Raw genomic sequence first — 115343 nt, forward strand, 5'->3', positions numbered from 1 at the left:
ATACAGACCCGGGCTTTGCACAAAACCGGTCACAAAGACTTTTACCGGCTGGCTGGCCTCCAGATTGGCGTAGGCCTGCACATTGCTCTTGAACACCCGCTTTACATGCCGCAGTACAAAGCTGTTGAGGTCACCATTCTCAACACCGGCAACGTGTACCGGCCCCACTTCCGGAATAAAAATATTGCCCTGGGCATCCACCGTCAGCACGGCGTTGAAGCTGTAAGCCCCCCACAGTTGCAGGGCAATCTGGTCTCCCACTGTAACGCGGTAGCCGCCATTGAAACCGCGAAAAGGCTGGTCTTTAAAGGCGCCTTTGAACAGGGACTCGCCGAAGACGGGAAGATGACCGCCTGCGGCAACCCGCAGCCGGTCTTTTTCCAGCTGCTGAGTATCCAGTGCGATGGCGCTGGCACTGAGCCCGGTGGCCACGAGCGCGCTGATCACCCAGCGCTTTATCAATGTTTTTGTCATAACGCTTATTAAATCTGGGAGTTAAATTTTCCGCTTATACCCGATGGTCGCGAATACTGGCGACCAGCATTTTGCCGATGCCGTACAACAGCAACAGAATCACCGCCAGGCTCGCCAGGTTGTACAGCTTGTGGGGATACTCCGCGTCTTCAGCTATCGAGGGCTGACTAATTACCATCAAATGCTTGAGTTTGCCCGAGGCCTCCATACGCGCAGTCTCCAGTGCCGTGAGCGATGCCTGATAGGCATCCATGGCGAACTGCAGGTCCAGCTGCAAATTCTGGAAGTGTGCATTGAGGCTGTTGAGACGCTCTTCACCGTCTTCTTCGGTCACGCCGACAAGGCGCACCTTTTCCGATTCAATCTGTTGCTGCAGGGAACTGATCTCCGCCTGCAGGGAAACTACCTGCGAAGAATCCGAGTGCAAGTATGTTTTTGCCGCCGTAAGCTTTGCACGGAGTTCGGCGAGCTTGGCTTCTAGCCCCTGAATAATCGCGCTGATACCTTTGGTTAACTCTTCTGGGCTCACCACCTGATTGCGGTTCTGGAAGTCCAGGATTTTTTGTTTACTGGTACGCAGTTTACTTTGCGCCAGCTCCAGTTCGCTGCGTACAAACGACACCTGCTTGTCGGCAAGCTGGTTGCTGATCGCATTGACAAAATCTTCCGACTTGCGGATGACTGTTTCTACCAGCCGCTGCGCGAACTCGGGCTCGAACGCCTGCATTTCAATACTGATGATCCCGGTGGTCTCATCGTGTGCTACCGCAATATGCGCGCGATAGTATTCCAGGTAGTCTTCCTGAGAGGCATCCGCGGCGAGCCGCGAGAACACATCGTACTCATTACTCTTGAAATAGGAGGCGAGGCCCAGCTCCTCATCCAAAAACAGGGCCATATCCAGAGACTGGATATAGTTCACCACCAAAAAAGCGTCCTGGTTGTCGCTTCCCATGCCCGGCACCAGGAACCCGAGACTAGACGACATTCCCTGGTTACTGCTGTTGTCTTTTACGATCAGCTGTGTGGCGCTGACGTATCTGTCTGACACCCAAAACAAGTAATAAGCACCGACCAGCAACAAAGGCAGCACGACAAAAAGTGCAAGCCCACCCCAGCGGCTGGCGCGCACTGGAGATGCGCCGACGCTTGCAGCTGACAGCTTCCGCAGTATTTTTTGGGCCGTATTGGCAGCCTTTTTCTGGCTGGCCGCCGGTACTTTTTCTTCTGTTTCCATAACTCTTACTTTTGTGCACCCGCAGCAGCTTGCGCAGGCTTGGGGATGCCCTGCTGGTACAGGGCTATCGCTTCTTGGACGGTATCGAATATCTGCAGGCCGGAGGGGCCGAGATAAATCCCCACGTCACAGTTTTTCTTCAAAATCGGCATACTGTGGGCAACGATGATGAAATTAGCCGTTTTGCGCTTTTCCGCAATCACCTGCTCGCACTTGTGCTTGAAGTGCGCATCCCCCACCGACATCACCTCATCCACCAGGTAATAGTCGAAATCCACTGCAATGCTCAGGCCAAATGCAAGGCGCGAGCGCATGCCGGAGGAATAGGATTTTACCGGTGCATCAAAGTAGTCCCCGATTTCGGCGAACTCCTGCACCCGGCCCATCACCTTACGCTTTGCGCCTCCCCAGATACCGTGGATACCGCAGATAAATGCCGCGTTTTCACGCCCGGTCATACTGCCCTGAAAGCCACCGGACAACCCCATAGGCCAGGAGATACGCTGGTCGGTAATCACCCGTCCTGAGTCTGGATAATCAATCCCCCCCATAATCCGCAGCAGCGTGGATTTACCGGCACCATTACGCCCTAAAATGCCGATATTTTTCCCCTCGGGAAAGACCGCATTGACATTCCGAAACAGCACCTTGCGGCCCGCCGGTGTTTTGAAGGACTTGGTAAGGTTGCGCAATTCAATCATTGGCTGCGCACCAGATCGCGCCACTGGCTACGATAAACCAAAAGACCAAATGCGAGCATGACCAATGAACTGGTGGCCAGGTAGGGCAAATCGGCGAACATGCCGTGATAGCTCGCAAAAAGCCCCTCACGGGTCAACTCGATCATATGCAGCAAGGGGTTCCAGGAGAGGTAGCCGTGGTATTCCTCTGGCACCTGCTCCAGGGAGAAAAACACTCCGGAGATGAAGTACAGCGGGCGCACGATCATCGGTGCGAACTTGGCGACCTCAGGAAATTTTGCCCCCACCACACACATGGTGAGGCTGACCCCCAAGCAGAAGCAGAAAAACAGCAGGTTGATACCGACCAGCAGCAGGAAATCGTTGAAGCGGGCGGTAACACCGAACCAGGCGAGAATGACCAGTAGCGCTACCAGACTGAACAGATAAATGGCGAATTCCAGCAGCACCCGAGTGAGCACCGCATCAAAGGGACGCAACTGACGATAATTGAACAGCCCACGATTGGACTCGACCGCGGCAACGCCCTTACTGAAGGAGTTACCGAAAAAGATAAACGGAGCAATTCCGGCCAGCATAAAAAGCATGGTAGGGATGCCCGGATAGAACTCACGCCCCATGAAGCTGAAGATGGCCGCCAGCAGCATAATGTGCATGGCTGGCTCAAGCAGAACCCAAGCGTAACCGAGACGCCACTTGCCAAAGCGGGTCTTCATCTCGCGGATCAGGAGCGCGCGGATCACATCGCGCTGAATCTGCCAGGGGTTACGTTGAACTAAAGGGTGCATGTACTTCTTTTTCTTTTTATGGACACCCATGCAACAAAAAGCCGCAGAGCCCCCCAAAGATCTAAAATTTTTTGCTTTTTGAGAAATCCATCTCAATTTTTAGCCGGTTTCACATAAAAAATGTGACGCAGATCCGTGCGAAGGCGTGCGAAATTCTACCCGAGTTGAGCGGGAGAATCATCTGTAATTCAATTACAGGTGATTACAGATCTGACTGGTTCGGCGCTCTGCGTCGCCAGCGGCTCCGTGAGCCGGGGTATTCCCTCGCTCCCGGGCAGCACCGCCAAATCAAAAAAGGCCGCATCCTTTCGGATGCTAGTGCGGCGGCCCCACTGGACCCCGGTGCGGAACTCTTGTTCATCTGCGCGGGATGATTCGCGGGCTTTGCCCGCTCACCCCTGCGGGGTCGCCTTCGGCGCTCTGCGTCGCCTGTGGCTCCTTGTGAACCGGGGCTTTGCCTCGCGCCCGGGCAGCACTGCCAAATCAAAAAAGGCCGCATCCTTTCGGATGCTAGTGCGGCGGCCCCACTGGACCCCGGTGCGGAACTCTTGTTTATGTGCGCGGGATGATTCGCGGGCGTTGCCCGCTCACCCCTGCGGGGTCGCCTTCGGCGCTCTGCGTCGCCTGTGGCTCCTTGTGAACCGAGGCTTTGCCTCGCGCCCAGGCAGCACTGCCAAATCAAAAAAGGCCGCATCCTTTCGGATGCGGCCTTTTTTGATTTGGTGGAGCTAAGCGGGATCGAACCGCTGACCTCAACACTGCCAGTGTTGCGCTCTCCCAGCTGAGCTATAGCCCCAAAGTTGCTTTCTTGTTTCGGGTTTCCCCTGAAAGCGAGGCGCATTTTAACAGCGGCCCCTCGCGTGTCAACCAGAAAAAACAACTTTTTAATCAAATAGTTAGAGCATTGACAGGGAGTCTGCCCTGCAGCCCTATAGTGGATGCGAGGTCAGCCGCTGGCCTCACACCCAATTTGGCACCCACCTCAGGCCACAACCTCGATACGGGGCTTCTGTTCGGTCAGGAATTCCTGCAGGCCGGCGCCGATATCCGGGTGGTGCAGGCCATACTCGAACTGGGCTTTCATATAACCGAGCTTGTTACCGCAGTCGTGGCTATGGCCGACAATGCGGTAGGCGTCTACGGCCTGAATTTTGAGCAGTTCATCGATGGCATCGGTGAGCTGGATTTCGCCGCCGGCACCCGGGGCTGTTTTTTCCAGCAGGGTCCAGATTTCCGCGGGCAGCACGTACCGCCCCACCACTGCCATGTTAGAGGGAGCTGCGTCCACTTCCGGCTTTTCGACCATACCGTCTATTTTGGCCACGCCGCCAACTTTGAGATCGGCGCCCAGGCAGTCCACCACACCGTATTTGCTGACCTCAGCCCAGTCCACGGATTCCACCATAATCTGGCCAGCCTGGGTCTGCTCAAAGTTGCGCACCATCGCAGCGAGGTTGGCAGCGGTGAGGTCGGAGGCGTACTGGTCAACCAGCACATCCGGCAGCAGCACGGCGAAAGGATTCTCCCCTACCACTGGGCGCGCACAGGCGATGGCGTGACCGAGGCCCTTGGCCTCTGCCTGGCGAACGGAGATTACGGTGACGTCCTTCGGGACGATAGAACGGACTTCGTCCAGCAGCTGACGCTTGAGGCGATTTTCCAGCTGGGCTTCGAGCTCGAAGGAGGTATCGAAGTGGTTTTCGATCGCGTTTTTACTGGCGTGGGTGACCAGTACGATCTCTTTGATGCCGGCAGCCACAGCTTCGCTGACCACATATTGGATCAGGGGTTTGTCGACGATAGGCAGCATCTCTTTAGGGATGGCCTTGGTGGCCGGTAGCATGCGTGTCCCCAGACCCGCTACAGGAATAACAGCTTTCTTTACTGTATGCATTTTTCTTCCTTTTTTACTTATCTGAAAATACTTCTCGGTTAGTCCATTAAGCCGCAATTTGGCGGGATTCTACCCTCTAAATGTGACAATCGTCACACAAAAATCCCAAAAAACACGATTCCGTTTCATTTTTGTACAAATCTAACCAAAACGGTTTAACAAGTGTACAGGCAAAAAAAATGCCACTTCGAAAGCGGAGTGGCATTTATTCAAACTGGCTTGAGCTCGGACCGCTCTCTCGCGGTCAAGTTCCAGCACCACCGCAATTTGCACTGGTGTGGTGCGGATATTGGATAGGCTTACGCCAACCCTGCGTATTCTTTGTCCCAGCGCTTCAGCACCTTCTTACCGGCACCACCGAGTACCTCGATGGCCTGGCGCAGGCGGGCGCGACTGAGGTCGGGACCAAGGAGCTCCATAGCATCCATGACCGAGAAGGATGCGGTGGTTCCGCTAATGGCGACGAACAGGGGCGCGTTGAAGTCCTTGAGCTTGACCTCCATCTGGGTGGAGAGCTCTTTCATCGCCGCGAAGATGCTGTCTTTGCTCCAGCTGCGCAGGGCTTCCAGGCGCCACAGGGCAAATTGCAGCAGCTTCTTCTGTTCGTCCAGCTCCATCTTGTTGCCGGCGAAGCTGTCTTCGGTGAGCGGCAGTTTGCCGGCGGCGAGGAAGCTCACTAGCGGGGCGAAGTCGCCAAAGGTTTCCATGCGGCCCTTGGCGTGGGGCAGTACCTTGAGCAGGTTCTCGCGGTTCAGCAGCCACTGCTGCAGGCGGTCGGCCAGCTGGGCGTCCTCCAGCTCGCGAATCCACAGGCCGTTCAGCCAGCTGAGCTTCTCCACATCGAACACCGGGCCACCGAGGGACACGCGCTGGATGTCGAAGTGCTTGAGCATCTCATCCAGGGTGAACTTCTCGCTCTCATCGGGCATGGACCAGCCCATACGACCGAGGTAGTTCAGCAGTGCCTCGGGCATAAAGCCGGCGCGCTGGTAATAGAGGATGGATGTGGGGTTCTTGCGCTTGGACAGTTTGGTCTTGTCCGGGTTGCGCAGCAGCGGCAGGTGACACAGCACCGGCATTTCCCAACCGAAGTATTCGTACAGCAGCTTGTGCTTGGGTGCGGAGTTGATCCACTCCTCACCGCGCAGTACGTGGGTGATCTCCATCAGGTGGTCGTCGACCACATTGGCGAGGTGGTAAGTGGGCATGCCATCGGACTTGAGCAGGATCTGGGCGTCCACCTGGGCCCAGTCGATCTCGATGGTGCCGCGCAGCAGGTCTTCCACCACACAGGTGCCGCTCTCAGGCACGTTCATGCGCACCACGTAGGGCTCACCTGCAGCCTTGCGCTTTTCCACCTCTTCCGCCGGCAGGGCCAGGTCGCTGGGCTTCAGGGTTACGCGGCCGGCTTCCTGAAGCTGGGCGCGCAAGTGATCCAATTCTTCCGCCGTGCGGTAACAATGGAAAGCGTGGCCTTTGGCGACCAACTCGTCACAGTACTTTTTATAGATGTCACCGCGTTCGCTCTGGCGGTAAGGGCCGTGGGGGCCGCCCACATCCGGGCCTTCCTGCCAGTCGAGTCCCAACCAGCGCAGGCTATCGAGAATGGCCTGCTCGGATTCCGGGGTACTGCGCGCCTGGTCTGTATCTTCGATACGCAGCACGAACTGGCCGCCCTGGGCCTGGGCGAAGCACTGGTTGAACAGCGCGATATAGGCAGTACCTACGTGGGGATCACCGGTGGGGGATGGAGCAATACGGGTTCTTACGGTCATAAGTCGCCTGATTGGGTTGAGTTGGCAGGTTTCGAGGCGCGGCATTATATCGCCGCGACCGGGGGGCGCCCAGTGGCTGATGCGGATGGCGCGGAAACCTGTATTTCCAGCCCTATCGGACTATCAAGCATAGAAATTATATATTTTCAAAAAAATCCGTGACTCGAGTCACAGATTGAGTATTATCGCCGCATTGTCGTGATAACTGGAGAAAAAACCGCCAGTTTGCTGTAAACGACGCCACCAGTGTGCTCAAAGAATGCACACGGATAACGACAACACATCAGGATTAAGGGAAATAATTATGAAACTTGCAGCTCGCAAAGCCTGTGGAGCGATGATTTTCGGCTTGATCAGCTCAGCGTCTATCGCAGAGTTCAATCCAACAGATCCAGGGCTCACCTCCTCTGAAGGCAATCTCAAAATTACTCTCAACGTTGCTCAGGGCATTCAAATTCAGGGCCTCACCGATATCGCATTGGATCTAAATGGCATCGCCGCTGGCAACGATCTGATTGGCCGGGATACCTTTTGTGTAGGCGCGATAGGTTTTAGCAACTACAAAATCCAGTTTGACAGCGCGACAGCTCCTACTGATGGATATTTGCTCGACGGCGTAGGCGAAACACTCGCATATAACGTCGCGTTTTCCGCAAACACAGCCAACACTGCGACCGGTGTTCAAACCAATTCTGACGGTACCATGACGTCGACTTACACCCCCAATACCGGATATTCCTGTGCTGATTCAGAGCACAATGCTCAGGTCATTGTTACAGTTCCGGCAGCTGTTTGGGAAACTGCCAGTGAACTTTCATACAGCGATACGCTAACCATTACCGTTTCTGGCGAATAAGACGTGAGAAAGGCGCCGAAGTAACCCCCGGCGCCTTCGTGTCATGCAATGAAACGCTATTTCGCGGTATGTGTTTCTTCACTACTGCTCGGAGCCCAAAGCGACGGGGCACTCAGTGCCGCCGCTGCGGCGTTTACGCTTGAAACAACGGCCCCAGCAGGTTTTGAAGATCTCACTGAACCAGAAAACCTGGTCGTAGACCTCTATTTTGGTGGCCGCCCTGCTGGCAGCGCTCAGGTTAGCGTAGATTTGCAAACGATTACGTTTGTAAATCCACAGGCTGTGCTCGACCTGCTGCCGCAATCCCTGCAACCTGAACTTGTTTTATCCGCGTTGCGCGAGGTTCAGCCACGCAACTCACACAAGGTCTGCCGCCTCAAAAGCCAGCAGAACTGCGGCTATCTGATGCCAGAGACCCTGGCGGTCATCTATGATGACAGTCGCTTCCGTCTGGATATTTTTATCGCCCCGGAACTCCTCCCCAAACAGGCCGCAATCGATGCGCCCTATCTGCCGGACGCCACCAGCGATTTCTCTTTTATCCAGAACCTGACCGGTGCCTGGTCGGGAGTAGAAACGAACCTGGGCCAAGCGACCCGCAGCGCATCTTTATTTGGCAGTTCGATTCTGAGTTTTGGCGAGAGCGGTCTCCACAGCCGGTGGTCGGCCACCGATGAGGGCAATCCGTTTGTGCACGAGCTGCACTGGACGCGAGATTACCAGGGCGAGGCCTACTCTCTCGGGCTGATACAGCCGGAAAGCTACTTCAGCAGTTTCATTCCCTCCCCCTATCTCTACGGTGTGCACTACCGCAGCTCCAATAACAGCCGCGCGGATAATTTTTACCGGGAGGGTACTCCGCTTGAAGTGAACATGCCCACCCGTGGGCGGGTGGAAATTCATCGCGAAGGGCGGCTGATTTACAGCACCATGATCGAGGCTGGCAACCAGCTACTGGATACGAGTAATCTGCCCGGCGGCGCCTATGAAGTAGAGGTGCTGACCTTCGATGAGGGCGGTCGCCCGCTGGGCAGATATACCCAGTTTTTTGCCAAGGATGCCCTGCTCCCCCCGGCCGGGGAATGGAGCTGGGAGTTACTCGCTGGCAAACCGGCGCGAAGTACAGAACTCGATACGCTTCCCGAGCAGGTGGACGCCTATTACCTGAAAGGCAGCCTGGCGAGACGGATATCCGACAATGCGGGGGTATTCTCCACCCTGGCATCTTCCGACTCCCAGCAGGCACTGGAACTCGGCACGCGCTGGATACAGGAGTATTTCGAGTTTTCGCCCAGTGTGATTTATGCAAATGACGGAAGCCGCGGCTACCGTTTACTTGCGCAACTACATACGCCCTACTTCGACCTGGGCGCGGGTGAAACCCGTATTACCGACACCCCGGACATTACCGGCGACTCGCAAGCCTATAGCATTCTCAGCCGGGAGACCTTCAACCGAAACCTGACACTCAGTAGCGCGGTGTTTGGTGGTCGCGCGTCGATTCGTCACAGCGAGAGCGACCGTTCCCGGATACTGGATTCAGCCGACATCATTCTGGATGACAACCTTGGCAGGGCAGAAAAGCTGACGACTTTTGAATTCCAGCGCAATCTGTTGCGGACACGTTCGTGGTATGGCGATTTCAGCTTCTCTCACAGTATTGCGGATGGGGAACAACAATTGACGGCGGTGAGCTTCCAGTTCCGTCATCGCGGCGACAACTGGAGCACCGGCAGCACTTTGCGCTACGACCGTGACAGCACCGGCAATGGCTTTGCCCGTGCAGGCATGAGCAGCAGCTGGAATGACCGCGACCTCTGGGCCCTGGATGCCTCCCAGCAGTTTTCCGCCGAAGCTTCCGAAGACAGTATGTACCTGGGCAGCCAGACCCGTATTGCCGGCCGCCGCGGCTATGGGACCTCGACCCTCAGTTATCGCAATAACCGCGACTCCGGTTTGCGCACCACCAATTACCTGGGCAGTTTCAGCACGTCGCTGATGACCTCCGGGGATGCCTTCTCCTGGGGCGGTGAGCGCACGCTGAACAGTGCGGTGATTGTGGATATCGCCGGATCAGAAAATGAGGACTTTGAGATTCTGGTAGACGGCGCCCGCCGGGGTTATGCCAAGGGTGGCACACAAACCGTGGTCAGCTTGCCGGCGTTCCGCACCTACGATCTGTCTTTGCGTCCGCTGGCCGATGGGTTTCACGACTACCGGGAATCTCACGAAACCATTACCTTGTACCCGGGCAACGTAGCCACCACGGATTACGCAGTCCAGACTGTCATCCTAGTGCTCGGGCGCTTGATGAATGGTGATCGCCCCATGAGTAACAGCAAGATTTCTATCGGCGAGTACGCTGCGGTAACCGACGAGTTCGGTGTATTCCAGATTGAGATTCACGGTAAACCCCAGTTTCTCAGGGTGCCCCCGGTACAGTGGGGCAAGTGCGAGGTAGCAATTCCGGAGCAGACCGCTGCAGAGGACTGGATCAATATTGGTATCGTGGATCTGGCAACCGCCCGGTGCCCCGACCAGCAAACGAAAGGAGCATCTTATGCGGCAAAATAGTGCCCGCCACCTTGTCTTGCTCCTCGCCTTGCTGGTGTTGAAAACGGCACCCGTACAGGCACAGTCCAGTAATCAGGATCCCTGCGGCGATGGCTCCGGCATTATGCCGTTGCCCGATAAGGCGCTGGGCGTATGCGGGCTTGACGACACCGACCATGTGCTGGAATTCGAGGGAGACCTGACCATCCCGTTCAGCATCCGCAGCTGTTGGGCAGATTGGGAGGGTAACGAGTGGTCTACGGCCTACTGCGCTCAATCCCGCGACTACACCATTGAGGTTACCGGTCCCACCCTGAATCAGGAGTTTGCCCTGAGTGGCCCCGGTGGGGATATTCCGGTTGCATTGACGTTTCACCACCCCTCGGTAACTTCCACAGCGATCGTGCCCGGCCAGGTTACCGGCACTCGCTTTCGCGGTGCCGCCAATGGTCAGCAGACGCCGGTCAGCTTTTCCATTACGCCAAGCACAGCCACGGCACCGACTCCGGGCATTTATCGGGGGACGCTGCAATTCTATCTGTACCAGTGCAATCCCTGGGGAAGCCCGGACGATCCGTATAACCCGATTCTCTGTAAAGACTCCACCGCATCCGATAACAGAACAGAACTGTCACCGCCGTTGTCGGTAGATATAGCCTTGCTGGTAGGCGCCGGAATCAGGATCAGCGGCCTTGAAGATATGGTGTTGCAGATGCCGGCCCCGGGGAATGACATTACTGCCGAGCAGTATTTTTGCGTTTATACGACGGCCTCCACCAAGTTTACCCTCAGAGCAGATAGCCAGAACGGCAGTGGGCAATTTTTACTGGGCGGTGCCTCCACCACGGACACCATTGCCTATGAACTGCTGGTGCAGAGTGAAAAACCACCGAAAAGGAAGACAAAGCTCGTGGAGGGGGTGTTTACACAAAAAGGCTGGGAGGGCCATTCTTCCGTGGACTGTACCGGGTACAGTGACGAAAACATGCTGCTGAATCTGACGATACCCGCGGCCAACCTCGCCAACCCGCAGGACTACCAGTACACGGACACTTTGACCCTGACGGTTGAAATGCAATAGTTGTGGATAAAGAGCTCGCCCCCCCCTAAACCCACGAACTGATTCAGAGTGTCTTAGAGCGAAAGCTTGAGCCTTTCCGACTCGCGACCATTTCTGGCAAGCAGTTCGAGATAGCCACCAGCCGTAAAATCTCCCTCTACAGACAGTTTTGCTCCACTGTAAATCCTACCCGCCTGCTCTACCGGTGCGCACTGTGTCGGGGACTTGCAGTACTGGATGTCGCTGACCTCTACGTTGACATTACCGCTATTGGCAATCACCAACTTGTCGCCGGCACTATGCTCAAGGGACAACTTGTACTGCCCGGAATCCGGCTGGATGAAAATAAGGGCCTGGTAGGCAACCAGAATTTTTAACGCCGTCCTGTCGGTTTTGATATCTCCCACAACCGGTTTGAACGTTACCCGGTAGACCTTTTCCTTATCCAGCCCCTGCTCGAGGGACATCAGGCGAAAGCGCTTTTGTTCGCCCGCGGGAATCACGGCTTTTGAGGGGCTGACGAGTAATTTGAAGTCTTTCGGGTCAATCACGCGCACGCGCTTTTCGTCGGGCTGGCCGGGATTATCTACCCGATAGATCTCTGTCTGCAGGTACAGGGTTTCATTGTCAGGGTTGGTAACCACGATATCTTCTCGTGAGTTCGGCTTGTCCTCCAGGTAGAGAATAATTTTATCCAGGGACATGGCTGCCCAAACCGGCTGAGCCAGAAATAGAAGGGTTGCCGCAATAAGATGTTTCATGGCCGATTCACAGTTTTCAAATGGTCTGGCGCCATTTTAAGTGCTTGCGGGGGATTAACAACCGCTGTTATCGGATCGGGAATTTCTATGCAATTCCCGCTACTCGGCGCTAATCAACAGATATCCCAGGTCACTTTTTCCCGGCGGATCGGTATCCAGAGAGATACAGTCACGTACCAGCGGATTACCTGTGAGACTGGCCAAGCGGGTGCGCGTATTTGCAGAGCGCCCTGTTTCGGAACCCGTCCAGCCAACCTGGAGAAAACTGGCGGGAATATGCGAGAGACACAGAGCACGCACACCGCTCGGGTCTGTTCTGACCTGCGCCCGGGGAGGAATGGTCAGGGTTATCTGGATGGACGCACTCGCGGTTTTTTGCGCAGTGAAATCCGCCGCAACCTCATCCGCGAGGGCAAAAGGTACACTGGAGGGCGATAGAACCAGTAACGCGGTAGCAATGCCAAACAGCCACCTCACTGGCATAGCGGGAACCCGGGCCACGCTGTAAACCTCATATTCGGCACACGTAATCCACTCAGCATAGAGCGCTGCACTCAATACCGGGGGCTGTCACCTCCACACAGGGCAATCCCGAGTAACGATTGACGCCATATGCCGCTTGCAACCCACCCCACACCAACTATTTTTCAATTAGAGATTGTGCAGTATCTCCCCCACCTGAATTCACACAATAAGGCCGCTCCCGGCAGGAACGCACATCGATGTTGATTGCGCATTTAGGCGACAAAATTCACCACCCTGAAAACACCCTGCCCGCGTTTGAGGCCGCGCACGGTCTAGGTGCCTGCGCCATTGCCACAGAGATACAGTTCAGCAAGGAGCAAACACCCTGGTGTTGTGCCGGGGAAGGTATAGAGCTGTGTGGGTCCGGTATCTCGACACCGCTGCATCTGCTGAAAGACAAGGACCTGCAGACTCTGGCCTTGAGCAGTTTCCAGCACCTGGTGGAGTGGGCCAATCGGCACCGGCATCTTGAGTGGTTCGTGGAAATGAGCCCGGAAACGCTGCAGATGCTGAAGCCGGAGCGGGCGATCCGACGTTTGCTGGACGAAATCCCCGGCTCCACCGATCCCTTTGTCATTCTCACCTCCGACCTGCGCAGCCTGCGCCTGGCCCGCAACCTGGGGTTCGATCAGGTCGCGCTGCGGATACCGACCGTGGGCCGCAGCCTGTCCCCGGAGGTGGTCACGCTGGCACCGGATTACCTGCTGATTGATCAGGCAGTGGTGGACTGCCAGGAACTGCCACCGGGTCCCTGGCAATGGGTGGTTCACGAGATCAATACCGCACAGGGCGCCGTGCAATGGCACCACCGGGGTGCACACCATATCCTCACCGGGAACCTGCCACTGCTAATGCGCTCCCAGGAGGCGAGCAATGTCTACGGAATATGATGTTCTGGTAGTCGGCGCGGGTATCCAGGGCGCGGGGGTGGCGGAAGCCCTCACCGCGGCCGGCCATCGCGTCGCCATACTGGAACAGGAATCCGTGGCGTATGGCACGTCCTCTCGCTCCTCCAAGTTGATCCACGGCGGGCTGCGCTACCTGGAGAGCGGGCAATTCTCACTGGTTTACGAGTGCCTGAAGGAGCGCCGCTGGTTGCTGGCCAACAAGCCAGACCTGGTGCATATGGTGCCCTTCCTGATTCCGGTCTACCGGCACAGCCGGCGCCCCACCTGGAAGGTCCGCCTGGGCCTCAGTATTTATGCGCTGCTGGCAGGACTATTTTCCTCACAGGCACGCTTCCGCTCCGTGAGCCTGCAGGATTACGAGGCCCTCTGCGGGCTGAACAATGACGACCTGCTGGCGGTTTATCGCTATTACGACGCCCAGACCGACGATGCGGCGCTCACCCGCGAGGTTATCCAGGCCGCGGTGCGCGGCGGCGCCGAGTTGATCTGTCCCGGTAGCCTCGTAGGCGCCGAGGTGACCGACAAGTTCGTGCGCGTGGATTACTTTCACAAGGGCCAGCTCAATACCCTGCACTGCCGCGCGCTGGTGAACTGTACCGGCCCGTGGATTGAAGAAACCAACAGCAAGTGCGCCCCCAGTGCCAAGCTACCACCGCTGGAACTGGTGGCCGGCACCCATATTCAGGTACCGCTGAAGCTGGCCAACAAGATTTTTTACGTGGAAGCGGAAGATGGGCGCGCGGTCTTTGTGATGCCGTGGCAGGGCGAAACCCTGGTCGGCACCACCGAGCGCCCGTATCACGGCGACCCTTCGGAAGTGGCGCCGACACTGGAGGAAAAGGCCTACCTGCTGCGCACCCTGAAACAGTATTTCCCGGAGACCCGGCCGCTGCAGCTCAACGAGCTGAGCGACAGCTTTGCCGGCCTGCGGGTACTGCCCCTCGCCAGCAGTAATCCCTTCTCCCGCAGCCGCGAGACCATGATCTGTACCGACAACGACAAGCACCCGCGCATTGTCGCCGTTGCCGGGGGCAAGCTCACCAGCTACCGGGCAACCGCCCGCAGCGTGGTGAAAAAACTGCGCCCCATGCTGGCGGCAGAACAGGACTGGGCGACTTCGGCGACTCCCCGGAAGAGCGACACCCCTGTGGATGCCAAAGAACGCAATCTCTGAGACTCAATCTGACAGCGGCAAGCCACAGCCACGCGGCGTTCTCTTGTTATACTGCGCGCTGATTTACCGTCTGATCGCTGTTTATGCCCCACTCTGCCCAAAACCCCACACCCGATAATCCGGCGCACTACCGCCCCGCCACTTCCGGCACCGCGACGGCCGTCTCCCATCGCTTTTGCACCGCCCCCCTGATGGACTGGAGTGACCGTCACTGCCGTTATTTCTGGCGGCAGTTCAGCAAGCACGCACTGCTGTATACGGAAATGGTTACTACCGGCGCCATCCTGTTTGGCGACAAGGAGAGCCACCTGGACTTCAATGTGGAAGAGCAACCAGTGGCTCTGCAGTTGGGCGGCAGTGATCCAGAGGATCTGGCACGCTGTGCGGAAATTGCCGAGCAGTGGGGTTATAGCGAGATCAACCTGAATTGCGGCTGCCCCAGTGACCGGGTGAAAAAGGGCCGCTTCGGCGCCTGCCTGATGGCCGAGCCGGACCTGGTAGCAGAGTGCCTGGGCGCGATGAAAAGTGCAGTTTCGATACCGGTGACGGTGAAACACCGCATCGGTATCGACGATATGGAAGACTACCCAGGCCTCACAAGGTTTGTGGAAGCCCAAGCCGAGGCCGGCATCACCACGTTTATCGTGCACGCGCGCAAGGCCTGGCTGAATGGCCTGAGCCCGAAAGAGAATCGCGAAGTACCGCCCCTCAAATACGACATGGTGTACCAGTTGAAGCGGGACTTCCCGCAATTGGAAATTGTCCTTAACGGGGGGATCAACACCATCGAGGACTGTCGCGAGCATCTACAGCAACTGGATGGTGTTATGCTCGGGCGAGCGGCCTACCAGACGCCAGGCATACTGGCGGAGGTGGATGCAGCGCTGTTTGGCGGCGAGCCCGGGCCGACGCCGGCGGCGGTCATCGGCAAGATGCTGCCGTATATAGAAAAGGAACTCGCGCGCGGACAGCGCCTCAATCACATTACCCGGCATATGATGGGACTGTTTCAGGGCGTGCCCGGTGCGCGGCGTTTCCGCCGCCACCTGAGTGAGCACGCACACACCGCAGGCGCCGGGCCGGAAGTGCTCGAACAGGCACTGGCACTGGTGACAGATGCCGCCTGACAGCGCGACGGATTGGACTGAATGTTAGAAAGTTAAGGAAGCAGGGAAAATGAATAAACTCGAACAACTCAAACAGCGCAGCCTGGTGGTTGCCGACACCGGCGATATTGAAGCCATCCGCCGCTATCACCCGGAAGACGCCACCACCAACCCTTCCCTGCTGTACAAGGCGGCGCAGCTTCCCCAGTACGAACAGCACCTGAAAGATGCCATCGCATGGGCCGAGCAGAAAGGCGGTGATGTGGTTGCGCTGGCGTCGATGAAGCTTGCAGTCGCCATTGGCCACGAGATTCTGCAGATTGTACCCGGCGTGGTTTCCACCGAGGTGGACGCACGCTTGTCTTTCGACACCGCGGCAAGTATTGAATACGCACGCCAGCTGATCGCCATGTACGAGCAGGCGGGCGTGGCCCGCGACCGCGTGTTGATCAAGCTCGCGTCTACCTGGGAAGGCATCAGCGCCGCCTCGGTCCTCGAGCGCGAGGGTATCCACTGCAACCTGACCCTGCTGTTCAGCCAGTGCCAGGCGGTGGCCTGTGCCGAGGCCGGTGTTACCCTGATCTCACCGTTCGTGGGTCGTATCCTCGACTGGTACAAGGCCAGTACCGGGCGCGACGACTACACTGCCAGTGATGATCCCGGGGTGCTCTCGGTCACCAGCATTTACGAATACTACAAATCCCGCGAATACCCCACCATCGTGATGGGCGCCAGTTTCCGCAATACCGGGGAAATCGAGGCGCTGGCGGGTTGTGACAAGCTCACCATCAGCCCGCAATTGTTGCAGGAACTCCAGGAAGACGAGGGTGACCTCGCCAGCGGTCTGAAAAGCGAGTTTTCCAGTCAGCCGCGCCCCAGCGAGCCGCTGCGGGAAGCCCAGTTCCGCTACCAGCTGAACGACGATGCCATGGCCACGGAAAAACTGGCAGAGGGTATCCGTAATTTTGTTGCCGATCAGCTGAAGCTCGAGGAGCTGCTGCAGAAGGCGCGCTAACCGCGCGCCCTGCACTCTCACCCGAACACGAGACGCCTGCGAAAACTTCCACGAAAAGAGGAAACCCCGACCATGCTGCAGCAGATTCGCAAATTGTTCGATCAGATCGGGCGCGGGGACAGCGTGGAAGTGCGCGAAGAAAAAGACGTGCGCATGATCAGCGCGGCGCTTATGGCAGAAATCGCCACTGCGGACCAGAAGGTGGATGAGCGCGAGCGCGACGCCCTGGTCCGGCTGCTGCGGGAACACTACAAGCTGGACGATGAAACCGCACAGGATCTGGTAACCCGGGCGCTGGCCAACCGCCACGAGGCAACTTCACTGTACGAGTTTACCCAGACGGTAAACGAGAACTTTACCGAGCGGGACAAATACCTGCTGGTGAAGCAGATGTGGGAGGTGGCATTTGCGGATGGGGAAATCGATGCCTTTGAGGAGCACCTGATCCGGCGGGTTGCGGAGCTGATCTATCTGCCTCACGGGCTTTTTACCCGGGCGCGCGCCGAGGCGCGCGACGACAACGCAGGCTGATCGGTAACGCTTGTTAGTGATTGGCCACTGACTTGTGGCCCTGAGCCGCCTGTTCAGTTTCCAGCGCGTGCACCAGATCGCGGAAGGTCTCCGCGTTCTTTTCATTCATGCTCATCAATACGCGGTGCGCTTCCAGTACCATTTCCCGTGCGGTGTGTTCATCCGGCGCGTTGCAATTGAGAGGCTGGGGTTCCGCGTGATAGGCGTCATTGTCGGCGTCGCTGGAAATATCCATCAACTCCTCAAATCCCATGGAGTCCAGCAGGTGGAGCAAACCGCGATCTTCACACAACACCAGTGGCTTACCTCCGTGGCGCTCGGCACAGCGAAAGGCAATCTTGGCCATCAGCCCCAGGGTGGTGCTGTCGACCCCTTGCGTTTCATGCATATCGAACACCACGCCGCGAAATTCGCCGTGGGAAAACATCTCGTCGATAAAGTTATCGAATGACGTACATAGATTGAGGCGTACATCGCCCACCAGTTTCACGACATAAATGCCCTGGTGGTCGCCAACCATAATCTGCCCGGACTGCATAGTAACCTCTAACGCGCCCTGTTCTTGTCCCGAACCAGGGAACGAAATGGATGATTTGCGGCTTGTGGCCGCGGCACAGTTCCTTGTGCAAGCCTGACTCAATCGGCGCCGGACCAGAGATCCGTATCACGCAAAGAGACCCAGAAGTGGGCGGAGCTTACTCCTGCCCACCGGTGCTGACAAGACCAGCGTGAACCGGTTAACACTGGTGACCGTAGAGTCCGGTAAATCCCGAATCCGGATACTAACGATCGCGATCGTCTGCTTGGCCGGTACACATCGCCAGTGTCGGGTACGCTCGGTGAACGGCCCCTGAATGGCGGATCAAGAAATACAGGCTAAAAAGACAGCAAGAATCGGGCCTTATTGGCACCTATTGCTCATCCTGCCTCAGGGTGAGAATGGTAATGTCGTCGGGGAAGGATTCAGCGGTATCCACTTTCAGTGCCGCGCAGAGGGTATCCAGATCGCCGCGGCTGTGGTCGATCTTCTGCAACAGGGCCTCTTCCTTTTGCAGCAGGTTTCCGGGGAGCAATTCCAGCACCCCGTCGGAGCACGCCACCAGCCGCCAGCTGGTGGGCAGGCTGCAGTGGCGCACTTCCCAGTCGCCCTGCTGAAACAGGCCCAATGGACGCCCTTTGCCCGCGAGCCAATGGGCCCCCTCGCGGGTCACCAGCGCCGGCACGGGTACCTGGCCAGCCACGGCGTAGTGCAACTGACGTGCGCGGCTGTCCACCACCCCCACAAACATACTGGCGTGCTTGTCGAGCCGGGTGGCCATCAGCTCACTGTTGATCATTTCCAGGATCTCGATGATGTCCTGATCAATGGTATTCAGCTGGCTGAACAGCGGCCGCTCCCGCAACAGGTGCATGATGCTGTGTTTGATCAACGCAGTGACCAGTGCCGAAGAAACCCCATGACCGGAGACATCCACCAGGTAGAACGCGACGAAGCGCTCTCCAAACAGACCGTAGTCAATAAAGTCGCCGCTCAAGTACAGGGAGGGCAACAGGCGGTAGGCGGCCTTGATCCCTGCCGGATATTCGTAGGGTGTGCGCGGCAACAGGTGCTGCTGCAACTGGCGGCCGGCCTGATGGTCACGCTGGAGCAGCTCGATATGATCGTGCAGCTCGCGATTGCGCTGCTCCAGTTGTTCTCGATACTCGCGATTCTCTGCCGCCAGATCCCGCGCTTCGATCACCCGTTTTACGGCGTGATCGATCACGCTCTCATCGGCGATGGGGGTAAGTAGGTAATCACTGGCGCCAAGTCGCAGCGCCTGTACCACATCGTCGACATCACTGTTGGCGGCCAGCACCACCACTGGGGTATCCGGTGAGAGATGCTTCACCTTGCGCAACACTTCCAGCCCCCCCATATCCGGCAGGTGCAGATCGGTCACCACAAGGCCGTGCTTGTCGGGAGAGAAGCGGCCGATGGCCTCGACGCCGTTTTCTACCAAAGTAACGGTGAATCCGAGTCGCACGAGAGCATTGTGCACTTGTTGACGGGAAGGCTCATCCGCATCGATCAGCAGTAAACCATGCCGCTCGCCGCGCGTGGCACTCACTTGCTCGGAGGTTTTCTGAATAGGGGAGGAAACGTGTGTGGGGCTAGTCATTAGCGAGCCCCGTACGCGGGGAGAGTATCGGCACCCGCAGAGGCGGGCGCCGCTTTGAGAAAACGGGCGTCAGAAGTCGTAGTCATCCAGGTCGCCGCCAAAGTCATCTTCCTGTTCACCATCGTTGATCAGGAACTCGCGCCGCTGCAGGTACGCATCGCGCATCAGTACGTAGCGATCCCCCTGCAGCAGTGACTCGGCCTGCAGCAGGCTGGCGCGAAACTGCACCAGGTCCACGACCTTCAGCGAGTACTCTACTGTGGTGTCGTCTACATAGGTGAGAGGGTTGGTATACCACTCAACCACCACGCCGGGCACGTCCCGTACCGTAGAGGGACCAATGAAGGGCATTACCACATAGGGCCCTGAGGGAGCCCCCCATGCGGCCAGCGTCTGACCAAAGTCCTCGCCATCACTGGGTTCCAGTCCCATATGCTGCGCCACATCGAACAAACCCACAAGTCCCACGGTACTGTTTACCAGGAAGCGACCGGTATCATTGCCCGCCTGGCCCCACTTCCATTGCAGCACATCGTTCAGGATGTTGTTGATCTCGCGCAGATTGGAAAAGAAGTTGGAAACCCCAGTTTGCATGAAAATCGGGGTAATCTGGCGATAGCTGACCGCCGCAGGTTTCAGGAACCAGCGATCTGCCGTGTCGTTAAAGCGGAACATGGCGCGGTTGAAGCCTTCCCAGGGGTCGCGATCTTCGGGCTCTTCAGCGCTGGAGAACTCATCGGCGGGATCAAACCCGTATTCGTCTTCGAGCGCGGAACCAAAGCCGTCTTCAGAACCTGAGCCGTCGCCAGAAGCAAAGTCATCTTCGGCGCCAAAATCATCGGAACCCGCGGTATCGCCAGCACCCTCAGCAGAGGCCGGAGCAGTATCACCGGTGGTTTCGTTGGTATCAGGCGATGTGGTGGTGGCTGCGGGCGCCTCGTTGGGCACCTCCGCAAATGGATCCGACGCGTCCTGAGCCATTGCCAGTGGCGCCGACAGAGTGGCGGCCAGTACCCAGGCAGTTACGTGTGTGCGCTCAAGCAATTCCCTGCTCCTCGCAAAAAAATTTCGTTTGTTCAAACCAGAATCTGTTTATTTCAGTGGGGGCAATATTAACACTGGCCGCTTAGCCAGCATAGCAGCTGGCAGTTTTCGCCAAGTGGGTTGGCCGCATTAACGCCGAACGTTATAACGGCCTGAACCCTGCGAGAATGTCCAGGCCGAGGAGTTTTTTCAGTATATCGGTGCCGAACCCAAGCAACTGATCGGGCTCGGGGTGCTGTAAGTCATCGGCCAGCCGCTGCAACAGCATCCGGCCACTGGCTGTCACCGGATAATGTGGGGATACGGCGGATGGATCAGCGACCGGGTTCGCATCCTGAATCAGTGTCAACAAATGCGCGGTGACGGCGTTTGCCTCAAGGAAGGCGACAGTATCAGCTCGATCGCGATATACCACCAGGAACGTCGGAGTTTGCGGCGGTTCTACCGGCCGATGCGCCGGACCGATGTGATGTACCGGATAGTGATAGCTGAGATTCCAGGCAAGCGGCGATACCACGGGCGCCCAGTCCAGGATCTGCTCGTCGCTACAGTTTCGCTCGAGGTTATCGGGGAATACCGTATCGCTGACATCCAGCGCCAGTTCCACCCACTCGTAATGGGCCAGCTCCAGCATAAACGGCGGATCGAATTCAGCCGCCGCACTGACCGCGCGCTCGTTCTGAAGATAGTGGAGGAACTCTTCGCTGATCTGCAGAAAATACGGACTCTGTGCCGCGTGTCGCTGGACAAAATCGCGCACCATGGCGTGCCACGGTTCATCGTCGAAGATACTGCGCAGCACCGGAAAACCGCCGGCGATAAAGGACTCAATATTGTTGTAAATCAGGTCCCGGTAGATACCCGCGCGACGGTCTTCAATATCCGCGGGAGCGGGGACTTCAGCAGGGGCGCGCAAGTGTGCAGCGAACGCCCTCTGCAGTTCAACAAAGCCAGCTTTGCTGCCAGTTCGGTTATGCGCAGGAGTGTCAGCGCCCATGAACCACCTCCGCAGTTGATTCGGGACGTTCCGTTACAGCCCCTTCCTGATAGCCCCTTATACGCGCGACCTCAGTGCACAGCTCGGGCAACGGGGGGATATTGAAGTCTCGCTCCAGCAAGGTGGGCACAGGGCCATACACCTCGTAGGCACGCTGCAGCAACTGCCATACCGGGTCAATCACTGGCGCTCCGTGGGTATCTACCTTGAGATCTTCCGCCTCATCAAAGTGCCCCGCCACATGGGCGTAACGGATACGCTGCGCGGGAAGGCCCAGCAGGAATGCTTCGGCGTCGTAGCGGTGATTGGTGGCGTTGACGTAGATATTGTTGACGTCCAGCAACAGGTCGCAATCGGCTTCCTGCAGCACCGCATTCAGAAATTCCAGCTCGGACATTTCCTGTCCTGGCGCGGCATAGTAGGAGACGTTCTCCATGGCGATACGCTGCTCGAGGATATCCTGTACCCGCCGGATTCGAGCGGCCACATAGTGCACCGCTTCTTCGGTAAACGGGATCGGCAACAGGTCGTATAGGTGGCCGTGGTCGGAGCAGTAACTGAGATGTTCGCTGTAACAGCGGATGCCGTGCTCGCGGATAAACTGCTTGATGGACTTTACCAGTTCCTCATCGAGCGGTGCCGGCGAGCCGATGGACAGCGACAATCCGTGGGTGACGAAAGGAAAGCGCTCGGTGAAGGATCTCAACCAGCGCCCGTAGCGACCGCCGACACCGATCCAGTTTTCCGGTGCGACTTCGAGGAAATCCACCTGCTCGGGAGTCAGAGATTCCCCCATCATGGATCGCCTGAGCCCCAGGCCGGCGCCATGAACGGGGTACTGGCGCGATTCAGTCATAGCGAGAATCCTGGGTACTTTTGTTGATGTCGGGGTCTGCACATCCATGCAAGATAAAAAGCAGCCCGGCTCCGGGGCCGGGCTACTGTCAGGCGATAGGCTGGGCTATCAAGCGCCGCACTTGCCTTCTTTCTGCTTGCCCTCGCCACACTTGCCTTCTTTCTGCTTACCTTCGCCGCATTTACCTTCGCCGCACTTGCCCTCTTTCTTTTTGCCTTCTCCGCATTTACCTTCGCCGCACTTACCTTCTTTCTTTTTGTCCTCGCCGCATTTACCTTCGCCGCACTTGCCTTCCTTCTTCTTGCCGTGGTCATCGGCCATTTTCAGGTTGTAGCCGGCGGTCAGCTCGGTAGCGGTAAACGGATTGGCGGAAGTGGAGGTGCTCAGGGTGGCTGAGGCAATGAAAGCGGCACCAACGGCGGCCGCAAGCGGCAGATTCTTCTTGTTCATAGTGGATCTCCTGTTGGAAGTTCGAGAGCCTGTTTGGGACTCTTCGCTAAAGCTGGGGCTATCCCCGCAAACGGCGCGAAATCCGCCGCTTCCGGATTATAGTTTCCCGGTAGAGCATTGGGTTCTCAGTCAGACTAATGGTTCCGGATTCAGGTTCAACCGAATATCCGTAACTGTGAACCAGTTCTAACCTGCCGCGCATACTGCCACGACAAGAGAATAGTCGCGGCAGCCCGTTGATTCTTACATACGCAGAGACAAAAACTTCGGATGAGTGGCCAACGCTGTCATCTAGCCCCGAGTTCCCCCATCGGGGGAGAGAGTCGCGAAAACAGCGCACCCGGGTTTACAGTCCCAACTCGGCCCAGAACTTGCGCAGACGCTTGATAGACGCCGGCATCAGGGTCTTGAGGGACTGCGCAAACAGGGATACCCGGAACTCTTCCAGCATCCAGCGGTATTCCACCAAACGCGGGTCCCCCGCCATCATCAATGGATCGCGCTTGCTCGCAGCGGCCTGATAAGGTTCCTCTGCCTCCTGGAATTCAGCACTTAGGCGGCGATCCCGGTTGGGATCGAGCGCGGCCTTTTCCAGCCGCAGCTCAATGCCTTTCAGGTAACGCCCGTACTGGCGCAACCATTCCAGCGGCGTGTGGAACAGCACACCGCGGTAGAACATCCCGCTCAGCTGACGGTTGATATCCCCGACCGCCATGGCCACCGCCAGGTTTTTCTGCTGTTTGATCTGCTTGCGCAGGGGCACCAGCTGGGCGAGGACTTTTACCAGCAGACCGGCTATCTCCTGGGCAATTTCCACCAGCTTTTCCCGCTGTTCCAGCGCGGCGAGAAACTCACTCTGGGTACGCGGCCAGTTTTCGTCTGCCCAGAAGCATTCGCGCACCGCGGCCATCAGGATATCGTCGGCCACCTCTTCCCGACGCCCGAGATCGGCGGCGCTGAGGCCGAGTTCCTTGCCTTTGAGCAATTCCTTGCGCAGGTACTTCACTGGCTCCGGCAGGTGCAGGATGGCGAGGCGACAGATGCCGGCGCGAGTCAGCTGTCGGGCCTCGTCCGGGTTATCCAGCAACTTCAGGTCGACGCTTTCCTTGTTGGCAATCAGCGCCGGGTAGGCGCGCACCTTGAGGCCGCCCTGGTCGAGCTGGTGGGTTTCCGGCAGGTCTCCAAAATCCCACTGGGTAATACCCTCCCGCTCGAAATCGTCACCGGCACTGGCCAGCTCCTGCTGCACCCGGTCGCGGTAGCGGGCCTGCAGGATTTCCAGATCGCGGTCCTGGTCCAGTAGCTGGCCTTTTTCATCCAGCACCTGGATATTGAAACGGTAGAAGTCCTCCACGCACTGCTCCGCCGCCTGCCACGCATCTTGCGGCAGTTCCTGCGCAGTCTGGCGTTTCAGCTCGTGCGCCAGCGCCTGCCACAGCGGGGTATTGCCGGGCTGCATGCGCGGCAGTGCCTTGTCGACCGCGGCGGGCACCGGCACGAAGTACTTGCGGTACTGCTTGGGCAGGTTTTTGACCAGCGCAATACACTTGTCGCGCAGGATACCGGGCACCACCCACTGCAGGCGCGCCGCGGGCACCTGGTGCAGGGCACCTACCGGTACCTGGATACTGACGCCGTCATCGATACTACCCGGTTCGAAGTGATAGCTCAGTGGATATTCGATACCGCCACTGATCAGCGAATCCGGAAACTGGGCCTCGCCCACGTGACCCGCATCCTGCTGCATCATCAGGTCGCGCGGCAGGAACAGTAATTCGGGATCCTTCTGCTCCGCCTGCTTGCGCCACTTTTCAAATCCCGCCAGGTTGACGACTTCCGTAGGAATTCGCTCATCGAAAAAGCGGTACACCACCTCGTCATCCACGACGATATCGCGACGCCGGGATTTTGCTTCCAGATCTTCCAGCTCTTCCAGCAGCGCTTTGTAATGCTTGAAGAACCTGCCTTTACCACGGTAACGCTGCTCCACCAGCGCCTCGCGGATAAATACCTCGCGCGCGACAACCGGGTCCAGCTTGCTGAAATGGATACGCTGCTTATCTACCAGCACCAGGCCGTACAGGGTGACCTTTTCAAACGCCATCACTGCGCCCGAGCGCGGATTGTAATGGGGCTCGAAATAATTGCGTTTGACCAGGTGCTCGGCACAGCCCAGCACCCAGTCCGGTTCGATCTTGCCCACCGTGTGCGCATACAGACGACTGGTTTCCAGCAGCTGAGCGGCTACCACCCAGCTCGGCGGCTTCTTGAACTGGCCGGAACCGGGAAAGATATGGAAGCGGCGATTGCGACAGCCGAGGAACTCCTTGTTCTCATCGCGCACGCCGATATTGTCCAGCAGCCCGGGCAGAATTGCCTTGTGCACATTGGCGTAGGGCGCCGGCTCCTTGTTCAGTTTCAGGTTCAGGTCGCGGATTGCGAGGCGCAGCTGGTGGTGGATGTCTCGCCACTCGCGCAGTCGCAACCAGGACAGGAAGTTTTTCTGGCACCACTTGCGCAGCTGGTTCTGGCTCAGTTCCTGCCGCTGGGCTTCGTAGCCATCCCACAGGTTTACTAGACTGAGGAAATCCGACTGCTCGTGCTGCCACTGCTTGTGCTTTTCATCGGAGGCCTGGCGCTTTTCCGCCGGGCGCTCGCGGGGATCCTGCACCGCCAGTGCGCTGACAATAATCAGCAGTTCCCGCAGGCTGCCTGCGGGACCGGATTCCATCAGCATGCGACCGAGGCGCGGATCCAGCGGCAATCGCGACAGCGCACGCCCCAGCGGGGTGACCCGCCCCTTGCCATCTACCGCTTTCAGTTCCTGCAGCAGGTTGTAGCCGTCGTTGATCAGTCGCTGATCCGGTGGATCCACAAACGGAAATTCGCGGATATCACCGATGCGCAATTGCAGCATCTGCAGAATGACCGCAGCCAGGTTGGTGCGCAGGATTTCCGCATCGGTGAATTCCGGGCGCTGGATGAAATCGCTCTCTTCATACAGGCGGATACACACACCGGCGCTGACCCGGCCACAGCGCCCGGCACGCTGGTTGGCGCTGGCCTGGGAAATGGCCTCCACCGGCAGGCGCTGGATCTTGCTGCGATAGCTGTAACGACTGATTCGCGCGGTACCCGGGTCGATCACATAGCGGATACCGGGCACGGTGATTGAGGTCTCCGCCACGTTGGTGGCAAGTACGATCCTGCGGCCCTTGTGCGGCGCAAACACCCGGCTCTGCTCCGCCAGGCTGAGACGCGCATACAGCGGCAACACCTCGAGGTGCGGTAACTGGGCATCCCGCAGGGCCTTGGCACACTCGCGGATTTCACGCTCGCCACTCATGAACACCAGAATATCGCCGCCGCGACGAGGCGAGGATTTCTCCTCTTGCAGCAGCTCTTCCACGGCACCGATGATCTGCTCGTTCAGGTCGGCATCGCTGTCTGCCGGTGGCCGGTAGTGGATATCCACCGGGTAGGTGCGCCCGGACACCTCGATGATCGGCGCATTGTCGAAATGCCGGGAGAACTTCTCCAGATCAATGGTCGCAGAGGTGATGATGATTTTGAGATCCGGCCGCCGAGGCAGCAGGGTCTTCAGGTAACCCAGCAGGAAGTCGATATTGAGGCTGCGCTCATGGGCCTCGTCGATAATCAGGGTGTCGTACTGGTTGAGCAGCGGATCGCGCTGGATCTCCGCCAGCAGGATGCCGTCGGTCATCAGCTTGATATGGGTGTGTTCGGTGCTCTGGTCGGTAAACCGCACCTGGTAGCCCACGGAATCCCCCAGAGACTGCCCGAGCTCTTCCGCGATACGGTTGGCCACGGTGCGCGCGGCAATCCGCCGCGGCTGGGTATGGCCGATCTGGCCGAAGATACCGCGCCCCAGTTCCAGGCAGATTTTGGGCAACTGGGTGGTCTTGCCGGAACCGGTCTCCCCCGCCACCACCACAACCTGGTTTGCGGCAATCAGCTCCGCAATCTCCTCCCGCCGCGCGACAACGGGCAGGCCTTCCGGCCACTCGACCCTGGGCAGCTTCTGCCGGCGCGCCTCCGCCAGCGCTACAGAGGCCGCTACCCGGCTTTCCAGCTGGGCCAGCATCTTGTCCGCTGGCTTGCCCTCTTTCAGCCGACGCTGGGCGCTCTTGAGGGTGCGCTGCAGCTCAAAGCGATCGCACCCCATACACTGGGGAAGCAACTGCTGGTACTGCTGCAGATTCGGCTGGGTGGACTCTCGACTCATATGACTGCTTATTCAGAGGAAAATGGCAAACCGGCGATTATACCTGCTGGGGACTGCCGGGGTCTGTCCCTAAACTCCTGATCTATACTCAGGTCGATGGCGCACATTACAACCCTCGAAACGGGCCATGTGCGCGACACTTTTCCAATGGACTTCCAGACGATTCCACTCGATGCCCAACAGGGCGACGAGCGTACACGCAACAGCCGCCCTCCCAACGGTTGGGCAGATTGCCGCCAGCGCGAAGAGGTAAGGAGCGCAAATGCAAGATCTCAAGCCAAGACCCCCGGCTACGGCCGGCGAGATGATGGGACACCCGAAGGGGCTGTTCCTGCTGTTCGGTACCGAGATGTGGGAGCGCCTCAGCTACTACGGTATGCGCGGCATCTTTGTGTTTTACCTCACCTCTGCCGCTGCTGCCGCCGCATTCGGCTGGGACGCGCTTTCGGATACCGAGCTGCAGTCCAAGGCGCTGAGCTACCTGGGCACCTACGCCATGCTGGTGTACCTGACACCGATCATCGGCGGCTGGATGGCAGACAACAAATGGGGCCAGCGGCGCTGCATCATGTTCGGCGGGGTACTGATGATGCTGGGGCAGTTCGCCCTCGGTTTCCCGCACAAGTGGCTGCCGGACGGCACGGAGATTTACGGGCTCTGGCTTGGCCTGGCTTTGATGATCATCGGCAATGGCTTTTTCAAACCAAACATCTCCACCATGGTGGGCGACCTGTACGACGAGGGCGACAAGCGCCGGGATACAGCGTTCACCATTTTCTATATGGGGATCAACCTGGGTTCGATTCTCGGCTATCTGGTGATCGGCTGGATCGGCGAGAAGGTGGATTACCAGCTGGCCTTTTTTGTCGCGGGCCTGGGTATGTTGCTCGGCCTGATTCTGCAGGCCACTAAGTCGGACAAGCTGCTCGGCGAGATCGGCAACCAACCTTCAGCAAAACTGGGGCTGAAACCGAACCTGCACAGTGATGACAAGAAACGCCCGCTGACGCCAGAGGAACGCGACCGTATCAAGGTGATCCTGATCCTGGGTCTGTTTACGGTGATTTTCTGGGCGGGCTTTGAGCAGGCGGCGGGCTCCATGAACCTGTTCGCCAAGTACAACACGGACCTGCACATTTTCGGGTTTGAGATTCCGGCCAGCTGGCTGCAGATGGTCAACCCGCTGTTCATCATCATCCTCGCGCCGGTTGTGGCGAGTATCTGGGTGGGGCTGGGTTCGCGCGAACCGACCTCCCCGGGAAAATTCAGCCTGGGCCTGATTTTCCTTGGCCTGGGGTTCGTATCCATGGTGGGTGCGGCGATGCAGATCGGGGATTCAGAGACTGCCAAAGCGAGCCCCTGGTGGCTGGTGGTGGCGTATATCTTCCACACGATTGGTGAGTTGTGCCTGTCACCGATCGGGTTGTCGATGGTGACGAAACTCGCTCCGCTGCGCTATCTGTCGCTGATGATGGGGCTGTGGTTTGCGTTTATCGGTATTGCCAATAAAGGCGCGGCGGAGATTGGTAAGCTGGTGGGCGAGTCCGGTCCGATAGCGACCTTTGGCGGCGTGGCGATTGCAGCGATTACTGCCGGGCTTATCCTGTTCTTTATCCGCGAGAAACTGGTGGACTGGATGCACGGTGCCGAGGAAGAACATACCGTGGTGAAAGACACCACCAAGGAAGAAATCGGCATCACCGCCGACCACGATGTGGCACCTCAGCGGAAGTTTGGGGAGTAACCACTACCCTCGATCAGCGTGCCCTGAACAATATTTGTGGCGGTCAGGCATCGGGTGGAGGTTTTCAGGACCGCTGTAAATACATCCCTGTACGCTGCGTCGGCGACGTCCCTGTCGCCGACGCTCCTGAAAACCTCCACCCGCCACCTGACCTTACTCCTAAACAGAGACACCTTGATTAGAGTTCGCCAATTTACAAATTCGAAGTGATTACTCAAATGCGAAGGCGAAGTGCCGGATGCGGGTTTTCAGGAGCGTCGCAAACAGGATGTTTGCGCCGCAGCTCCCAGGGATGGGTTTACAGCGGTCCTGAAAACCCGCATCCGGCACTTCGTCGCCACCGTAGGAATTTGCAGCTCACATAATCGGAAAGAAACCTCAACGTCCCTTTACAAGGTAGGCAATCGCCCGATCCAACCCCTCAATTGTCATCGGATACATATGCCCACCCACGAGTCGCTGGGTCATGCTGATACTGGATGTGTACTGCCAATACTCCTCGGAAGTGGGATTGAGCCACACCAGTTTTTCGTAGGTATTGGTGACGCGCTGCATCCAGGCCGCCCCCGGCTCTTCATTCATGTGTTCAACACTGCCAAAGCGGCTGGTGATTTCATAAGGCGCCATGGATGCATCGCCAACGAAAATCACCTTGTAATCCTTGCCATAGGTACGCAACACCTCCACCAGTGGCGTGGATTCCGAGTAGCGGCGCTGGTTGTCTTTCCACACATGTTCGTACACAAAATTGTGGAAATAAAAATACTCCAGATGCTTGAACTCACTGCGGCATGCGGAGAAGAGTTCCTCACACTGTTTGACGTACGGGTCCATGGAGCCGCCGACATCGAAGAAAATCAGCACCTTCACCGCATTGTGACGCTCGGGCACCATCTTGATGTCCAGCAGACCGGCGTTGCGCGCGGTGGATTTAATCGTGTTATCCAGATCCAGCTCTTCCGCCGCACCGGAGCGGGCGAACTTGCGCAGCTTGCGCAGGGCAACCTGGATATTGCGGGTGCCTAGGCTGATGCTGTCATCCAGGTTGCGGAACTGGCGCTTCTCCCACACCTTGGACGCGGACTTGTTGCGACTCTGCCCCCCCACCCGGATGCCACCCGGGTGATAGCCGCTGTTGCCGAACGGGCTGGTACCGCCGGTACCTATCCACTTGTTGCCGCCGCTGTGCTTTTTCTTCTGTTCTTCGAGACGTTTCTTAAACTCCTCCAGCATCTTCTCCAGTCCACCCATGGACTGGATTTTTGCCTTCTCCTCCTCGCTCAGCTGCTTCATAAACTCCGCGCGCAGCCAGTCCTCCGGAATCACCTGCTCGAGGATATCGTCCAGGGATTCCAGGTCTTTAAAATAAGCGGCGAAGGCGCGGTCGAATTTATCGAAGTGCTTCTCGTCTTTCACCATGCAAGTGCGGGCAAGAAAGTAAAAATCGTCCAGGTTGGCATAGACCAGCCGCTGCTGCAGGGCTTCCAGCAACGAGAGCAGCTCGGTGATGGATACCGGGAGATCGTAACGACGGAGATTCAGGAAAAATCCGATGAGCATAGTTGCCCCGAAATTTCGAAAAGAATGTTGCGGTTAGGGCGAAGGCGGAGATACCGGGTGGCAACGCCGCCATCAGATCCACTAAGTCAGCGATTTTCCCGCCGGGCCATAAACGCCAGACGCTCAAGCATGTGTACGTCCTGCTCGTTTTTCAGCAGTGCGCCGTACAGCGGTGGAATTGCGGAAGTCGTATCGCGGTTCTTCAATACTTCCTCGGAAATATCGTCCGCCATCAGCAGCTTCAACCAATCGATCAACTCAGAAGTAGAGGGTTTCTTCTTCAGGCCCGGCACGTCGCGAATCTGGAAGAAAATATCCATCGCCTCGGCCACCAGTGTATTTTTGATATCCGGATAGTGCACATCCACAATTTTTTGCATGGTCGCGCGGTCCGGGAAACTGATGTAATGGAAAAAGCAGCGACGCAGAAACGCATCCGGCAGCTCTTTTTCATTATTCGAGGTAATGATCACAATCGGGCGCTGTTTGGCGGTGATGGTTTCACCGGTTTCGTATACATAAAACTGCATACGGTCGATTTCCACCAGCAGGTCGTTGGGGAATTCGATATCCGCCTTGTCGATCTCATCAATCAGCAGCACTACCCGCTCGTCGGCCTCAAAGGCCTCCCACAGCTTGCCTTTCTTGATGTAGTTTCCGATATCGTGGACCCGGTCCACCCCCAGCTGGGAATCCCGCAGACGCGATACCGCATCGTATTCGTACAGCCCCTGCTGGGCCTTGGTGGTGGACTTGATATGCCACTGGATCAGCTTCAGCCCGAGGCTGCTGGCCACCTCTTCCGCCAGCAGAGTTTTGCCGGTGCCCGGCTCCCCCTTGATCAACAGCGGGCGCTGCAGAGTGACTGCCGCGTCCACCGCCATTTGCAGATCGTCCGTGGCAACGTAACTGTCGGTTCCGGTGAATTTCATGGCCGCTCCGAATTCCTGTGCTCGAAAAGCACTCATGGTAAAGGATCGGCAAGTTGGCCCCAAAGGCAGATTCGGTCAGATTAAATGACGGCAGCGGCCGCATCCGGATAAAATGCGACCAATATTGGACAGGCAGTCACGAACAGCCAAGCAAGAGGGTGCGCGTGACGATCAGGCCACCTGTGCGCGACGGCGGCGCACAACCTGACGCCCCTTGTCGGTGATATACCAGCGGATTCCCAGATGACTGTGGATTTTCCCCACCATCTCCAGCACCAGCAGACTGTTCAGGGCACGGGCCACGGAATTGGTCTCCATATTGCCTTCCTGCACCATGCCGGCGAGGGAGCGGAACACACAATCGCCATTGTTGAGCAGACTCAACACATGCAGGGCGTTGTCATCCAGCTTGCGAATCTGGTTGAAATCGAGGGTTGGTCCCTGGTCGGGATCCCCTTCAATTTCGTGCTCCAGCAGCGGCATCATTTCCAGCTGCATGGCACGGATTTCCTGCTCCAGGTTCTCTACCCGAGCGCGGGCGATGCTGGCATCCCGCAGCTGGCGGCGGGCTGCATTGAACACAAACATGCGAGAAGCGATGGCGGCGAGCAGGCAATAGCCGGTGAAAATCAGAAGACGCGAAGGATCGCCCTGAATTTCGATCAGTAAGTCGCTCTGGGTGAATTTGAGGAAAATGGGGACCATCAGGGCACCGCACAACCCCATAATCAGGCAGCGCGCCAGACCAGCGGGATCTTCCTCGGTAAACAGCATCTGGTAGTAGTTGACCAGGCCACCGAGGATACCGGAGACCAGCATGACGGCGGTCAGTATTAGCAGGTGATCGAGCATCCCTGTCCCTTTATCCCATGCACAGTAAACGCCACTTCAGGCACTTCGCAGGCACTTATGTGTTTTGTCCATTGTTCTTACGGCTTCCCGGCCGGTTGCATGGCTTCAGGTCCAGGCCCGAGCCATTCAGTGCCGCACAATCCGGGGGCCCAGAATTGGAGAGGATTGTTGCGAGCTCTATTAGATATAGCAGTTTGCGGGAAAACACGCGGCCGCAGAAGGCGGCAGGAAAGGAAATGAGCGCCAGTTACCACCGGAGCTGGTTACTGGCGCGGCATCACGGGTATGAACCCTTAGAACTGGTCACTCTCGGTCATGGGGCGATCTTTTCGGCGGCGCACAATCAGGGTAATGATCCCCACGATTAACATGACCGCCAGCGCTCCGCCAGCCGCGAAGACCAGACTGGCCGCCACTTCCGGAGTGGCGCCCTCTTCCTCAAATACGGTTTGATACACAAACAGTGGCAGTATCGGTGTCAACGGACCCTCCGGTGAGGTGCCGCGAGCCGGAACCAGCAACACTGTAGCGGCTTCCAACAGCAGCAGGTTGCGCACCCACGTCCAGCTCCAATTGCGCATAAACCAAAAGCCTGCGGCCAGCAGGACCACCACGCCGCCGACATATACTGCCCAGGCTAATTTGAATTCTTCTGCCATTTTTACTTCGCTTTCGTTTTACTGTTATCGAGTGTGTTTATTCGTCGCCCACCCAGATGACAATGTGATCCTCAAAATCATCCGGCTGTACTTCCGTTTCGCTGATTACCTTGTCCTGCACAGAGATACCGGCCTTGTGCACCGAATCCGGGTCGCCGGACACCAGTGGATGCCAGGCGGGCAACTGCCTTCCCTCCGCCAGAATACGGTAGGCACAGGTGCGCGGTAGCCAGGTAAACCCCGCGGCATCTTCCGGTGTCAGCTGAATGCAGTCTGGCACCTTCTGTTTGCGATGCGGATAGTCACCGCATTGGCAGCTGTGCGTATCCAGCAGTTTGCAGGAAACACAGGTGGTATGGACCTCACCGGTGTCCTCGTCTTCCAGGCGATGCAGACAACAGCGACCACAGCCATCACAGAGGGATTCCCACTCCGCCTCGGTCATTTCCGCAAGGGTTTTACGCTGCCAGAAAGGCCGTTGGCTAACCATTGAATGGCGACTCAGCCGCGGGGCAACTTGCTGTTCTGCGCGGCAATTGCCCGCATTTCATCGTCGGACACCGGCGGCATTTGCAGATAGTAGCCCTGATCCTGCACCGCGTGCATGACCTTTTCCACATCCGCACGAGCGAGTTTGCGCTCGGCGGTCAACAGCATGGTGGTGACATGCACCGGCTTGCCGAACAGTTCCTGCAATTTTTCCGGTACCCGGGCCAGGCCCTCGCGCTTTTCCACGTACAGGTACATCTCTTGCTCTCGCGGACTGCGGTAAATATCACACAGGACTTTCATGGGGTATCACTCGGGGCCATCAGGCTTTATTCAGGGTGTTCAGTGCTTTGATTAGTGGCTCGCCCACCACCTGGCGACGCCAGCCGCACAGCCGGCCTTCCAGATCGGGGGCGTCTGACTGCACCAGGGCTTCCAGCTCTTTTTTCCGCACCAGGATTTCCGGCGGCAAATCGGCAACTTCCGCCAACCTGTTCACCTCCTCGCGCAAAGATTTAAGAACCTCGCCCTCTGCGCGATTGAGCGGTTGCGGCAGACGCGGCGGTTTGTCTTCCCGCTCGCCCGCTGCGGTAATGATCTCCAGCAAGGTTTCGCCGTACTTGCGCAGGGTTTTCCCTTCCAGTCCTGGCTGTGCCAGTGTGGCGAGATATTTGGGCATGGCCTGGGCAAGGCTGAGGCAGACATTTTCTTTCAACAGATGGTTGCGTGGCATATTGCGCACACGGGCTTCGCGCTCGCGCCAGGCACACAGGTCCTGCAGTACTGCGAGCTGGTCCGAGTTAAGGCGCCAGGCCCCTTTCACCTTGCGGTAGTACTGATCAAAGGGTTCCGGATTGCGGGCAGCCTCGACCAACGCCTTACAGTCTTCCCGCAACCACTCCAGACGATCCTGCTCGCGCAGCTTTTTTAGCAACAGGGCGTACACCAGTGGCAACCAGGCCACGTCCAGCGCCGCATAGTTTTTCTGGGATTCACTGAGCGGTCGCTGCAGCCAGTCGGAGCGGGTCTCGCTTTTCGGCAGATCGATTTGCAGCAAGGCGCTTACGGTGGCGGCATAGCCCAATCCCGAGCGCATACCACTGATGGCCGCGGCGATCTGGGTATCAAAGATCGGTTCTGGAATGACGCCCAGCAGGCGGTCCAGGGTTTCCAGGTCCTCGCTGCAGCTGTGCATGATTTTCACCACGCGGGTATCTACCAGCAAGGCTCGCAGTGGCCCAAGATCTTCAATCGCCAGGTTGTCGATCAGGTAGCAGCGTTTGCCATCCCCCAGCTGCACCAACGCGGGCAGTGGGTAGAAAGTCCGGCTGCGCATAAACTCCGTATCCAGTGCCACTGCACCCTGGGTGCGCAAGCGCTCGCAGAGTTCAGCCAGCTCAGCCGCACCATCGATCCACACCGGGGTAGTGTCGACCAGGTTTTTGTCCTGCACCTGCGGATTCTTGTTCTGCTCTACCATTACAGCACCGTACGACTGTTGAAGGCGTGCGCGAGGGTGCCGCCGTCGATATATTCCAGCTCACCGCCAATGGGCACCCCGTGGGCAATACGGCTGACCGCAACACCCTTGGCGCGTGCGCGCTCGGCAATAAACTGAGCGGTGGCCTCGCCCTCAACGGTGGGGTTGGTGGCAATGATCAGCTCATTGATGGCGCTGCGTTCCTGCTCGCCACCCTGACGCTCGCCGAGACGCTCTCCCAGCACATCCAGCCCGATATCCGCGGGGCCCACGCCATCGATTGGTGAGAGATGGCCGTGCAGCACGAAATAGAGACCGTGATAGTTGCCCGCCTGTTCGATAGCGAGCACATCGGCCGGCGTTTCCACCACGCACAACAGCGAGTGATCGCGGCGGGTGTTATTGCACAGCGCGCAGATTTCCTGCTCGGTCAGCGTGCGGCAGCGGCTGCAGCGGCCGACCTTTTCCACCGCCTGCTGCAACGAGCTGGCCAGCAGGCCAGCGGCATCGCGGTCTTTTTCCAGCAGGTACATGGCCATGCGCTGGGCGGACTTGGGGCCGACACCGGGCAGGCAGCGCAACGCGCGAATCAGGTCTTCAATCAGGGGGCTGAACATATAGTGTGTGTTCGACGATTTCAGAAAATGAAAAAGGGCCCGTTCCGGGCCCCGTAAAATTAAAGGGCTGGCAGTTTATCAACCGAAAGGAAACTTGAACCCTTCGGGCAGGTTCATGCCTGCTGCGAGGCCGCCCATCTGCTCTTTCTGCAGCTTTTGCGCGGCCTCTTCCACCCGGCGTACCGTATCGTTGACCGCGGCGGCGAGCAGGTCTTCCAGCATTTCCTTGTCTTCGCCGAGCAGGCTCTGGTCGATGTTCACATCCACCACATCGTGGCGGCCATTCATGGTGACCTTGATCATGCCCGCACCGGATTCACCGGTTACCCGCAGCTCGGTCAGTTCTTGCTGCATTTTTTCCATGCGTTCCTGCATGTCGGCCTGCATTTTCTGGGCCTGCTGCATTAAATCGCCCATACCTTTCATCATGGAGTTCACCGTTCAATCAATGCGTTAAATCTGGTTTCTTCAGTGGATGCGCCCCGCGCATCTCACTCTGGATATTCCGCCGGCTATCCCCGGTATTCCACTGACTCCGGCACCAGCTGCGCGCCCAGTTCGGACTGCAGCTCCTGCACCAGAGGATCCCTGTTCAGCGCATCGCGCGCGGACAACAGCTGCGCTTCCCGGGTGGCGGCGATCAGACGCGCGGGCGTACCACCGTGCACTTCTCCCACCTGGATATGCACGATAACCGGCTGGCCGAAGAAATCTCCCAGCACATCCGCCAGGCGTCGCTGGTGGCCCTCGTCGTACAGGCTGCTGGAGGACTGGTCGAGGGTAAAAGACAGTATATTGTCCTGCCGTCCCAGTAACTCCAGGTTCGAAGCAATGGAGTGCAGGATACCGGTCACGCCGACCTGTGGATACATCGCCGGCCAGCTGCCGGGTGACAACGCATCCAGGCGCGCCGCAGGCACCGGTGCCGCCGCCTCAACCACCGGTTGCGGTGCCTCCACCGCCCGAGGGGTAGGCTCGGCCTCAAACGCGCTTACCGGCGCTGACTCAACCTGCGCTACCTGCTGACGCAATTGCTCGCGCATTGCCGCGCGCTCGTCGCTAGCCGTGCCCCCCGTATTCTGGGAAGGCTGGTGCGACGCGGGCTCGGCAGGAGCCGCGTCAGCCGCATAGTCCTGAACGGGTGCGGCTTGTGGCGCTTCGGCAGCAAAACTATTTGCGGTCGGCTGTTGTACCTCAATTGAAGACGACTCAACCGGCACTGCCGGCTGCTCGACCTCGACCTGATCAGAGGGGGGCTCTGCGGGAGCTGAAGGCTCCGCTAGCTGCGCTGAAGGCTCCATTACCGGGGCTGATGGCTCCACCACCTGGGCCGATGGCTCCTCACCCCGCATTGCGGACTCTGCCACAGCATGCTGTGGCTCCGATTCAGCGTGGAACTTTTTTTCCGGGGCTTCCTGCTGAGGCTCCTGTGCGGGGGCAGCCTGCTCAGGAGGTTGAGCCGACACTTGCGGCGCCGGATCTTCCGACCACGGCGGCGCATCGTCCGCAGCTACCGGCTCACTTGCCGGAGCCGCTTGCGATACCGCAGCTGCGGGCTCGGGTGCAGAAACTGCCGGCTGGGTGGTCTCTTGCGGGGAAGGCGCAGCTACTGGGGCCGCTGCTGGCGGTGCAGAAGCTTGGCCCGCAGCCGGTACCGCCGCCTGATTGGCCCCGGCGAGGCTTGCAGTGGGGATATGTGCAACTCCCTGGGGCTTGAACGCGAGCATCCGCAGCAGCGCCATTTCAAAGCCGCCACGGGGATCCGGCGCCAGCGGCAGATCGCGCCGCGCCAGCAACGCCATTTGGTAGAACAGCTGTACGTTTTCGCCGGCCATAGAGGCGGCGTGATGGCGCAGCATCTCCGCATCCCCGAGGGCATTGTCGATGGCCTCCGGCAAAACCTGGGCGATGGCGATCCGGTGCAGGATGGCCGCCAACTCCGCCAGCGCGGCACTGTAATCCGGTGCCTGCTGGGAAAGCTCTTCAACCGCAGCAAACAGTGCCCCAGGGTTCTCTTCCGCCAGGGCACGGACCAGCTTCCACACCAGGGTACTGTCGAGCGTACCCAGCATGGCGCGCACTTCCGCCTCGCTGATCTTGCCGCCGCCAAAGGCAATGGCCTGGTCGGTCAGGCTCATGGCGTCGCGCATACTGCCATCCGCGGCGCGGCCCAGATGCCAGAGCGCGCGCTCTTCGAACGGCACCAGCTCTTTTTCCAGAACAAAGCGCAGGTGTTCCACCACGCGCTCCGGGCTCATGTTCTTCAGGTTGAACTGCAGGCAACGGGACAGCACCGTCACTGGCAATTTCTGCGGATCGGTAGTGGCCAGCAGAAACTTGACGTGGGGCGGCGGCTCTTCGAGGGTTTTCAACAAGGCGTTGAAGGAGCTGTTGGAGAGCATGTGCACCTCGTCGATGAGGTACACCTTGTAGCGCCCTCTCGTCGGTGCGTACTGTACATTTTCCAGCAGTTCACGGGTGTCCTCGACCTTGGTACGGGAGGCCGCATCCACTTCAATCAGGTCAACAAAACGACCTTCGGCAATCTCGGTACACACCGAGCACTGCCCGCAGGGCTCGGAGCTGACGCCAGTTTCACAGTTCAGGCACTTGGCCAGGATCCGCGCAATGGTGGTCTTGCCCACCCCCCGGGTACCGGCAAACAGGTAGGCGTGGTGCAGGCGATTGTTATCCAGGGCGTTGATCAGGGCTTGAAGCACATGCTCCTGGCCCACCATCTCCCGGAACAGTCGCGGCCGCCATTTACGCGCCAGTACTTGATAACTCATTCGCTCTCCGCACCTTTCGATGCCATGGTTGTGTAGGTTGGATGCCGGCACCGGCATCCGCAAAGTGGGCCATTATACCGGCATCAACGCGCAGGAATAGACACCCGCCAGCTACGGCCGCACCACGACGGTTTCCGTCGGGCCAGGCCAATTTGGTCATTCCATCGTGTCAAAACGACCACTCGTCGATTGCTATTCAGCTGTGTTATAACTTGTCGGCACCCGCCTTATAACAAACACAACACATGCAACGAGCGCTGTACGGGGATTCCGCTGACTAATGAATAAAGCCCGGAAGACACTTCTGGAGAAGCTGTTTGCCGATCACGGCCAGTCACTGGTGCGGTTTGTCACCCGCATCGTGCGCAGCACCGAAGACGCCGAAGACATCGCCCAGCACGCCTACCTGCGGCTGCAGAAGCTCAGTGACGAGAAAGACCTCGAGAACCCCCGTGCCTATCTGTTCCAGATCGCCAACAACCTGGCGGTCGATCAGCTGCGCCGCGGCAAACTGCATATTGAATACGTCAACCAGCAGCTGCCGGCAGAAGGCGCCACAGCCACCGACGACGATCACGCGTTTCACCAATCACCGGAGCGGGTTCTCGCTGCCCGGCAACAGTTGCAAGCCATTCACGACGCCATGGACAGCCTGCCTCTCAAGTGTCGTCAGGCATTCCTACTGCATCGCAGTCGCGGCCTGTCCTACTCCGAAATTTCCCGGGAGATGAACATCTCGGTCAGCAGCGTGGAGAAGTACATTCTGCAGGCCCTGAAAGTCTGCCGGAAAAAAGTCGGAAACTTATAGTCCATACTCCCTTCTATATATAAGGCCCGAAGTCGGGCACAGACTGGCGGGAGTATATTGACCGGCAATCCACCCCCGCCCCGTCATGCTTCCAACTACGACTTTACTCCCCGCTGTGCGGCAGCCGCTGCTTAGGTTTTTGCGCCACTGAACAACCATGGCGCACCCAACACCGGGAACGCACCGCCGTGCAGCAGAAATTTTTAAATTTGTTTGAGGGGGGTGGACGATCATTCGTCTTACTAATGAACAGCGGTATCCAAACAAGAAAATACGGACTCCGCAGGGAATATGTGCTAAATTTTGCAGCGATTTATCGCAAATATTGCACAACAAAACCAGGGATGTTGTTTTGAACGCCACAAAGTAGCACCATATTGGTGCGATCGGGCAAAAAACGAGGATGGTTAGTGCCACGAGGCATTTACTATCCGAATGACAACTCTGACACACAGCTCGATCAGTTATTGGAAAACAAGGTATTAGTGCGGTGAACCCTCAGGAAGTACAAGAAGCAGCAGCGGAAGACAGGCTTGACCAGGCATGTGCCTGGATCGCGCGCCTGCGTTCCGACACGTTCAGCTCCGCTGACCGCCGCGCTTTTGCCGCATGGATGACCGAATCTTCTGCCAATCGCCAGGCTTTCGACGAAATGTCCGAGCTCTGGGGCGACTTGGGCGCCTTGTCTTACCTCCCCCTGGATGAACTCTACCCCGAGAGCGTACCCAGCGCCGAACATCGCAGCGGCGTTGAGCCCGCGCAAGCGAGCACCACTAAGGCACGCTCAGCAAACACCGGCACCACTGGCTGGAACCTGCCACAGTGGCTGATGGGCGGCAGTGCCGTTGCCGCCTGCCTCGGCATTGCCCTGTGGATCGGCAACCAATGGTTGCAACAGGCGCCGGTACAGCAGCAGATGTACACCACCGCCGTGGGTGAAACCCGCACCGTCGCCCTGCCCGACGGCTCCGAAGTCAAACTGAATACCAATTCCGAGCTGATCGTCAATTTCAGCCGGGATGAGCGCCGCACCCAGCTGCTGCGCGGCGAAGCCTTCTTCGATGTAGCCCGCCAGACCTCCCGCCCGTTCACGGTAGCGGCGGGTAGCGCCAACATTCGCGTACTGGGCACCCAGTTCAATGTGGAGCGCAACCCGGAAAACACCCGAGTATCCGTCACCGGCGGTGTTGTAGCGGTCAGCGAAGCGCGCGCCGATAGCGGCCTGCAGCCAGAATCTGTCAAACTGGTCCGCAACCAGAAAGTGAGCGTCTCCAACAGCGGGCTATCCGATGTCGGCCGCACTTCCGCCGAAGAAGCCCTGGACTGGACCCGCGGTCAGCTGGTGTTCGACGAGACCCCGCTCAGCGAAGCCCTGGAAGAACTCAATCGTTATCTCAAGGTTCCGGCTGCAGCCTCTGTCGCCGTCAGCGATAAGCCTCTGTCCGGCACATTCGAGCTGACCGATCCGGAAACCACCCTCGCAGCCATCGTCACCGCCCTGGATTTGGCGCAGGATCAAAGCGATCCGAACCTGACTCTCTTGTCAGCCAAGCCCAACTAAGATATAAATCCCGCCTTGGTGATCGTTCTTTTTTTAGCCAAAAGCTAAGCGATCACCGTCACCGCACTACTAACCAGAAATAATCTGCAAATTCCGGTCACCGATCGTGCCGGACATGTGGGTGGGATAAAAGGTCTTTGAACTTCCGGCACTGGGCAGCACTGTCACTGACTGGACTGTTTGCACTCTCGGAGAGTGCTGCGGCCGCCTGCCCGAAATCCGGGGTAACACTGCCGGCCGGGCCCCTTTCCCGCGCTTTGATTACCCTCGGCCGCGAATGCCGTGTCTCCCTGGTGGTACACGCCGCCAATGCTTCCGCTGTATATGTGCCAGGGCAGGATCTGGAAACGCCCGACGGCAGCATTGCTCCGGCACTCCACAAACTACTAGACAAGACCCCACTGACATTCACCCATGCCGGCACCAATGCCATTGCCATTGTCGCCCGCGGTGAAGGACCTGAGCAGGACACTTCAGAACCCCCTTTACTGCCCGCCGAAGAAGTGACCGTAACCGGCCAGAATCTCACAGGCAGCCACTTGCGCCATCTGAAGCTGGACAGCTATGCGCCGATCGATGTTCTGGCGCAGCCGGAACTTGAGATTACCGGTGCGCAGACAATATCCGAGCTACTCAAATTCCTGCCCGCGGTTTCAGGTAACTCCACCAGCACCTCGGTAACTAACGGTGGCAACGGTACCGCCACTGTCACCCTGCGCGGACTACCCGCGAGCAACACCCTGGTGCTGATTAACGGCCGCCGTATCGTGAATAACGGCTTCGGGGGCGAAGCCGCGGACCTGAACACCATTCCCCTGTCTGCCGTGGACCGTATTGAAGTACTGAAAGATGGCGCCTCGGCGGTGTACGGATCGGACGCGATCGCCGGCGTGGTCAATATCATTCTGCGCCGGGACTTTGACGGGCTGTCTGCCAATAGTTACTACGGCCAGGCCGAGCGTGGCGATCAGGAGACTCACTCCTTTAGCCTGACCTGGGGCGCGGGTAACGAGCACAGCCACTTGATGTTCAGCCTGGCGGATTATCGCCAGGGGGAAATCTTGAGCCGCGACCGCGCCCTATCTGCCTCTGCAGATAACCGGCCCCGCGGCGGCACCGACCTGAGGTCTTCAGCCTCGCCCCAAGGCTACATCGGCCTGTCCGATGGCGTGCTGACAAGTACCGCCGATGGATACCAGACCTGGACCCCGGAAGACCTGTACAACTTTCGCGAACACACCTCGGCATTGGTGCCATCGGAAAGACAGTCCGTATACATTGCAGCCAATCACAGCCTGAGCGATGCGGCGGAAGCCTTTGCGGAACTCATGGCGATACGCACTCGCTCGGAAAACACCATGGCGCCGACGCCGGTATTTACCCGCTTCGACAACGGTGACCTGAGTATCGCTGCGGACAACATCTACAATCCGTTCGGTGAAGAGATCACCGACGTACGCAAACGTGTACTGGAGCTCGGACCAAGGATCCAGCACAACGGGACCGATACCTGGCGTCTAAATACCGGCCTAAAAGGGCAGATCGAAGAATGGCAGTGGGAGCTGACCGCTGCCTTCCACTACACCCGAGCGAAAGAAGCTTTCAACAACCTGATTGATCCCAACAAGCTATCCACAGGCTTGAAAGGACCGGATTCCTGTAACGGGGATACCGATTGTGTCGCGGTCGATCTGCTGGGAACCCCTGGGAGCATTGATCGTGAGCAGCTGGATTTCATTCGCGCGGTAAACCGTGTCAACGGTGCCACACGCATGAACTCTCTCACGTATGTCGCCGACGGTCCGGTGGGCAGGTATGCCGCCGGAGATATTCTCGCCGCAGCGGGCGTCGAGTTACGTCGCGAGGCAATCGACTTTACATCAACCGATGCTGATGGGCTTTCCCTGATCGGCGGGGTTGCATCCGGCTCTGCGCAAGGCGAGCGCATGATCGGCGAGGCCTTTGCGGAAATTTCGATACCGCTGAGGGAAAACACCTTATGGCTCGACGGCGCAATTCGCTATTCCGATTACAGCGACTTTGGCAATACCGCGAATCCCAAACTGGCGCTGCGCTGGCGTCCCTGGCCTGCCCTGCTGGTGCGTACCAGTTACGCCACCGGCTTCAAGGCTCCGACCCTGGTGGATATGAACCAAAAAGGAAGCCAGAGCCAGGAATTTCTTTTTGATCCCTGCACCAACAGCAACGCAGACACTCTACCCGGCTGTAACGGCCGCGCAGATCAGGCGCGCATCCAGTACCTGACAGAATTTGGCGGCAACCCGGACCTACAGCCCGAAACCTCCGACAACCGATCAATCGGCCTGGTGTGGACACCCGGCGACTTTACCGGGTTCCAGGCCAGCCTGGATCTGTTCGACATCCGCCAGAACGATGTGATCGACACCAATCCCCAGTACCTGATCAACCAGAACGCCATGAGCGGGCTGTTCCTTGATCGCGTGCAGCGCGATGCGCAGGGAGACATCACCCGCATTGTCGCCACCCGCCTGAATATCGGCGCCCGGGAAGTGCGCGGGATCGACACAAGCATGCGCTACCAGTATCAATCTGAGGCACTTGGACTCATTCGCTGGTCGATGAACAGTAGCCATATGGATAGCTACCTGAACCAGCTGGCGCCCGGCAGCCCCATTGAAGACCTCGCAGGCACCTTCGCTGACTCCGCCAGTGGCGGCGCTGGCTCACTGCCCCAGTGGAAAGCGAACACCGGGGTTTACTGGCGGCGCGGACGCTGGGAAGGTGGATATACCATTCACTACGTGAGCAGCTTGCGAGAAAACTTCACGCTCAACAATCAGTCCGTCACCCGCGACATCGACAGCTGGTCAACCCACGATGTGCAGGTGGCATACGATGTGCCCACTGGATTCCGTTTCGCCATCGGCGTCGATAATTTTCTCGACGAGGCACCACCGTTTGCAGCGTCGGCATTCAATGATAATTTCGATGCCCGCACCTACGACCTGAGCGGCCGCTACTGGTACACCACTTTCAGCTTCAATATGTAAAGCAACAAGTGAAGCAACCTCTGCCAACTGATTTCACATCTTTCAGTTTTTCCCTCTATCCTGTTTCCTGATCTCCCGTTTCGTGTAAAGCGGGGACACTTTATCTCCCTTGTTTAGGGCAGATACCCTGTTGCGCTTCCGCAGCGCGCTTTATTTCTTTGTGCAGCAACGAAGACGCACAGAAATGAAATCCCCGGCGACATGCACATTGTCGTCCAATGATCGCCCCGCAATAAAAGCAGCGCACATGCTGTTCGCCTTTCCCTCCATTTTTGACGTCGCATTTGGCACAAGCGAACCAAAGGCGCAAATTCATTCACAAAATGACTTGAACGAAGAAAAATTGTTCTAGGGTTGATAGCAAGCCTTTGTTGATAGATGTATGCAGTTGTCAGAGAGGGCGCGGCCAAATTCGGCGAACATCACCGGTATCAGGAGAGGTATACCATGGACAAAACCCGTCTTTCTCGGGCAATCAAGGGCGCGATCGCAGCTGCCGCCGTTACATCCAGCTTTTCTACCGTTTCTATTGCTCAGGATGCACAGGCGCAGGTTGAGGAAATTGTTGTAACCGGTTCTCGCATTCAACGTGCGACGGATGCCAATAGCGCCACCCCGATCAGCGTCTTTGACGCAGCACAATTGGAACAATCAGGCCAGACAACCCTGGAGGACTTCCTGCAGGATGTTCCCTCCATGACCGGTGGCCAGTTGGGCTCTTCCGTCAACAACGGCAGTGCCGGTCTCGCCACCGTATCTCTGCGCGGCCTCGGCTCATCGCGCACACTCATTCTGATGAACGGTCGCCGCCTCAGTTCATCCGGCGGTGCGACCGGTGTGGTTGACCTGAATACCATTCCCACATCAATTATCGAGCGCGTGGAAATCCTGCGCGATGGCGCGTCGACCATTTACGGCTCTGACGCCATTGCCGGTGTTATCAACATCATTACCAAGAAAGGGTTTGAAGGCGCGGAACTGACCGCGAGCTACGGCAGTTCTACCCATGGTGATGGTGACGAGTATCTGGCGGCAATGACCTTTGGTACGGGCAATGACAAAGGCCATGTGATGCTGAATGCGCAGTACACCAAGCGCGATGAAATCGGCCAAGGCGAGCGCAACTTTTCCGCATGCCCCCTGCGGGAAATTGGCGGCAACGTGGTTTGTGGCGGTAGTGCCACCACAACTCCTGCTCGCTTCTCCCCTGCATCCAGCTCAGACCAGCTGATTGTCGACCCGGTCACAGGGAACGTGCGCCCGTTCAATGCGGCGACCGACGCCTACAACTTTGCTCTGGCCAGCTACCTGGTTACGCCGCAAGAAGTTGCGTCCATGTATGGCTACGGCACCTACCAGTTGTACGACTGGAAGGATGTGACTACCGTCAACGCCTTCTCTGAGCTGTCTTTCGTCAACCGCCGCTCCGATCAGTTGATGGCTGCAGAGGGCACTTTCTGGGGTCCGGTAGTACCGGTAACCAACCCCTACAATCCGCTGAATGAGCCGGTCAATATCGGTCGACGCCTGGAAGAAACCGGCGGGCGAGCTTTCACCCAGGACCTGAATACCTGGCGCGGTGTTGTAGGGCTCGACGGTGAATTCTGTAACGAGTGGACCTGGGACCTGTCCTACAACTATTCCCGCTGGGTGGACTCCCAGATCGACCGCGGCCGCGGTAACACCGTCCGCTTCGAGAACCTGCTCGACCCCGTTGCCTGTGCTAACGATCCCGAGTGTGCGGATGCGGTAGGCGCAACTGGCGTTCCCGCATGGAACCCCTTTGCCTCCGGCACCCTGACGCCAGAGATGCAGAACTACGCGCTGGTTACCAACTCACCGATCGAGCGCTCGTCCCTGCGCAGCTTCCAGGCCAACCTGGTGGGTGACTTTGGCGACTGGGCCCTGACCGGCGAAGCTCCGGCATGGGCAATCGGTTATGAAAACCGCGCGGAACGCACCGAGATCGTTCCCGACGGCGCGGCAGAAATCGGCCAGATCTACTTCGTGAATGGCGATGCCTGGGGCGGTAACTACAGCGTGGACGAGTTCTACGGCGAGGTCCGGGTACCCGTGCTGGAAGGACGTCCCTGGGCGCAGGTACTGGCCTTCGAAGCCTCTTTCCGCTATTCGGATTACAGCACCATCGGTGATGACACCACTTTCGGCTTCGTGGCGGAATATGCACCTTTAGATGAGCTCCGCTTCCGCGGCACCTACTCTGAAGGCTTCCGTGCACCCGGTCTGGACGACCTGTTCCTGACGCCGACCGTCTCCGCCGAGACTTATGCTGACCCCTGTAACGAGTATGGCGCTGGCGACAATCCCAATGTCATCGCCAACTGTCAGGCGGACGGCATTGCGCCCGGTACCACCATTGCCTCCACTCAGGCGACCGGCCTTTTCGGCGGCAACCCGGACCTCAAAGCAGAGAAATCCGAAAGCTGGACCCTCGGCATGGTTTGGACACCGTCCTGGACCGATGACATGGGCTTCACGGTGGACTATTTCAACATCAACATCGATGACGCGATTGGTACCCTTACCACCAACACCATCGTTAAAGGATGTTATGAAAGCCCTAACTTCAGCTCGCCGCTGTGTAGCCTGATCACCGGTGCGCCGTCTGTGGGAACCAGCCCGTCTCCCGACGCACCCACGCGCCGCGCATCCGACCTGACCATCGCAGGCCAGCTGCTGAACAGCCAGAACGTCGCAACCTTTGAGACCTCTGGTGTGGACCTCGGTTTCGACTACAGCGTCGATGCAGGACCCGGCGTCTTCAGTGTCAATCTCTCAGCCACCTATCTTCACGAGTGGAAATACCGCGGCAGCTCCGAAGACCCGACCATTGATCTGGCGGGCTACTTCGGCGCAGACCCGGTTACCACCGCGATCGTTGCCTTCCCCGAGTGGAAGTTCTACGGCACCCTGGGCTATGAGTACGATTGCTGGAGCGCCTTCACCACCGTGCGTATGCTCGGCGCAGTAGATGACTTCGACCCATCCCCCGCCGATCTGGCAACCAGAATCGATACGACCTGGTACCAGGATGTGAACTTCAACTACTTCCGCTGGGAAAACCTCAAGCTGACCGGTGGTATCCGCAACGTATGGAACCAGCAGCCGCCCTACGTCACCAACAACGATGACATGAACACCCTGATGAGAAGCTACGATACCGTCGGCCGCTTCTTCTACGGTACGGTCACCCTGCAGTTCTAATCAGCAGAAATCCTCTCCAAGCCCCGCCAATCTGGCGGGGCTTTTTTATTCTGGCTACTTTTCCACCACACCAGCCCCAAACAGCTCAAATTTCAACCGATCCGCACGTAATTGGTGCGGACGTACCTGTCATTACACCTTTTAAGAAAAAAATGTGATTTTTTCTGGAGGGATTGGTCACTTGATCCGTTATCTACACGTTGGGACAGAAATGGCCGCTTGGGGGCAGCCATTTCTATACATCGCCACTCGATGGCAAACCATATAAATCCAACGATCTCAAGAGAGGATTTCCAATGAAAAAGAACCTTCTGTCTGCAGCCGTAAAAGGGGCTCTGGGCCTCACCGCTGCTGCGATTATGGTTCCCTCCATGTCCGCTTATGCACAGGACGCGGAAGATGTAGCACTGGTGGAAGAAGTTGTTGTTACCGGCTCGCGCATTGTTCGCGCCAACCTGGATAGCCCGACAGCAATCACCACTGTTGACTCTGCATCCATTGAATATTCCGGCGAACTGAACAGCGCTGAAATTCTGCGCTCCCTGCCGGCTACCGGTGTTTCTGGCCTGTCCAGTAACAACTCCAACTTCCTGACCTCCGGCGGCGGTATCAATACCGTTGAGCTGCGCAACCTCGGCGAAGACCGCACCCTGGTGCTGGTTAACGGCCGTCGCTACGTATCCGGTGTCGCGGGCTCTTCAGCAGTTGACTGGAACACCATCCCGACCGAGCTGATCGAGCGTGTTGAAGTGATCACCGGTGGCGCATCCGCCATCTACGGTTCCGACGCCCTGGCGGGCGTAATCAACGTCATCCTGAAAGACGACTTCGAAGGCGTAAGCATCACCTCTTCTCACGGTGAAACCCTCGAGTACGGCGATGACACTACCGACCGTTTCAATTTCACCGCCGGTGGCAACTTTGACGATGGTAAAGGTAACGCCGTTGTCTCCATGACCTACACCGATGAAGGTGGTGTACTGGCTCGCGATCGTAAAAACACTGCTGTCGACGATCTGTCCTCCATCTACTTTGGCGGCAGCGTTACCGATAGCACCGCACCGTTCTACTCTTCTTACTCCGAGTACGGCCGCTTCGGTATTCCGTCTACTGGCGACCAGTACGTCTATGACAATGACCTGGGCGAAGTTGTAGATTGGGATGGTGACAAGTACGGCTTCAACCGTCAGCACTTCCGTCGCTACTCTGTACCGACCGAACGCTTCCTGATCAGCAGCAACCTGAACTACGACCTGAGCGACAACCTCGAAGCATTCGTGGAAACCACCTTTGCGCGCACCGAGACTCAGACCGAGATCGAGCCCTACCCGCTGGCATTTGACGACCTGTACATCGACGGCGTTTCCATCGACAACCCGTACGTTCCGCAGGAGCTGCGTGACCTGGCCGTAGCCGCTGGTGACGACCACATCCAGTTTGTACGTCGTACCACCGAGCTGGATCAGCGCGGCTCTTTCGCCGAGCGTCAAACCTTCCGTGCATTGGTTGGCCTGCGTGGCGAATACAATGATTGGAACTGGGACACCTTCCTGGGCCAGGGTCAGATGCAGGACAGCCAGCGTGGCACCGGTCAGCTGAACATCTCCAACTTCCGCAACGCTCTGAACGCGGTTGAAGATGCCAATGGCAACATTGTGTGTGCCGATGCAGCTGCTGTTGCCGAAGGTTGTGCACCGCTGAACCTGTTTGGTAAAGGCGCCATCTCCCAGGAAGCTGCAGACTACGTTTCTGCTCCATCCGTTCGTGACCAGCGCACCAAGCAAACCATCGCCGGTATCAACGTTAACGGTACCGTCGTAGACCTGCCGGCTGGCCCGCTGAGCCTGGCGACCGGTTGGGAATACCGCGACGAATACGCCGCAGACTTCCCGGACGCCCTGACCCGTACCGGCCAGAATGCTGGTAACAAGGAAGAGCCGACCGAAGGTAGCTACAGCGTCAACGAAATTTACGTTGAGATGGAAGCGCCGGTCCTGGCCGATCTGCCGCTGATCCAATCCCTGAGTGTTGGCGCGGCTTACCGCTACTCTGACTACGACACCATCGGCGCTACCGACGCATACACCGGTCGCGTATCCTGGGTAATCAACGATGAGCTGCGTGTTCGCGGTCAGTACGCTCGTGCAGTACGCGCGCCGAACATCAGCGAACTGTACTCTCCGGGCGGCGAGAACTTCGCGTCTGTCAGCGACCCCTGTAACGGCGTAACTGCTACCACCGCTGGTGTTGTTGCCGATAACTGCCGCAGCATCCCGGCAGTTGCAGACCGTATTGCCGCTGAAGGTGTTTTCGAGCTGACCCAGCCTGAAATTCAGGGTACTGGCGGCTTCACCGGCAAAGGTAACGAAAACCTGTTCACCGAGACCTCCGACAGTTACACCTTCGGTGCGATCTTCGAACACGATTTCGGTAACTTCGGTAGCATCACTACCTCTCTGGATTGGTACAGCATTGAAATCGAAGACCTGATCGACACTGTCGGCCGTCAGACTTCTGTGGATTTCTGCTACAACTCCACCAGCTTCCCGAACAATTTCTGTGACTTCATTGTCCGTGACGGCAGCGGCCCTGCATTCCAGAAGGGTGAGATCACCGAAGTTAACTCCGGCTACATCAACGAAGGCACCCTGACCACTGAAGGTATCGACCTACAGCTGGGCTGGGGCCGCGACGTTGGTCCGGGTCAGCTGGACGTGAAACTGAACTACGGTCACGTGATGGACTACACCCTGAGCAAGTTCGGCGATGCTGACGAGCTGGTGGGTGAAGTGGGTTACTTCGAGAACCAGTGGCTGGCAACCATCAACTACGCAATGGATCGTCTGGTAGTTCAGTGGGAAACCGCGTACCTGAGCGACGCATCTCCAGACCTGAGCAGCCCGGACTTTAACTACTCCGTAGGCGAATACGTAACTCACGATCTTTTCGCGAACTACCAGTTCACCGAAAATCTGAGTGCCAACCTCGGTATCAACAACTTGCTGGATGAAGAAGCACCGATCATCCTGTCTGGTGTTCCGGGTAACTCTACCGGTACTGACACCAACGCGTCTGTGTACAACCCGATTGGCCGCAGCGCATACGTAGGTGTTCGCTTCACTTTCTAATTTATAAAAATTATCTTGGTCTTTTCAGGCGGCTCCTTGAGCCGCCTTTTTTATGCCCGCTACTTAACTATCTTCATTCGGTCCAACAAGCACCTCAAAAATTCCTGCCAATTCCTACACAAAAGTCACAAATTACATATAGATAATTATTGCCATCAAAAACACAAAATACACTTAAAGAATAAATGCAAGCCGAAAGAATGAACTGGATCACAAAAAAATATAAACATTATCCAATTTATTGAGGAACTTTTTGAATTGGTCGTTAAACCCCTGTTGGGCACGGAGATGTTTATTGGGGTAACCATCTCCAGACTTATCTGAACGACACACTTAAAAGATTCCAAAGATCAAGAGAGGACTTCAAATGAAAAAGAACCTACTGTCTGCAGCAGTAAAAGGCGCATTGGGCCTTACTGCTGTTGCGATTCTGGTTCCCTCCATGCCGGCTTTTGCACAAGAAGGCGCCGACGCTGTAGAAGAGGTTGTAGTTACAGGCTCTCGTATCCAGCGTGACGCAAACGAAACCAGTGTAAGCCCGGTAACTTCTGTAAACGCAGAAGACCTGAAAGCCACCGGTATGGTCCGAGTTGAAGACCTGATCAACGACCTGCCGCAAGTTGCTGCAACCCAAACCGCCGGTCAAGCGAACGGCTCCACCGGTACCGCAACCGTTTCCCTGCGTGGCCTCGGCTCCCAGCGCACCCTGGTGCTGATCGACGGCCGTCGTATGCCTGCCGGTTCTCCGCTGGCTGGCGGCTCTGGCGCTGACCTTAACCAGATCCCGGGTGCCCTGGTAGAGCGCGTTGAAGTTCTGACTGGTGGCTCTTCCGCTACCTACGGTTCTGACGCGATTGCTGGCGTTGTGAACTTCATCATGATGGACGACTTCGAAGGCGTTCGTTTCGATAGCCAGACCAGCGTTTACCAGCACAACAACGACAACGGCGCTATGCAGGATCTGGTTAAATCCAGAGGCTTTGACGTTGCTGACGGTAGCGTAACCGACGGCGAAACCAATGATTTCTCCATGATCATGGGTGCCAACCTGGATAGCGGCCGCGGTAACGTAACCGCTTATGCCAACTACCGCAAAATTGACCCGGTACTGCAGGCAGACCGCGACTACTCCGGTTGTGCACTGGGCGGTAGCCCCGACAACTTCTCCTGTGGTGGCTCCTCCACTGTACCCTGGGGTCGCTTCACCGACTTCGGCGTAAACTCCGGTGATACCACCGAAAGCTTTGACTACAGCGTAGACGGCAATGGCTTCACCGACTTTGCCAACCTGTACAACTACGGTCCGCTGAACTACTTCCAGCGCCCGGACGAGCGCTGGACCATGGGTGCTTTCGGTCACTACGACATCAATGAAAACGCCACTGCCTACGCTCAGCTGATGTACGCAGACGACCGCACCGTTGCACAGATCGCGCCCTCCGGTGCTTTCTTCGTAACCAACGACCTGTTCTGTGGCAACCCTTTCCTGTCCGACGAACAGTACGACGCCATCTGTGGCGTTTACGGCCTGGGTAAAGATCAGTTCGTTAGCGATCTGGTTGTTACCAACACCGACGCAACCACCGGCGAAGTTACCACCAACCCGGGTGCTATCTACATTGGCCGCCGTAACGTCGAAGGCGGTCCTCGTCAGGACGATATGCGTCACACCACTTTCCGCGGCGTGTTTGGTATTCGCGGTGACATCAACGAAAACTGGTCTTACGATGTATATGGTCAGTACTCAGAAGTTAGCCTCGAGCAGACTTACCTGAACGACCTGTCTTCCAGCCGCATCGCGCGTGCACTGGATGTTCGTACCGGCGAAGATGGCAACCCGGTGTGTCAGTCCGTTCTGGACGGCTCCGATCCTAACTGTGTGCCCTGGAACGTATTCCAGGAAGGTGGCGTAACTCAGGAAGCTATCGATTACCTGGTTCTGCCGCTGTTTGCTCGCGGTACTACCGATCAGGAAATCGTTTCCGGTTACGTTACTGGCGACCTGACCGACTACGGCGTGAAGCTGCCGACTGCTGACAGCGGCGTTGCCATTGTCGCCGGTCTGGAAAGCCGTCGTGAATCCCTGAACTACTCTCCGGACTCTGGCTTCCAGAACGGTGAAGGTGCAGGTCAGGGCGGCCCGACCCTGCCGGTTGACGGCAAGCTGTCCGTGAAAGAGGTATTCACCGAAACGAGCATTCCGCTGGTTAGCGGCAAGCCCGGTATGGAATACCTCGGCCTGGAACTGGCTTACCGCTATTCCGATTACTCTACCGACGAGCAGACCAACACCTACAAGGTGGCTGCAGACTGGCAACCGATGAACGACCTGCGCGTTCGCGCGAGCTTCCAGTCCGCTACTCGTCACGCCAACATTCGTGAGCTGTACCGCGCACAGTCCATCGGCCTGTTCGACATGACTTACGATCCCTGTGGCTCCCGCACCGATGCCGACGGCAACGTTGTAGGCCCGACCGCTACCCTGGCAGAGTGTCAGAACACCGGTATCACTGCAGCCACTTACGGCGGCGGCATTGATTCCCCGGCTGGTCAGTACAACTACATCGGCGGTGGTAACCCGGAGCTGTCTCCAGAAGAATCCGAAACCGTATCTTTCGGTTTCGTTTACACCCCGGAAATGATCTCCGGCCTGAGCATGAGTGTTGACTACTTCAACATTCAGGTGACCGAAGCGATCGCAGGTATTAGCCCGGAAACCATCCTGAACAAGTGTCTCGAAACTGGCGATGCTCTGTTCTGTGATTCCATCAGCCGTGGTGGCAACGGCAACCTGTGGATTGGCAGTGCGGCTATCTCCGCTACCGACGTCAACATCGGCTTCTTCGAAACCGAAGGTGTCGACATCAACGCCAACTACGGCTTTGAAGTGGGCGAGTTCGGCGGCGTTGACATGAACCTGATCGCTACCTACCTCACCAAGTGGGACCAGCAGGAGTTCGTTGGTCAGCCGGTTGAAGACTGCGTAGGCGTTTGGAACGGCTCCTGTGGCACTCCCACTCCGGAATTCGTAAGCACTCTGCGCGCTACCTGGACTACTCCCTGGAGCGTGAATGTGACCGGTGCATGGCGTCACATCGGTGGTGTTGATGACCTCGGAGCCAATGGTGCAGACTTCGATGCGTTCAACTACTTCGATCTGTCCGGCTCTTGGGCTGCTAGTGACAACATCACTATCCGCAGCGGTATCAACAATGTCTTCGACAAAGAGCCGCCGCTGACTGCAGACGCTGGCCCCAGCATCTACGGTAACGGCAACACCTTCCCGGGCATCTACGACGCTCTGGGCCGGTACGCCTTCCTGGGTATTACCGCGGACTTCTAATTCTTTGAATTAGAAACCTGGTAACCAGGAAAAAGAAAAGGCGCGGTGGCTTCCACCGCGCCTTTTTTATTTGCCAAAATAAATGAAATAAAAGTGATTTGGCAAAGTTGCCAGACAATTCTTAAGACCGTTACCCCTGTAAGAACTTATCCAAAACTGAAAGCTGATTCTTATAGTTCTGATATCGCTTTACCGAACCTGTATGCAATCCCATTCTCACCTGCCATACGCTCGCAGTTTTGACGTAATTCTTACGCGCCTGAAAGTTGAGACAACCCGACTCCCAAGTGAGCCCAAGGAAATCCAGCAGCCTACGCGTTTCCTTTTCCGGGTCAGTTACCAACGCCTCATACTCGACTTCACAGATACTTTGCGGGAATAGACTTTGCCAGTAGCGCATTAGCCGCACTTGCTGCATGTAGTAGTGACCAATCGCCTCAAGGTCGGCTGAATAACTCATCCCCCCGCCAAGCTGTTGAAAATAGATCGACAAACAGTTGTCCAACAGTCCCCGCCTGGTCCAGATAAACAGGGCATTCGGCAAAGCCCGCTTGATCAGACCAATATGTAGAAAGTTATCCGGCCGCTTATCCGTTACAATAGCTTTAGGATCGAATCTGCGCGCCAGAAAGTCCCTGTAGTCTGCGCCCGCCCTCGCAAAGAATTCAGCGCCAAACTGATCCAAGCTACCCGGATACTCTTCACCAAGCCCATCAATCATACGCGGAAAAAAATCCAGCTCACCGCCAGAAATGATTGCAGAGTGGCCACTAAGCACCTGCTCGACAAGCGTCGATCCTGAGCGGAACATGCCACAAATAAAAACAGGGCCCGCCTCGGCATCGCTGCTTTCCGAATCAAACATTTCTGGAGGATAAGCGTCTATCAGCTTATCGACCAAACTGGACTGCGAACTCTTACAGTAAGGTTTAAACCTGGTTTTACCTAAATCATTCGCCTTGGCAATAACGGCGAATGCTTGTTCATACTCACCACAATCATCCAGTAGTTTCCCAAGCGCAAAACCCAATTCTTCTTGGTCAGCCACGGACAATCCGCTTCTCGCCAGCAAAGTCGAAATTTTTTCAATTAGGGGGGCAGCAGAACTATCCACGGCGGAAAGATGAGCCAATCGACTGAGTGCCAATACATTTTCACTGTCAATCGCAAGCACTTTTTCGTATTGCTCTGAGGCAGAAACCCTGTCCCCGGACTCTTCCGATAATGCGGCCAGATTCAACATCGCAGGTAAATAGCTCTGGCGAACCTCCAGCGCTTTCTCGTAGCTCGCGCGAGCCTCCGGCTCACGGCGCAACTCAGAGAAAATCACACCGATATTGGTATAAACTTCCTCTTTCCCTGATACCCCCATTGCCAACGCCTTTTGATACCAACTCAGCGCCTCTTCCAATTCACCCACCTGCTTCAGCAGATAGGCGAAGTTGTAAACTGTATTCGGCCGGTCAGTTACCTGCCCCAGAAACTTCCGGTAACCGAGAATTGCTTTGTCATATTCGCCACAGGTTTGCGCATACTGGGCCAATTGGAGCCAGCACTCTGGGACACCAGAAAAATGCTGCGCCATTTCCTCCAAGCATGAAACAGCCTGGGCTGTTTTCTCTTGTCGCACGTAAAAATGGAAAATTTCCCGATAAACCAGTTCTTCAGCACCACTGGTCGACAGTAATTTTCGGTATAGATTCTCTGCTTCAGCGAATCGCTTACTCTCGGTGAGTGATCTTGCTTCCTGAAGGCTTTTCAATATATTCGGAGGGATATTCATAACTTTACTAACCGGCCATCAAAAACGTATATCCACCTGAATGCGGCCAAACGTAAAAAGGCACCCAGGCCCACTAAACTGGAACCGAGGCGCCTTTCAGGAATGCTAAATCAGACCAGGTAAAACAGTAACGCAGAAAATTAATAGTTTGTTGGCTTGCTGCGTGTATCTTCATCCAGCATTTTTCTGGTTTCGTAGGCCATCCGATCCCACTCTTCCTGCGTCATACAGGTTTTTTGCTTGAAGCGAGACCCGGTAATGGCTCGTACTTTACAAATTTTTTCTTCTTTCTCGGTAGCCAAACTGTTGGTCGCCGAATCGCCCTGCGCTGCAGCAACAGGCACCTTCTCTCCGCCATCGGAGGCACATCCGGCCAATAGACCTAAACCGAGCCCAACACAAAGAATCATTTTCAGTTTCATGCCAATATCCTGTTATCGTCAAAGTCCTTTCACCTGCCTCCAAGACAGGGAATTACATGTTACCTCCGCTGGCGGCGCATATCCACATTACTGCCCATCACGGTTACTTAAACGCGAGCCAAGGAAATAAATAGTTAATTTTTTACACGGTCTTTTCTGCAACTAAAGACCAGGCCAATGGACGCTGCTCATCTGCTCCTTTCAGCGCTTCCGCCTCGAGCAACTCAAATCCAGTATTAGCCAAGCCGTCCTTCAAAGTTTGAAAGCTTTGCGCACTGAGCGCAGCCCGGCACATTGAATTCATTCTCTCAATATAACGATCTATTTCCGTTACCGCCTGCTTCAGCCATCCGATAACCTCCTGCCGCTCAAACCTGGGCAAATTCGTGTGTATATGATTTACGTCCATATATAGCTTTCGAATCACACCACCAGCAACATGCCTACCATATTGCGTCATAATTCGCTCCATATCGCGAAAGGCAGGTATCAGATTTTGAGAGGTTTTTTCATATTCAGATCGCCCCCCGCCCATTAGCACATCAAATGCATGAGGAAACATTTCAATAGCGCCTTCCAGAAATCCGTTTTCGCGAACTTCGCGAAGCGCGGCGTAATTGACGGCGCACTCTCTGTAAATGGCGCCATCCCGGTGGTGCAACAGCAATGCAATCCTTCCCCCGGGGGAAACAATATCAAACAGCGCCCGGATAGCCTCAATCCCCGCGTATTCAACACCGAATTGGCTGGTAACAATGTCCGCGCTGTGTTCAGCCAGTGGCAGTGCCGCACCATCGGCCACAATACCGGACACCTCCGGCCAGCGAGCGACCACAGCGCTCACCGCACCGGGGGAAAGGTCAACGCACACGGAGTTACAGCGTGCGCTATCCACCAAAGAAAATAAGTGCCCGAAAACGGCGCCACTACCACTGGCAATGTCAATGATTCGAGGGCAAGCAGATGCATTTTTTGCGCCAACCCGCGCATCCCTAAAAAATCTATGCCAGAATTGCTCAATGGCCGGATGGTCTGTCCCACCAAGTTCACAGACGTTTTTATCTTTGGCCTGCTGCCAGTAAGACTGCCAGCTTGAGGCTGTGCTCACACTCATGTTGCCGCTTCTCTTTGCATCCGCTTCTGAACAGTGTCGCCGCAAGGGGCACGATCTTCAGAATTTCTGATGGTAGTCATGTAGAGACGAACACAGCCAACAACTCCACAATCACTCAGTTATGCGATAAACATGGATACCCTGACCGCTTTCCTTACCCTTCTCTTTGTCATGGACCCGCTGGGTAACATCCCGGTGTTCCTTGCCGCACTCAAGAATGTGCCTCCCAAACGCCAGCTATACGTCATCATGCGAGAGCTCATCTTCGCCCTGATCGTACTGTTGGTATTCCTCTATGGCGGGCGCTTTGTGCTTGCGTGGCTCGGGCTATCACAGGAAGCCATTCGTATTGCCGGCGCAATCATCCTGTTCCTGATTGCCATCCGCATGGTGTTTCCCATCGAAGGCGGCATCATGGGAGAAAGATTGGAAGGAGAGCCCTTCTTTGTACCCCTGGCGGTACCGCTGGTGGCCGGCCCCTCTACCATGGCTATTTTGATGCTGATGACCAACAGTGAAGGAGAACAGCTGTGGAACTGGACACTGGCACTACTCGGCGCCTGGGGAGTTTCCGCGGTGATATTGCTGGCGTCTTCACCACTTGCCCGCCTGCTCGGTAACCGGGGGCTGATTGCGGTAGAACGCCTGATGGGGATGGTTCTGGTGATGCTGGCAGTCCAGTTGTTTCTGGATGGGATCAAGCAGAGCCTGGGCTAAAGCACAAATATAGACGCGCTGTGTACGGGCGATTTATTGATCAAAATGTCGCCCGTTGCAGTGCAAAGGACGTTTCGCGAGGTATAAGCCTCCAAACTTTTTCCAGTTTTATTTTTATCTGCACACCTCCACTCCCTGGAGAATATTTGCCAAGCGAAACAAGCCTGGCCAGAACGAAGCTCTGAGATCTGCCTCCCCCATCAAAAAACGATCGAATTATATACAAAAATGCACCCTGGTCATTTTTCGACCCATCTCTCAAAGTTCAATATTAGTTATACACGTCCTAGGCGAAAGGTTAATACCGTAAATATTTTGCAAAAAAATAAATGATTTACGGATATATACACTTCTTTACGCTCACTATTTGACCGCTTCGTTTATTAAAAAAACAAAATATCCGAATTAACGAAGATCCTTCAATGTCAGTTTAGTTCCACAAATTATCTGCATCCTATAAAGTCAGCCCGCACTCGAATTACAACAAACCTATAAAAGTGCCTCTAAAGACATAAAGGATGCATTTATGATCAAGACCAAGTTGAGTATCGCTATCGCAGCTTTCGGCACCATCGCCGCTACCGGTGTTTCCGCTCAGGAAGCCGTACCCGGCCCGACCGTCGAAGAAGTGATCGTTACTGGCTCCCGTATTGCACGTGACCCGCTTTCCACCACTGGCCCGATCACCATCGTAGATTCCGATGCGATCAGCCGTTCTGGTGTAGGTACCATCGACGAGCTGCTGAACCAGCTGCCGTCCATGGGTACTACCGGCATCAATGCCAACGACAACAATGGCGGCCAAGGCCTGTCATTTGTTGACCTGCGTAACCTGGGCTCCGCACGTACCCTGGTACTGGTTAACGGCCGTCGTTTCGTATCTTCCGCTTCCGGCGTTAGCTCTGCGGTAGACATGAACAACATTCCGGTAGACATGATCGACCGTATCGAAGTTCTGACCGACGGCGCTTCTGCGGTATACGGCTCTGATGCTGTAGCAGGCGTAATCAACGTGGTCATGAAGGATTCCTTCGACGGCGTTCGTATCAATGCGCGCGCCGGTGCTACCAAAGAAGGCGGCGGCGAGAACGGCGATCTGTCTATCACCTTCGGTAACGAAGGCGAGCGCGGCAGCTTCATTGCCAACATTACCCACGCTCAGCGCGACGAAATCACCTACGAAGATCGCGACTGGGCCGGCCTGACCAGCTCCATGGGCCCGAACGGTAATATCTTTACCAACTACGGCAGCTTCAGCATTGGTGAAGACGGCGTAACCCTGGGCAGCTATTCCGGTTACGACATCGGCCAGCACATGTGGCTGTCCGGCGCTATGGAGCGTACTTCCGCTACCGTTTCTGGCAAATACTCCATCACCGACAGCGTTGAGCTGTGGGGTGAAGCCAGCTACACCAACAAAACCAGTAATCAGCAGCTGGCTGCACAGCCGCTGTACGCGGGTAACGGCTTTGCTCTGAACCCTGAAACCCACCTGCCTGAAGCTATCAAGTCTCAGCTGCAGGACGCGTGGCAGAATGCCGACGACGCTTACCAGATCGAGCTGGCAGCTTACAACGCTGCAGTTACCGAGTGGGAAGCACAGGGCAGCCCTGAAGGCCTGGAGCCGACCGCTCCGGTAGCTTCTCACGGCACCGATTGGCTCGACGGCTTCTCCGACTTCCGCATCCGTCCGGTTGCTGGTGGTACCCGCTCTTACGAGCAGACCACCGATACCTACCGCGTTGCCGGTGGTTTGAGCGGTGATTTCGCCAATGGCTGGACCTGGGACACCTTCGCCAGCTACGGCAAGAACGAAGGCGAAAACGTTACCCTGAACTCTTACAACAAAACCAAGTTGGAAGAGATCTTCAGTGGCGCAGCGGGTCTGGACTACAACTTCGCGGGCGGCATGAGCCCCGAAATCATGGACTACTTCCGCTACGACGATTTCGAAGACAACTCCTATGAGCTGGTGAACGTTGGCGCGTCCCTGTCTGGCGACATCAATGCCATCGAATTCCAGGGCGGCGCACTGGGCTTTGCTGCGGGCGTTGAATACCGTGAAGAGACCGGTGAGTTCAATCCGTCTCCGGAAACCCAGAGCGGTGCGACTTTCGGTAACCAGCAAGACGCGACTGGCGGTGAATACGACGTAACCGAGGTGTTTGCCGAGTTCAACCTGCCGATTCTGCAGGGTGCTCGTTTCGCTGAAGAGCTGACTGCTGACGTAGCCGTTCGCTACTCCGACTTCAGCACCTTCGGTGGCCAGAGCACTGGTAAAGTTGGCCTGGTTTACGCGCCGGTTGAAGATGTGCGTTTCCGTACCAGCTACTCCACCTCTTTCCGTGCGCCGGGCATCTACGAGCTGTTCAGCGGTTCCGCACAGAGCTACGAGTACCTGATCGACCCGTGTGACACCAGCGCGGCAAACGAAGACGGCCAGGGCAAAAACTGTGGCATGGTTGGTGCTGGCTTCACCCAGGCGGGCAACCAGGTTCCCACCAACATCGGTGGTAACGAAGAGCTGACTCCGGAAGAAGCGACTACCTTCACCGCCGGTGTTGTGTGGACCCCGAGCTTTGTAGACGACCTGTCTATTACTCTGGACTACTACGACATCAGCGTTGAAGACGCGATCACCTCTCCGGACCTGCAGCGCATGCTGGACGACTGCTTCCGCTCTGGCGATCAGAACGCATGTCAGTTCGTGACCCGTGGCGCTGGCGATCAGATCGTTGCACTGGAAGGTGCGAAGATGAACATCGGTCAGATCGATACCCGCGGTGTTGACGTTGATATCGTGCACAACCTGCACTTCGATGCTGGCCGTCTGGCTCTGCGTGCCCAGGCTTCCCGCCTGCTCGAGTACAACGAGTTCAACGAACAGTCCGGCACCGAGTCTGACTACCTGGAATACGTTGGCACCACCAGCGGTCTGTACGTGAAGTGGCGCGGCCTGGCCAGCGCAACCTGGTACGGTAACGACTGGGATATGGGCGTCGACATGCAGTACTTCGACGACGGCTACAGCCCCTACCTGCCGGTTCAGTCCATGACTTACCTGAACCTGAAAGCAGGCTGGGATGTAAATGAGTCCCTGCGTCTGTCCACTGGTATTGATAACGTTTCCGACAAGGATCCGCACACTACCTCTGGCAGTGACTGGAACAGCTTCTACGACTTCCAGGGTCGTTACTTCTGGGCTGGTGCTTCATACCAGTTCTAAGTTACCGACTAGAAGTTGCTGACATTCAGTCAACGAAAAAGGGGGATGCCATTGGCATCCCCCTTTTTTGTTCATTATTTTTGAGCGCTATGGGTGCCTCATGAGGTAATCCAACTTGCGGCTGTAGGCTCGCTCAGTCGCAGGGTTATCCACCAGTGAAAACGCCTCGGTAAAATACGTCTTCGAGTTTTCAAAGTCTCCCAGGCGATAGCTCGTCAGGCCCATCAGAAAATGGAAACGGTGATCGTTTTCGTACTGCCAGATAGCGCGTTTAAGCTGACGCTTCGCGCTCTTGAAGTCGCCATGCTCGTAGGCGTTGCGCGCCTGATAGTAGAGGTAATAGGGGTTGCGCTCACGATGGAAGCGGGCTTTCTCAGCGTAATAATCCGCCAATTCAAACTGCTGTTGTTGGCGATAGAGCCGTTCCAGATTGCTCATGGCAATGGTGTGGCGACTGTCCAGCTGCAGTGCCTGTAGATAACTCTGCTCGGCGGCTGTGTATTGGCCGTTGCGACTGTAGAAGGCCCCGAGGTTCGCCCACAGGTCGCTGTCCCCGGGGCGCAATTCCAGCGCCTTGCGCAGGTAGCGGAATGCCTCGCGCATTTCCCCCTGCCCCATCCACTCCAGACCGCGGTTGCTGTAGTACTGGGCAAAGGCTTCGTTGTCGGTCAGTTCGCGCTGATCGTAGACTGGATCGTAAGCGGCAAGATTGAAGTCCACCACACGGCGGCCGCGGTTGCTCTCACTCACCATATTGATATGGCGATAGACCACAAAAGTCTGCTCTTCGTCGTGGCCCCACACCGGGGGTACCTCGACCTGGTTGAAGTAGGCATCCGCGCCCAGCTCCCGCGCCATGGCCACCATCATCACGGTAAAGGCCATACAGTTACCCACTTCCTGCCTGTAAGTCTCGGCCGCGGTGAGGGTCTGGTCTGCCCGGTACTCGACAGTGAATTCCCGCTGCTCGAACCCCTTTAACAATGCAGCCAGCCGCTGTTGCGGACGGGCATCCGGGGCGACATTTGCCAGGTATTCGCGCATCTCCGGAGCCAGCCCGAGAATGTCGTCTTCGGGCAACTCGGAGGGGATTACTGGCTCAGCAAAGATTGCGGAGCCGGAGAGCAGCCAATGTGGGTCAACCGCTGCCGGTCGCTCGGGGATGGTACTGACACAGCCACCGATCAGCGCAATGCAGGTGCCCACGGCCAATGATTTCCAGCCCACCGACAGCTTCCGTGACCAATTAACCACTGCCAGTCCGGAATTTTGCGGGGTTTTCATCGTTATTCTCCCCATTTCATGTTTTGAATCTCTAATTTTCCACAATTCCTGTCGCGTAGGAATCCCTTTTGCAGGCTCATTTCCTGTTTCACCTGTAACCATTCGCCAGTTTTAGTGACCACTGTTACACTCGAGAGGGTCACACTTAAAGCTACAACTAAAGCTATAACAATCGGAACAACTGATATGTCGTCACTACCGCAACAGAACAGCGATGGCTTCTTTGGCCATCCCAAGGGGCTCTCTACCCTCTTCTTCACAGAAATGTGGGAGCGTATGAGTTACTACGGTATGCGGGCGCTGCTGGTCCTCTTTATGACCGCAAGCCTGCAGCAGGAAGGCCTGGCCTTTACCGTAGCTGCTGCCACCGCCATTTACGGTCTCTACACCGGTGCGGTGTACTTCCTGGGTCTGCCGGGTGGCTGGATTGCCGACCGCCTGCTGGGCGGCCAGCGTACGGTCTGGTACGGCGGCATCATCATTATGTGTGGCCATATCGTGCTGGCCATCCCCAGTGATCACACCTTCTTTATTGGCCTGATTCTGGTAGCCACCGGTACCGGCCTGCTTAAGCCCAATATCAGCGCGCTGGTCGGCCACCTCTACGCCGAAGACGACGTGCGTCGCGACAGTGGCTACGCGCTTTATTACATGGGCATCAATATCGGCTCCGTGCTGGGCTACATGATCTGTGGCTACTTCGGCGAGAAGGTGGGCTGGCACTGGGGCTTCGGCGCCGCTGCGGTGGGTATGGCGGTCGGCCTGATCCAGTACCGCAAAACCATCGGCAACCTGGGCGACGCCAGCCTGAAGCCAGAGCACCCGATGACCACCGAAGGCGCGAAAAAAGCCTGGGGCACAATCTGGGCAATCGTTGCCGGTGTTGTGGTAATTACCGCACTCACGATGAGCGGTATCATCTCCTTTGATCCGGTGGCTGTGGCCAAGTACGTTGCCATTGCCTTCACCGTTATCTTCTTCGCCTACTACGCCTACATCTACTTCGGTGGCAACCTGAGCCAGACCGAGAAGCGTCGTATGTGGGCCCTGTTCCTGGTATGTGTGGCTTCTGCCTGCTTCTGGTCCGGCTTTGAACAGGCGGGCTCCTCCCTGAACCTGTTTGGTCGCGACTACACCGACCGCATGCTCGGCTCCTTCGAGATCCCGGCATCCTGGTTCCAGAATGTGAACCCGATGTTCATCATCATCCTGTCGCCCTTCTTCGCTGCCCTGTGGATCAACCTGGGCAAGCGCATGATCACCCCGTCCTACGGCCTGAAATGCGCCATTGGCCTGATGATCATGGCGTCCGGCTTCATCGTGATGTTCTTCGCAGCCCAGCAGGCCGCAGCCGGCCTGAAAGTGGCACCGATGTGGCTGGTAACCACTTACTTCCTGCACACCGTTGGTGAACTGTGCCTGAGCCCGGTTGCCCTGAGTGCGGTGAGCAAGCTGTCTCCGCGTCGCTTCGCCGGCCAGATGATGGGTGTGTTCGTACTCACCTACTCCATCGGCAACATCATTGCGGGCCTGCTGGCAGGCAACTTCGATCCGAACAACGTTTCCGAGCTGCCGAACCTGTACCTGCAGATCGCCATCTTCAGCATCGGTATCGGTGCGGTAATCGCGCTGATCAGCCTGAAGTCCAAGTCCTGGGAAGGCCAGGGTGAAGATCATATCGAAGCGGTTGAGCCGGCCGAAGCGCCTGCGAAGACTGTTGGATAATCGGCTTAGCCCGAACTGAAAAAGGCCGCTGCGGGGAACCGCAGCGGCCTTTTTTGTTTTCACAACTGCGTAGGAGCCTGCCTTGCAGGCAACAGTCCGGAGCACCACATGGTTCGCCTGCAAGGCAGGCTCCTACAGTGGAGGGATCAGCTGGCCAATACGGCGTAATTCAGCCAGATAAACCGGGCTCCGATAATAAACAGTAACCCGGCAAAGCAGTTCTTCAACAGCTGCGGAGAGAGCCTGTGGGCCAGCAGGGCCCCGAAACGAGCAAACCAGGTGCTGGCCAAGACTATGCCGAGAAATGCAGGCCAGTAGATGTAGCCGCTGCTCCACGCCGGCAGCTGGGGGCTATTCCAGCCCTGCACCGCAAAGCTGAGCGCACCGGCAATGGCGATGGGCAAGCCGCAGGCGGCAGAGGTCGCGACGGCCCGCTGCATGACCACATGACAGCGCGACAGGAACGGCACGGTAAGTGAGCCCCCACCGATACCGAATATCGCGGAGATCCAGCCGATAAAGCCTCCGGCAATGGAAAGCCCCACCCTGCCCGGCACCTTCTCGCCGTCCGTAGGCAATTGCGACTTGCGCAGCCCGTCCAGCCACATTTTCAATGCAATACCCACGGCAAATACGCCAATCAGCAGCTGCAACCAGGCGCCGCTGAGCCAGTCTGCAGTGACGCCGCCAATCCAGGAACCGAGCAGGATACCCGGGGCCATGGCGGCAACAATTTTCCAGTCCACCGCGCGCTTGCCGTGGTGGGTACGGATGGAGCTGATGGAGGTAATGATGATGGTGGCGAGGGAGGTGCCCACCGCCATATGGGTGAGGATGTCCGGAGGAATACCCTGGGCGGTAAACACCAGCACCAGCGCCGGCACGATGATGAGTCCGCCACCGACACCGAACAGACCCGCAATGGTGCCCGCGCCCATCCCTACCAGCAGGTAAATCAACAACACTTCCACAGTGCGCTCCCCTTCCGCAAAATCTTGATTTTTTTAATGCAAAAAAAACGGTGGCATATAGCCACCGTTTTCGGTCACCTGCAAGCAGGTCTAGCGAACCGGGAGGAATTACTCCTCGCCAGTCGCCTCATCCGCTTCCGCTGCTGCGTCTGCGTTGGCTTCCTTGATGGACAGCTTGATACGGCCACGCTGGTCTACATCCAGAACCTTGACCTTAACCATCTGGCCTTCGCTCAGGTAGTCGGTAACCGCGTTTACGCGCTCTTCGGCGATCTGGGAAATGTGTACCAGACCGTCTTTACCCGGCAGGAAGTTGACGAATGCGCCGAAGTCGACGATACGTACAACCTTACCTTCGTAGATGGCACCGATCTCGGCTTCCGCAGTGATTTCCTCAATACGGGTAACTGCCGCTTCCAGGCTCTCACCATCTTCACCGAATACCTTGATGCTGCCATCGTCTTCGATGTCGATGGAGGCACCGGTTTCTTCGGTAATAGAGCGAATGGTGGCTCCGCCCTTGCCGATCACGTCGCGGATCTTGTCCGGATGAATCTTCAGGGTTGCGTAGCGCGGAGCATTCTCGTTCACCACGGAACGGGACTCGCCGATCACCTTGTTCATCTCTGCCAGGATGTGCAGACGCGCGTGCAGGGCCTGCTCCAGCGCAGTTTCCATGATCTCTTCGGTGATACCTTCGATCTTGATGTCCATCTGCAGCGCAGTCACACCAGAAGCGGTACCCGCTACCTTGAAGTCCATGTCGCCCAGGTGGTCTTCGTCACCCAGGATATCGGTCAGAACCGCGAAGCCTTCGTCTTCTTTTACCAGGCCCATAGCGATACCGGCTACCGGTGCTTTCAGCGGTACACCCGCGTCCATCAGCGCCAGGCTGGAACCACACACGGAAGCCATGGAGCTGGAACCGTTGGATTCGGTGATCTCGGAAACCACACGCAGGGTGTAGGGGAATTCTTCCGGGTCCGGCAGTACTGCTGCGATACCGCGACGGGCCAGGCGGCCGTGGCCGATTTCGCGACGACCGGTAGCGCCTACACGACCCGCTTCACCTACAGAGTAGGGAGGGAAGTTGTAGTGCAGCATGAAGTAGTCTTTACGCTCGCCTTCCAGCGCGTCGATGATCTGTGCATCGCGGGTTGCGCCGAGGGTGGAAACGACCAGAGCCTGGGTTTCACCGCGGGTGAACAGCGCAGAGCCGTGGCCCTTCGGCAGTACGCCAACTTCTACGGAGATAGGACGCACGGTCTTGGTGTCGCGACCGTCGATACGGGGCTCGCCACGTACCACTGCGCCACGTACAGTTTTCTTTTCCAGCTTGCCGAAGTAGCTCTTAACGGTGCCTTCATCCAGCTCGTCAGAAGACAGTGCTTCGGCGGCTTCGCTGCGCAGTTCCGCCAGGCGGGTGGTACGCTGCTGCTTGTCGGTGATTTTGTACGCTTCGGCTACTTTCTCGCCGAACTGAGCTTCCAGCGCGGACTTCAGCTCTTCGTTCACCGCTTCCGGCTGCCAGTCCCAAGTGGGCTTGCCAGCTTCGGCTTTCAGCTCTTCACAGACTTTAACAACGGCCTGCATTTCCTGGTGGGCAAACAGTACCGCGCCCAGCATGATGTCTTCCGGCAGCTCTTTTGCTTCGGATTCAACCATCAGGACCGCGTCTTTGGTGCCGGCCACAACCATGTCCAGCTCGGAACCTTTCAGCTCGCTGTAACGGGGGTTCAGCAGGTAGCCGTCTTTCTCGGTGTAACCCACACGCGCCGCGCCAATCGGGCCGCCGAAGGGAATGCCGGATACAGACAGTGCTGCAGAGGTACCGATCATGCCGGCGATATCCGGATCCACGTCTTTTTCCGCAGACAGTACGGTGATCATCACCTGTACTTCGTTCATGAAACCGTTCGGGAACAGCGGGCGGATCGGGCGGTCGATCAGACGGGAGGTCAGAGTTTCTTTCTCGGACGGGCGGCCTTCACGCTTGAAGAAGCCACCGGGAATCTTGCCGGCCGCATAGGCCTTCTCTACATAGTGTACGGACAGCGGGAAGAAGCTCTGGTCTGGCTTGGCTTCCTTGGCACCGACAACGGTACACAGCACAACAGTTTCACCCATGGTGACCAGCGCTGCGCCGGTTGCCTGGCGTGCGATACGGCCGGTCTCGATGGTGACCTGGTCTTTTCCGTACTGGAAGGTTTTGGTTACTGGATTCACTAGTATCTTTCCTGTTTCCTTTGCGTGCTGGCCCATTCCAGCAACGCTTTGCCTACAAGTGATGAGCAAACAGTCTGCTCATCCTGCGCTGCGCGCCCAAATAGCGGACCACACAAACGCCAAAATCCGCTGACGGTTACCCGACAGCGGAAATTGTTTCGGGCTTTCGCCCTCAGTCACTGACAACTGCAATTGCGCAATCATTATGTCAGAAACCTGAATTCTATATAGAACAATGCCCGCCATGGGGCGGGCATTGCAGGGTCTTAGCGACGCAGGCCGAGCTTGGCGATCAGCTGTGCGTAACGGTTCAGATCCTTGCGCTTCAGGTAGTCCAGCAGCTTACGACGCTGGTTTACCATGCGGATCAGACCACGACGGGAGTGGTGGTCTTGCTTGTGAGAAGCAAAGTGACCCTGAAGCTTGTTGATGTTGGCAGTCAGCAGGGCTACCTGAACTTCCGGAGAACCGGTATCACCTTCAGACTGGCCGTGCTCTTTCAGGATGGCTGCTTTTTCGTTTGCAGACAGTGCCATAACGAATTACCTCGTTCGTAACATGCTTTAAAGATCCGGCTGGCCCGTGCATGTTTACAGACCAGCTAGTCATCGTATTACCCGCCCTCACCTGTAACCAGGCTATTGCGGGTTATTTTACCAACCGACGGGGTGCAACCCGTCCGTCATCAGTAATCTCTCCAACGCCTAGAAATTCACCACTTTCCAGGAAGAGGCGCACCATATCACCTTCGTCGCCCAAGCGATAGACCTGCAGATCCATTACCGGTTGCCCCTGACGCAGATAGTAACCGGTGTCGTCGGACAGGATCATTTTGGGCAGGCCGGAGGCGGGAGAATCCGCCGGCAGCAGGTGGTGATCCAGCACTTCGGCGCGGTCTTCACCCCGTTCCTCGGTCAGCTCATCCAGGGTGATCGCATCATCTTCATGGTAAGGACCGGCGGCACTGCGGTGCAGCTTCTCGACAAATGCCCCCACACCCAGCGCCTTGCCCAGATCCTCGGCGAGGCTGCGCACATAGGTACCCTTTGAGCAGTGCACTTCGACCTCCGCGCGCGGCATCTTGTCCGGCGACTGGTCAGCAGGGATGAAATTCAGCAATTCGTAGGAGTAGATTTCCACTTCCCGTGGCTCGCGCTCCACTTCGATCCCCTGGCGGGCCAGTTTGTACAGCGGCTGGCCCTTGTGCTTGAGCGCGGAATACATGGAAGGCACCTGACTGATGGTGCCGCGGAACGGCACCATGGCGTCGCGCACCTGCTGCTCGGTGACCCCGGAGGCATCGCTGGTAGCGACCACATTGCCGTCGGCATCGCCGGTTTCGGTGGTCATCCCGAGGCAAAAGGTACTGCGATAGCGCTTGTCGGCATCCAGCAGGTACTGGGAGAACTTGGTCGCCTCACCGAAACAGATCGGCAGCACGCCGGTGGCCAGAGGGTCCAGCGCGCCGGTATGCCCCGCGCGATTGGCGAAAAACAGTCGTTTGGCTTTCTGCAGAGCGTCGTTGGCGGATATACCGGTGGGCTTGTTCAGCAACAAGACACCGTCGATCTGCCGGCCCCATTTTGGTCTGCGGCCCATCAGTCGTCGCTATCTTTTTCGCTGTCTTGGTCGTTTTCCGGGTCGCTATCGCCAGCCTTGCTCTGGTCGGACTGGACCGCCTTGTCGATCAGCGCCGAGAGGTGCTGGCCGCGCACGGAGGTCTCGTCATAGCGGAAATGCAGACGGGGAATGGTGCGAATCTGGATCTCTTTGGCGAGCTGGGTACGCAGGAAGCCTGCGGCCTTGTTCAGCGCGGCCATGGAGATATCGATCTTGCTGCGGTCGTCCTCCCCTACCAGGGTAACAAAGACCTTGGCGGTGGCGAGATCGCGACTCACTTCCACGTCGTTGACATTGACCATGCCTACGCGCGGGTCGCGCACTTCGTGCTGGATCAGACGGGCCAGTTCGCGACGCATTGCGTCGGCTACCCGGTCAGCACGGTGGAATTCTTTAGCCATTTTTTACCTATCCAGAATGGCGGTTCGCCTGTAGCCAGGCCCCTTCAACTATTGTTGTAGGAACCTGCCTGCAGGCGAACAAATCAGCGCCCCGGACTGTGCCGGGGCAACGGGCTATTACAGTTCGCGGGCTACCTTGACGATATCGTAGACCTCGATCTGGTCGCCGGCTTTGACGTCATTGTAGTCTTTAACGCCGATACCACATTCCATACCGTTGCGAACTTCCTGCACGTCGTCTTTGAAGCGACGCAGGGATTCCAGTTCGCCCTGGTAGATCACCACGTTGTCGCGCAGTACGCGGATCGGCTTGTTGCGGTGTACGGTACCTTCGGTAACCATACAGCCGGCAATCGCACCGAACTTCGGCGAACGGAACACGTCGCGCACCTGGGCGATACCGACAATCTCTTCGCGCAGCTCCGGATCCAGCATGCCGGACAGGGCCTGCTTCACTTCGTCCAGCAGGTTGTAGATCACGCTGTAGTAACGGATTTCAACGCTTTCGGTCTCGGCCAGTTTACGCGCAGCCACGTCGGCACGCGTATTGAAGCCGATAACAATAGCGCCGGAGGTCAACGCCAGGTTGATGTCGTTCTCGGCGATACCGCCGACACCGCTGGAAACCACATTGACCGAAACTTCCTCGTTGCCGATTTCCGCCAGTGCAGACAGGATGGCTTCCAGAGAGCCGCGCACGTCCGCCTTGATCACAACCGGCAATACTTTCTTCTCGCCAGCTTCCATGTCCGCAAACATGTTTTCCAGCTTGGCCGCCTGCTGGCGCTGCATGCGCTCGCGACGTTCTTTGTCGGCGCGCTGCTCGGCCACTTCACGGGCCTTGCGCTCGTCGGCAACGACCAGGAACTCATCACCGGCATTCGGCGTGGTGTCGAGACCCAGCAGCTCTACCGGAGTGGAGGGGCCAGCTTCCTTCACGGATTTGCCCAGCTCGTTGGTCATGGCGCGAACACGGCCGTAGCTCTGGCCCGCCAGCACGATATCGCCGCGCTTCAGCTCGCCGTTCTGAACCAGCAGGGTAGCGACAACACCGCGGCCTTTTTCCAGGCGGGATTCGATCACAACACCACTGGCCGGTACGCTTACCTTGGCCTTCAGCTCCAGCATTTCGGACTGCAGGGAAACCGCTTCCAACAGCTCGTCGATGCCCTGGCCGGTATGCGCAGACACTTCGATAAACTGAGTGTCGCCGCCCCAGTCTTCCGGGATCACGTCTTTGGCTGCCAGCTCGTTCTTCACACGATCCGGGTCCGCCGATTCCTTGTCGCACTTGTTGATGGCGACAACCAGCGGTACGCCCGCCGCTTTGGAGTGGGCAACGGCCTCTTCGGTCTGCGGCATGACGCCGTCGTCCGCGGCCACTACCAGGATAACCACGTCGGTCGCCTTGGCACCGCGGGCGCGCATGGCGGTGAACGCCGCGTGTCCCGGGGTATCCAGGAAGGCGATCTCGCCCTGGCTGGTTTTTACCCGGTAGGCACCGATGTGCTGGGTAATGCCGCCGGCTTCACCGGAGGCCACCTTGGTTTTACGGATGTAGTCGAGCAGCGAGGTTTTACCGTGGTCGACGTGACCCATAACGGTAACAACCGGCGCGCGGCTGACTTCTTCGCCTTCCACATCCTGAGACTGGGCAACGAGCTTCTCTTCCAGCTCGTTTTCAGAGCGCAGAACCACTTTGTGGCCCATCTCTTCGACGATCAGGCTCGCGGTGTCGCGATCCAGGCTCTGGTTAATGGTGACCATTTCGCCCATTTTCATCAGACGCTTGATCAGCTCACCGGCTTTGATATTCAACTGCTTGGCGAGCTCGCCGACGGTGATCGTCTCGCCCAGTTGTACTTCGTACACTTGCTTTCCTGTCGGCTTCTTGAAGCCGTGTGTGTTCTTTACTTTCAGCGTCGGGCGAGACAGGGAGCGGGTGCTGCGTTTCTCGTCCTCGGTTTCGAAGGCTTCCAGCGCAGCATCGTACAGAGAAGTCTTGCTCGACTTCTTGGGGCCACTCTTACCGCGACGGCTGCGGCGCTTGCGCGGCTCGTCGTCATCGCGGTCTTCAGTAGTCGCTTCCTGCTTACGGCGCAAGGAAGGCTTGGCCGCGGCACCGGCACCGGCAGTGGTGTCTGCAGCGGGCGCCTGCTTGGCTTTCTCGGCACGGTCTTTCTGTTCTTGCTCAAGGCGTGCACGCTCCGCTTCTACGCGGGCTTTTTTCTCTTCCAGCTCGGCCGCTTCACGCTCGTTTTCTTTCTTACGGCGCTCCATGGCGGCAATACGCATGGCTTCGATGTCATCGACATAGCTGGAACGGATGGGGGCAGGCTCAGGCTTGGGCGCAGGCTTCGCTTCCGGCTTCGGCTCAGGCTTGGCTTCAACAGGCTCTTCGGCTTTCTCGGGCTGGGCCGCAGCCTCTTCCGCAGCCTTGGCTTCCGCTTCGGCTTTGGCAGCCGCTTCGGCTTCCTGCTTGGCCTTGGCTTCTTCTTCAGCCTTCGCTTTGGCTTCTGCCTCAGCGGCTTCCTGCTCTGCGCGGGCGCGCTCAGCAGCTGCCTTTTCCGCTGCTGCCAGCTCTTCTTCCGCCTTCTGCAGCGCAGAAGTATCCAGCTCAGCTTCCTGCTCTTCGGTTTCAGCGCGCTTCACGTAAGTGCGCTTCTTGCGCACTTCCACATTGACGGTCTTGCGGCCGGTGCCAGATCCGGTCTTGAGCGTCGTGGTGGTTTTGCGCTTGAGGGTAATCTTTTTGGGTGCAGCTGCTTGCTCCCCGTGACTACTTTTAAGGAAGTTGAGCAGGACCTGCTTCTCTTCTGCGGATACGGGCGCATCTGCTGAAGTGTGGGGCAAACCCGCTTCCTGCATCTGCTTGAGCAGACGCTCTTCGGTGGCACCAACCGATTTGGCGAGTTCGCTAACTGTTACTTCGGCCATTCTCTCTCCTAAAAAGTCGCTTGTGGCGGAGCAGCATCAATTCATTTTACTGCTCCACCCTTAGCCTGCTTTGGCAGGCAATTCGGGACGCGCACATCATAGCTGTGCGCAGGGCCGGGCTCTCGCCCGGCGCTCGGGCATTAAGCCTCTTGATCACTGTCGTCGGCGAACCAGGGCTCGCGAGCTTTCATGATCAGCGCGGCAGCGCGTTCTTGGTCCATACCTTCAATGTCCAGCAGGTCGTCCACGGCCTGCTCTGCCAGATCTTCCATGGAAGCTACACCACGGCTGGCCAGCTGGAACGCCAGCTGGCGATCCATGCCTTCCATGTTCAGCAGGTCTTCCTGCGGCTCGGACGCATCCAGCTCTTCTTCAGACGCCAGCGCCTGGGTCAGCAGGGCGTCTTTGGCGCGGGCGCGCAGTTCTTCGGCGATTTCCTCGTCGAAGCCTTCGATACCCAGCATTTCTTCCAGCGGTACGTAGGCCACTTCCTCAAGGGAGGTGAAGCCTTCGTCTACCAGAACGCCAGCCACGTCTTCGTCGATATCCAGACGCTCCATGAAGGTTTCCATGATGCTGCCGGATTCGGCTTCCTGCTTGGCCTGCCAGTCGTCCACGCTCATCACGTTGATCTGCCACTGGGTCAGCTCGGAAGCAAGGCGCACGTTCTGGCCACTGCGACCAATCGCCATTGCCAGGTTTTCCTCGGCAACCGCCACGTCCATGGAACCAGCATCTTCGTCCACCACGATGGACTCGATTTCCGCAGGCGCCATGGCATTGATGACGAACTGAGCGGGGTTGTCGTCCCACAGTACGATGTCGACGCGCTCGCCGGACAGCTCGTTGGAAACCGCCTGAACACGTGCACCGCGCATGCCAACACAGGCACCGACCGGATCGATACGACCGTCGTTGGTGTTGACTGCAATCTTGGCGCGCAGACCGGGATCGCGGGCGGCACCCTTAATCTCGATCACCTGTTCGGAAATCTCCGGCACTTCAATGCGGAACAGCTCGATCAGCATCTCCGGGCAGGAGCGGCTCAGTTTCAGCTGCGGCCCACGGGCTTCCGGCTCGATTTCCAGCAGGATTGCGCGTACACGGTCACCGAGACGGAAAATCTCACGACCTACCAGCTGGTCACGAGGCAGACGCGCTTCGGCGTTGTTGCCCAGATCCACAGCGATAAAGTCGCGGGTCACTTTCTTCACGGTACCGCTGACCAGCTCACCGACACGGTCACGGTATTCATCAACGATTTTGGCGCGCTCGGCTTCACGTACCTTCTGCACGATCACCTGTTTGGCAGTCTGCGCAGCAATACGACCGAACTCGACGTTTTCCACCTGCTCACGGTAGACATCACCAGCTTTCAGCTCGGTGTCTTTCTCGTGGGCTTCTTCCAGCGTGAACTGGGTACCCAGCTCCGCCAGCGTGTCATCGTCTACCACTTCCCAGCTACGGAAAGTTTCGTAGTCACCGCTGCGGCGGTCGATGATCACCTCGATGGTGGAATCTTCGTCGTAGCGCTTCTTGGTGGCCGTTGCGAGGGCCGCCTCGATTGCCTGGAAAATAATATCCCGGTCAACGCCTTTCTCGTTGGAAACCGCCTCGGCTACCAGCAAGATCTCTTTGTTCATGCAGCTGCCTCTTCAAAAACGCTACGTGCTGACTATTCAATGCTTCGGCAGATACTGCTTTACAGCACTACCGGGTACTTCTGCATTGCCCTTACTTCTTTCCACTCTCGAACTGCGGAACGATATTCGCTCTCTCGATACTGTCGATCGGCAGCAGATACTCGTTTTCGCTATCGATACGCAGGACCACTTCATCGCCCTCGACACCGGCCAGCAGGCCGCGCCATTTGCGCTGACCGTCCAGCGGCATGCGCAAGCGCAATTCAACCTGGGCGCCGATAAAACGCTGATACTGTTCAAGCTTGTACAGCGGTCGATCCATCCCCGGGGAAGATACTTCCAGGGTGTACTTGCTGCTGATCGGATCTTCCACGTCCATCACGGCACTGACCTGGCGGCTGACCTTTTCACAGTCCTCCACGGAGATACCGCGCTCGGCATCAATGTAGATCCGCAGCAGGGCGTTGCGGCCGTGGGTCTGATAATCGATCCCCCACAGCTCGCAATCCAGTGATTCAACCACCGGAGCCAGAAGCTCTTCCAAAAGTTCGCGCTTGCTTGCCATATCACCACTTTGGCCCGGCGAACCGCCGGGGCAGATGTGCAACGGCGTCTGCACGTTGCAAAAACGAAAAATGGGCAGCGAAGCTGACCCCACGGTCCGAATGAGAAACCGCGGCGCCGACTCCCGGCCCATTCGGATGGCAAACCAGGCCAAACCTGTTTGCCGCAGATACGAAAAAGCCCCTAACAGGGGCTTTTACTGCGTAGTCACATACCAAGTATGTAACCACAAAATTTGGTAGCGGGGGCAGGATTTGAACCTACGACCTTCGGGTTATGAGCCCGACGAGCTACCAGGCTGCTCCACCCCGCAACAACACACACCTGAGGGGATACCACATACACATCCAGTATAAATGGAAATTGGTAGCGGGGGCAGGATTTGAACCTACGACCTTCGGGTTATGAGCCCGACGAGCTACCAGGCTGCTCCACCCCGCACCTACACCCTGAAAGTCGACCCCTGGTAAGATGTTCGACTTCCTGCGGCGGGTTGCCCCGACCGCTCAAGAGGCTGCGCATTCTATGGGTGAGACCTTAGGGAGTCAAGCCACTTTTGGCACTAATTCTCACATCGGTTTCTCACATCGGTGCCCAATACCGATGAGAGCACCGCGCTACCGGCGGCGAGTTTCATTATAAGAAGAAAGACGACGGGTGCGTGGAGTTGATTTGCGCCAATTTCACGGAAACACAGAGCCGACGGCAAAAATAGAATGAATTCTCACTCTGCGGCCCGGTAGTCAGCGCCACTTCTGCAGGGCCTCCCTGTCGCTGTCCCGCGCGGCAACCCAGCCGACACCCGCTTCCCCGGACTCCAGCTTCCAGAATGGTGCCTCCGTCTTGAGGCGATCCATGATGTAGTGACAAGCCGCGAACGCCGCCTCGCGGTGGGGACTGGTCACCCCCACGAACACGATATCCTCCTCCACTGCCATGGGGCCAACGCGGTGCAGCAGGCGCACCCGCCCGAGCGCCCAGCGCGCTCGCGCGTCACTGACGATCCGCTGCAGGCTTCTTTCCGTCATACCCGGGTAGTGTTCCAGAGCCAGGCCACTGACGCCCGCGCCGGCATTGAAATCGCGCACCGAGCCGACAAACATGGCACCGGCGCCGTCACTGCGGTTATCTGCGCGCAGCGCTGCATATTCATCGGCCACGGCGAGCGGAGCCGTGCGCACTTCAATAAAATCCACAGCGGCTCACCCTCCGGTGACCGGCGGGAAAAACGCGACCTCATCACCATCGCCAACCCGGGTTGTTGGCGCAGCCATCTCCTGGTTCACTGCCGCCTGTATATCGGCCGCTTGCAGGGACGCCTGCCATTCCGGGAACAACGCCCCCAGATGGTCGCGCAGCTCGGTAACGCTGCCGGAGAAATCTTCCAGGCGATGCTCGGCGGTGCCCAGGCGCTCGCGCAGGCCGGCAAAAAACAGAACCTTAACCATGGGTTACCTCCTCCGTCTGCCAGTGGCCCCGTTTACCGCCAGACTTTTCCAGCAGGCGTGTGGGGCCGATGATCATTGCCGGGTCTACCGCCTTGCACATATCGTAAATGGTCAGTGCCGCCACTGACGCGGCAGTCAACGCCTCCATTTCCACGCCAGTGCGCCCGGCCAGGCGGCAGTAGCTGCGAACGCGTACCGTGCGGGCATCAGCCAGCAACTCAAAGTCCACTTCCACTTTGGTCAGCGCCAGCGGATGACACAGGGGAATCAGGTCCGCGGTTTTCTTGGCCGCCTGTATTCCGGCGATACGCGCCACCGCCAGCGCATCGCCCTTCTTGTTACTGCCGTCCACCAGCAGCGCGAATGCCTCGGCGCTCATGCGCACCGCACTCTCGGCGCGGGCGCTGCGCTCGCTCACGGATTTGTCCGTGACGTCGACCATGTTCGCTTCGCCGCGCTCGTTGAGATGGGTCAACCGGCTCATCCCGTTACCCCCGGGATTCGCAGGCCGGCTGTGCCGGGCGGATATGCGGGATGAAATTGCACGGGCGATGGCGTGAGTCCAACTGCTCCAGCAGGATGCCTTCCCAGCCGGTGCGACAGGCGCCGGTGGAACCGGGCATACAGCAGATCAGGGTGTGATTGGCCAACCCGGCCAGTGCCCGCGACTGCACGGTGGAGCTGCCGATATCGGCAAAGGAAACCTGTCGGAACAACTCACCGAATCCTTCCACGGTCTTGTCGAACAGTGGCTGCAACGCTTCCGGAGTGGAGTCGCGATCGGTAAAGCCGGTGCCACCGGTGACCAGTACCGCCTGGACGCTTTCGTCGGCGATCCACTGGGACACCGCCGCCCGCATCAGGTAGATGTCATCGGGCAGGATGCACTTGTCCGCGAGCTTGTGCCCGGCGGCCTGTAGCGCTTCGGCCAGGTACTGGCCCGAGGTATCGTTCTCTTCGGTGCGGGTGTCGGATACGGTCAACACCGCGATATTGAGAGGCTCGAAGGTTTGTACTGCGTGTCCAGCCATAATGCATTCTTCCGTTCAGTCAGATTCAGAAAAAACCAGAAAATCGATCACCCACCCAGCATTGCCAGGTTGCGGGTGGCACCGGTAAAGCCGCTGGCCAGCTGGTGACTGACATGTTTGCCGCACACCGCCGCGCGGATCTGCTCCGCCAGCGCCAGGTTATCACCGCTGGCAATGGTGTCGCGCAGCGCTATGCCCTGCTCCGCAAACAGGCACAGGTGCAGCGCGCCCTGGGCAGACATGCGCAGACGATTGCAGCTGGCACAAAAATCTTTGCTGTAAGGCATGATCAGGCCGATACGGCCGGCGTAGTCCGGATGGGAAAACTCTTTTGCCGGCCCCGCGTCCCGGCTTCGCACCACCGGTGTCCAGCCACTGCGCAGCAGCAGGTTTTCAATATCACTGCCGGCCACGTGGTTACTGGCAAAAAAGTCGCGGTTGTCGCCAGTGCGCATCAGCTCGATAAAGCGCAGGCTCACCGGCGTTCCCCTGACCCAGTCGAGAAATTGATTGAACTCGGCGAGATTGTGCTCGCGCAGCAGAACCGCATTGACCTTGGTGGGAATATCCAGCGCCAGCGCGCGGTCGATACCGCGCAGGATTTTCTCCAGCTTGTCGTGGCCGGTAATCGCGCGGAACTGGTGCGGGTCGAGGCTATCAATACTGACATTGAGCTGATCGAGCCCGGCGCGCTGCCAGGCGTCGATTTCAGAGGGAAGCTTGTAGCCATTGGTGGTGATGGCGACGCGGCGAATGCCATCGGTATTTTTGGCGGTCTCGATCAGCGCTGGCAGATCTTTGCGCAGCGACGGCTCGCCGCCGGTAAGGCGTACCTTTTCGGTACCGAGTGCGGCAAAGGCGCGTACCACCGTGCCCACCTCTGCAACGCTAAGCGGATTCTCCTGCGCAATCGACTCGCCGCACTGGTAGCCGTCCGGCAGGCAGTAGTTGCAGCGGAAGTTGCAGATGTCGGTCACGGAAAGACGCAGGTAATAAAACCTGCGCCCGAAACTGTCTTGTAACATTAAACGCCTTTCCTAAGTCGGGAGGCCGGCCGATTTCCCGGCCAACCCTGGTGGCCGGAGCATTTCCGGCCACGGTTTCCGCGCCCTACGCAATGCGCTTAGGCGTGGAAACTCGGTGTTTAAACTCCGGGCAGAGTAACAGCACGGGAGAATTTTGCTTGGGGCAAAGGTGGTACTCCCTCTGGATGCGATGCACTCCTCTGCCCCAATTCAGAACCGCCCCCCGACTCAGAATTTGGCGGTCAGCTGCAGCCACAGCTTGTTGGTATCGACACCGTGCTCGTCGGCGCTGTAGACCGCGTATTTCACCAGCGCCGCCAGTGTGTCATTGATCGGCCGGCCGTAACTGAGATCCCACTCGTCACCCCAGTTGGCAGCGCTCTCTGCAGCGGCGAACTTGTGATAAGTCACCCCCAGATTGCCACCGAACACTTTGGCAGAAGCACCCAGGTAGCTGTCCTCAACGCCGTCCCCCGGTGTCGCCAGGAACTGGTCAGCGAACCCCTGGAATTTGTGCAGGGTCGCCAGCGGGGTGGTAAAGCCGACGCCGTTGTCACTACCCAATACCTCATGACCCAGCTTGGCATTGACCGGCCCCAGCGCGCCGGACACTTCGGCCAGATAGTAGGGCGCGCTGTAGTTCAGGGAGCTGTCGCCACTCTCGCCCTGGCGGGCGTAGCCCAAGCGCGCCTTGAGCGGGCCGAAGTCGCCGGTATAGGTGAGCCCCAGGGTGCGACTGGAGGCATCGACGGCGTTCGCCAGATCGAGATCCAGCAGATATAGGGCAAACTCGTGTCCTTTGGTCACCGGGTAGCTGGCATTGAACAACTGGATATCGCCACGCAGGTCACCCTTGGCACTGTCCTCACCAAAGATGCGATTGACGTTGTACACATAGCTGTAATCGATGCGCAGGGATTCGGCAGCACCGTACTGGAAGCGGTAACCGTCGTAGGTCTGCTCGTTCTGGCGCCAGCCGACGCCGCCGACAAAACGCTGGTCGCCGAGGTTGATACGCTGGCGCCCGACGGTCGCCGAGTAATCCCCCGCAGCGTATTTCAGGTAGGCCTGATTGACTTCGGTACCCACCGGATCGGCCACCACCGGGTAGGAGCCATTGCCGTTCACCGTGGAGTTGTAATCTTCGTCACCGGTCGCGGTGACGTTATCCATCTCGATACCCGCGGTGAAGCCGCGATAATTTCCGCTATCCCAGCTCAGGCGGGTCTTCAATGTGGATGCGTTGGCATCTTCATCGAAGTTTTCCTGATCGACGTTTTCCAGGCGGTACCGCAGGCTGACGCTGGCCTTGCCGCTCTGCAGCGCATCGAGCAACGTTGGCGCGCTGTTGTCATCGGCGGCCTGCGCCTGCAGTGCTACTGCGCTCACAGCACCCAGCAATGTCATGCCAACAAGACGGGGGAATTTACCAGGACGGGGAAGTGTACGGGAGTTCATTCGCTGTTCCTCTGCGACCGTTATGAAGTGGTTGTACGCAACCTACACCGCTTCCCCGCTCACAGAAATTACCCAAATGGTGTACCGCACCGGCGCCGCTACCACCTGCCAACTCGTTGCAATAATCCCAAATTGGTAGCGCAAAACAGGTCTATTCATCGAGCAGGAAGTTGTGCTGTTCGGCAAACTGCACTCTCTGCTGGACCCGCTCCCGTTGCACCGTCAGGTACATCACCAGCATGCATACGGCCAGCACACCGTACAGCAACATAAACGCCGCACTGTGGATACCCACAATGTCCTGGGCCATACCAAACAAGACGGGGAGACTGAAACCGCCGAGCGCGCCGATTGTGGCCACGGTGCCGCCGACGCTTCCCATATGTTGCGGGTACTTGTCGTAAACGATCTTGTACACGGCCGCGCGCCCGAACCCCTGGGCAATACCGATAACCAGGATCAACAGGGTGAACAACTCGATACCCACCTCGATGTTCAGGTGCACGTCGCGCGCCACACCGTGAATCGTCATGCTGGTGGGGGGATAACTGAGAAAGAACAGACACACCAGACACGTCCAGAAGACGCTCCAGTTGACCGCACGCGCGCCGTAGCGATCTGCAAACCACCCGCCCAGGGCACGCACGCTGCTGGACACCGCCACAAACAGCAGCGTCAACGCCATGGCTTTCTGGGTGGAAACGCCGTACACATCCAGGTAGTACTGCGGCAGCCACAACAGCAGCGCGAGAAAACTGCCAAACACGAAATAGTAATAGAGGCCGAAGCGCCATACGCGCAGCTCCCGCAGCGGGCGCAGGTGAAAATCGAACTCCGTGCGGCGCCGGCTGCGCATGTAGCGGGTCTCTTCCGGCGCCGTCAGGGCAAACAGGATCGCCATAACAAACAGGCCGGCGCCGTAGAGCGGCCCGATCATGTCCTGCCCCAACCAGTTTTCAATCGCCGGTGACAGCGCCAGGGTAATTGCCGCACCGGCATTGCCGGCACCGAAAATCCCCATCGCCGTCCCCTGCTGCCGCCCTTCAAACCAGGGGCTGATATAGCGGATGCCGGCCACGAACGAAGTCCCGGAAATCCCCAGCCACAGCCCCGCCAGCAAATAGCCGCTGTAACTGCGAATGTGCGGCAGCAGCACCAGTATCGGCACCACCAGAATCATCTGCAGCACAATCAGTTTTTTTGCCGAGAACCTTTCAACCAGCAATCCCAACGGAAACCTCAGCAGCGCACCACTCAGCATGGGCGCCGCCAGCAACACGCCAAACTCGGTGGCGGAAAGCCGCAACTGATCACCGATGGAAACCCCCAGCACCGCATACAGGGTCCACACGGAAAAATTTGCGGCGAACATCGCGGTGGCCGTCATCAATGCGCGGCTGGCGAGTTTGTCAGTGTATTGCATGGTTTCTTCCTGTTTAACCGACCCTCTATTGTACGTAGGCGCCGCCGCTGGCGGCGATTCTCCACAGGGTTTACCCCCAATTAATCCATCACATCCGCTGCGCAAAATTCCCTACCTCTTTGGTGGTAGAAACTAATTGCGCATCCCAATAAATACGTAATTTTTCCGTCAAGCATTCGCTATCCAGAAGGAGTAGTTACACACCTTCGGAAAAATTCTTATGCCCCCGACTACCACTATTGTCCGCTTTCCAGTTAACCGGGCCCTTTTAACATGTGCGGTAACCCCTGTTGACACGCAACCACTCAGTACAGAGGATTTGCCATGAGTACACCCAGCGGCCTCAATCTTTTCGATTGGGGTGATCCGAAAATAAAAACACTGCACATCACCTGGTTCGCTTTCTTCCTGAGTTTCGTGGTGTGGTTCAGCCACGCGCCTCTGATGGTCTTTATCAAGGAAGCATTCGATCTCAGCAGCCAGCAGGTCAAGGCGCTGCTGATTCTCAACGTGGCACTGACGATCCCGGCGCGGATCATCATCGGCATGATGGTGGACAAGTTCGGGCCGCGCTCGGTGTACAGTGCGCTGCTGATCATTTCTTCCGGGATCTGTCTCGGCTTCGCCACCGCCGACACCTATGAATCCCTCGCCCTGTTCCGCTTCCTGCTCGGGTTTGTCGGCGCCGGCTTCGTGATCGGCATTCGCATGGTGGGCGAGTGGTTCCCGGCGAAGCAGGTGGGGCTGGCGGAAGGTATTTACGGCGGCTGGGGCAACTTTGGTTCCGCCGCCGGGGCCATGACCCTGCCCACCATCGCGCTGATGTTCGGCGGTGAAGATGGCTGGCGTTACGCGCTGGGCATCACCGGCGTCATCGCCGGCCTGTACGGTCTCTTCTACTACCGCGTTGCGCGCAACACACCTAAGGGCTCCACCTACTTCAAACCGAAAAAAACCGGTGGTCTGGAAGTCACCAGCAAGAAAGATCTGTACTTCTACCTGTTGATGAACATTCCCATGTACCTGGCGCTGGCGGCACTGGCTTACAAACTGTCACCGGCCGGTGTGCAGCTGCTGACCTGGGACACCACCTACCTGATGTGGGGACTGCTGGTGGTACTGTTCGCGGTGCAGACCCGCCAGATCTGGCACGTCAACAAGGAACACCTGCAGGAAGGTGTGCCGGAGCTGGAGAAATACAATTTCAAGCAGGTGGCCATCCTCGACCTGGCCTACTTTGTCACCTTCGGTTCAGAGCTGGCAGTGGTATCCATGCTGCCGCTGTTTTTCCTCGAAACCTTCGACGGACTGAGCGCGGTGCAGGCGGGCCTGCTGGCTTCCGGCTTCGCCTTTATGAACCTGGTATCGCGCCCCACCGGCGGCCACTTCAGTGACAAGATGGGACGTCGCCGCAGCCTGATGTTCCTGATCGGCGGCCTGGCCCTGGGTTACCTGGTGCTGAGCCAGATCACCAGCGGCTGGTGGATCTCTGCCGCGGTGCTCGCCACCATGGCCTGCTCCTTCTTCGTACAGGCCGGTGAAGGTGCGGTGTTCGCGGTGGTGCCGCTGGTCAAGCGCCGCATGACCGGGCAGATCGCCGGTATGGCCGGTGCCTACGGCAACGTGGGCGCAGTGACCTACCTGACCGCGCTGTCCTTTGTCGACTACAGCACCTTCTTCCTGATCATTGCCGCCTCTGCCGGGCTGGTATTTTTCGCCTGTGCCTTCCTCGATGAACCCAAGGGACAAATCGCGGAAGTACTGCCCGATGGCAGCGTGCAGCTGATCAGCGTCGAATAGCGCTCGCCCCATGCAGGGAGCAACCACGGAGCAACAAAAACACCGGGAACAGCGAATGACCGTGAAAACTGATCCAGCACATGCAACCGATATCGCACCCGGTAAAACAGCAACAGCCCACTCGCAGCAGCTCGAGCTGCGAGCGGGCTGTTGCAGCCGCGCCGGTATCAAGCCGCAGAACGAGGACGCGGCGGTGTTCCACTGGCCCGCCGATCCGCACCTGCAGAAATATCTCGGTGCCGTCGCCGCGGTCGCGGACGGTGTCAGTTCCGCAGAAGCCGGCGCACTCGCCAGCAGTACCGCCACCGAGCAGTTTGTCAGCGACTACTACCGCGCGCCGGATACCTGGTCCGCAGCGCGTGCCGGGCAGAAGGTGCTGGCCTCCATCAACAGCAAGCTGTATCGCAAGAGCCACGAATTCGCCCAGGAAGAAAAAGGCTACCTGTGCACCTTTTCCGCACTGGTGTTCAAATCCCGCACGGGACATTTCTTCCACGTCGGCGACAGCCGTATCCAATTACTGCGCGGGGATAAACTGGATTGCCTGACCCGCGATCACACCGTCACCCTGGGTCACCGCCGGCGCATACTGGCGCGCGCACTGGGCATGGATACCGGGCTGCAGGTGGATTACGGGCGCGTGGATCTGGCCCTGAGGGACCAGCTCCTGCTGACCAGCGACGGCGTGCACGACTTCGTGCCGAAAATAACCACCATGGAAGTCCTGCGCAGCGACGACCTGACCCCGCAGCAAAAAGCCGAGACGCTGGTGCGCTACGCCGAAGAGAACGGCAGCGACGACAACCTCACCGCCGTGGTGGTGGAAGTGACCGCACTGCCCGCCACCACCCTCGATGAATACAGTCACCAGCTCACGCGCCTGCCGTTCCCGCCGTCGCTGGAACCGGGCATGATCCTCGACGGCTACAAAGTGGAGCGCGAACTGTTTTCCTCCCAGCGCAGCCAGCTGTACCTGGTGCGCGATACTGTCAGTGGCGAAACCCTGGTGATGAAAACCCCGTCCGTGAATTACGAGGACGACATTCACTATATCGACCGTTTCGTACAGGAAGAGTGGATTGGCCTGCGTGTCCAAAGCGATCGCGTGGTGCGCATTCACCGGCAGAACCGCCAGCGCACCGCGCTCTACTACCTGATGGAATATGTTGAAGGCTGCACGCTGGAATCCTGGATCACCCGCAATCATTTCCCCAAGCCCGCCGAGGCGTTCCGCATCGTGCGCGAGATTGCCGAGGGCCTGCGCGCATTTCACGAACAGGAAACCATTCACCAGGACCTGAAGCCGGCCAACATCATGCTCGACGGCTCCGGCCGCGTGAAAATTATCGACTTCGGTTCGGTATACGTCGCCGGCTCCGCGGAAGTGTTCCGCCCATTGCAACACCCGGGGGCACTGGGTACCGCCTCCTACTCCGACCCTCACTACATTCTCGGCCACAACACCGGCATCCAGGGCGACATCTACGCGCTGGCCACCATCGCCTATGAAATGTTTACCGGCGAGCTGCCGTACGGTGAAGAGATCAACGAATGCCGCGCGCGCGCCGATTACGAGCAACTGCGCTACCGCGCCGCCGGCCAGTTCAACCCGGTGATCCCGATCTGGTTTGACCGCACCCTGGAGCGCGGCTGCGCCATCGACCTGGAGCAGCGCTACCACAGCCTCGACGCATTCGTGCACGACCTCGGCACGCCCAACCCCATGTACCTGCGCGACGATCCCGCCGACCGCGACGCGCACAACGCCTCTTTATTCTGGAAGCTGCTGTGCGGCCTGTGGGCGATGACCCTGCTGTCGGTGATTGCGCTTTTTTCCAGCAACTAGGCCCGGTAACCAGCTCCAGCAGCCAACTCCAGTAAACAGGCGTCAAAAACACCATATGTAGATTTAAACAAATTTAAAAACACTACATATAGTGACCGAGATCAAGTGAGCACTCCGCGCAAAGGCTAACCTGACGCACAACAAGAAAGGAGGCCCCATGACGACCACGCACGCAACCCGCCCCCCGCAGTCCCCCATCGAAGACCCCAGCCCGCAACCGGGCACGGCGCTGCTCGTATACAAACGCGACGGCCGTACCCTGCCCTTCGACGCCCGCCGCATTTACCGCGCGCTGTTGCGAGCGGGGCGCGCAGCCGGGGCATACGCAGAGGCGGAGGCGCACCTGCTCACCGCACAGGTGCGCAAAGTCATCGAACACCGTTACGACGGCAGCGTGGCGGTGGATATTGAAGACATCCAGAATATTGTCGAGCAGGTACTGATCAGCAATAACCACCTGGATACCGCGCGCGGCTACATCGCTTACCGCAGCCGTCACCAGCAACTTCGCGAAGATCGCCACACCCTGGTCGACGTGACCAGCTCCATCGACGAATACCTGCAGCGGGAGGACTGGCGTGTGGCGGCGAACGCCAACCAGGGCTATTCCCTGGGCGGGCTGATCCTGAACAGCGCCGGCAAGATGATCGCCAACTACTGGCTCAACCACGTCTACAGCCCGGAAATCGGTGCCGCCCACCGCGAGGGCGACCTGCATATCCACGACCTCGACATGCTGTCCGGCTACTGCGCCGGCTGGTCTCTGCGCACACTGTTGCAGGAGGGCCTCAACGGCATCCCCGGCAAGGTCGAGTCCGGACCGCCCGCGCACCTGTCCAGCGCCATCGGCCAGATTGTGAATTTTCTCGGCACCCTGCAAAACGAGTGGGCCGGGGCCCAGGCCTTCAGTTCCTTCGATACCTACATGGCCCCGTTTATCCGCAAGGATGGGCTCAGCTACCGCGAGGTGCGCCAGTGTATTCAGGAACTGATCTTCAACCTCAATGTGCCGTCCCGCTGGGGCACGCAAACGCCGTTTACCAACCTCACCTTTGACTGGGTGTGCCCGGAAGACCTGCGCGAACAGGTCCCGGTGATCGCCGGGGAGGAAATGCCATTTACCTACGGCGAACTGCAACAGGAAATGGACCTGATCAACCGCGCCTATATCGAAGTGATGACCGAGGGGGATGCCCGCGGCCGCGTGTTTACCTTCCCCATCCCCACCTACAACATCACCGAGGACTTTCCCTGGCACAGTGAAAATGCCGAACGCCTGTTCGCCATGACCGCGCGCTACGGCCTGCCCTATTTCCAGAACTTCATCAATTCCGACATGAGCCCCAACATGGTCCGCTCCATGTGCTGCCGCCTGCAGCTGGACCTGCGCGAACTGTTGAAGCGCGGCAACGGCCTGTTCGGTTCCGCCGAGCAGACCGGCTCCCTGGGCGTGGTAACTGTCAACTGCGCGCGCCTCGGCTACCTGCACCGCGGCGACGAAGCCGGCTTGATGATGAGCCTCGACCGCCTGCTGGAACTCGCGCGCGACTCCCTCGAGGTAAAGCGCAAGGTGATCCAGCGGCATATGGATACCGGGCTTTTCCCCTACAGCAAGCGCTACCTGGGCACCCTGCGCAATCACTTCTCCACCATCGGCGTCAACGGCATCAACGAGATGATCCGCAACTTCAGCGGCGACCGCGAAGATATCACCAGTGCAAACGGCCACCAGATGGCCGAGCGACTGTTGCAACATATCCGCGCGCGCATGACCGAGTTCCAGGAAGAAACCGGCCACCTGTATAACCTCGAAGCCACCCCGGCCGAGGGCACCACCTACCGCTTTGCGCGCGAGGACCGCAAGCGCTTCCCGGATATTCTGCAGGCGGGCTGTGAGGAAGCGCCCTACTACACCAACTCGTCACAACTGCCGGTTGGGTTTACCGACGACCCGTTCGAGGCACTGTCGCGCCAGGAATCCCTGCAATCCCTGTATACCGGCGGCACGGTGCTGCACCTGTACCTGGGCGAACAGCTGCCCGATGCAAACAGCTGCCGCGAGCTGGTGCACCGCGCGCTGGCCAACTTCCGCCTGCCGTACATCACCGTCACCCCGACCTTCTCCATCTGCCCGACTCACGGCTACCTCAGTGGCGAACACCAGTTCTGCCCGCGCTGTGACGAGGAACTGATCGCGCGCAAGCGCGCCTGCAGTGAAAGAACCAACAAAGAAGCACTCATGGAAAACCACCAACAGGAGAACAGCCATGCAAACTGAAACCGTTGTAATCACCGATGAAGAACGCACCCCCTGCGAAGTCTGGAGCCGCGTGATGGGCTACCACCGCCCGGTGAACTTCTGGAACGCCGGCAAGCAGTCGGAACACCGCGATCGACGCTTCTTCGTACCCGCGCAGAACACCACAAACCAGCGCTAACCCGACCGCGGCGCCGTCTACGCCGGCGCCGCCACAACCCGTGCAACACCCGATACCACATGGATAAAACCCTACGGGTAGGCGGCTTCACCCCGTTTACCGCCATCGACTTCCCCGGCGCCCTGTCAGCCGTCGTGTTCTGCCAGGGCTGCCCCTGGCGCTGCCGCTACTGCCACAACGGCGGACTGCTGCCGGCACAGGCAGACACCCAATACGAGTGGCAACAGCTGCTGCAACACCTGCAGACCCGCCGCGGATTGCTCGACGCAGTAGTATTTTCCGGTGGCGAGCCCACCGCGCAAGGCGCGCTGGAAGATGCGGTGCAGGATGTAAAGGCGATGGGATTCAAAGTGGGCCTGCACACCGCCGGTATGTACCCGCGGCGGCTCGCGCGGCTGCTACCGCACCTGGACTGGGTGGGACTGGATATCAAGGCGCTGCCGGAAAACTACGATGCGATCACGCGCGTGCCCGGCAGCGGTACCGCGCCCTGGCAGAGCGCCGCACTACTGACCGAGGCCGGCATTCCCCTACAGGTTCGCCTCACCCGCCACCCGCAGCTCACCAGCGACGGCGAGCTGGCAGCAATACACGAGAGACTCGCCGCGCTCGGCATCACCGGGCTCATTGTGCAAAAGTGCAATACCGATAACGCGCTGGACCCCGAGCTTCAGCAATAAAAATTTGAGAGCACAGATAATCATTAACTTGCGCGAAAGTAAAATCGCACACTGATTGAAGCTCGGTGTTGATAAAGCAACGGCGTAAGGCAATTATGCTATTTACCTATCCGGTGTCTCAGCGCTACTACGGGCGATCAATTCCAGGCCGGGGCGCCCGCACCAGTAACCGTCAACGCCGGGCGGCAAAAGCTCCGTATCCGGCTCGTCGCGGCGGGCGCGGTCGAAGGCGTCGATGATCTGCTCCATCTGCTGCCACTGCGGCGACAGGCGCAGGATATCCACGCCGAGATCGCACAACTGTTTGTAATGGCGCAGCAGGTTTGTCGGTTCCCCGGACAGGGTCTGGATGCCGTTGATCACGAACAGTTCGTCGCCGTCCTGGGAATCCAGCGGCAGGCCGTGCGGGTATTCCATGCAGCGGTAATCGCAGTTGTCCTTGTCCAGGCCGAGGTGGCGGGCGGTGAAGCAGCGCGCGGAATAGGCCAGCGGCATATGGCCGTAGGCAAACACCTCCACTTCTGGTTTGTTGTCGCAGGCGTGCAGCACTTCTGCCAGTTGTTGCCCGCTCAGTTCCACCGGTGCCGTCCAGCGCACCATACCCAGCGACATCAGGTGCGCCAGCGCGTGCTGGTTGTAGATATTCACCGCCGGGCCGCAGGTAAATGGCAGGCCGGCTTCCGCCAGTAGCTGTACCGCCGACAGGTCGTTGGCCTCCACCAGCAGTTTGCCGTTGTCACAGATTTTCCTGACCCAGTTGAAGTCCGCCCTGGACTCCAGCAACGTGAGTGTGGACAGCACTATCTGCTTGTCGGAAACCTCCGCCAGTTGCTGTGCCAGTTCCAGCCAATCGGCGGCGCGCAACTGGTGGCGCTTGCCGCACACCACTTCGCCCAGGTAGATGATATCCAGCGGGGTGGACAGCATCTGTTCGTAGAATTGATTGATATCGGTGCGCGGCCAATAGTATTGCGCCGGTCCCAGAGCGAGCTGCATGGGTATCCTCTACTGCCAGGGGCGATCGTAAGCGCCCAGAGTGGTTTGCTTGCCTTCGGAATTCTTCGCCAGCGTTTCGCGCCAGCTTTGTTTTACCGAGAAATCCGCGCCCTGTTGCAGCGCCGCGTCGATCGCCTCGCGCCAGGTGCGCACTACCTGTGCCACATACGCGGGGCTGCGCTGGCGGCCCTCCAGTTTGATGGCCTGGATACCGGCGGCCTTGAGTTCGGGCAACAGTGCCATGCTGTTCAGGCTGGTGGGTTCCTCGAGCGCGTGCTGGCGCTTGCCGTCCACCATAAAACGGCCCTTGCACAGGGTCGGGTAGCCGGCGTTTTCGTGTTCGGCGAAGCGATCGATCAGCACGCCATTGAGGCGTGTTTCCAGGGTATGCCCGGTAGTGCGCCATTCCACCGCTTTGGCCGGTGAGCAGACGCCGTTCTGGTTGGGGGATTCGCCGGTGACATAGGAACTCAGGTGACAGCGCCCTTCCGCCATGATGCACAGACTGCCGAAACCGAACACCTCCAGCTCCACCTGACTCGCCGCCGCCAGTTGCTGTACCTGCTTGAGTGACAGCACCCGCGGCAGCACCGCGCGGCGGATACCGAATTGCTGGCGGTAGAATTCCAGCGCCGGTGCACTGGTGGCGGAGGCCTGTACCGACAGGTGCAGGGACAGTTGCGGATGCTTGTCCCGCGCGTACCCCATCAGACCGATATCCGCGAGGATCACGGCGTCGGCATTGAGCCCGGCCGCGCGATCCACCGCTGCCTGCCAGCGGGTGAAGCTGCTGGGCTTGGCGTAGGTATTGATGGCGACGAACAGCTTGCGGCCGCGGTTGCGAATCCGCTCCAGTGCGCGCAGTGCATTTTTGTCGTTGAAGTTGAGACCGCCGAAATTGCGCGCGTTGGTTTCGTCGTTAAAACCGATATACACCGCATCCGCGCCGTTATCCACGGCAGCTTCCAGTGCAGGCAGGCTACCGGCCGGGCATACAAGTTCCATTGCTATTCCAAAATTGTTATTCCAAACGAGTGATTCAAAATCAGTTAACGGTTGCGGCCGCCAGTTGCGCGGCGATGATTTCCAGCCCGCGCTGGGCCCATCGGGGGATGCGATTGCGATCCAGGGCGTCCAGACGGTTTTTTACCGTGAGGCCGATTTCGGTCTGTCCGCCGAGCGATAAGCGGCGCTGGAAGAACAGCGTGTCCGGGTCTTCACTGCCGCAGGCTATGGCGAGAAAGTCCGCGCTGTTGGCGGCGATGGTCGCGTCTGCGGGCACTCCCGCGGGCGCGCGTACGAAGTGCTCGCCGCGTTTGCTGACGCGCAGCTGGATACCCAGGTCGGTAACAGTAACTTCCAGTATCTGATTGTCGAGAAAGTCGAACAGGCCGTCCTCCAACTCCTCATTGAGCTGTCGATTGAGCAGCCGGATAAACGCGACTTCCCCCGGCCAACGGGGCAACCGCGGCAGGACCTTGCAGCCGAGCCGGTAGCCCATACGTGAGAGTGTTTGATTGACCGCTAGCATTTCCCCTCCATGCCGGTCGGTAATAGGGTGATGAGAAAAACCGGCTGCGGTATTTCCTATCGGGTTTTCTTATTCACCGAGTGCGCTCACCCTTCGCGGTCTTCCGATTTCTGTTCCACCTCGAGCATATCGATGCCGCTGATATCCGCCGCGCAAACCAGATCGGTGAGGAACACGTTGATCATTTTGCGACGCAGTTTTTCTTGCAGGTAGTCACCGATTTTTTCCTCCACATAGGAAAAATCCAGCGGCCGCCCCTGCTCCAGGTGCTCCACGTAGATCAAATGCCAGCCGTATTTGGTGGACACCAGCTGTTCAACCAGGCCGGTGCTACCGGCGAACACGGCCTGCTCGAACGGCGCCACGGTATCGCCGGGGCCAACCTGGCCGAGGCTGCCGTCGGCGTCGCGGGAGGAGCAGTCGGAATGCTGGCGCGCCAGTTGCGCAAACTGCAGCAGCGGATCCGGTGCGTTGCGTACTTGCTCCAGTAGTGCTTCGGCCACCTTCTGTTGGCGCTCGCTCGCCCCGTCATCGTCCGGTTTTACTGCAAGCAGGATATGGCGCACTTCCGCCAGCGGCTGCGAGGTGAACTTGTGCCGGTTTTCGACGAAGTAGTCGTAACGCTGTTCGCGGGTGGGCTGCAGCTGCGGCACTTCGCGCTCGAGCAATGCGTCGACCGCGCGATCAAAGTCCTCACTGCCGGTGTCAGCATCGCTGTCGCACAGGCCGCAGTCACTGGCGCGTTCCCGCAACAGCTCGGCCAGCACCAGCGACCGCGCCGCTGCGTAGATGGCCTCCCGCGGCGTGGCCGCGGGGTGATACTGCATCTCGGCGTAGATCATGTCGTCCGGAATAGTCCGGCCGTTGACCTGTACCGGGCCGATAAACAACTGGTCGCTTGCATCGCTCGCCAAAAGTGCGCTCATGACAATCTCCCCCTGTTACAGGATGCTGGTATTTTTCGCGCGTACCACCTGGTAGTTGCGGCGGAAGTACTGCACCGGCACGCTCCATACATGCACCAGGCGGCTAAACGGGAATACCAGGAACAGGGTCAGCCCCAGGAACACATGCAGCTTGTAGATGATGTGCACTTCGCTGATGGCGGCCGCGGCCTCGGCACCGTTGAGCGTGACAATGGACTGCGCCCAGGTCATCAGCTTCAGCATTTCCGCACCGTCCATATGTCCGGCAGATACAAAGATGCTCAACAGGCCGAGGATCAGCTGTACATACAGCATCAACAGGATGGCGATATCCATGCGAGAGGAAGTGGCACGCACCCGCGGATTGGTGAGGCGGCGGTGCAACAGGATCGTCATGCCGATAAAACAGATGATCCCGAACAGTCCGCCGGCACCCATGGCCAGCGCCTGCTTGGTGGATGCCTCAACACCCAGCATGTGCCACACTGCCTTGGGGGTCAGCAGCCCGACAAAGTGGCCGGCGAGAATGGCCAGCACACCGATGTGGAACAGGTAGCTGCCCACCCGCAGTTTTTTCTTTTCCAGCAGCTGGCTGGAGCCGGTGCGCCAGGTGTACTGATCCCGATCGTAGCGAATCAGGCTGCCCACCAGAAAAACCGTGAGCGCGATAAACGGATAGATTCCGAAAAACAGTGTATTGATGTAATTCATCGTTTACTCCTAAGCGTCACCGGTTTTTCCGGCAGTTTGATTGCCCGCATCGACCCAGGTGATGGACTTGTCGTCCTTGAACTGCGTCGCGCTGGGGCGCTGCACACTCTGTTCACAGGCGCTGCCCTGGGCGGCAGAGAAGCTCACGGCCTCCTCTTCCCAGATCTTGTCCAGCGCCTCCGGGGTATCGTCGCGCTCTTCTTTGGCCACCTGTTGTGCAAGGCCCTCGCGGTCCACCTCGACACCGGTGAAATCCACCAGTGCATCAAGCAGCTCCGCATACATGGACTCCTTGTCGCGCAGGCGCGCGGCCAGCAGGGCGAGAATGTGCGAGATATCTTCGAGCCATTCGCGCGCGCCCTCCTCCTGGGTGGCGCAGAACTCAAGGTAGGTGGGCAGGTAGTCCGGCAGCTCCCGTTCGGTGAGTTCAAGGCCGGCACTGCGGTACTGCTTGAGCAACTCCACCATGGCCTGGCCGCGATCGCGGGACTCGCCGTAGATATGCTCGAAAATGTGCAGCGACACTGCGCGGCCGCGTTCAAACAGGCCGTCGTATTCGCTCTGCCAGTCGAGCGGGTCGCGGCACTCGTAGTGCGCGACAAAGCACAGCAGTTTGTCGCGCATGGCCGGCGTCAGGTCTTTGGACTCCGCAATGAAAAACGTGAGCTCCGGCAGATGCTCGACCAGTGCCTCGTCCGGGTAGTCCAGCAGACGGGATATCAACTGTAGGGTTTTCATGGACTGCTCCTGTTAGTCGACAATCTTCGCCGGGATCACCTGGCGTACTGTCTGCTTCTTGCCGCCAAAAATATTGACGGTGTCGTTGCCGGTGCTGCAGCCGTTGCCGAAGCTGAAACCGCAGGAGGACTTCATGTCGTAGGCGTTTTCCGCGTAGGCCTTGTGGCTGGACGGCACCACGAAACGGTCCTCGTAGTTGGCCAGGGCCATATAGCGATACATTTCTTCAACCTGTTGCACGGTGAGGCCGGCTTCTTTCAGCAGCTCGCGGTCCTGCACGCCGTCGACGTGGATACCGCGCATATAGGCGCGCATCACGATCATGCGCTCCAGCGCACGCGCCACCGGCGCCTCGTCGCCCGCGGTGAGCAGGTTGGCGAGGTACTTCAGCGGAATACGCAGGGTGGAGAGATCCGGGATCTCGGCGTTCATGCCCACGGTGACCGTCTCCACGTGGCCTTCCTGTACCGCGTTCTGGATCGGTGACAGCGGCGGCACATACCAGACCATCGGCAGGGTGCGATATTCCGGGTGCAGCGGCAGCGCCACCTTCCAGTCGATCGCCATCTTGTACACCGGGGACTCCTGTGCGGCGTCGATCCACGCCTGCGGGATGCCTTCGGCGCGTGCCGCTTCCTGCACCTTCGGGTCACTCGGGTCGAGGAAGATATCGCACTGCGCCTGGTACAGGTCTTTGTCGTTTTCTACCGCGGCCGCCTCTTCAATGCGGTCGGCGTCGTACAGCAGTACACCCAGGTAACGGATACGGCCGACACAGGTCTCGGAGCAGATGGTGGGCTGGCCGGACTCGATGCGCGGATAGCAGAAAATACACTTCTCGGATTTGCCGGTTTTCCAATTGTAGTAAATCTTTTTGTAGGGACAGCCGGAGACACACATACGCCAGCCACGACATTTGTCCTGGTCGATCAGTACGATGCCGTCTTCCTCGCGTTTGTAGATGGCGCCGCTCGGACAGGACGCGACACAGGCCGGGTTGAGGCAGTGCTCACACAGGCGCGGCAGATACATCATGAAGGTGTTTTCAAACTCACCGTAGATGTCCGCCTGCACTTCGTCGAAGTTCTTGTCCTTCCTGCGCTTTTCAAATTCGGTACCGAGGATTTCCTCCCAGTTGGGGCCCCAGTCGATTTTCTCCATGCGCTGACCGCTGATCAGCGAGCGCGGCCGGGCGACCGGCTGGTGCTTCTGCTCCGGCGCCTTGTGCAGGTTCTGGTAGTCGAAATCGAACGGCTCGTAATAGTCGTCGATTTCCGGCATATCCGGGTTGCCGAAAATATTCGCCAGCACGCGGCGCTTGCCGCCCTGGCGCGGTTCCAGCTTGCCGTTTTTCTTGCGGATCCAGCCGCCGTTGTACTTGTCCTGGTTTTCCCACTCTTTCGGGTAGCCGATACCGGGCTTGGTCTCGACGTTATTAAACCAGGCGTACTCGACCCCTTCCCGAGAGGTCCACACGTTTTTACAGGTAACGGAACAGGTATGGCAGCCGATGCACTTGTCGAGGTTCAGCACCATGCCGATTTGGGCTCTTACTTTCATTGCACTGTCTCCTCTGCGGCACCAGCCACTTTCACGTCTTCTCCGTCGAGCCAGTCGACCTTGTTCATTTTTCTCACGATGACAAATTCGTCGCGGTTACAACCGACGGTGCCGTAGTAGTTGAAGCCATAGGACTGCTGGGCGTAGCCACCGATCATGTGGGTGGGTTTCATCACCGCACGGGTCACGGAGTTGTGGATACCGCCGCGGGTGCCGGTGGTTTCGGCTCCGGGAGTGTTCACGATGCGCTCCTGGGCGTGGTACATCATCGCCATGCCGTCCGGTACACGCTGCGATACCACCGCGCGCGCGGCAATGGCACCGTTGACGTTGAAGATTTCGATCCAGTCGTTGTCTTCAACACCGGCCAGCTTCGCGTCCGTCTCACTCATCCACACGATGGGGCCACCGCGGGACAGGGTCAGCATCAGCAGGTTGTCCGAGTAGGTGCTGTGGATGCCCCACTTCTGGTGCGGGGTAATCCAGTTCAACAGGATTTCCTTGTTGCCGTTGGATTTCTTGTTCAACACCGGCTCGACGGTTTTCAGGTTGATCGGCGGCTTGTACACGCACATGGTCTCGCCGAAGTCGCGCATCCACTCGTGGTCCTGGTAGAACTGCTGGCGACCGGTGATGGTGCGCCAGGGGATCTGCTCGTGGACATTGGTGTAACCGGCGTTGTAGCTCACGTGCTCGTCTTCCAGACCGGACCAGGTGGGTGACGAAATAATCTTGCGCGGCTGGGCAACGATGTCGTTGAAGCGGATTTTTTCCTCTTCCTTCGGCTTCGCCAGATGGGTGTGGTCACGGCCGGTGATCTTGCCCAGTGCCTCCCACGCTTTTACCGCGACCTGACCGTTGGTCTCCGGCGCCAGCGACAGGATCATCTCCGCGGCATCCACCGCCGAATCGATCTTGGCGCGACCGTTGCGATCGGAATCCTCGCTGTAGGTGCGGTTCAGTTTTTTCAGGAAGTCCACTTCCGCTTCGGTGTTCCAGTTGATGCCCTTGCCGCCGTTGCCGAGTTTTTCCAGCAGCGGACCAACCGAGGTGAAGCGGTTATAGGTGTTGGGGTAGTCCCGTTCCACCACGATAATGCTGGGTGCGGTTACGCCGGGCACCAGATCACACTCGCCTTTCCACCAGGCTTTAACCCCGAACGGCTGCGCGATTTCGGTGGGTGTATCGTGGTGGATCGGCAGGGTTACCAGGTCTTTTTCCACACCCAGGTGGCCTTCGGTGAGGGCGGAGAAACTTTTGGCAATGCCCTTGAATATTTCCCAGTCGCTGCGCGCTTCCCAGGCCGGATCCACAGCCTTGGTCAGCGGGTGAATAAACGGATGCATATCCGAGGTATTCATGTCGTCCTTCTCGTACCAGGTTGCGGTGGGCAGGACGATGTCGGAATAGAGACAGGTGGTGGACATGCGGAAGTCCAGGGTCACCAGCAGGTCGACCTTGCCCTCGCTCGGTGCTTCGCGCCAGGTGACGTCTTCCGGTTTCTTGCCACCGGATTCACCCAGGTCCTTGCCCATCAGGCCGTGCTTGGTGCCCAGCAGATGGCGCAGCATGTACTCGTGGCCCTTGCCGGAGGAGCCCAGCAGGTTGGAGCGCCAGATAAACATGTTGCGCGGGAAGTTCTGCGGGTTGTCCGGATCCTGGTTGGCAAACTTCAGCTCGCCACTCTTCAGGCGCTGAACCGCGTATTCCTGCGGCGTCATGCCCGCGGCTTCGGCATCTTTGACCAGCTGCAGCGGGTTCATACCCAGCTGCGGAGCGGACGGCAACCAGCCCATGCGCTCGGCGCGGCTGTTGAAGTCGATGATGGATCCACTCCACTTGTCCTTGTCGGCCAGCGGCGAAATCACTTCGGACATCTCCAGCTTTTCGTAGCGCCACTGGCTGGAGTGGTTGTAGAAGAAGGAGGTACCGTTCATATGGCGCGGCGGACGCTGCCAGTCGAGGGCAAACGCCAGCGGTGTCCAGCCGGTTTGCGGACGCAGTTTTTCCTGCCCCACATAGTGTGCCCAGCCGCCGCCACTCTGGCCGATACAACCGCACATCATCAGCATGTTGATGAGGCCGCGGTAGTTCATGTCCATGTGGTACCAGTGGTTCAGCGCAGCACCGACAATCACCATGGAACGACCGCGGGTCTTGTCGGCGGTAGTGGCGAATTCACGCGCTACGCGGATCACGTCCTCGCGCCGCACACCGGTGACCTTTTCCTGCCAGGCGGGAGTGTAGGGTTTGTCCTCGTCGTAGCTGTGGGCGCAGGCCGGGTCATCCAGGCCGTGCTCGACACCGTAGTTGGCCAGGGTCAGGTCGAAGACGCTGGCAACCAGCAGAGTCTTGCCGTCGGCGCCGCTAACTTTTTTGACCGGCACTTTGTATTCGATCACGTCTTCATGGTCGGTGTGCTGGAAGTAGTCGTATTCGTGCGCCTGACCGCCGAAGTACGGGAAGGCCACATTGGCAATTTCGTCGGCGCAGTCTTTCAGGCTCAGCTTCAGTTTCAGCTCGGAACCGTCGGCGCCGTCGCGCGGCTCGATATTCCACTTGCCCTTTTCGCCGGACTCTCCCCAGCGGTAGCCGATGGAACCCTGTGGAGATACCAGGCGGCCATCTTCGTTGACGGCGATGGTCTTCCACTCGGGGTTGTTTTCCTGCCCCAGGTTGTCCACCAGGTCGGACGCGCGCAGGAAGCGATCCTGCACCAGACGGCCGTCCTTTTCCTGCAGGGTGACCAGCATCGGCATGTCGGTGGTATTGCGCACATACTCGGTGAAATAGGCGCTGGGCTTGTCGACGTGGAATTCCTTCAGGATCACGTGACCGAAAGCCATCGCCAGCGCGGCATCGGTGCCCTGACGCGGCGCCAGCCAGGTGTCGCCAAACTTGGAGCACTCGGAATAGTCGGAGGTGATTACACAGGTCTTGGCGCCCTTGTAGCGCACCTCACTCAGGAAGTGGGCGTCCGGGGTACGGGTCTGCGGAACGTTGGAGCCCCACACGATCAGGTAGTTGGAGTTGTACCAGTCGGCGGATTCCGGCACGTCGGTCTGCTCACCCCAGATCTGCGGCGAGGCCGGCGGCAGGTCACAGTACCAGTCGTAGAAGCTCAGGCAGTTACCGCCGATCAATGACAGGTAGCGCGCGCCGGCGGCGTAGGACACCATCGACATCGCCGGGATCGGCGAGAAGCCGGTCACCCGGTCGGGGCCGTAAGTCTTGGCGGTGTAGACGTTGGACGCTGCGATCAGTTCGTTGACTTCGTTCCAGTCGATACGCACGAAGCCGCCCATGCCGCGGCATTCCTTGTAGGACTTCGCCTTGGCCGGATCCTCGACGATGCTCGCCCAGGCCGCCACCGGATCGGTGTGCTTCTGCTTGGCCTCACGCCACAGTTTTACCAGCCGCTTGCGGATCTTCGGATACTTGAGGCGGTTGGCGGAGTACATGTACCAGGAGTAACTGGCGCCGCGCGGGCAGCCGCGCGGTTCGTGGTTGGGCAGGTCCGGGCGGGTACGAGGATAATCTGTCTGCTGGGTTTCCCAGGTGACCAGACCATCTTTGACATAGATCTTCCAGCTACACGAACCGGTGCAGTTCACCCCGTGAGTGGAGCGAACGATCTTGTCGAACTGCCAGCGGCGACGGTAACCGTCTTCCCAACTGCGGTCATCATAGGTTTTTTCGCCGTGACCATCGGCGAACGACTCCTTTTGTTTTTTGAAGTACTTCAGACGGTCCAGAAAGTGGCTCATACGTTACTCCGAAACAGACATGCCGGTGCGTGATTTGTAGGTGACATCGAATATAAAAGTTGCCAACAAGGAATACACCGGGGGAGAAAATGGCCGAAATGAACGCCCTACCCCTTTGTGGGTAGACCCGGAAAACCGCTACCGGCCCCAGGTGCAGCAATAGCCGGGGCAGCGGGGATTTCTGCTTCGGTGAGGGGGCGGGAATCGACCAGTCGGTTTCTTTGGGGGTACTACCAAATACAGTGCCACCAGGCATAATGAGCGTGTACCAGCAAAGGCTTTTCCTATGGGCAGGGTTTTTCACCGCATCCGACAATCCATCGTGTTTCGCATCGGCGTGTTGCTGCTGCTTACCGCCTTTGTCGCGATCAGCTCGATGGTGGCTTCTTACGTCATCTCCGACGCGGCCCAGCACGACGCCGAGGCCATCAACGTGTCCGGCTTTGTGCGCGCGATGAGTTACAAGCTGGCCTCCACCGCGCAGAGCGGTGACGCTGCGGCCACCCGGGAACTGGCAGACGCCCTCAACAAGCGGCTGAACAAGATTTCCACCATTTCGAATTTCCGCGATTCCGACTCCTCGCAGGTGGCGCGGGATTTCCACGAAGTAAAAAGTGACTGGCAGCAGGAAATGCGTCCGCTGCTGGAAGCGGTCGCCTCGGGCGAGCACGAAATTGACAGTAAGGAACTGCTGGCCGCCGCAGAAACCTTTGTGAACAAAGTGGACAGGCTGGTTCTCGATTACCAGCGTATTGCGGAGGAAAAAGTCGAGTTCCTGCGTATCGTGCAATTGGGCTCGCTGTTCGCCACCATCACCCTGGTCTACTTTTCGATGTTCACCCTGTCGCGCTCGGTCGAGCAGCCGCTGCGGCAGTTGATCGCCAGCTGCCGGGAGATCGCGCGCGGCAATTTCCGTCCGCAACTTGCCCCCCTGGACAGCGAGGATGAGCTGGGCATGCTCACGCAAACCATCAAGGGCATGAGTGAAGTCATCGACCAGACCCACCGCGAACTGGAAGACCGGGTCGAGGAGAAAACCCGGCAACTGCAGCAGAGTCATAAGGTTCTGGATTTCCAGTACCGCCTGGCGCGACGCATCAGCGAGGGGCCCCTGAATGGCCAGGAAATAGAGCGCTGGCTGGAAGAATTCAGCGCCCTGACCGGTCTCCCCGATCTCGACCTGTGCCTGATGACACAGGAGGGCGAAACCCCCTACGAGCACCTGATTTACGGCGAGGGCAACCGCAGTTGCGAGGAACAGGAATGTTTCAGCTGCTCGCACTCCTGCGGCCCGACGGAGGGTATAGAACAGCGGCTCTACCGCTATCCGCTGGAAGCAGACAAGCGCAATTACGGTGTACTGGTGTGCAGCCTGCCCGCCAACCAGCTGTTGCACCGTGAACAGCAGCAGCGACTCAGTGCGTTCGCCGACGCGATCACCACCGCTATTACCCTAAAGGAGCGCGGCGAGCATGAACGCCGTGTGGCGCTCATGGGGGAGCGCGGCATTATCGCCCGCGAGCTACACGACTCCCTCGCACAATCACTCTCCTACCTGAAAATCCAGGTGGCGCGATTGAGCCGCTGTACCAAGAGTGAGGAAATCGACCGCGAGCAGGTCATCGACATTACCGACGAACTGAAACAGGGGCTCAACAGCTCCTACCGTCAGTTGCGCGAACTACTCACCACTTTCCGCCTGCAGGTATCTGAAGGTGGACTACGCGATATCCTGCGTCGCTCGGTGGAGCAATACCGCGAGCAGCACCCGGAAATCGACATCGAGTTCAATTACGAACTGGACGAAATCCCCCTTACGCCCAACGAGGAAATCCACCTGCTGCAGCTGGTACGCGAGGCGTCACAGAATGCGGTGTATCACTCCTGGGGAGATCACGTCAGTATCAGCCTGGTACCGGGCCCCGGACAGCAGGTATTCGCCAGCATCTGCGACAACGGCAAGGGCATCAGCGATTCGCCGGAGAAGAGAAACCATTTCGGTATGTCGATCATGCAGGAGCGCGCCAGTAATCTCGGCGGAGCCCTGGATATTCACCGGCGCGATGCCGGTGGTACCGAAGTGGCATTTTCCTTCCTGCCCGAATACGCCCGCGCCCGCCAGATGGAGTCGGGGAATGCGGGCGAGGTATTTCATTCGGACCGGCGCGCCAAATAACAGCGCATTGTCGACTACCCACTTATAGTCGGGCACGCAAACGTCGGCGCGAATAAAATACGGCTCCCGCAGCGAGAGCGATACCGATCGACACTGGCGTGAAACCCGATACCACCACCGCAATGCGCGGACTGATCTGCAAGGTCCGCAGCGCCCTGCCCTTCAGCCTGCCGGCCGCCGAACTGTGCGCCGGCCCCTGCCGCGGTTGTCCGAAAAAGTTGCTGGAATTACTGGATGGGGAAATTGTGGAATGGGAGCAGAGACTGGATAACGGCGAAATTCCCACGCTGGGCGATGTCAATAAATTCGGCCGTCTGTGCCGGAAGATCCATAAAGCGATTGCGGCCAACGGGCTTATCTAACCCCGGTGTGCATCAACCCCGACAGCGTGCGCCGTTACTCTGCGGCATTGATATTCAGCAACTCCCGCACCGCGGCCTTATGCTGATCCCCCACCAGGTCTTCCAGCGTGTAACGGTCCAGTGTTGCGAAAAAGCTTTCCTGCGCTTCTGCAAATATTTTCTTCAGCTGGCAGGCCGGGGTAATCACGCACTGGTTTTCACTGCCGAAACATTCCACCAGCTTGCTGCCCTGCTCAAACGCCCGCACCAGCTCGCCAATATTGATGTTGCTCGGCTCCGTGTTCAGACGCAGCCCACCGTTCTTGCCGCGTGTCGCCAGTAGATAACCCCGCGCGTTGAGCTCCTGGACGATCTTCATCAGATGGTTCTTGGAAATATCGTAACTCCTGGCGATCTCGCTGATGGTACAGAGTTCACCTTCCTTTGCGGCCAGATAGATCAGCACGCGCATCGAATAATCGGTGTAACGGGTGATATGCATATTTATTCCTGTTCCATGGACGGCAAGGCGTCTGTTTCATGCGTGCGCGCCGTGGGAAGGCGCCAGATAAATACCAGCAGGGCACAAAACATCAACGCCAGTCCCGCCAGTAGCCGCGCGTCGACGCCGACGGCCAGCAGCAACAGCCAGTTGAACAGCAGCAGCCCTGTCACCAGGCGCTTGGTAGCGAGCGGGATGCTCCGCTCCCGCTGCCAGCGCAGGATGGGCGGTCCGAAGCGCGGATGATTGGTTAGCCACTCGGCCAGTGCGGACTCCGCTTTGAGGCTGAACCACAGGCTGCAGAGCAGAAATGGCGTGGTTGGCAACAACGGCAACACCACCCCAAGACCCGCCAGTAAAAGACTGCACCAGGCCAGAATCACATACACCCGCCGGCGCACACCGACGCCGGTTTTGGTTTCCGCTGAGGCGCTTTTCACCGGGTACTCCGCATTTGCTGTGAGCCTGTCGACCATTTCCACACATAACATGCATTTATTTTACATCTTTAAACCGCAAGCGTACACTTGCCGAAAAAGATGCATTTTAAATGCACCTTTTAGCGATTAACTGCTCCTCCAGCAATCACCAGGCGCGCCGAGTGGCGCACAAGGAGAAATTATGGACCTTCTTACCGATTCGCCAGTGGATAACGATGGGGAACACTGGCAACAGGCCAGCGACAGCGAGCTGGTCGACCACCTGCTACAGCGCTACCACCAGGTACACCGCCGCCAGCTGGGTGACCTGCTCTATCTCGCGCAGAAAGTGGAACACACCCACCACGACCACCCCGACTGCCCCCAGGGGCTCACCGAGCACCTGCGCAACATGGCGAGGGAGCTGGAGCAGCACATGCAAAAAGAAGAAATGATTCTGTTCCCGATGCTGGCACGGGGCCAGGGCGCCATGGCGGGAGGTCCTATCCAGGTGATGCTGGGTGAACACGATGACCACGCCGCTGCCATCGCACACATCGATGTACTTACCAATGGCCTCTCCCTCCCGGACGGCGTTTGCAACAGTTGGCGCGGGCTTTATACGGGCCTGCAAACATTCGTAAGCGACCTGCAAAAGCACATTCAACTGGAGAACGACATTCTGTTTGCGCGCTACCTGAGCGCGTAATTACCACCAATTTTGCACAGTTAAGGAATGGGGAATTATGAACAAGTACTACAGGCTCTGGTGGGCGCTTATTGCGGTGCTGGGGGTCACATTCGGGATATTGGGATATTTCGGCAAGGAGGTGTATCGGGTAGCACCGCCGATTCCGGAGCAGGTGCTGACGCAAGATGGCGAGCTGCTGATGACCCGCGACAGCATTCTCGACGGACAGACCGCATGGCAGTCGGTAGGCGGAATGCAGCTGGGCTCCATCTGGGGACACGGCGCCTATCAGGCACCGGACTGGACTGCGGACTGGCTACACCGGGAACTGCTCGCCTGGCTGGATCTGGCAGCGCAGGATGAGTATGACCGGCCCTATGCCGAACTGGGACCGGCGCAGCAGAACAACCTGCAGTTCCAGCTCAAGCAGGCCTATCGCCAGAATAGCTATGACGCGAATCGCGATACCCTGGTACTGAGTGCGCGGCGGGTAAAGGCGATCGAGAACACCGCGGAATACTATCACCGCCTGTTTGGCGCGGCGCCAGAGTTACAGCAAACGCGCCGCAGCTATGCGATGAAGGAAGACACGCTGCCGAGCAGCGAGCGTCGCGACCGCCTCAGCGAATTTTTCTTCTGGACCGCGTGGGCCGCAGCCACCGAACGCGCCCCCGGAGAAGCCACCTATACCAACAACTGGCCGCACGAGCCGCTGATCGACAATGTACCGACGGCGGAGAATGTGGTGTGGTCGGTTGTCAGCGTTGTGCTGCTGATCGCGGGTATTGGCGGGCTGGTGTGGGCCTGGTCATTTATGCGCGGCAAGGATGAAGCCGAACCGGTTCCGCCACACACCGACCCGCTCACCACTCTTGCACTTACCCCTTCTCAGAAAGCGTTGGGAAAATATCTGTTCATCGTGATTGCCCTGTTTGTGTTCCAGGTTTTTCTCGGTGGATTTACCGCGCATTACACGGTGGAAGGACAGGCTTTCTACGGAATAGAAACGTCCAAATGGTTCCCCTACAGCCTGGTGCGCACCTGGCATATCCAGTCCGCCCTCTTCTGGATTGCCACTGGTTTCCTCGCTGCGGGCCTGTTCCTGGCCCCCATCATCAACGGCGGCAAGGATCCAAGGTTCCAGAAACTGGGTGTGGATATCCTGTTCTGGGCACTGGTGGTCGTCGTCGCCGGCTCCTTCCTGGGCAATTATTTCGCCATCGCACAGATCATGCCTGCGGAGTGGAATTTCTGGCTCGGGCACCAGGGCTATGAATACGTGGATCTCGGCCGTCTTTGGCAGATCGGCAAGTTCACCGGCATCGTCTTCTGGCTGGTACTGATGTTGCGCGGCATCGCACCCGCGCTGCGCCAGCCCGGTGACAAGCACCTTCTGGTACTGCTCACGGCATCAGTAATTGCCATCGGCCTGTTTTACGGTGCCGGCTTCTTCTACGGTGAGCGCACCCATATTTCCATCATGGAATACTGGCGCTGGTGGATCGTGCACCTGTGGGTAGAGGGCTTCTTTGAAGTGTTTGCCACCGCCGCACTGGCGTTTATTTTCTGCAGCATGGGACTGGTCTCCAAAAGAATGGCCACCATCGCGTCACTGGCCTCGGCCTCCCTGTTTATGCTGGGCGGCGTGCCGGGCACCTTCCACCACCTGTATTTCTCCGGTACCACGACGCCAGTAATGGCGGTGGGTGCGACCTTCAGTGCACTGGAAGTTGTTCCCCTGATTGTGCTCGGCCATGAAGCCTGGGAACACTACCGCCTGCAGCACCGCGCGGACTGGATGCAGAAAATCAAATGGCCGCTGATGTTCTTCGTGGCGGTTGCGTTCTGGAACATGCTCGGCGCCGGCGTACTGGGTTTCTCGATCAACCCGCCAATCTCGCTGTATTACGTGCAGGGACTGAATACTACTGCCACACACGCGCACGGTGCACTGTTCGGTGTCTATGGTTTTCTCGCCCTCGGCTTTACCCTGTTGATCCTTCGCTATATCCGCCCGCAGCTGGTGTTCAGTGAACGACTGATGCGTATGGCCTTCTGGTGGTTGAACGGTGGACTGGCACTGATGTTGTTCAGCAGCCTGTTACCGGTGGGGATCATCCAGTTTATTGCCAGCGCATCGGAAGGACTCTGGTATGCCCGCAGTGAATCCTTTATGCAGAGTGACCTGCTACAGACACTGCGCTGGGTTCGCACTTTCGGTGATGCGGTGTTTATCGTCGGCGCGCTGGCAGTGGCCTGGCAGGTGATGAAAGGGTTGTTCAATATTGGTGGCCATGCGCCGCTGGATATCATCGACACCCAATCAGCGAATCGTACCTGAACACACAGCACGCTATGTACACAGCCTTGCAGCGCCCTCAATCGAGGGGCAGCAACTCACAGGACTTGCTGCACGACCCCGTGCAGCTTTTTTTATTTATCGATATGACGCATCAGCATGCTGTAGCCGAGATCTCTGGCTGGCAGCTCCGGCGGCCAGCGCGTCGTCGATCGCCGCAGCCAGGTTTTCGATCCGATTGAATTCGTTGTTGCGCACTCGCAGGCTGTAGCGCGGCTGCCCCCATATACACCGCATCCGCGCCGTAGGCGAATGCGTAGCGCATGCTTTTCAGGGTACCGGCCGGGGAAAGCAGTTCAATCATAGGGATTACTCCTAACCGGGTTGACCGTCGGTGCGCGGCGCCATCAGCATCGGTGCGTAATAGTATAAATACAATCCGTAGCCGAGCAGCCAGCCGCACACAGCGACCATCAAGCCGTTACTCGCCGGTGCCCAGAAGATCCGCGCCAGCGCCGCCAGTGCCAGCGCGGCAAACGCCAGCGGCATCAAGCGCGGGCATTTCAGCATGCGGCCGGTATGGCCGAGGGTGACGCGGCTGATCATCGCCAGGATCATGCCACCGATTCCGCCAACGGCAAACGCGTGTAACGCACCGCTCTCAAGCCCGCGCGCAATGCCGGTCCAGGCGAGAAATGCCATAAAAAAACCCAGCACGATGAACCAGTAGCTCACATGCAGCGACCAGAGCAGCGGCTCGCGCCAGATCAGCGACGGGCGCCAGAGACCACAGCGCGCCAGCTGCAGTACCGCCAGTAGCAGTGCCAACCACCCCCACACCGGTTGCGGCAGGTTAAAGCCGACTGCCAGCAGCAGCGCCAGCACACCGATATGGCTGCCAATTTCCAGAACCACAATTTTATCTCGCTGCTGCATCTGAAACCGCCGCGCGGTAAAAAAGGGAATTACCCTGCCGCCAAAGACCGTGATCAGACCGGTGACCAGCAACAGGGTCACAAGGCCCCCTGCGCGCTGCCAAGCGGGAAGCAGCCAGTGGGCGGCGGCCAGTGCTGCGAAGGCGATCAGCGCAGGGATGACAAACAGATTGCGCCACTGACGCACGGCGAGAATACGGCGGCCAGTCAGCACCGCGGCCACCAGAAAAAAACCACTTTCAAACATCACCGGCAGCCACAACGGTACACCGGCAAATAAATAGCCGAGCCGCGCCGCGAGCCACAGAGCACTCAGCCCGGCCAATGCGCGGCCGGTGGGTGCACGCAGGCCAGTCCAGGTTTGCATGGCGGTGGTGATAAAGCCAACCACCACGGCGCCGGCAAATCCGAAAAGCATTTCATGGGCATGCCAGATGACGCCGCCGCGCAGCGCCGGCAGAGAAATGCCGCGCAGCTGCGCGAGCCAGATACACAACGCAATGCCGCCCCAGACGGCGGCACCGAGAAACATCGGACGGAACGGCATGCGCCACAGGGGCAAGAGCGTTTGTTCGCGTTCACGGTCCATGATTTGCAACATAACTCGACTCCAAAAACTTCACGGTGGTGACGAAAAAAAGGGGAGTTCACACTCCCCTGAAGCAACAACGTACGAATGCGGTTCGCGTTACGGGTTGTAGAATTCGCCGCCTTTGCGCAGGTAGTACCAGTAGTTAATCACCAGGCACACGCCGTAGAAAATAGCAAAACCGGCCAGGGCATACTCGGGGGTAGTCGCCTTGATCTGCTCACCGAATACTTTGGGAATATAAAAAGCACCGTAAGCGGCAACTGCAGAAGTCCAACCCAGTACCGGGCCCGCCTGCTCTTTCGGGAACACCATGGCAATGGTACGGAAAGTGGAACCGTTACCGATACCAGTTGCCGCAAACAGTGTCAGGAACAGCAGGAAGAACGGAACAAAGTAGTCCTCGGGAGAAGCCGCCGCGTAGGCTGCTTTCATGTAGTAAGCGACACCCAGCGCGCTGGCCACCATGATCACGGCACAGACCTGGGTAACCAATGCGCCACCGATACGATCCGCAATCCAGCCGCCCACCGGACGGATCAGCGCACCGATAAACGGACCCATCCAGGCGTACATCAGTGCGCTGGGGCCGTTCGGGTTGATAGTGTCGTGGGTCATCACGCCATCGACCATCACGTGGCTATAGCCAAAGATCACTTTGATGGCGAGCGGGAAGGCCGCGGCGAAACCAATAAAGCTGCCGAAGGTCATGGTGTAAATCACACTCATCACCCAGGTGTGCTTATTGTTGAAGATTCGATACTGGCGATTGAGGCTGTTGCGGATATCACCTGGCAGCATCTTCAGGCCGTAGACGGTGCCGAAAATCACCAGTACCAGCACGATTTCCTTGGGTATACCCCAGCCGGAGCCGTTGGCACTTTCCGGCAGTATCAGCCACAGGCCGATGATCGCATTGATCAGGCCGATACCGAGCATCAGGCTCATCTTGCCAAAGGTACTGAGCGGACTGCCGATATCCGGAGACACCTCATCGGTGCGGATATTGTTCATGCCAAACCAGGTGGCGAGCGCGAGGGGAACCAGCAGAAGCAGCCAGACAAAACCGGCGTTCTGGATCCAGGAGTCGGAACCCGCAGGCACCTTGCCGATCAGGGAGCCGGAAGAATTGACCAGCACCATCGGATCGCCGCCCATAGCGCCGAAGGCACCAAAAGTCATAAACAGCGGCACAATGATCTGCATGGTGGTTACGCCAAAATTACCGAGACCGGCATTCAGGCCCAGCGCCAACCCCTGTTTTTCCTTGGGGAAGAAAAAGCTGATGTTGGACATTGACGAGGCGAAGTTACCGCCGCCGAAACCACTGAGCAGCGCCAGCAGCTGGAACACCCACAGGGGCGTGTTCTTGTCCTGCAAGGCGATACCGGTACCGAGTGCAGGCAACAGCAACAGCGCGGTGGTAAACATGATGGTGTTGCGCCCGCCGCAAAGGCGGATAAAGAAGCTGCTGGGAATCCGCAGCGTGGCGCCGGTCAGGCCGGCGATGGCCATCAGGGTAAAGAGTTCAGACTTGGCAATCGGGAATCCCAGGTTGAGCATCTGTACCGTGATGATGCCCCAGTAAAGCCAGACGGCGAATCCGGCCAGCAGGCTGGGGATCGAGATCCACAGATTGCGGTTGGCGATTTTCTTGCCCCTGGATTGCCAGAACTGGCTGTTCTCCGGGGACCATTCATAGATATCAGACACAATCTTGGCTCCTGCTCGGGTAGTTGTTCTCGGCTGTCAATATGGACAGCCCCCGACCAGCGCTCAATTACCATCAATAAGTACTCCCTTTTTTCCGGCCGCGCAATTGTCGGTGCACCCGAAGTTCCGCCGCTCCCGTGCACAGTGTTTATCCCCAGAGCCAGGCAGGGCGCCGCCGCCGGAAACACTACCCCCTAAGGGGTAGACCGCTCGAGCGAGGGGTTGCCTGTGCTAGCATATCGACAACGAGCCGCCCCACCGACAATCACTTAAATCCAGGAGCGATCATGCCTAGTACCGCCAGAGTCATGATGGTCGACGACCATCCGCTGTTTCGAAAAGGACTGATGCAGTTGTTCAGCCTGGAGCCGCGCCTGGAATTGGTGGCGGAGGCCAGTAGTGGCGAGGAAGCGGTGCGCCTGGCGGATGAGTGCGACCCGGATATCATCCTGCTCGATCTGAATATGCGCGGTATGGACGGCCTCGACACCCTGCGGGCCATGCGCGCCGGCGGTGTGACCGCACGCATCGTGATGCTCACGGTCTCTGACAACAACGCCGACGTGGTGGCCTGTATCCGCGCCGGTGCCGATGGCTACCTGCTGAAGGATATGGACCCCGAGGAGATCCTCGACCAGGTGCTGGCGGCAACCCATGGCAAGATGGCCATCAGCCAGCGCCTCACCGAAATCCTCGCCTCCGCGCTGCGCAAGCCCGACCGCGCTGGCGCCGATACCCTTTCCACCCTGACCAGCCGTGAATACCAGATTCTGCAGCTGATCGCCGACGGCCTCAGCAACAAACTGATTGCCCGCGAACTGGATATCAGCGATGCCACCGTAAAGGTGCACGTTAAACACCTGCTGAAAAAACTCGGCATGCGCTCCCGGGTGGAGGCGGCCGTGTGGATGGTCAATCAAAAACGCTCGGAAACTGCCGTACCCCGGAGTACATGATGAGTGACTGCTGTTCCCAGCCCGGCCTGATGCCTGTCGAAGTGGCCCGGGCAACCCTGCTCGAAGACCTGACCCCGGTGACCAGACAGGAGCCGCTGGCGCTGATACACGCCTGCGGCCGCGTGCTGTCCCAGGCGGTGAATTCACCAGAAAACCTGCCGCCCTGCGACAACTCCGCCATGGACGGCTATGCACTGCGCTTTGCCGACCTGGCATCCGGTGAACCACTGGAACTGATCGGCCACTCCTTTGCCGGCAACCCGTTTGACGGCCAGGTGAATCCGGGCACCTGTGTACGCATCATGACCGGCGCCGCGCTACCTGCCGGAGCCGACACGGTGGTGATGCAGGAACAGGTCACCACCCAGGGCGAACGCGTTTCCATCGGCGGTGATGTACGTCCCGGTGACCATATCCGCCGGTGCGGTGAAGATGTGCGGGCGGGGGAGGAATTACTGGCGCGAGGCGCGCGTATCTCGGTAGCCCATATTGCCCTGCTGGCGGCCGCCGGCATTGGCGAGGTGAGCGTACTGCGACAGCCCGTGGTCGCGCTGTTTTCCACCGGCGACGAACTGCGCCAGGCGGGCGAACCCCTCGGCAACGGCGACATTTACGACAGCAACCGCAGTGCCCTGCTGGCCGCGCTGGCAAAGCTGGACGTGCAGGTGATTGACCTCGGTATTCTGCCGGACGACAAACGGGTCATCCGGGACAACCTCACCCGCGCCGCCCGCGAGGCCGATGCGATTATCACCTCCGGCGGCGTGTCCGTGGGGGATGCCGATTACACGCGGGAAGTGCTGGAGGAGATGGGCCAGATCGGCTTCTGGAAAGTGGCGATGAAACCGGGCAAGCCCTTCGCCTACGGGCGCCTGCAGGGTACCCCCTTCTTTGGCCTCCCCGGCAATCCGGTATCCGCCCTGATTACCTTTCAGCAGCTGGTGGTGCCGGCGCTGCGCCTGTTACAGGGGGGCCAGTGGTCTGCCCCCATCCGATTGCGGGCCGAACTGCGCCAGCCCCTCAAGAAGAAACCTGGCCGCACCGACTTCCAACGGGGCAGCTACCGCAGTGATGAAGCCGGCAACCTGCTGGTTGAGCCGGTGGGCAGCCAGGGCAGTCACATCCTGTCCGGCCTCGCCGGGGCCAACTGCCTGATCGTATTGCCGCGGGAAGGTGGCAATGTCGATGCCGGTGAAATGGTGAGCATAGAGCCGCTGGCGTCCCCCTTCGCTCCCTGAGCCAGGCTGCACCTGCACGCCACCCGGTCCGCATTTCGGCAACCACCCAACATCCGCCCCGCGAGCGCCCCGATCAACATATCGGGGCGAATTCCCTGCACGCTGTTTTCGAGCCACTGCCACCTGAATCTGACGGGCAACCTCAAAATCGCGATTGATATCGATTCTCATTTTAACTATTATCGCCCTCCTCAACGGCGGCACGCCCACAACCAGTTGACGGGCTCTCCGCTGCCGCCGGTTTCACGATCGAACAACAAGCTTGTACCCAAACCTAGGAGCCTCGGATGCGCTACCTGAAGACCTCTCTCGCCCTGTCCATTATCGCCGCCAGCACCACTGCATTCGGCGCGGAAGACAGCAACGGCCAGCAAATTGAAGAGGAGGTTGTGGTTACCGCAAGCCGCACCGAAAAGCCGCTGAGCTCGATCCCGAACACGGTCACCCTGATCGATCAGCAGGAGCTGACCAGCCAGATGGCCACGACCAGCGATCTGTCCACCATTCTCGGCAACCTGATTCCCAGCTTCTCCCCCAGCCGCCAGAAGATGACCAGCTCCGGTGAGAGCCTGCGCGGCCGCAAGCCGCTGTATCTGATCGACGGTGTGCCCCAGTCCAACCCGCTGCGCAACGGCGGCCGCGACGGCCACACCATTGATCCGCTGGTACTGGAGCGTGTGGAAGTCATTCACGGCGCCAACGCCATTCACGGTATGGGCGCCTCTGGCGGCATCATCAACCTGGTGACCCGCACCCCCAGCGACGAATTCCAGCAGAGCGTGCGTGTTGAAACCGCGCTGCAGACCGAAGATGTAGGCGAGTCCGCGGGCTACAACGGCAGCTACAGCGTCTCCGGCAAGGTTGATGCGGTAGACGTACTGGCCAGCTTTACCTATCGCAACAGCGGTGTGGGCTACGACGCCAACGGGGACATTGTCGGTTTCGACAACACCCAGGGCGACACCATGGACAGCGAAACCACCAACGCCTTTATCAAGACCGGCTACAGCTGGGACGATCAGCGCGTGCAACTGACCGTGAACCGCTTTCTGGTTGAAGGTGACAACAACTGGCTGAGCGTGGATGGCGATATCAGCGAAGGCGTTGCCACCACCGCGATCAAGGCACCGGTACCCGGGGATGCGCCGTCTAACGAGGTCACCACCGTCAACCTGCAGTACAGCAAGGAAGACCTGTTCGGCCAGAAGCTGCGCGCGCAGGTATTCTCCCAGGACTTTGCCGGCACCTACGGCGGTGGCGCCTTTGCCACATTCCAGGACCCGGCCTACGGCGAAGACATATTCGACCAGTCCCAGAACAATTCGGAAAAGCGCGGTCTGAAACTGACCCTGATCAAGGACGATATCGCCGGCAGCGCTATCAGCCTCGCCTACGGTGTCGACCTGCTGCAGGACGAAACCTGGCAGCAACTGGTTCAGACCGGTCGCGCATGGGTGCCGCCCACCAAATACAGGAGCACCGCGCCTTACGCACAGGCGGAGTTCAGTGGCATCGAGCAGCTGACCATTACCGCCGGTGTGCGCCACGAGCGCTCCAAGCTGAACGTTGACGACTTCACCACCCTGGCGTCTTACGGCAGCCAGTTTGTCGAAGGCGGCAACCCGGAATTCAGCGAGACCCTGGGCAATATCGGTGCGACATATGCCATCAGCGATGCCTGGCGAGTATATGCCAACTACTCCGAAGGCTTTTCCATGCCGGACGTCGGCCGGGTGCTGCGCGGTATCAACCAGCCGGGCCTGGATGCAGAGAGCTTCCTCGAGCTCAAGCCCATCCTGACCCAGAACCACGAACTGGGCCTCGACTTCAATAACGAAGAGTTCGGTTTGCAAGTGGCGCTTTACTCTTCCGACTCCGACTTTGGACAGCGTCTGGCGCTGGGTAGTGACGGTGTGTACAGCGTGAAACGCGAAAAGACCGATATCGATGGTGTGGAAATGCGCTGGCAGTGGTTTGCCACCGATACCGATACCCTGGAAATGCGGTATGCCTACACAGAGGGACGATACGACTCCGACCAGGACGGCAAAGTGGATACCGATCTCGACGGCCGCAACATTTCCCCCAACCGGTACAACGTGAGCTGGGCGCGCAACTGGACTGAAAACTTCAGCACCCGCCTGCAGGCCAACTGGCTGCTGGACCGCGACTTTGAAAACAGCGCCGGTGAAGTCACCACCGAGTTCGATGGCTATACCATTATCGATGCCAGCGCCCAGCTGAAAGCCCTGGGCGGTGAATTCGCCCTGGGCCTGCAGAACCTGACCAACGAAGACTACTTCACCTACTACTCCCAGACTGCGGGCAATGATGTGCGCAACTTCAAGGGCCTGGGCCGCAGTGTGAACCTGTCTTACTCAAAAGTGTTCTGATCTGCGGTAACCGCGGAAATTGTTCGCCTGCAGGGCAGGCTCCTACAGTAGAGTCCGTAGGAGTCTGCCCTGCAGGCGAACCAAAACAAGCTTCCACACCATGCGCAAAACATTTTTCATCCTGCACAAGTACGCCGGCCTCACCCTCGGCCTGCTGCTCGCCCTGATCGGAATTACCGGCAGTCTGCTGGTGTTCGATCACGCCCTGGATGAAACCCTCGCGCCGCAGACGGTATCCTTTTCTCCATCTGCAAACCCGGCCAGCTATGCGGACATATTTGCCGCGGCCCAGGCCGCGGTACCGGGCAACCCCACGCCCACCCGCCTGATGACCCAACGCCAACCCGGCAGTCCCCACGTGGTGCGTTTCCCAACCCCCGAAGGAGCGCCCGGCCCCATTGAGGTTTCAGTGTCTCCCACCGATGCGGAAGTGCTGGCGGTACGCGGTTGGGGCACCCCTGAATACACTATGAGCTGGCTCTATCGCCTGCACTACACCCTGCTCGCCGGTAAAAACGGCAAGACCGTGGTGGGCTTTATGGGCCTGCTACTGATGGTGTTCTGTATCACCGGTGCGGTGTTGTGGTGGCCGAAAAAGAGCAAAAACAGTAAAGGGAAATGGAAACGCGCCTTTTCCGTTTCCCGCAGCGGCAACCGCTTCCGGTTCTACTTCGATATACACAAGGTATTCGGTATTTATTTTCTGCCGCTGCTGCTGATGACCAGCTTTTCCGGCGTCACCCTGATATTCCCGATGCAGGTGGAAGCGGTAGTCGGCACCCTGTTCAAGGTCGAGCCCCGCCCGGCCCTGCCTGGCTCCAGTACCGACAGTGGCAATCCCATCACCCCGGATCAGGCGGTCGCCGTCGCCCAGGCGGCCTTTCCCGGCGGCGAGCTGAAACGCATTTACCTCCCGCGCAATGAAAGCGACAGCTACGGACTGAGCTTCCGCGCCGCGGGCGAAGCCTGGACCAACTACGGCGCCAGTATCGCGCGGGTAGACCAGTACAGCGGTGAACTGCTGATGTCCCAGGACGTCACCGAGATTGCCCTGGGCAACAAAATCCTGCGCTGGCAGTTCCCCCTGCACAATGGCGATGCGCTCGGCATTGTCGGCCGCTGGCTGGTACTGCTGGCGGGCCTGACGCCGGCCCTGCTGTTCGGCACCGGACTCTACCTGTGGTGGCAAAAGCGCAGCCTGAAGCGGCGCGCCAGTGCACGGGCGGCCGGGAAAGCCGCGCAGAGCGAAGCTCCCTCTCCTTCTCGCTCGACGACACCGCCCTCGAACACACCCGCGGAAGTCTGAGCCATTCTGCCGCCGTCCCTGCGCGGCTCATCTAAACTGCGACGGCGGTGTCGGGTTTACCTCGCGGCCCTGCTGCGTCATCTGGCGCGAAAATTGAATCACGGATACTGATTGTCCCCAACGGATATGGAGATCTCACGTGAAAGCTGTCGGCCTATTCCAGTACCTGCCCATCGACCATCAGGAATCCCTACTGGACTTGCAGATAGACAGACCAGAACCCGGGCCCCGGGATCTTCTGGTGTCGGTGAAGGCCATCGCAGTCAATCCCGTGGATACCAAGGTGCGTGCGCCCAAGGCGGCGCCGGTCATCGAGACCACACCCAAGATCCTGGGTTGGGATGCGGCGGGTGAGGTTGTGGCGGTAGGCAGCGAGGTCGAGCACTACCAGGTGGGCGATCGGGTTTTCTACGCCGGAGATATCACCCGCCCGGGATGCAACAGTGAGTATCAGCTGATCGACGAACGCATCGTCGGTGCGATGCCGCGCACCCAGGATTTCCAGGCCGCTGCCGCCCTGCCCCTGACCAGTCTCACTGCCTGGGAGGCGCTGTTCGAGCGTTTGGGTATTTCCCCAACGGGAGAGGATGCGGGCAAGTCGCTGCTGATTATTGGTGGCGCAGGGGGTGTGGGTTCCATTGCGATCCAACTGGCTCGCAGCCTCGGCAAGCTGAACGTGATCGCCACCGCCTCGCGCACCAAGTCCTCCATGTGGGTAAAGCAGATGGGGGCCAGACACGTGGTCAATCACCGCAATCCAATTGATGGAGAGTTAAAAGACATCGGTATTGATACGGTGGATTTCATCCTCTGCCTGAACAATACCGATCAGCACTTTCCGGCGATGGCCAACGCGATCAAGCCCCAGGGGAAAATCTGCACGATTGTGGAAAACACGGGGCCCCTGGAAATCGGCCTGCTGAAATCCAAGAGCGCGACCTTTGTATGGGAGTTCATGTTCACCCGCAGTATGTTCCAGACAGACGATATGATCCGTCAGCAAGAGATTCTGAATCGAATTGCGGAATTGATTGATCAGGAAGATCTGATCACGACGGTCGGGGATACCATTGAACCGATTAATGCAGCTAATTTACGCCTGGCGCACCAGCAACTGGAAGCGGGGCGGACCATTGGCAAGATAGTTTTGGCAGGCTGGGAGTGAAAGAAGCTTACTCCAGGTCTGTATCCTTTTAAGCTGACTTGGTGACGGCAAAGCACGGGGTAAGTGCTCTGCCGCCACAGGACCAGCGACAAATCTTTAGAGTGTTTAGAACTTACCGACCATGTTGATAAAGACACCCTGACTGTCGTAATCCAGGTCAGTCAGGTCATCGGAGAAGTCGGTAAAGTTGTAGCCGATACCCGCCTTGAAGTTGCGTCCCATCTGACGATACAGCGCCAGCAGTGCGCCGCTTTTGCGGTCACCCGCATCTGGCAGGTCGAGCAGGCGGCCTTCGATCAGCAGGTCCCACTTGTTCACGAAGTGCCAGTCGGCACGTAGCACGTACAGACTCGCGGAGCTGTCGAAGAACTCCGGGTTATCCCGCTCCATACTCAACTGACCCAGACGGTAGGCGTACTTGGCGCCCAGGGTCCAGCGCTGGGTGATGTCGTAGTTGGTGTCGACGGAGAAAATATGGCTCTTCTGCACGAACTCCGTGGCATTGTTCACGCTGTTGGAGGTGACCAGCACCTGATCCGTGGTGGGCACGTTGTAGAAGTAGGTGTACTTCAGCAGCGTGTTCCAGCGATCGTTATCCACAGGGCGGTAGGCGTAGCCCATCACCCCTTCGGTGAACTTGCCGTCGTAGAACTCACCTTGTGAACTCTGGCTGTCGGAATAATTGAGCTTGCCCACAAGACGCCAGTCCGGGTTCATCTGGAAACTGACGGTATTTTTCAACAACCAGGTCTGGCGCTCGTTTTCCAGCACCGTCTCCGGATCACTCAGGGTCTGCATATTGTCCACACGGTATTCCACCGCACTGGACAGGCGCAGGCTGCCGTCGTTGAAGCCCATGCTCGCGCCCAGGGCGCGGCGCTCGGTTTCTGCGCCGGTGCGCGGATCTTCCAGGGTACCCGCTTCCACACTGGTGCCGTAATTCCACTTGTCACTGGGAGCCAGATCCACACCCAGGGCGTGGGTGAGGCCGGTGGAAACGTCGCCGTGGGTGTAGCGCTCTTCGCCGTAGATACTCGTCGTATCGCTGAAGCGACTGCGGAAACCACTGTTCAGATTACCCTTGCGCGCGCGTACACCGGTGTCGGTACGCTCGTTGTCGAGGGTGTAGTTCAGGTAAAGGTTGGTGCGGTCGGTTACCAGGAAGTCGGTGCCGAGTCGCGCCGCGGTGCCGGTGTCACCGCCGGACAGTTCACTGTCGAGGGTAAGGCGTTCGCTTACCCGGTAGGCGCCACCGAAACCGATGCGGTTGTTCTCGT

General features: G+C 58.3%; 89 protein-coding genes, 3 tRNA genes, 1 pseudogene and 1 riboswitch (2 of these 94 only partly in view). Of the genes and pseudogenes, 32 read left to right on the plus strand and 61 right to left on the minus strand.

What is annotated here, in order from left to right:
- The 7 genes from HUW35_RS01795 to gltX all read right to left on the minus strand — a co-directional run.
- Positions 1 to 474, minus strand: the 5' portion of a protein-coding gene (locus HUW35_RS01795; RefSeq protein ID WP_181254006.1) for an SLBB domain-containing protein. It extends 1158 nt beyond the left edge of the window; 474 of the gene's 1632 nt are visible here — the first part of the coding sequence; the start codon lies at positions 472 to 474; its stop codon lies off the left edge, out of view.
- A 34-nt stretch (positions 475 to 508) separates the two neighbouring features.
- The gene (locus HUW35_RS01800) at positions 509 to 1711 is read right to left on the minus strand and encodes a hypothetical protein (protein ID WP_181254007.1); all 1203 of its coding nucleotides are present in this window, start codon (positions 1709 to 1711) and stop codon (positions 509 to 511) included.
- A gap of 5 nt (positions 1712 to 1716) precedes the next feature.
- Positions 1717 to 2412: an ABC transporter ATP-binding protein gene (locus HUW35_RS01805; RefSeq protein ID WP_181254008.1), complete on the minus strand. Its 696-nt coding sequence runs from the start codon at positions 2410 to 2412 to the stop codon at positions 1717 to 1719.
- Complete coding sequence (locus HUW35_RS01810; RefSeq protein ID WP_181254009.1) at positions 2409 to 3200, minus strand: ABC transporter permease; 792 nt, start codon at positions 3198 to 3200, stop codon at positions 2409 to 2411. Before HUW35_RS01810 ends, HUW35_RS01805 begins: the two co-directional genes overlap by 4 nt.
- A 720-nt stretch (positions 3201 to 3920) precedes the next feature.
- Positions 3921 to 3996, minus strand: a tRNA-Ala gene (locus tag HUW35_RS01815).
- 186 nt (positions 3997 to 4182) lie between these two features.
- On the minus strand, positions 4183 to 5094 hold the full coding sequence (gene galU, locus HUW35_RS01820) for a UTP--glucose-1-phosphate uridylyltransferase GalU (RefSeq protein ID WP_181254010.1): 912 nt from the start codon (positions 5092 to 5094) through the stop codon (positions 4183 to 4185).
- Positions 5095 to 5393: 299 nt separating this feature from the next.
- Positions 5394 to 6869 (minus strand): glutamate--tRNA ligase, encoded by a 1476-nt coding sequence (gene gltX, locus HUW35_RS01825; RefSeq protein WP_181254011.1) that lies wholly within the window; start codon positions 6867 to 6869, stop codon positions 5394 to 5396.
- A 304-nt stretch (positions 6870 to 7173) separates the two neighbouring features.
- Between gltX and HUW35_RS01830 the strand changes: the two genes are divergently transcribed.
- Genes HUW35_RS01830 through HUW35_RS01840 form a run of 3 tightly spaced genes read left to right on the plus strand, consistent with a single transcriptional unit; the run spans position 7174 to position 11359 of the window.
- The gene (locus HUW35_RS01830) at positions 7174 to 7725 is read left to right on the plus strand and encodes a hypothetical protein (protein ID WP_181254012.1); all 552 of its coding nucleotides are present in this window, start codon (positions 7174 to 7176) and stop codon (positions 7723 to 7725) included.
- 48 nt (positions 7726 to 7773) lie between these two features.
- Positions 7774 to 10299, plus strand: coding sequence for a TcfC E-set like domain-containing protein (locus HUW35_RS01835; RefSeq protein ID WP_255463417.1), 2526 nt, complete (start codon positions 7774 to 7776; stop codon positions 10297 to 10299).
- Complete coding sequence (locus HUW35_RS01840) at positions 10286 to 11359, plus strand: hypothetical protein (RefSeq protein ID WP_181254013.1); 1074 nt, start codon at positions 10286 to 10288, stop codon at positions 11357 to 11359. Before HUW35_RS01835 ends, HUW35_RS01840 begins: the two co-directional genes overlap by 14 nt.
- Positions 11360 to 11412: 53 nt before the next feature.
- Here HUW35_RS01840 and HUW35_RS01845 read toward each other — a convergent pair whose 3' ends face one another.
- Positions 11413 to 12099: a molecular chaperone gene (locus HUW35_RS01845; RefSeq protein ID WP_181254014.1), complete on the minus strand. Its 687-nt coding sequence runs from the start codon at positions 12097 to 12099 to the stop codon at positions 11413 to 11415.
- A gap of 99 nt (positions 12100 to 12198) precedes the next feature.
- Positions 12199 to 12582: a hypothetical protein gene (locus HUW35_RS01850; RefSeq protein ID WP_181254015.1), complete on the minus strand. Its 384-nt coding sequence runs from the start codon at positions 12580 to 12582 to the stop codon at positions 12199 to 12201.
- Between the two features lie 239 nt (positions 12583 to 12821).
- On the opposite strand from HUW35_RS01850, the gene HUW35_RS01855 reads away from it, so the two are divergent.
- From HUW35_RS01855 to HUW35_RS01875, 5 genes are all read left to right on the plus strand, one after another.
- Positions 12822 to 13514 carry a glycerophosphodiester phosphodiesterase gene (locus tag HUW35_RS01855; protein ID WP_181254016.1) on the plus strand — a complete coding sequence of 231 codons (693 nt, stop codon included), beginning with the start codon at positions 12822 to 12824 and terminating at the stop codon, positions 13512 to 13514.
- Positions 13498 to 14706 (plus strand): glycerol-3-phosphate dehydrogenase/oxidase, encoded by a 1209-nt coding sequence (locus tag HUW35_RS01860; protein WP_181254017.1) that lies wholly within the window; start codon positions 13498 to 13500, stop codon positions 14704 to 14706. The genes HUW35_RS01855 and HUW35_RS01860 overlap by 17 nt, the downstream gene beginning before the upstream one ends.
- A gap of 191 nt (positions 14707 to 14897) precedes the next feature.
- Entirely contained in the window at positions 14898 to 15833 is a 936-nt protein-coding gene (gene dusA, locus HUW35_RS01865; RefSeq protein WP_370464612.1) for a tRNA dihydrouridine(20/20a) synthase DusA, read from the plus strand.
- 49 nt (positions 15834 to 15882) lie between these two features.
- Positions 15883 to 16827, plus strand: coding sequence for a transaldolase (gene tal / locus HUW35_RS01870; protein ID WP_181254019.1), 945 nt, complete (start codon positions 15883 to 15885; stop codon positions 16825 to 16827).
- Positions 16828 to 16899: 72 nt separating this feature from the next.
- On the plus strand, positions 16900 to 17358 hold the full coding sequence (locus HUW35_RS01875) for a TerB family tellurite resistance protein (protein WP_181254020.1): 459 nt from the start codon (positions 16900 to 16902) through the stop codon (positions 17356 to 17358).
- Between the two features lie 13 nt (positions 17359 to 17371).
- Here HUW35_RS01875 and HUW35_RS01880 read toward each other — a convergent pair whose 3' ends face one another.
- The 7 genes from HUW35_RS01880 to hrpA all read right to left on the minus strand — a co-directional run bounded on the left by HUW35_RS01880 (position 17372) and on the right by hrpA (position 27113).
- Positions 17372 to 17896 carry an STAS domain-containing protein gene (locus tag HUW35_RS01880; RefSeq protein WP_181254021.1) on the minus strand — a complete coding sequence of 175 codons (525 nt, stop codon included), beginning with the start codon at positions 17894 to 17896 and terminating at the stop codon, positions 17372 to 17374.
- Positions 17897 to 18269: 373 nt separating this feature from the next.
- Positions 18270 to 19520, minus strand: coding sequence for a PP2C family protein-serine/threonine phosphatase (locus tag HUW35_RS01885; protein WP_181254022.1), 1251 nt, complete (start codon positions 19518 to 19520; stop codon positions 18270 to 18272).
- 69 nt (positions 19521 to 19589) lie between these two features.
- Positions 19590 to 20564: a VacJ family lipoprotein gene (locus tag HUW35_RS01890; RefSeq protein WP_255463418.1), complete on the minus strand. Its 975-nt coding sequence runs from the start codon at positions 20562 to 20564 to the stop codon at positions 19590 to 19592.
- Between the two features lie 142 nt (positions 20565 to 20706).
- A complete protein-coding gene (locus HUW35_RS01895) occupies positions 20707 to 21561 on the minus strand; it encodes a DUF2063 domain-containing protein (protein WP_181254023.1) in 855 nt (284 codons plus the stop codon).
- Positions 21551 to 22417: a DUF692 domain-containing protein gene (locus HUW35_RS01900; protein WP_181254024.1), complete on the minus strand. Its 867-nt coding sequence runs from the start codon at positions 22415 to 22417 to the stop codon at positions 21551 to 21553. Before HUW35_RS01900 ends, HUW35_RS01895 begins: the two co-directional genes overlap by 11 nt.
- Before the next feature lie 108 nt (positions 22418 to 22525).
- Positions 22526 to 22867 (minus strand): hypothetical protein, encoded by a 342-nt coding sequence (locus HUW35_RS01905; protein ID WP_181254025.1) that lies wholly within the window; start codon positions 22865 to 22867, stop codon positions 22526 to 22528.
- Between the two features lie 346 nt (positions 22868 to 23213).
- Complete coding sequence (gene hrpA, locus HUW35_RS01910) at positions 23214 to 27113, minus strand: ATP-dependent RNA helicase HrpA (protein ID WP_181254026.1); 3900 nt, start codon at positions 27111 to 27113, stop codon at positions 23214 to 23216.
- A 262-nt stretch (positions 27114 to 27375) separates the two neighbouring features.
- On the opposite strand from hrpA, the gene HUW35_RS01915 reads away from it, so the two are divergent.
- A complete protein-coding gene (locus HUW35_RS01915) occupies positions 27376 to 28857 on the plus strand; it encodes a peptide MFS transporter (RefSeq protein ID WP_181254027.1) in 1482 nt (493 codons plus the stop codon).
- A 378-nt stretch (positions 28858 to 29235) separates the two neighbouring features.
- Here HUW35_RS01915 and HUW35_RS01920 read toward each other — a convergent pair whose 3' ends face one another.
- From HUW35_RS01920 to dnaX, 10 genes are all read right to left on the minus strand, one after another.
- Positions 29236 to 30417 carry a VWA domain-containing protein gene (locus tag HUW35_RS01920; protein ID WP_181254028.1) on the minus strand — a complete coding sequence of 394 codons (1182 nt, stop codon included), beginning with the start codon at positions 30415 to 30417 and terminating at the stop codon, positions 29236 to 29238.
- Positions 30418 to 30503: 86 nt separating this feature from the next.
- Positions 30504 to 31349 (minus strand): MoxR family ATPase, encoded by an 846-nt coding sequence (locus HUW35_RS01925; RefSeq protein WP_181254029.1) that lies wholly within the window; start codon positions 31347 to 31349, stop codon positions 30504 to 30506.
- A gap of 171 nt (positions 31350 to 31520) precedes the next feature.
- Entirely contained in the window at positions 31521 to 32201 is a 681-nt protein-coding gene (locus tag HUW35_RS01930; RefSeq protein WP_078084697.1) for a YEATS-associated helix-containing protein, read from the minus strand.
- A gap of 293 nt (positions 32202 to 32494) precedes the next feature.
- Positions 32495 to 32860, minus strand: a complete 366-nt coding sequence (locus HUW35_RS01935) for a hypothetical protein (protein ID WP_181254030.1) — start codon at positions 32858 to 32860, stop codon at positions 32495 to 32497.
- Positions 32861 to 32897: 37 nt separating this feature from the next.
- Positions 32898 to 33350: a YcgN family cysteine cluster protein gene (locus tag HUW35_RS01940; protein WP_219932632.1), complete on the minus strand. Its 453-nt coding sequence runs from the start codon at positions 33348 to 33350 to the stop codon at positions 32898 to 32900.
- A gap of 11 nt (positions 33351 to 33361) precedes the next feature.
- Positions 33362 to 33652 (minus strand): YcgL domain-containing protein, encoded by a 291-nt coding sequence (locus tag HUW35_RS01945; protein WP_181254031.1) that lies wholly within the window; start codon positions 33650 to 33652, stop codon positions 33362 to 33364.
- 19 nt (positions 33653 to 33671) lie between these two features.
- On the minus strand, positions 33672 to 34829 hold the full coding sequence (gene rnd / locus HUW35_RS01950) for a ribonuclease D (protein ID WP_181254032.1): 1158 nt from the start codon (positions 34827 to 34829) through the stop codon (positions 33672 to 33674).
- A complete protein-coding gene (recR, locus tag HUW35_RS01955) occupies positions 34829 to 35446 on the minus strand; it encodes a recombination mediator RecR (protein ID WP_181254033.1) in 618 nt (205 codons plus the stop codon). Before recR ends, rnd begins: the two co-directional genes overlap by 1 nt.
- A 78-nt stretch (positions 35447 to 35524) precedes the next feature.
- Positions 35525 to 35872 carry a YbaB/EbfC family nucleoid-associated protein gene (locus HUW35_RS01960; protein ID WP_370464613.1) on the minus strand — a complete coding sequence of 116 codons (348 nt, stop codon included), beginning with the start codon at positions 35870 to 35872 and terminating at the stop codon, positions 35525 to 35527.
- 86 nt (positions 35873 to 35958) lie between these two features.
- Positions 35959 to 38235: a DNA polymerase III subunit gamma/tau gene (gene dnaX / locus HUW35_RS01965; RefSeq protein ID WP_181254035.1), complete on the minus strand. Its 2277-nt coding sequence runs from the start codon at positions 38233 to 38235 to the stop codon at positions 35959 to 35961.
- A gap of 280 nt (positions 38236 to 38515) precedes the next feature.
- Between dnaX and HUW35_RS01970 the strand changes: the two genes are divergently transcribed.
- The 6 genes from HUW35_RS01970 (at position 38516) to HUW35_RS01995 (ending at position 53332) form a co-directional block, all read left to right on the plus strand.
- Positions 38516 to 39043 carry an RNA polymerase sigma factor gene (locus tag HUW35_RS01970; RefSeq protein WP_181254036.1) on the plus strand — a complete coding sequence of 176 codons (528 nt, stop codon included), beginning with the start codon at positions 38516 to 38518 and terminating at the stop codon, positions 39041 to 39043.
- Positions 39044 to 39533: 490 nt separating this feature from the next.
- Positions 39534 to 40604 carry a FecR family protein gene (locus HUW35_RS01975; RefSeq protein ID WP_181254037.1) on the plus strand — a complete coding sequence of 357 codons (1071 nt, stop codon included), beginning with the start codon at positions 39534 to 39536 and terminating at the stop codon, positions 40602 to 40604.
- A 137-nt stretch (positions 40605 to 40741) separates the two neighbouring features.
- The gene (locus HUW35_RS01980) at positions 40742 to 43636 is read left to right on the plus strand and encodes a TonB-dependent receptor (RefSeq protein WP_255463421.1); all 2895 of its coding nucleotides are present in this window, start codon (positions 40742 to 40744) and stop codon (positions 43634 to 43636) included.
- A 447-nt stretch (positions 43637 to 44083) separates the two neighbouring features.
- Positions 44084 to 46861, plus strand: a complete 2778-nt coding sequence (locus HUW35_RS01985; RefSeq protein WP_181254038.1) for a TonB-dependent siderophore receptor — start codon at positions 44084 to 44086, stop codon at positions 46859 to 46861.
- A 296-nt stretch (positions 46862 to 47157) separates the two neighbouring features.
- Positions 47158 to 49989, plus strand: coding sequence for a TonB-dependent siderophore receptor (locus tag HUW35_RS01990; RefSeq protein WP_181254039.1), 2832 nt, complete (start codon positions 47158 to 47160; stop codon positions 49987 to 49989).
- A gap of 367 nt (positions 49990 to 50356) precedes the next feature.
- Positions 50357 to 53332 carry a TonB-dependent siderophore receptor gene (locus tag HUW35_RS01995; protein ID WP_181254040.1) on the plus strand — a complete coding sequence of 992 codons (2976 nt, stop codon included), beginning with the start codon at positions 50357 to 50359 and terminating at the stop codon, positions 53330 to 53332.
- Between the two features lie 130 nt (positions 53333 to 53462).
- Here HUW35_RS01995 and HUW35_RS02000 read toward each other — a convergent pair whose 3' ends face one another.
- The 3 genes from HUW35_RS02000 to HUW35_RS02010 all read right to left on the minus strand — a co-directional run bounded on the left by HUW35_RS02000 (position 53463) and on the right by HUW35_RS02010 (position 56651).
- Entirely contained in the window at positions 53463 to 55115 is a 1653-nt protein-coding gene (locus tag HUW35_RS02000; protein WP_181254041.1) for a sulfotransferase, read from the minus strand.
- A gap of 140 nt (positions 55116 to 55255) precedes the next feature.
- Positions 55256 to 55537 (minus strand): hypothetical protein, encoded by a 282-nt coding sequence (locus HUW35_RS02005; RefSeq protein ID WP_181254042.1) that lies wholly within the window; start codon positions 55535 to 55537, stop codon positions 55256 to 55258.
- Positions 55538 to 55679: 142 nt separating this feature from the next.
- Positions 55680 to 56651 carry a class I SAM-dependent methyltransferase gene (locus tag HUW35_RS02010; protein WP_181254043.1) on the minus strand — a complete coding sequence of 324 codons (972 nt, stop codon included), beginning with the start codon at positions 56649 to 56651 and terminating at the stop codon, positions 55680 to 55682.
- Between the two features lie 132 nt (positions 56652 to 56783).
- Here HUW35_RS02010 and HUW35_RS02015 point away from each other — a divergent pair, with 132 nt between their 5' ends.
- Entirely contained in the window at positions 56784 to 57368 is a 585-nt protein-coding gene (locus HUW35_RS02015; protein ID WP_181254044.1) for a MarC family protein, read from the plus strand.
- 526 nt (positions 57369 to 57894) lie between these two features.
- Positions 57895 to 60594, plus strand: a complete 2700-nt coding sequence (locus tag HUW35_RS02020) for a TonB-dependent siderophore receptor (RefSeq protein ID WP_181254045.1) — start codon at positions 57895 to 57897, stop codon at positions 60592 to 60594.
- 87 nt (positions 60595 to 60681) lie between these two features.
- Here HUW35_RS02020 and HUW35_RS02025 read toward each other — a convergent pair whose 3' ends face one another.
- Complete coding sequence (locus HUW35_RS02025) at positions 60682 to 61878, minus strand: tetratricopeptide repeat protein (RefSeq protein WP_181254046.1); 1197 nt, start codon at positions 61876 to 61878, stop codon at positions 60682 to 60684.
- Between the two features lie 186 nt (positions 61879 to 62064).
- On the opposite strand from HUW35_RS02025, the gene HUW35_RS02030 reads away from it, so the two are divergent.
- Positions 62065 to 63603 (plus strand): peptide MFS transporter, encoded by a 1539-nt coding sequence (locus HUW35_RS02030; protein ID WP_181254047.1) that lies wholly within the window; start codon positions 62065 to 62067, stop codon positions 63601 to 63603.
- A 146-nt stretch (positions 63604 to 63749) separates the two neighbouring features.
- Here HUW35_RS02030 and HUW35_RS02035 read toward each other — a convergent pair whose 3' ends face one another.
- The 17 genes from HUW35_RS02035 to HUW35_RS02115 all read right to left on the minus strand — a co-directional run bounded on the left by HUW35_RS02035 (position 63750) and on the right by HUW35_RS02115 (position 80350).
- Positions 63750 to 64574, minus strand: a complete 825-nt coding sequence (locus HUW35_RS02035) for a sulfite exporter TauE/SafE family protein (RefSeq protein ID WP_219932633.1) — start codon at positions 64572 to 64574, stop codon at positions 63750 to 63752.
- A 108-nt stretch (positions 64575 to 64682) separates the two neighbouring features.
- The gene (gene pnp, locus HUW35_RS02040; protein WP_181254048.1) at positions 64683 to 66800 is read right to left on the minus strand and encodes a polyribonucleotide nucleotidyltransferase; all 2118 of its coding nucleotides are present in this window, start codon (positions 66798 to 66800) and stop codon (positions 64683 to 64685) included.
- A 266-nt stretch (positions 66801 to 67066) separates the two neighbouring features.
- Positions 67067 to 67336: a 30S ribosomal protein S15 gene (rpsO, locus tag HUW35_RS02045; RefSeq protein WP_066966910.1), complete on the minus strand. Its 270-nt coding sequence runs from the start codon at positions 67334 to 67336 to the stop codon at positions 67067 to 67069.
- A gap of 112 nt (positions 67337 to 67448) precedes the next feature.
- Positions 67449 to 68399, minus strand: coding sequence for a tRNA pseudouridine(55) synthase TruB (truB, locus tag HUW35_RS02050; RefSeq protein ID WP_181254049.1), 951 nt, complete (start codon positions 68397 to 68399; stop codon positions 67449 to 67451).
- Positions 68399 to 68821 (minus strand): 30S ribosome-binding factor RbfA, encoded by a 423-nt coding sequence (gene rbfA / locus HUW35_RS02055; RefSeq protein ID WP_181254050.1) that lies wholly within the window; start codon positions 68819 to 68821, stop codon positions 68399 to 68401. The genes truB and rbfA overlap by 1 nt, the downstream gene beginning before the upstream one ends.
- A gap of 117 nt (positions 68822 to 68938) precedes the next feature.
- Positions 68939 to 71758 (minus strand): translation initiation factor IF-2, encoded by a 2820-nt coding sequence (infB, locus tag HUW35_RS02060; protein WP_181254051.1) that lies wholly within the window; start codon positions 71756 to 71758, stop codon positions 68939 to 68941.
- 140 nt (positions 71759 to 71898) lie between these two features.
- Entirely contained in the window at positions 71899 to 73401 is a 1503-nt protein-coding gene (gene nusA / locus HUW35_RS02065; RefSeq protein ID WP_181254052.1) for a transcription termination factor NusA, read from the minus strand.
- A 91-nt stretch (positions 73402 to 73492) separates the two neighbouring features.
- Entirely contained in the window at positions 73493 to 73966 is a 474-nt protein-coding gene (gene rimP, locus HUW35_RS02070) for a ribosome maturation factor RimP (RefSeq protein WP_181254053.1), read from the minus strand.
- A 235-nt stretch (positions 73967 to 74201) separates the two neighbouring features.
- Positions 74202 to 74278: transfer RNA gene (locus HUW35_RS02075), tRNA-Met, on the minus strand.
- Between the two features lie 51 nt (positions 74279 to 74329).
- Positions 74330 to 74406, minus strand: a tRNA-Met gene (locus tag HUW35_RS02080).
- A 302-nt stretch (positions 74407 to 74708) separates the two neighbouring features.
- Positions 74709 to 75161, minus strand: coding sequence for a molybdopterin synthase catalytic subunit MoaE (gene moaE / locus HUW35_RS02085; protein WP_181254054.1), 453 nt, complete (start codon positions 75159 to 75161; stop codon positions 74709 to 74711).
- A 6-nt stretch (positions 75162 to 75167) separates the two neighbouring features.
- Positions 75168 to 75413 carry a molybdopterin converting factor subunit 1 gene (gene moaD, locus HUW35_RS02090; RefSeq protein ID WP_181254055.1) on the minus strand — a complete coding sequence of 82 codons (246 nt, stop codon included), beginning with the start codon at positions 75411 to 75413 and terminating at the stop codon, positions 75168 to 75170.
- Positions 75406 to 75897: a cyclic pyranopterin monophosphate synthase MoaC gene (moaC, locus tag HUW35_RS02095; RefSeq protein ID WP_181254056.1), complete on the minus strand. Its 492-nt coding sequence runs from the start codon at positions 75895 to 75897 to the stop codon at positions 75406 to 75408. The genes moaD and moaC overlap by 8 nt, the downstream gene beginning before the upstream one ends.
- 4 nt (positions 75898 to 75901) lie before the next feature.
- Positions 75902 to 76444, minus strand: coding sequence for a molybdenum cofactor biosynthesis protein B (moaB, locus tag HUW35_RS02100; protein ID WP_181254057.1), 543 nt, complete (start codon positions 76442 to 76444; stop codon positions 75902 to 75904).
- 47 nt (positions 76445 to 76491) lie between these two features.
- Positions 76492 to 77469: a GTP 3',8-cyclase MoaA gene (moaA, locus tag HUW35_RS02105; protein WP_181254058.1), complete on the minus strand. Its 978-nt coding sequence runs from the start codon at positions 77467 to 77469 to the stop codon at positions 76492 to 76494.
- Positions 77458 to 77599, minus strand: a riboswitch (molybdenum cofactor riboswitch). It overlaps the preceding gene by 12 nt.
- A 98-nt stretch (positions 77600 to 77697) precedes the next feature.
- A complete protein-coding gene (locus HUW35_RS02110; protein WP_181254059.1) occupies positions 77698 to 78927 on the minus strand; it encodes an alginate export family protein in 1230 nt (409 codons plus the stop codon).
- A 151-nt stretch (positions 78928 to 79078) separates the two neighbouring features.
- A complete protein-coding gene (locus HUW35_RS02115; protein WP_181254060.1) occupies positions 79079 to 80350 on the minus strand; it encodes a nitrate/nitrite transporter in 1272 nt (423 codons plus the stop codon).
- A gap of 324 nt (positions 80351 to 80674) precedes the next feature.
- On the opposite strand from HUW35_RS02115, the gene HUW35_RS02120 reads away from it, so the two are divergent.
- From HUW35_RS02120 to HUW35_RS02140, 5 genes are all read left to right on the plus strand, one after another.
- A complete protein-coding gene (locus HUW35_RS02120) occupies positions 80675 to 82150 on the plus strand; it encodes a NarK family nitrate/nitrite MFS transporter (RefSeq protein ID WP_181254061.1) in 1476 nt (491 codons plus the stop codon).
- A 55-nt stretch (positions 82151 to 82205) separates the two neighbouring features.
- Positions 82206 to 83996, plus strand: coding sequence for a bifunctional protein-serine/threonine kinase/phosphatase (locus HUW35_RS02125; protein ID WP_181254062.1), 1791 nt, complete (start codon positions 82206 to 82208; stop codon positions 83994 to 83996).
- Between the two features lie 157 nt (positions 83997 to 84153).
- The gene (locus tag HUW35_RS02130; protein WP_181254063.1) at positions 84154 to 86274 is read left to right on the plus strand and encodes a ribonucleoside triphosphate reductase; all 2121 of its coding nucleotides are present in this window, start codon (positions 84154 to 84156) and stop codon (positions 86272 to 86274) included.
- A complete protein-coding gene (gene nrdD / locus HUW35_RS02135) occupies positions 86264 to 86434 on the plus strand; it encodes an anaerobic ribonucleoside-triphosphate reductase (protein ID WP_181254064.1) in 171 nt (56 codons plus the stop codon). The genes HUW35_RS02130 and nrdD overlap by 11 nt, the downstream gene beginning before the upstream one ends.
- 59 nt (positions 86435 to 86493) lie before the next feature.
- Positions 86494 to 87114 (plus strand): anaerobic ribonucleoside-triphosphate reductase activating protein, encoded by a 621-nt coding sequence (locus HUW35_RS02140; RefSeq protein ID WP_181254065.1) that lies wholly within the window; start codon positions 86494 to 86496, stop codon positions 87112 to 87114.
- Between the two features lie 102 nt (positions 87115 to 87216).
- Here HUW35_RS02140 and HUW35_RS02145 read toward each other — a convergent pair whose 3' ends face one another.
- The 8 genes from HUW35_RS02145 to HUW35_RS02180 form a co-directional block, all read right to left on the minus strand.
- Positions 87217 to 88110, minus strand: a complete 894-nt coding sequence (locus HUW35_RS02145) for a U32 family peptidase (protein ID WP_181254066.1) — start codon at positions 88108 to 88110, stop codon at positions 87217 to 87219.
- Between the two features lie 9 nt (positions 88111 to 88119).
- Complete coding sequence (locus HUW35_RS02150) at positions 88120 to 89115, minus strand: peptidase U32 family protein (RefSeq protein ID WP_181254067.1); 996 nt, start codon at positions 89113 to 89115, stop codon at positions 88120 to 88122.
- A gap of 40 nt (positions 89116 to 89155) precedes the next feature.
- Positions 89156 to 89641 (minus strand): SCP2 domain-containing protein, encoded by a 486-nt coding sequence (locus tag HUW35_RS02155; RefSeq protein WP_181254068.1) that lies wholly within the window; start codon positions 89639 to 89641, stop codon positions 89156 to 89158.
- 86 nt (positions 89642 to 89727) lie between these two features.
- A complete protein-coding gene (locus HUW35_RS02160) occupies positions 89728 to 90567 on the minus strand; it encodes a peptidylprolyl isomerase (protein ID WP_181254069.1) in 840 nt (279 codons plus the stop codon).
- A 15-nt stretch (positions 90568 to 90582) separates the two neighbouring features.
- Positions 90583 to 91278: a respiratory nitrate reductase subunit gamma gene (gene narI / locus HUW35_RS02165; RefSeq protein WP_181254070.1), complete on the minus strand. Its 696-nt coding sequence runs from the start codon at positions 91276 to 91278 to the stop codon at positions 90583 to 90585.
- Between the two features lie 9 nt (positions 91279 to 91287).
- Positions 91288 to 92016, minus strand: a complete 729-nt coding sequence (gene narJ / locus HUW35_RS02170; protein WP_181254071.1) for a nitrate reductase molybdenum cofactor assembly chaperone — start codon at positions 92014 to 92016, stop codon at positions 91288 to 91290.
- Positions 92017 to 92028: 12 nt separating this feature from the next.
- Entirely contained in the window at positions 92029 to 93576 is a 1548-nt protein-coding gene (narH, locus tag HUW35_RS02175) for a nitrate reductase subunit beta (protein ID WP_181254072.1), read from the minus strand.
- Positions 93573 to 97343 (minus strand): nitrate reductase subunit alpha, encoded by a 3771-nt coding sequence (locus HUW35_RS02180; protein WP_181254073.1) that lies wholly within the window; start codon positions 97341 to 97343, stop codon positions 93573 to 93575. The genes narH and HUW35_RS02180 overlap by 4 nt, the downstream gene beginning before the upstream one ends.
- Before the next feature lie 286 nt (positions 97344 to 97629).
- Between HUW35_RS02180 and HUW35_RS02185 the strand changes: the two genes are divergently transcribed.
- Both HUW35_RS02185 and HUW35_RS02190 read left to right on the plus strand, forming a co-directional pair.
- On the plus strand, positions 97630 to 99519 hold the full coding sequence (locus HUW35_RS02185; protein ID WP_181254074.1) for a histidine kinase: 1890 nt from the start codon (positions 97630 to 97632) through the stop codon (positions 99517 to 99519).
- Positions 99520 to 99617: 98 nt separating this feature from the next.
- Positions 99618 to 99881 carry a hypothetical protein gene (locus HUW35_RS02190; RefSeq protein ID WP_181254075.1) on the plus strand — a complete coding sequence of 88 codons (264 nt, stop codon included), beginning with the start codon at positions 99618 to 99620 and terminating at the stop codon, positions 99879 to 99881.
- Positions 99882 to 99915: 34 nt separating this feature from the next.
- Here the strand turns inward: HUW35_RS02190 and HUW35_RS02195 are convergent, their stop codons facing one another.
- The gene (locus HUW35_RS02195; RefSeq protein ID WP_181254076.1) at positions 99916 to 100362 is read right to left on the minus strand and encodes an Rrf2 family transcriptional regulator; all 447 of its coding nucleotides are present in this window, start codon (positions 100360 to 100362) and stop codon (positions 99916 to 99918) included.
- Positions 100363 to 100364: 2 nt separating this feature from the next.
- A complete protein-coding gene (locus HUW35_RS02200; protein WP_181254077.1) occupies positions 100365 to 100802 on the minus strand; it encodes a YbaN family protein in 438 nt (145 codons plus the stop codon).
- 181 nt (positions 100803 to 100983) lie between these two features.
- Here HUW35_RS02200 and HUW35_RS02205 point away from each other — a divergent pair, with 181 nt between their 5' ends.
- Positions 100984 to 101490: a hemerythrin domain-containing protein gene (locus HUW35_RS02205; RefSeq protein ID WP_181254078.1), complete on the plus strand. Its 507-nt coding sequence runs from the start codon at positions 100984 to 100986 to the stop codon at positions 101488 to 101490.
- A gap of 37 nt (positions 101491 to 101527) precedes the next feature.
- Positions 101528 to 103813: a nitric-oxide reductase large subunit gene (locus HUW35_RS02210; RefSeq protein WP_181254079.1), complete on the plus strand. Its 2286-nt coding sequence runs from the start codon at positions 101528 to 101530 to the stop codon at positions 103811 to 103813.
- A gap of 147 nt (positions 103814 to 103960) precedes the next feature.
- Here HUW35_RS02210 and HUW35_RS18960 read toward each other — a convergent pair.
- From HUW35_RS18960 to HUW35_RS02225, 3 genes and pseudogenes are all read right to left on the minus strand, one after another.
- Positions 103961 to 104135, minus strand: a pseudogene (locus HUW35_RS18960) (U32 family peptidase); the annotation flags it as partial.
- Positions 104136 to 104146: 11 nt separating this feature from the next.
- Complete coding sequence (locus tag HUW35_RS02220) at positions 104147 to 105307, minus strand: NnrS family protein (protein ID WP_181254080.1); 1161 nt, start codon at positions 105305 to 105307, stop codon at positions 104147 to 104149.
- 87 nt (positions 105308 to 105394) lie between these two features.
- Positions 105395 to 107008 (minus strand): MFS transporter, encoded by a 1614-nt coding sequence (locus HUW35_RS02225; RefSeq protein WP_181254081.1) that lies wholly within the window; start codon positions 107006 to 107008, stop codon positions 105395 to 105397.
- Positions 107009 to 107295: 287 nt separating this feature from the next.
- Here HUW35_RS02225 and narL point away from each other — a divergent pair, with 287 nt between their 5' ends.
- From narL to HUW35_RS02250, 5 genes are all read left to right on the plus strand, one after another.
- Complete coding sequence (gene narL, locus HUW35_RS02230; RefSeq protein WP_181254082.1) at positions 107296 to 107964, plus strand: two-component system response regulator NarL; 669 nt, start codon at positions 107296 to 107298, stop codon at positions 107962 to 107964.
- On the plus strand, positions 107964 to 109202 hold the full coding sequence (gene glp / locus HUW35_RS02235; RefSeq protein ID WP_181254083.1) for a gephyrin-like molybdotransferase Glp: 1239 nt from the start codon (positions 107964 to 107966) through the stop codon (positions 109200 to 109202). The genes narL and glp overlap by 1 nt, the downstream gene beginning before the upstream one ends.
- Positions 109203 to 109489: 287 nt before the next feature.
- A complete protein-coding gene (locus tag HUW35_RS02240) occupies positions 109490 to 111595 on the plus strand; it encodes a TonB-dependent receptor (protein ID WP_181254084.1) in 2106 nt (701 codons plus the stop codon).
- Positions 111596 to 111695: 100 nt separating this feature from the next.
- Positions 111696 to 112901 (plus strand): PepSY domain-containing protein, encoded by a 1206-nt coding sequence (locus HUW35_RS02245; RefSeq protein WP_181254085.1) that lies wholly within the window; start codon positions 111696 to 111698, stop codon positions 112899 to 112901.
- 139 nt (positions 112902 to 113040) lie between these two features.
- On the plus strand, positions 113041 to 114066 hold the full coding sequence (locus HUW35_RS02250) for a zinc-binding alcohol dehydrogenase family protein (RefSeq protein WP_181254086.1): 1026 nt from the start codon (positions 113041 to 113043) through the stop codon (positions 114064 to 114066).
- 105 nt (positions 114067 to 114171) lie between these two features.
- Here the strand turns inward: HUW35_RS02250 and HUW35_RS02255 are convergent, their stop codons facing one another.
- Positions 114172 to 115343, minus strand: partial view of an OmpA family protein gene (locus tag HUW35_RS02255; protein WP_181255424.1) — the end only. 3991 nt of this gene lie beyond the right edge of the window; 1172 of the gene's 5163 nt are visible here — the last part of the coding sequence; its start codon lies off the right edge, out of view — the gene reads right to left on this strand; it ends in the stop codon at positions 114172 to 114174.

The organism is Microbulbifer sp. YPW1 (genome assembly GCF_013367775.1).
GTDB lineage: Bacteria > Pseudomonadota > Gammaproteobacteria > Pseudomonadales > Cellvibrionaceae > Microbulbifer.

Bases quoted from the DNA above. Each gene is read 5' to 3' on its own strand.
- HUW35_RS01800 (WP_181254007.1), bottom strand. From the start codon at position 1,711: ATGGAAACAGAAGAAAAAGTACCGGCGGCCAGCCAGAAAAAGGCTGCC.
- HUW35_RS01805 (WP_181254008.1), bottom strand. From the start codon at position 2,412: ATGATTGAATTGCGCAACCTTACCAAGTCCTTCAAAACACCGGCGGGC.
- HUW35_RS01810 (WP_181254009.1), bottom strand. From the start codon at position 3,200: ATGCACCCTTTAGTTCAACGTAACCCCTGGCAGATTCAGCGCGATGTG.
- galU (WP_181254010.1), bottom strand. From the start codon at position 5,094: ATGCATACAGTAAAGAAAGCTGTTATTCCTGTAGCGGGTCTGGGGACA.
- gltX (WP_181254011.1), bottom strand. From the start codon at position 6,869: ATGACCGTAAGAACCCGTATTGCTCCATCCCCCACCGGTGATCCCCAC.
- HUW35_RS01830 (WP_181254012.1), top strand. From the start codon at position 7,174: ATGAAACTTGCAGCTCGCAAAGCCTGTGGAGCGATGATTTTCGGCTTG.
- HUW35_RS01835 (WP_255463417.1), top strand. From the start codon at position 7,774: ATGAAACGCTATTTCGCGGTATGTGTTTCTTCACTACTGCTCGGAGCC.
- HUW35_RS01840 (WP_181254013.1), top strand. From the start codon at position 10,286: ATGCGGCAAAATAGTGCCCGCCACCTTGTCTTGCTCCTCGCCTTGCTG.
- HUW35_RS01845 (WP_181254014.1), bottom strand. From the start codon at position 12,099: ATGAAACATCTTATTGCGGCAACCCTTCTATTTCTGGCTCAGCCGGTT.
- HUW35_RS01850 (WP_181254015.1), bottom strand. From the start codon at position 12,582: ATGCCAGTGAGGTGGCTGTTTGGCATTGCTACCGCGTTACTGGTTCTA.
- HUW35_RS01855 (WP_181254016.1), top strand. From the start codon at position 12,822: ATGTTGATTGCGCATTTAGGCGACAAAATTCACCACCCTGAAAACACC.
- HUW35_RS01860 (WP_181254017.1), top strand. From the start codon at position 13,498: ATGTCTACGGAATATGATGTTCTGGTAGTCGGCGCGGGTATCCAGGGC.
- dusA (WP_370464612.1), top strand. From the start codon at position 14,898: ATGGACTGGAGTGACCGTCACTGCCGTTATTTCTGGCGGCAGTTCAGC.
- tal (WP_181254019.1), top strand. From the start codon at position 15,883: ATGAATAAACTCGAACAACTCAAACAGCGCAGCCTGGTGGTTGCCGAC.
- HUW35_RS01875 (WP_181254020.1), top strand. From the start codon at position 16,900: ATGCTGCAGCAGATTCGCAAATTGTTCGATCAGATCGGGCGCGGGGAC.
- HUW35_RS01880 (WP_181254021.1), bottom strand. From the start codon at position 17,896: ATGCAGTCCGGGCAGATTATGGTTGGCGACCACCAGGGCATTTATGTC.
- HUW35_RS01885 (WP_181254022.1), bottom strand. From the start codon at position 19,520: ATGACTAGCCCCACACACGTTTCCTCCCCTATTCAGAAAACCTCCGAG.
- HUW35_RS01895 (WP_181254023.1), bottom strand. From the start codon at position 21,561: ATGGGCGCTGACACTCCTGCGCATAACCGAACTGGCAGCAAAGCTGGC.
- HUW35_RS01900 (WP_181254024.1), bottom strand. From the start codon at position 22,417: ATGACTGAATCGCGCCAGTACCCCGTTCATGGCGCCGGCCTGGGGCTC.
- HUW35_RS01905 (WP_181254025.1), bottom strand. From the start codon at position 22,867: ATGAACAAGAAGAATCTGCCGCTTGCGGCCGCCGTTGGTGCCGCTTTC.
- hrpA (WP_181254026.1), bottom strand. From the start codon at position 27,113: ATGAGTCGAGAGTCCACCCAGCCGAATCTGCAGCAGTACCAGCAGTTG.
- HUW35_RS01915 (WP_181254027.1), top strand. From the start codon at position 27,376: ATGCAAGATCTCAAGCCAAGACCCCCGGCTACGGCCGGCGAGATGATG.
- HUW35_RS01920 (WP_181254028.1), bottom strand. From the start codon at position 30,417: ATGCTCATCGGATTTTTCCTGAATCTCCGTCGTTACGATCTCCCGGTA.
- HUW35_RS01925 (WP_181254029.1), bottom strand. From the start codon at position 31,349: ATGAAATTCACCGGAACCGACAGTTACGTTGCCACGGACGATCTGCAA.
- HUW35_RS01930 (WP_078084697.1), bottom strand. From the start codon at position 32,201: ATGCTCGATCACCTGCTAATACTGACCGCCGTCATGCTGGTCTCCGGT.
- HUW35_RS01935 (WP_181254030.1), bottom strand. From the start codon at position 32,860: ATGGCAGAAGAATTCAAATTAGCCTGGGCAGTATATGTCGGCGGCGTG.
- HUW35_RS01940 (WP_219932632.1), bottom strand. From the start codon at position 33,350: ATGGTTAGCCAACGGCCTTTCTGGCAGCGTAAAACCCTTGCGGAAATG.
- HUW35_RS01945 (WP_181254031.1), bottom strand. From the start codon at position 33,652: ATGAAAGTCCTGTGTGATATTTACCGCAGTCCGCGAGAGCAAGAGATG.
- rnd (WP_181254032.1), bottom strand. From the start codon at position 34,829: ATGGTAGAGCAGAACAAGAATCCGCAGGTGCAGGACAAAAACCTGGTC.
- recR (WP_181254033.1), bottom strand. From the start codon at position 35,446: ATGTTCAGCCCCCTGATTGAAGACCTGATTCGCGCGTTGCGCTGCCTG.
- HUW35_RS01960 (WP_370464613.1), bottom strand. From the start codon at position 35,872: ATGAAAGGTATGGGCGATTTAATGCAGCAGGCCCAGAAAATGCAGGCC.
- dnaX (WP_181254035.1), bottom strand. From the start codon at position 38,235: ATGAGTTATCAAGTACTGGCGCGTAAATGGCGGCCGCGACTGTTCCGG.
- HUW35_RS01970 (WP_181254036.1), top strand. From the start codon at position 38,516: ATGAATAAAGCCCGGAAGACACTTCTGGAGAAGCTGTTTGCCGATCAC.
- HUW35_RS01985 (WP_181254038.1), top strand. From the start codon at position 44,084: ATGGACAAAACCCGTCTTTCTCGGGCAATCAAGGGCGCGATCGCAGCT.
- HUW35_RS01990 (WP_181254039.1), top strand. From the start codon at position 47,158: ATGAAAAAGAACCTTCTGTCTGCAGCCGTAAAAGGGGCTCTGGGCCTC.
- HUW35_RS01995 (WP_181254040.1), top strand. From the start codon at position 50,357: ATGAAAAAGAACCTACTGTCTGCAGCAGTAAAAGGCGCATTGGGCCTT.
- HUW35_RS02000 (WP_181254041.1), bottom strand. From the start codon at position 55,115: ATGAATATCCCTCCGAATATATTGAAAAGCCTTCAGGAAGCAAGATCA.
- HUW35_RS02005 (WP_181254042.1), bottom strand. From the start codon at position 55,537: ATGAAACTGAAAATGATTCTTTGTGTTGGGCTCGGTTTAGGTCTATTG.
- HUW35_RS02010 (WP_181254043.1), bottom strand. From the start codon at position 56,651: ATGAGTGTGAGCACAGCCTCAAGCTGGCAGTCTTACTGGCAGCAGGCC.
- HUW35_RS02015 (WP_181254044.1), top strand. From the start codon at position 56,784: ATGGATACCCTGACCGCTTTCCTTACCCTTCTCTTTGTCATGGACCCG.
- HUW35_RS02020 (WP_181254045.1), top strand. From the start codon at position 57,895: ATGATCAAGACCAAGTTGAGTATCGCTATCGCAGCTTTCGGCACCATC.
- HUW35_RS02025 (WP_181254046.1), bottom strand. From the start codon at position 61,878: ATGAAAACCCCGCAAAATTCCGGACTGGCAGTGGTTAATTGGTCACGG.
- HUW35_RS02030 (WP_181254047.1), top strand. From the start codon at position 62,065: ATGTCGTCACTACCGCAACAGAACAGCGATGGCTTCTTTGGCCATCCC.
- rpsO (WP_066966910.1), bottom strand. From the start codon at position 67,336: ATGGCACTGTCTGCAAACGAAAAAGCAGCCATCCTGAAAGAGCACGGC.
- truB (WP_181254049.1), bottom strand. From the start codon at position 68,399: ATGGGCCGCAGACCAAAATGGGGCCGGCAGATCGACGGTGTCTTGTTG.
- rbfA (WP_181254050.1), bottom strand. From the start codon at position 68,821: ATGGCTAAAGAATTCCACCGTGCTGACCGGGTAGCCGACGCAATGCGT.
- infB (WP_181254051.1), bottom strand. From the start codon at position 71,758: ATGGCCGAAGTAACAGTTAGCGAACTCGCCAAATCGGTTGGTGCCACC.
- nusA (WP_181254052.1), bottom strand. From the start codon at position 73,401: ATGAACAAAGAGATCTTGCTGGTAGCCGAGGCGGTTTCCAACGAGAAA.
- rimP (WP_181254053.1), bottom strand. From the start codon at position 73,966: ATGGCAAGCAAGCGCGAACTTTTGGAAGAGCTTCTGGCTCCGGTGGTT.
- moaD (WP_181254055.1), bottom strand. From the start codon at position 75,413: ATGGTTAAGGTTCTGTTTTTTGCCGGCCTGCGCGAGCGCCTGGGCACC.
- moaC (WP_181254056.1), bottom strand. From the start codon at position 75,897: ATGAGCCGGTTGACCCATCTCAACGAGCGCGGCGAAGCGAACATGGTC.
- moaB (WP_181254057.1), bottom strand. From the start codon at position 76,444: ATGGCTGGACACGCAGTACAAACCTTCGAGCCTCTCAATATCGCGGTG.
- moaA (WP_181254058.1), bottom strand. From the start codon at position 77,469: ATGTTACAAGACAGTTTCGGGCGCAGGTTTTATTACCTGCGTCTTTCC.
- HUW35_RS02110 (WP_181254059.1), bottom strand. From the start codon at position 78,927: ATGAACTCCCGTACACTTCCCCGTCCTGGTAAATTCCCCCGTCTTGTT.
- HUW35_RS02115 (WP_181254060.1), bottom strand. From the start codon at position 80,350: ATGCAATACACTGACAAACTCGCCAGCCGCGCATTGATGACGGCCACC.
- HUW35_RS02120 (WP_181254061.1), top strand. From the start codon at position 80,675: ATGAGTACACCCAGCGGCCTCAATCTTTTCGATTGGGGTGATCCGAAA.
- HUW35_RS02125 (WP_181254062.1), top strand. From the start codon at position 82,206: ATGACCGTGAAAACTGATCCAGCACATGCAACCGATATCGCACCCGGT.
- HUW35_RS02130 (WP_181254063.1), top strand. From the start codon at position 84,154: ATGACGACCACGCACGCAACCCGCCCCCCGCAGTCCCCCATCGAAGAC.
- nrdD (WP_181254064.1), top strand. From the start codon at position 86,264: ATGCAAACTGAAACCGTTGTAATCACCGATGAAGAACGCACCCCCTGC.
- HUW35_RS02140 (WP_181254065.1), top strand. From the start codon at position 86,494: ATGGATAAAACCCTACGGGTAGGCGGCTTCACCCCGTTTACCGCCATC.
- HUW35_RS02145 (WP_181254066.1), bottom strand. From the start codon at position 88,110: ATGCAGCTCGCTCTGGGACCGGCGCAATACTATTGGCCGCGCACCGAT.
- HUW35_RS02150 (WP_181254067.1), bottom strand. From the start codon at position 89,115: ATGGAACTTGTATGCCCGGCCGGTAGCCTGCCTGCACTGGAAGCTGCC.
- HUW35_RS02155 (WP_181254068.1), bottom strand. From the start codon at position 89,641: ATGCTAGCGGTCAATCAAACACTCTCACGTATGGGCTACCGGCTCGGC.
- HUW35_RS02160 (WP_181254069.1), bottom strand. From the start codon at position 90,567: ATGAGCGCACTTTTGGCGAGCGATGCAAGCGACCAGTTGTTTATCGGC.
- narI (WP_181254070.1), bottom strand. From the start codon at position 91,278: ATGAATTACATCAATACACTGTTTTTCGGAATCTATCCGTTTATCGCG.
- narJ (WP_181254071.1), bottom strand. From the start codon at position 92,016: ATGAAAACCCTACAGTTGATATCCCGTCTGCTGGACTACCCGGACGAG.
- narH (WP_181254072.1), bottom strand. From the start codon at position 93,576: ATGAAAGTAAGAGCCCAAATCGGCATGGTGCTGAACCTCGACAAGTGC.
- HUW35_RS02180 (WP_181254073.1), bottom strand. From the start codon at position 97,343: ATGAGCCACTTTCTGGACCGTCTGAAGTACTTCAAAAAACAAAAGGAG.
- HUW35_RS02185 (WP_181254074.1), top strand. From the start codon at position 97,630: ATGGGCAGGGTTTTTCACCGCATCCGACAATCCATCGTGTTTCGCATC.
- HUW35_RS02195 (WP_181254076.1), bottom strand. From the start codon at position 100,362: ATGCATATCACCCGTTACACCGATTATTCGATGCGCGTGCTGATCTAT.
- HUW35_RS02205 (WP_181254078.1), top strand. From the start codon at position 100,984: ATGGACCTTCTTACCGATTCGCCAGTGGATAACGATGGGGAACACTGG.
- HUW35_RS02210 (WP_181254079.1), top strand. From the start codon at position 101,528: ATGAACAAGTACTACAGGCTCTGGTGGGCGCTTATTGCGGTGCTGGGG.
- HUW35_RS02220 (WP_181254080.1), bottom strand. From the start codon at position 105,307: ATGTTGCAAATCATGGACCGTGAACGCGAACAAACGCTCTTGCCCCTG.
- narL (WP_181254082.1), top strand. From the start codon at position 107,296: ATGCCTAGTACCGCCAGAGTCATGATGGTCGACGACCATCCGCTGTTT.
- glp (WP_181254083.1), top strand. From the start codon at position 107,964: ATGAGTGACTGCTGTTCCCAGCCCGGCCTGATGCCTGTCGAAGTGGCC.
- HUW35_RS02240 (WP_181254084.1), top strand. From the start codon at position 109,490: ATGCGCTACCTGAAGACCTCTCTCGCCCTGTCCATTATCGCCGCCAGC.
- HUW35_RS02245 (WP_181254085.1), top strand. From the start codon at position 111,696: ATGCGCAAAACATTTTTCATCCTGCACAAGTACGCCGGCCTCACCCTC.